The following is a 114,378-nucleotide window of genomic DNA, read 5'->3' on the forward strand; positions in this document are numbered from 1 at the left end:
CCCGGGTGATCATATTCTCGATTTGCGAAACCTGCGTTTCGATGACGTCCTCGGCGTACTGCAGATCGGTGTCGTAACCGAGGTCCTTGAACTGCTTGACGATATTGTTGCCGTCGGCGACCCAGCGTTCGGAGGATTTCGTCGGCATGGCGATGCCGATCATGCCGCCGGTCGCAGATGAATTCCCGCTGTCCTCAACGGAGCACGCAGCAGCGGCCAACAGCGCGGCGACACCGGCGGCGCCGGCGAAGAGTCCGCGTCGGTTGATAGTGGGCATGGGCACAACTCCTTGACTAGACCTGGACGAACTCGATGCCGGCGAGCTGACAGAAGACCTGCCAGTCGGCGGCGTGGTGGCCGATATTCATGACCTGGTGATGCGGCCCGCCCGCGGTGAGCCAGCCGTCCATGCAGGCCCGAACGCCGCTCGCGGGGCGGAACTGGCCGTAGGGCATCTCCAGTGCGGGCAGTTCCTGGCTGTCGAGCACGGTGCCCTCGGCTACCACCAGCCGGAACTTTTCGCCGCCGAGCGAAACCAGACAGGCCAGCGTCGCGGGCCCGGGCCGGTAGCGGAACAGGAAGGTCGGCGGCTCGTCGAGATTGCCGATGCCGAGCTCGCGCCGGATCAGCCGGACCGGCTCATCGGTGCGCGCGATCCGCCAATTCCCCTCGCCCATATGGCTCATCAGGATCGAGTCGGACGGGAAGTCCATCGCATACATCTCGGTGAAATGGCCGTCGCCGATCAGCTGATGTCCCGCGTAGACCATGGCGGCTGCCATCGCATCGCCTTCGGCGCCATAGCCGTACCCCTTGGCCATCAGACTCGATGCCGCGGCCAGCGGCAGCCGCTGGAACCGGCCGTCCTCGCCGATCGCGTCGAAATGTGTCGAGTACGCACCGTAGCCGCGGTCGGTGAGAATGCGTTCGATAGCGATCTGCATCCGGGCGTGGTCTTCGCGTTCCGCACCGGTCAGTGCGGGATCTATCACGAATTCCCGGTCCTCCCAAGCCATCAGCGCCGCTACATCGTCATCGGTCACCGCCTGGCAGCCGCGGTAGAGGTCGCCGGGTGCGACGAAGCTGATCTCCGGCCCGAGCGCCCGCAACAGCGCGTTCTCGTCGACGCGAATATCGCCCATATCGTTCATGGCATAGCCGAATACGCCGACCTTCAGCGACCGCCAGGCGGTGACCGCGCGCGCGGCCCGCGCCCAACGATCAACGCGCACAGCGAATTCCGGTGTGCGCCAATCATCGGTCACGACGGTGAACGGACGGTCGGCGCGGACCATTGCATTCGCAGTGTCCTGAGCGCCGTGAATGCCCTGGTTGTAGGTCATATCCGCCATATCCCAGGCTGGGGTGACGGCCGGTTCGGGCTGAATGTTCGCCAGCAGCACCGGAAGTCGGTTTTCGTTGAACAACCGGGCCACCCGCATCGCCGGGCCGTAGGTGAGCATCACCACCATGACGCCGTCGAGATCGGCATTGACGAATTCGCGCATGACCGCCTCGGCGTCACGCCGGTCCTTGACAGGGCGTCCGACGGTCCAGTCGGCGAGATCGGCGAGTTGTTCGGCGATATCGTGGGCGTAGCGGTCCTGGCGCTCGGCGATGCCCGGGATCATGTCGTCGTAGAGGGCCTGCATGATGCCGAGTAGGCCGATGCGTGGTTTCGGGTTCATCGAGGACGTACTCCTTTGTCGGCGGCCGGAATTCAGTGCTGGCCGTATACGTTCTGGTAGCGGTCGTGCAGGCTGTCCACATCGGCCTGCGCGATGGGGACCGGTTCGCCGAGTTGGCGCGCGATATGCACGGTGCGAGCCACGTCCTCGCACATGACGGCCGCCTTGACCGCGGCGCGGGCGTCGCGCCCGACCGCGAAGACGCCGTGATTGCACATCAGGACGGCGGGGGAGCGGTGGCCCGACAGCGTCGCGACCACACCCCGGCCGATATCGTCGTTACCGATGAGCGCGAAGGGGCCGACCGGAATTTCGCCGCCGAACTCATCGGCCATGGCGGTCAGCGCGCACGGAATCGGTTCCGCGCGTGCGGCCCACGCGCTCGCGTAGGTCGAATGGGTATGCACCACACCGCCCACCTCGGGCATCGCCCGGTAGATATAGGCGTGCGCGGCGGTATCGCTGGACGGTGACAGATCGCCTTCGACCAGGTTGCCGTCGAAATCGCAGACCACCATCGAGTTCGGGGTGAGCTCGTCGTAGGACACGCCGCTCGGCTTGATGACCAGCAGCTGCTCGCCGGGTACCCGGGCGGAGACATTGCCCGAGGTCCACACCACCAGCCCCCAGCGCAGCAGTTCTCGATGCAGATCGACCAGCTGCTCACGCAGGCCGGTGATGGCGGTTCGCTCGGCCGTGCCTACTGTTCGCTCGCTGCGCTCGTTCATGCGGTGGCGACTTCCCTTCGTGCGTCGTTACGGATGCGCCGCAGCCGGTGCAACACTTCGGTGCCGCCGCGGCCGAAATGGTCGTGCAGGGCTTGGTATTCGGCGTAGATGGCCTCGTAGGCGGCGGCGCGGTCGGGATCGGGGAGGTAGGCGTTGCGATGCACCCGGCCCATCGCCTTGGCGGCGGCGCGGACATCCGGGTAGGCCCCGGCGGCGACAGCGGCATGGATGGCCGAGCCGAGCGCCGGGCCCTGATCCGAGCCGATGATCGACAGCGGTAACCGCGTCACATCGGCATAGATCTGCATCAGCAACGAGTTCTTCAGCAGGCCACCGGCAATCACCAGTTCGCGAACGGGAACGCCTGCGGCATCGAAGGTTTCGATGATGGTGCGGGTACCGAAGGCGGTGGCCTCCAGCAATGCGCGATAGATGTCCTCGGGTTTCGTCGCAAGGGTGAGGCCGACGAGGATCCCGGACAGATCGTGGTCGACGAGCACCGAGCGGTTTCCGCTGTGCCAGTCCAGCGCGACCAGGCCGTGCTCACCGACCCGCTGTCGCTGCGCCAACTCACTCAGATAGGCGTGCGCATCCATGCCACGCGCGGCGGCCTCGGCGTGATAGCGCTCCGGCAGCGACGAGTCGACGAACCAAGCGAAGATATCGCCGACCCCGCTCTGCCCCGCCTCGTATCCCCAACTGCCACTGATGATTCCGCCATCCACCACCCCGCACATCCCAGGCGCCTCGGCGAGGTGATCACTGTTCATGACATGGCAGGTGGAGGTGCCCATCACCGCGAGCAACTGCCCATTGTCGACAGCCTGCGCGGCGGGCGCGGTGACATGCGCGTCGACATTGCCCACCGCGACCGCGATCCCAGGCCGCAGCCCCGTCCATCCCGCTGCCCGCTGGGTCAGGCCGCCGGCACGGCCTCCGAGCGGGGACAGCGGGTGGACCAGCTTGCCGACGGCGAAGTCGGCGAAGTCCGGATTCAGCGCGGCGAGATAGTCGCGGCTCGGCCAACTTCCGTCCTGGTGAATTCCCTTGTAACCAGCCGTGCAGACGTTTCGCGTCTCCAGACCGCACAGCTGCCAGATAATCCAGTCCGCCGCCTCGATGAAACGCTCGGTCCGGGCATAGATCTGCGGATCCTCTTCCAACATCTGCAGCGCCTTGGCGAACTCCCATTCCGCCGAGATCTTGCCCCCATAGCGGTTGATCCACGGCTCGGCCCGTTCGTGGGCGAGGGTGTTGATCCGATCCGCCTGCGCTTGTGCCGCATGGTGTTTCCACAACTTCGCATATGCATGCGGGCGCCCAGCGAACTCCGGCACCCGACACAACGGCGTCCCGTCAGCAAGCGTGGGCAGCACCGTGCACGCCGTGAAATCCGTAGCGATCCCAACGACATCGGCCGGGTCGACCCTCGAGTCGGCCAGCGCCTCCGGCACCGCCGTCCGCAAAACATCGAGGTAATCCTCGGGATCCTGCAACGCCCAATCCGGCGGAAGCTCAACGCCCGTCACGGGCAGGATGCGATCGATGACCCCATGCCGGTATTCGCTTACCGCGCTACCGAACTCGACCCCATCCCGCACCCTGACAACAAGTGCCCGCCCGGACAACGTCCCGAAGTCGACACCGACCACATACTCGTCCGCCACTGTGACGCTCCTAACAATGTTAACGCAAACATTGTTAGCGCGAACATTTGCTCCGTGTCAAGCAGTCGCCGGTTTCGTACGTTGTGATCGCTCACGTGGAGTTCGATCAAATCAGTTTGGTGTATCCGCTGTATCCTGGAGTCGTGAGATCGTCGAGCCGAACCGCCCCGGCTTTCGTGCAGCTGGCCGCGCACCCGGTGCGGTGGCGGCTACTGACCGAACTGGCCGCCGGCGATTACCGGGTCCGTGAGCTGGTGAGTCTGGTGGGCGAGTCGCAGAATCTGGTCTCCTACCATCTGCGGTTGCTCCGCGACGGCGGGCTGGTTACCGCCACACGCAGCAGCTTCGACGGCCGCGACAGCTACTACCACCTCGATCTGGACCATTGCGCCGACCTGCTGGTCGGTACCGGCCCCGGACTGCATCCCGCCCTGCGGATGACACCCGCACCCCCCGGTTTCAACTCGGCCGTACCGATGGCGGTGCTGTTCGTGTGCACGGGCAACAGCGCCCGCTCCACGATCGCCGAGGCCCTGCTGCGCAACCACACCGGCGGCCGAATCGATGTGACCAGCGCCGGCAGCCACCCCAAGCCGGAGATGCACCCCGACACCGTGCGTGTGCTGCGCGACGAGTACGGGATCGATATCGCCGGCCAGCAGCCCCGGCACCTGGAAACGCTCGCAGGCCGGTGCTTCGATGTGGTAATCACGTTGTGCGACAAGGCTCGTGAAGTCTGCCCCGAGTTCGGCGACAACACGTGGACGAGTCATTGGAGCATCCCCGATCCCGCGGCATCCGGTGCCGTCGGCGAGGATTCCTACGAAGTCTTCCGAGCCACCGCCGCCGAGATCGACACCCGCGTGCGCTTCGTTCTGTCGGTCCTTGCCGACCGCGCAATCCAGCAGCAGGCCCGCCGATGACAGCGGTCATCCGGGGCGACCACGAGGAGTAGCGGAGCTGTCGCACTCCCATGCGGTCAAGCCGGGGAATGTGATCCGACCGGTTCTCCCGTATCCGGTTCCTCGATGCCGAGACGTGTGTCGATCAGCAGGCCGGCCACTCCGATCGCGATACAGACTGCGGAGACGGCGATCAGCGCTGGATCGGCGCGCCCGGTGAGCGCGTCGCCGAGAGCGACGAGGGCGATCGTGCCGGGAAGAGCGCCGATGGCGGTGGCGATCAGATAGGGCGTCAGCCGGATCGAGGAGATGCCGGCGCAAAAGTTGATGAGCCAGAAGGGGACCGGGCTGATCAGTCGCAATGACCCAACGGCGAGCCAGCCGCGACGGGCGAGGCGGCGGTCGACCGCCGCGACCGCCGGGTGGGTCAGCCGTGCGACGATCGCGTCGCGACCGATGGCACGCGCGAGCAGGAATGCCAGTGCCGCGCTGACCGTGGTGGCGGAGATCGCGATAGCGATGCCGACAACGGGGCCGAACAGGAGTCCGGCGCTGAGGGTGAACGGAACCCGCGGAAGGACGATGGTGGCCAGTGCGTGCGTCGCGAAGAACAACAAGGGCAACCACGGCCCGGCGGAGCGGGACCATTCTCGGATCTGTTCGGTATCCAGCTGCGGTATGAGCAGAGCACTTGCCGCAAACGCCGCGAAGAGCACCACGATGCCGATCAGCCTCGGATCGCGTAGCCGTCGCGCGCGGCCGCGTACTCCGATGGCAGTGCTGTAGTTGTGGACCGGCATGGTCGGTGCTCTCAGTGCGTTGCGTCGCGGGGAGCCGGTTGAAACAGCTCGACAAAGTTACCGGACGGGTCCAGCAGCAGAACCTGTTGTCCGCCAGGGCCGCTGAGGATGTCGTTGCGGAAGGTGACACCGGACGCCCGCAGTCGCGCGACTTCGCCGGCGATGTCGTCGACGATGAGCTGGATGCGGTTCCAGCCCCCGGGCTTCGGTGTCTCCCCGTCGGGCATCGCACGTGCCGCGGAGCTTTTGGGACCGGACAGTAGCAACTGCACTGAATCGCGTTTGACGGCAGCGAAAGCGGGGGCGGCGTCGAAGTCGACGGTGAATCCGAGGTGGGTGGTGTAGAAGTCGACAGCGGCCCGCACATCATCGATGAGATAGCGGACGCGGACACTGGCGAGTTCGGTCGGTGCGGTCGTCATGGTCAGACCTCCTGGTTGCCTGTCGTTCTACCCGACAATACATCAAATTGTTTTGATGTGTTTTGGAACGGCCGTACGGGATCCGGTCACGGTAGGTTCGAACCCTGACCAGGAAATCAGTCTGACGAGCGCCGCCAGAGAGAAATTCGATCCAGCCAGGTCTGTGACGGTGTCGGCGTGTTGGCCTGCACCCATTCGCGCAGCGTCTCGTGCCGGAATTGGTAGGCGGCACCGGAGACGCCGAGCCGGCCGCCGCGACATGCCCTCCAGGAAACGAGCAGGACGGTCGGGAAAAGACTTGTCCATCGGACGGGAGCAAGCCGAGAAGTGCTATCAGTCCGCACATGAACCCGTTGGCCCCGCACGCAATTGATCCCGTAGTTGGGTCTCGCGTTTCCGGACGTCGTTGGCCAGTTCGTCGGCATGCCGCGCCGGCGATGAGTCGGAAACGCTCGGTCTGATCCGCCGCCACAGGGGGACAGCCGCTTTCACGCCGAACCGCACAGCACTGCCCTCTAACCCGGTCGTCACGATACGATCGTCCACCGACAGCCCGGCTTTGCGGCGAAAGCCCGTGCGCCGCAACGTGTCATCGGCGGTCGGTAGCAGACGCGTAGCGCGACGAGTCGGTCCACGCGGACCCGAGGACGGCCGTCGCGGAAAATTGCTATGGCCGAACAGGTTTCGGGCAGATGTGTGACTGAGAACTACCGCGCGTCGGCCGTCACCGGCGTGGGTACATCATCGGCGCCCAGCTGTGGGTACGTCGGGTACTCGATGCCCGAGATGTACTGCACCGTCCGCACCACCTGGCACGAGTAGCCGAATTCGTTGTCGTACCAGAGATACAGGATCGCGGTGTCGCCATCGACGATGGTGGCATTGGCATCGACGATCGATGCGGCGCGGGATCCGATGAAATCGCTCGAAACCACATCGGTGGCCGCGGTGTAGTCGAGATTGCGGCTCAACGGTCCGGCCAGCGACACCTGACGGAGGTACTCGAGCACTTCGCTCTTCGTGACTTCTCGCTCGAGTTGCAGGTTCAGGATCGCGACCGAAACGTCCGGTGTGGGAACGCGAATCGAGTTGCCGGTGATCTTCGCCTTGAAGTCCGGCATTGCCTTCGCGACCGCGGATGCGGCGCCGGTTTCGGTGAGCACGAGGTTGAACGGGGCGGAGCGGCCGCGCCGGTCGGCCTTGTGGAAGTTGTCCAGCAGGTTCTGGTCGTTGGTGAACGAATGCACAGTCTCCACGTGACCGCGGACAATGCCGTACTCGTCATCCATCGCCTTGAGCGGTGGCACGATCGCGTTGGTCGTGCACGAAGCGCACGAGTAGATCTGTTCCGACAGATCGAGATCGCGGTGGTTGACGCCGTGCACGATATTCGGGACGTCGCCCTTACCGGGCGCGGTGAGCACGACCTTCGCGATGCCGGGCCGCAGGTGCTGCGACAGGCCGGTACGGTCACGCCACTTACCGGTGTTGTCGATCAGGATCGCCTCGTTGATCCCGAGCTCGGTGTAGTCGATCGTCGTCGGATCATCGCTGTAGATGAACTTGATGACGTTGCCGTTCGCGGTGATCGTGTCGTTCTCGACGTCGACCTTGAGCGTTCCATTGAACTGCCCGTGCACCGAATCCCGCCGCAGCAGCGACGCACGCTTGGCCAGGTCACCCTCTCCACCCTTGCGCACCACCACGGCCCGCAGGTTCAGCCCGTTGCCGGATCCGACCTTCTCGATGAGCAGCCGCGCGACCAGACGACCGATCCGGCCGAAGCCGTACAGCACCACGTCCCGCGGGCCCTGTGACTCGGCCTTGTTGCCGTCGGTGACGTCGGCCAGCACCGCGGCGGTGAACTCCGGAATCGACAGTCCGCGACCGTCGGTGCGATAGGCCATCACCAACCGGCCGAGGTCGATCTTGCACGGCCCCAGATCCAACGCGCTGAGTACTTCGAGGAACGGCAGGGTCTCCTCGATCGACAGTTCCTCACCCTCGATCTGCCGCGCGAACCGATGCGTCCGCAGAATGCTGATCACCGATTTGTTCACCAGCGACCGGCTGTGCAGAAGGATGGTCACCCCCTTCTCGCGATACAGCCTGCCAATGATCGGAATCATCGCCTCCGCCGAAGCCTCGTGAGCGTTCCAGCGGTCAAGATGGTCGGTAGTCAACACAAGCCCCTCGGCGTTTCCTCGATCTGTACAAATGCCGATGCTATCGAGGTCCGCGCTATCACAAGGCCCCGCTACCCCTCTGTGAGGTCGGCGTTCGTCGAGAAGCTGACATGAGGCAAAGAAATCCGCGCGTGCCGTCGCTGCTGCGATGCGAGATCGAAGGCGGTTGGCGGTATCGGTGCGGTCTCAGCGCTGTCGATGTACCTTCCGGCCAGCGGCGACGCAGGCGGACGGCAAGGGCTGGGCCGGGCTCGACCGCGGTGACGATGGCGCCGGTCTGAAGCATCGGCCCGGTTGCTAGTCCGGTGCCGGCACCGAGTTCGACGACTTGGGTGCCGCGACACAGCAGCCCGGCGTCGTGGAGTCGTTGCCATAGCGCGGCCGGGTCAGCGGCGCGAGCGTAGACCTCGGCGTGGGCATGGAAGTGCAGTGGTTCGAGCACCGGGCATCGTAATCAGTTCGCTGTCGGACGGGCCTTTTATGCAAGATGGCCCAGGCCTCCGAGTGCTGTTGGACGGCCGGATTCACGAAGTTGATCGTATGGCTCAGAGGTACGCTGAAGTTGCTACAGGTTTGTTGGCGGATTTCTGGACACGATCCGCGCACTCGCACCGGTGGCGGGGCAGTGCCCGGCCGCGTACTTGCCCGGCATGAGCATGGGCTGGGAAATTCGCGCGCCGACGATAGCGCCGACGCTCGACTGTCGGCCTGGCTAAATCAACTAGTGTGGGCCACCCGCTCGCGGGCGAAGGTTGGAATGCAAGCAAGTACACCGTTTGCCAGTCGGGTGGTCATGGGACGGCACAATGGATGACACGGCAGTGAGTGGCGGGGACGCCACTCGGGGGTCAGCGGAGACGTTCGGACGCTATCGGCTTCTGTCGCTGCTGGGTCAGGGCGGCATGGGCCAGGTGTGGCGGGCGCAGGATTCGCTGACCAACCGGGTGGTGGCGCTCAAGGTGTTGCCCGAGCGCTTCGCCGATGACGAGCAACTGCGCGAGCGGTTCCGGCGGGAGTGCCGGGCGGTAGCGCAGTTGACCGAGCCGCATGTGATCCCTATCCACGACTTCGGCGACATCGACGGTCGGCTCTATCTGAATATGCGCTTGATCGAGGGCACCGACCTGCGCAAGGTGATCACGAAAGAAGGGGCTTTGTCGCCGCAGAGGGCAGTGGCGATCATCGCGCAGGTGGCGGGCGCGCTGCAGGCGGCCCACGACGCCGGGCTGGTCCACCGCGATGTCAAACCCACCAACATCTTGCTAGGTGCCGATGAGTTCGCCTCCCTGATCGACTTCGGGATCGCCCACGCCGCCGACGACCGTACGCTGACCACGATCGGCGAGACCATCGGCACCATCGCCTACATGGCGCCGGAGGAGATCGGCTCGGAGATCAAGGCCGATGCCCGAGTGGACGTATACGCGTTGACGTGCGTGCTGTACGAGTGCCTGACCGGCCGGCCGCCGTTTACGAGCGCAGCGGGGGTACAGGGTGTGATCGCCCATCACCTGCACACCCCTCCGCCGCGTCCCAGCACCACTACACCCGATATACCGCCTGAGTTCGATGCGGTCATCGCCAAGGGAATGGCCAAAAACCCCGACAAGCGTTACCAGACCGTGCACGAGCTGGCCGCGGCGGCCTGCGCCGTGGTAGACGATTCCGCGGTCAACACCACCGAGGGCGTGGCTGCGCACCATGCGCGGCGAATCAGATTGTCGCCCAAGACCGCCGGGCTGCTCGCCGCCGCGGTCGCGGTTGCGGTGGTGGCCGCCGTAGCTGTCTTCATCGGTGTCCAACGAGAATCAGGCGGCAGTGGCAACTCGCCCACACCTATTATCGGCTCGGGCTACTCGTCGCAGACTCCGCTGCCGTTCACCGGCGTCAGTCTGCTCACCGATGTGGCGGTCGACGATGCGGGCAACGTATACGTCACCGACATGGGTAACGATCGGGTGATGAAATTGGAGGCGGGCGCGTCGACGCCGACCCCGCTGCCGTTCACCGGCCTGAATAATCCCCAGGGCGTGGCGGTCGACACGGCGGGCAATGTATACGTCTCCGACACGAGTAACGATCGGGTGGTGAAATTGGAGGCGGGCGCGTCGACGCCGACCCCGCTGCCGTTCGCCGGGCTCAAAGATCCCCAGGGGGTGGCGGTAGACCAGGCGGGAGACGTGTACGTCGGCGACCGGGGTAATGATCGGGTGGTGAAATTGGAGGCGGGCGCGTCGGCGCCGACGACGTTGCCGTTCACGGGGCTCCAAGATCCCCAGGGTGTGGCGGTCGACGCTGCGGGCAACGTATACGTCACCGAATTGAGTACCGAGCGGGTGCTGAGGTTGGCGGCGGGCGCGTCGGCGCCGACGACGTTGCCGGTCACTGGGCTCAAAGATCCCCAGGGTATGGCGGTCGACCCTGCGGGAGACTTGTACGTCGTCGACTGGGGCAGCAAATGGGTGGTGAGGTTGGCGGCGGGCGCGTCGACGCCGACCCCGCTGCCGTTCACCGGCCTGAAGAATCCCCAGGGTGTGGCGGTCGATACGGCGGGCAACGTATACGTCACCGACCTGGGCTCCAATCCGGTGGTGAAACTCTCGGTCGGCTGAACCCCCGTTCTCTGCGAATGGAGCAGCAGCTCGGGCATAGAAAACCTGTGCGAATCTGCGGTTGCTACACGGCGTAGGCGTCGCGGAACGCTTCACGCACCATGGCCGCGTCCGCGACATCCCGGTGTTCGATACCGGAGAGCACCTCGGATACGCGCCAGTAGTGGGAGGGCACCAGGTTGCCCGAGGTCACCACGGCCAGCGCCACGTCCGCCGCCTCATCAGGCTTGTCGGCGGCGACCAGCGCCAGACCCAGGTCAAGGTTCGCCATCGCGATGCGACGCGGGCGGGCGGATGCGGCCCCCGCCAAATCGGCGAGTACGTGCCGGGCGTAGGACTCCGCCGCCGGATCACCGAGCCACGCCAGCGTCGTGGCCAGATAGGCATCCGATTTCGCTGGGTCGTAGCGGAAATGGTGTTCGGGTCGATTAGGCGTGCTCAGCCCGGATACCATCCTGGCGACCTTGCGCAGCGCCCCGTACGTGCCTTTGCTGTCCCCGAGCCGCGCCAGAGCACGGCCCTCCTGAGCAGTCGCCTGGATGAACGCCGAACTGTCTTCCAGGGCAAGGGACTGTGCGGCGCGCGACCTGGAGGGCTGTGCGTTGTCGCCGCGAGCTATCGGTCGCCTGACCGACACCCTTCCGTCGCCGAGTTTCGCGGTCGGGTGTGAATCGTTCGCCTGGCTCTCCGGTCTGGGCGGATGGGCGGTGCAACGTCACAATGCGCCCCCGATGTCTACGAACGGATTCCATGTCTTGCCTCACACGGGCACGACGCCGACACGCTGAGCCAGCTTGCCGAGTTCACCGGTCGTGAGGTCGCGCCGCGCCTTGCGCATCATGTGCCCGACCAGTTCGCGGACGATTGGCATCGACCGAATGTGTTGCGGCGCCGCATGTTCGGCGCGCAGCAGGGCATACAGCGAATCGCGGTAGTTCTTCTGCACCGCGTGCGCGCGGCCGATTTCCACGAAGTATTGCGCCCGCCGTGCGTCAGCGGGCAGATCGCCGGGGTTGAGATGCGGTGCGAGCGCGAGCACTTCGCCGGGCTCTCGCCGTTCCATGGCGGCCGACATCTGCCACAGCTGGGCGTTCGCCGGACCGAAGGTGACGTTACGTACCGCCGAGCGACCGGTGGGGGCGGTTGCGAGCCTGCCCGCTTGCTCCGCCGCCTCGGCGAGATGTCGTTGCGGGTCGCCGCCGAGTGTCGCTGCCACGAGCGAGGCTTGCAGCTGGAGCATTCCGTACGTCTCCACTTCGCCCACGGTGCGCACATCGGTGGCGATCTGGTCGGCAACCCGCTCGGAGTGTTCGAGCGCTGCAGGCAGTGCGCCCGGTCGGGAAAGCAGGATTTGCGACCGGAGGTAGGACACGGCCGCGAGTGCGGCGGTTTCTCCGGTCTCGCGAGCGGCGCGCTCGGCTTCCTGCGCGGCCGTCCACGAGAGCGAGTCGTAACCGCGTGAGCGCAGTGCAGAGGCGGCGCCGTAGGCGATCACCCCGTGTACGTCCCACGCCTCGGGCGATCCGCTGTCGCGGACGTGGCGGAACGAATCGGCCAGCATAGGCGCGAGTTTCGGTCCGAGCGCGGCGTAATCACCGTTCTGCCGGAGATGGGTAGCCTCCTGCGCCGCCGTCGCCAGTTCGGTCAGGCTGCGCGGCTGCGCGGTGTCGGTCAGGTTGCCCTGTGCCCACAGCACAGTTTCCAGTTCGGGCACTGCTGCGTGGAATTCGGCGGTGGACGGGTCGAGCTTGTCTTGCTCGTGCCCGGTCAGGTCGCCCAGCGTCACACCGAGCGCTTGTGCCAGGGCCAACATGGTGCGGCGGGAGTCCACCGGACGGAGTCCCGCCTCATACTTGGCGAGCACCGATCGGCTCAGCCCAGCCCGGTCGGCAAGCACCTGTTGCGAGATGCCGCGTCGCGCTCGAATCGCGCGTACCCGCTGGCCGATATAAGTATCCGGTTCGTCGGTCATGTGCGCTCCCTGCGCTTTCCCTGTCGCGTTCCCACGCTCATACAAGTCACATGGTACGTGCGTTGTCCCTGTTTACCTCGTTTGTTCCACCGCGGAACAGAGTTCGGTGCCTGCGTTGCAAAGCTCCACTGCAAGCCCCGCCGCCGGGTGTCGGTTTGCCTCGGCGGTGGGTGCACACCAACCGGACAGCGGAAGGCGCAGGGGAATGGAAGCGCTTGCGTGGTTAGACCCGACATCACCGACGTCGGAATGGGACGAGGCCCAGATCCGCCGTCTGGCACGGCGATTGGGCTACGTGCTGCACTGGGCCGACGCGTGCTCGGTGCTCGGTCTGGTCGAACAGGCTGCCGGGCTAGGCGTCGACGTCGTGCTGTTGCCGTCCTCGGCGCACCTGGACGCGCAAACCCTGAATCGACTGATGGGGTTTGCCGATGTCGAATGTGCTTGCCCGCGTGAGTCTTTCGCTCGCTGGTCGGTGCTCGGTGGGGTGCACCGATGATCGCGCTCGGGTGGATCGTCGTGTTCGGTCTGCCGCTGATCGTGTTCATTGCGGCCCTCTTCTGGCCCGAGCGCATCCCGAAAGACCGCACGGTACAGGCGATCCGGCAGCGCATCGAGGACGAAGGCGGACGGTAGGCCGCCTCGAGCTGAAGTCGGCGTCGATACCGAACTTGATGACCTCTGTGGAGCCCGACCCAGACCAAGGCCAAAAGCAGACGGAGAGCCCCAAGCGGTCGACGCGGCTGGGAACGTATTCGTCACCGACACGAGTAACGATCGGTGATGAAATTGGCGGCCGGCGAGCCGACCCCGCTGTCGTTCACCGGCCTCAAAGATCCCCCGAGTGTGGCGGTCGACGGGTCGGGAGATGTGTACGTAGTCGACCTTGGCCCGATCCGGTGGTAAAACTCCCCATCGGCTGAACCACTCAGACCGGCCTACACGATCCCAGCGGTGCCGCGATCGGGAAGAGACGATGGCGTTTGCGTCACTGCTCCCATGACATAGCGGCCTCACCGAATGGTTCCATGGCTAAGCTGACACCGAACCCCGAACCAGGAGAACAACATTGGCGAAGCTACACCGGCCCGGGACCCCGACGACCTGCCGGATGCGCGAGTGCTGTGGGCGCGGTGGGCAGCCGTAGCGATCGCGACCTACGACCGTGACGAGGAGCGCGAGCTGCCGCACCATCGTTCGGGATACTGGATCGACGACGACGCCGCCGGTCCGCGTCCTGGTCGACCTGGGCCAAGCCATGCCGACTCAGCCGGAGCGGTTCGGCGCCAACAAGGTGCCGATGCGTGTGCGGGCGGGCGGGTTGGATCTGACCGGGACGGTGCCCGGTCTGCTGCATGCGTGGGCGCGCGCCAGCGACGGGGTGTGGTTGGGATTGGTGTCGTTCACCATCCAGACCGGTAACCGGCGCGGCCGCCTCGGGGTTCGGCAATGGTGCACCGAACGAGCATTGTCTCGCCCGTCCTAGCGGACGACGGACAGGAGGATGAGCTTTGCGTCGATGACGGAATGGGCCCAACTGTTGCCCAGCAGACCGTTACTGTATTCGGCGTAAACCCAAGCTCCAACATTGAGCGTGTACTCGTTGCCAGGTCGCATCGACCACACGACCTCGATCGCGTTGCCGATCCCGAAACCGTCGTTGTCGAAGGTGTCCACCTCTGAATTGCTGACTCGTTTATGCCACTGCTTGTCGGTGGCAGCGGTGACGAATTTGCCGTTTTCCAAGACCGTGAGTATCTCGCAGGTCACCGCCCCGTCTTCCCCGCAGCGGTGCCCGCCGGAGGCATCGACTTCGCGGCGCAACGACTTCATTCGCCAGGACCTTCTGCGTTCATGTGTTTGAGGATCCGCTGGGCTCGTCGCCGGATACAGGGGTGGCCGTAGGTGATTGCCAGGAGGATGCGCAGTCTCGCCGTGTTCCAGCGGTAGCCGACAGTAGAACACTCGGCACCGAGGACGCGTTGCTCGTCGTCATCGGTCATGCCGTCTTCGACGCGACTTCTCTTGGGGTCACCAAGGGTCCGAAGCGGTTCAGCCAGAGGTTTGTGCAGCTCAGTGGCTTTCGCGGTGACTGTAGCAAATCACGACAGGTGTCGTGCACGTGATCGTGGATTGAGTCCTCAACATTCCAGGGTGAACATCGGCAGCTTCTTGGGTTTGACTGCGGAACGCACTGAAATGCCGAATGGAGTGCATCCGACACCTCGCCATGGTTCGCTGCTCCTTCGCGGGCGAGTCGCACGCTCCTCGGCCCGGGCCGGTACCGCTCAGTTAGGGCAGCCCGCCCCCTCTCGTGGGCTCAGAGGTTTTCGGCAGCAGTTCAGGGCGCTCATGCCCTATGACTGCCTGACGAAAGCTGTCAGCTGTGTTACCGCTTCGACGGGATGGCGTGCCCAAATCCCTTCGCCGATCGCATCGAACTGCCACATGCCCTGGCCGCGGAACAGTTTGCCCATGATCAAGCCGGTGTGCGATCGGCTGCTGGTCAGGTCGTAGCGGGCGATTTCGGTGCCGGATACACCGTCGACCACGCGGCAGAAGGCGTTTTCGATCTGTTCGAAGGTTTGTCCGGTGTAGGAGGTCACGATGAAGAACACGGTGGTGACTTCGGGTGTCATTCGGGTGAGGTCGACGGTGATTATCTCGTTGTCGCCCTTGCCTTCACCGGTGGTGCTGTCGCCGAGGTGGCGCACCGAGCCATCGGTGGAGGTGAGTTGTTCGTGGTAGACGACATCGGTGATGCGGTCGTCGGCGTACAACAGTGCCGCCGCATTCAGGTCGATGTCCTTGGTTCGGGTGCTGAACCATTTGCGTCGATGGACCGGGTCCCACCCCAGGGCCATGGTGACGTAGTCGAGTGCTTTTCCGGTTTCGTCTCGAAGCGTGACGAACATGGGTTACCCCCTCTGGGTGGGCGAGCGCAAGGCCGGAATGCCGCTGCGCCCAGCGGTTGTGGTCGTCCGGGCGGACACAGTGGCTCTGACGTTGCGGGCCCCGGGCCGATGAACGCGTGGTGGTAAGGGGCTCCTCTCGTAATCAGCTGCTTGGGCGGACGTGCGGTGGGCATCAGCTGAAGGCGAAGTAGCGCAGCCACAGATACGGTGCGGCGACTGCGATGGTGATCGCGGTGACCACGGCGCCCTTGCGGGTGAATTCCCAAAACGATACGGGGGTCCCCGCGCGGGCAGCGATTCCGAGCATGACGACGTTGGCGCTGGCGCCGACGGCGGTGAGGTTGCCGCCGAAATCCGATCCCAGGGTCAAAGACCACCACAGTGCGTCGGAGTGGACGGGGTTGTCGATGCTGCCGGCGAGGTCGGCGACGAGCGGGCTCATGGTGGCGACGTAGGGGATGTTGTCGATGACGCCCGACAGCAGTGCCGAGACCAGAAGTATCAGCATGACCGCGAGCAGTGCGTTGCCGCCGGTGGCTTCGGTGGCCCACTGGGCCATCGTCTTCACGACTCCGGTTTTGACCAAGGCACCGACCATGACGAATAGTCCGGCGAAGAACAGCAGCGTTTCCCATTCGACTCCGGAGAGGTAGTCCTGGGGTTCGGTGCCGGAGATGAGTACCAGGACACCGGCGCCGAGCAGGGCGACTACCGCTGGATCGACGTGGAGTACCGAGTGGCCGATGAACGCGGTGAATACCGCTAGCAGCACGAGGCCGCATTTGATCAGCAGCCGCGAATCCTGGATCGCTTCACCCTCGTTGAGGGCCATTACGTCGGCGACTCGCTCGGGATCGGAGGTGAACGAGCCACGGAACAGTATCGGCAGGATAAGAGTGAATACCGCGAGCTCGACGATGACGATCGGGGTCATGTGAACCAGGAAGTCGTTGAACGTCAACCCGCTTCGGCTGGCCACGATGATGTTGGGAGGGTCACCGATCAGTGTCGCCGCGCCGCCGATGTTGGATGCCAGCACCTCGGCGATGAGAAACGGTACCGGCCGGATCCCGAGCCGGTCGCACACCAGCAGAGTGACCGGCGCGATCAACAGCACGGTGGTGACGTTGTCGAGAAACGCCGAGGCGAGCGCGGTGATCAGCGTCAGCAGGATCATGATCCGCATCGGAGATCCCTTGGCGCGCTTGGCTGCCCAGATCGCGCTGTATTCGAACACCCCGGTCTGGCGCAGGATACCGACGATGACCATCATGCCGAACAGCAGCAGGATGACATCCCAGTCGACGCCGGTGTCGTGGGAGAAGAACGCATCTCCGGAATCGAGCACGCCCGCTGCCAGGATGATCGCGGCGCCACTGAGGGCGGCTTTGGTCTTGTGGATGCGTTCGGTGGCGATCAATATATAGGCCACGACAAACGTGATCAGGGCGATCGCGGTCATCGCTGGCCGCCTGCCCGGTCTGCGCGGCTCACATGTCGGCGAGCGCTACCTGCAGCAGCCGTGATGCGGTGATCACGCCGATCATCTTGTCCTTGTCGACGACTGCGATCAGTGGTGATCGGCAGCGGGCCATCAACGCGGCCACTTCGACGACGGTGTCGTCCGCGCGGGCTACCGGCAGCACCGACTTGGACTTCGACGCCGGTTCGGGCAGCAGCTCGCCAACGGTCTTGCCGCGCAACGCGTCCGCGATGTGGTCGGCTACCGACTCCGAGAGCACACCGGCCAGCGACGGATCGTCCTGCACGTACCTCGGTACCAGAAACCGCACGACCTGCGAGGCGGGCAGTACCGCCCGGGGTGTGGAATCGCCGTCGGTGACCACGATGCCCGGGAGCCGATGCTCGGCCAGCAGCTTCGCCGCGGCCAGCGCCTCGGAATCCATCGTCACCGACGGGTAGTCCTCGGCTATCTGTTTTGCCTGCACAACAGAACGATACGGCCGCTAGGCCCCCCGCCACCGCACATCCACGGCCAAAGGCGTCGATCAGCCGTATAGACATTGTCAAGAAGGACACGCGCGTGCGCACCATGTGGCTCCCCACGGCCGGTCGGCCCGACTCGCGAGCGCGGGCCGGGTTGCCGACCAGACTTCCCGGCGCACCACCTGTAAAGATGCCGTAAAGACCGTACTGAGGCAAACCCGACGCACTGCGCAGCGTTCAGGAGCTCAGGTCTCGCCGGACGAACCTGGTCAGCCCCGCGGTCACCAGGGCCGCCGATATCGCGAAAAGGATTGCGGCATCTGACCATTGCAGGCCGTTGCGTAGCGGTTCGCCGCCGATGTACTAGTGGAACGGCGACAGATATTTCAACCAGTCGGCGCCGATGACACCGGCGAGGCTGTGGGCGGCGTAGGTGAGTACTCCGATGCCTGCCGTTGCGGCCAGGACCGAGCCGCGTCGTCCGGTCGCGGGGCCGAGCCCGATAGCTAGTGCGCCGAAAGTGATCGTCAGCAGCACCAGATTGAGGCACTGAGCCGCGAACTCGCGATCGAATCGAGATCGGCACCAGAGCGAGTTGCCAGCATGCCGAGGAATACCAGCGTTCCGATCGCGACGGCACCGGTCACCATGGCGGCGAAGCGTTGCAGGGTGAGGCGGGTCCGGCTGAGTGGATAGGCGGAAGTGGCGCTACCGGAAGCGGTCTGTTCTGCCGGGAAGCTCGCCTGGAACTCGAAGCGATCATGGGCGAGATCGAAATCGTTGCTCCCAATCCGGTTGTCGACGCTACGCAGTCGTTGTGGGCATGCGCCCTTACCGCCCTCCTGGACAGTGGCGAGCCCAAGTACCACAGACAACTGATTGATGCTCGTATGGCCTACGTGGAAGAGGTGCGACGTCATCTCGGCCAACCTCAACTGTGGGAGGGTGACTACTCCGCAGCGCTTCTCGGTAAGCCCAAACGAACAAAGAAGGAACTTCCTTCTGCCGAAGTGGGGCAGGAAACCAGCCAGGACTTCGGGCAGCAACCCACGACATGAGGGTTCCCTTGTGGGGCGGAATGCGGTTTACGCATCGATCGTGAGGCTGCGAGTTCCAGCCAGTTCCGGAACATACTTGTAGATCGTCGAGCGGGAGACCCGGGGCAGCCTGGCGACCGATGAGACGGTCTCTTCCGGCTGAGTGAGGATGGCGCGGGCCTGGCCGCTCGGCGGTCATGGCCAGCGGCCGATCGAGACGTTGCCCGCGGGCGCGGGCTGCGGCCAAGCCCTCGTTGGTGCCCTGCATGATCAACTCACGGATGAACTCGGCGAGCGCTGCGAACACATGGAAAACCAACCTGCCGCCGGGGGTTGTGGTGTCGATGGCCTCGTGCAGAGATCGGAATCCGATGCCGCGCCCGCGAAAGTCCCGCGACAATCGGCGGTATGGCCGAGGTGGGGTCTCCGCGTCGATGGCCTCGGCGTGGTTACGGCGTAGGTTCGTTGGTCTCCGGTCGTCGGCTCAGTAGTTCACGGGCGAGGATCTCGGTCCACCAGCGCTCGACTCGTTCGGGTGACCAGCCGCGTTCGATGGTGAGAGTGGTGTAGACGTCGATATTGCACAGGGCGGCGTAGATGTCGACGGCAGTGGGTAGGTCGAGGTCGGGGCGGAGGGTGTTCTCGGGCCAGGCGGAGAACACCTGGACGCGCGTCTGATCGGCCAGGTGCCTGCCCTGGTGGTACGCCGCGGCCAACTCGGGCTCCACGCGGCCCGCCTCGCGCACCAACGCGATGAGATCGCCGGCGCGTTCGAACAAACGCCGGTCGTAGCCGACCATCCCGGCGAGTTGACGCCCGGGATCGGAGGTGGCTTCCAACTCGTCGACCATCCGTGACGGGTCGGCCGCCAGGTCAGTGGCATCGACGAGGGCCTGGACCAGGCCCTTTTTGCTCTCGTATGCCGCATACACGGTGGGCACGGAAACTCCCGCCTCACGGGCCACATCACGCACCGTGGTCGCCGCCCAGCCCCGGGAGACGAACAACCGGCGAGCGGCGTGGGCGATCTCGGCGTGCGTCTGCTTCGCCTGCGCCACTCGGCGCAGCGAGTCGTAGCGACGCCGTCCTGTCCGTGATTCCGTCATTGCCTCCAGAGATTACCAGACATATATTCAATATAGTTGGCGTAAATCTAATTCTGGAGAGGATGCCATGCGGCTCATCAGCTTCCCCACTGCAGCGGGTCTGGGCGGTTTCGGATTCGTGTTGCTGGCGGTCGTCATCAACGTCATCTATGTGCGCGGCCGATTGCCGTTTCCGGTGGCAGCCAAGAGCCTCGACGCCGTCGCGGAGTCCTTCGCCTCCGTCGGCGACGTACTGAAGAAGCCCTCGGTTGCCGCTCCTGCCGGATGGCTGTGCACCACCGTCTTCGCTGCAGGATTGCTGTCGGTGCTGTGGCATGGCGGCGCCGGACCGGACGCATGGGCGCTGGTCGGATTCGCTGGAGTACTCATGCAGAACGCCACGTTCACCTGCGTAGAGGCACTCCGGTTCGGCATGGCCTCAGCCGCCAGAGTTGATCGTGGCTCGGTGGCGGGCATGTGGAGCCTGAGCAACGTGCTGTTCGGATTCAACCAGGTCTTCCTGGCCATAGCGGTGTTCGGCTTCACCGTCGCCGGATCGAGCACCGGACTCATTCCCGCCTGGCACGCCTGGCTCGGATACCTCAGTGCCGCACTACTTTTCATCTCTTCATCGACCAGCCCATACAACGCTGAGGGAAGCAATCGGACCGCACTGATCGGTTTCATCGGCTGGCTCGGATGGGCCGGCTGGATAATTGCCTGCAGCATCGCCTTACTGCGCTACTAGCAGGCACCTCCGTTTGGGCCTCGAGATGGCGGGCGCGGATCACCCCTTTGTGGACATAGAGCAGGTCGCGGCGCAGCGCGTGCAGGGATCGCGGTCTGCGCTACCTGATGGCGCGAGAACACCGCCACACATCGCCGCGAGTCACATCTGGGCTCACACAAGCCCCCATAACTCCACAGATCTCCCCCGTCTCGCAGGGGGAAGTCGGATGGTGATCTTGCCGGGTGTGCGGAACACGCCCCGGTTGGGTGGTGGTCTTGATTTACTTGATCTTGGAGATTCGCCCTGGACGATGACTACGAGATCAGCGCAGCGTGTACCGGCGGTTCCGAGGCTCGGTGGCGGTGCACTCACACAGTGAGGACAAGACCATGGCTGAGCTGACCGACGGCACGTACCACATCATCCACGTCGACACCGGTGGTCTGATAGCGCTCGACTCTCGCGATCGGGTCGGTGTGCTCTTGCTAGACCCTCGCGACCAGGACATGTGCCAGGAGTGGACAGTTCAGACTGTGGGAGATGGCAAATTCGTCCTCAGCAGGGAACGGTTCGTAACTCGCATGCCGAAAGGGGCGGGTGCTTGAGGACCACAACAGGAGGGTGCGTTTGCCGCAAGCGGGTCATGATGTCACCACAGCAGGCGGCCAGGTTGCTGGTTCGACATTGGCCGGTTTTCCTTCGCCATCCTCGCCCCAATCGAACTCGGGCGGAGGCGGCCCCCACCGTCGTGGGGCGGTGAAAACGATGCGTTCGGAACCGAAGTCAGTGGCCAAAAAACTGGCCAATCCCGCAAACGCAACTTTTTGAAATTCTTAGGAGTTACCGCATGTAGTGAGGAACTTATCTGCGGTAACTCGTCTACCGCGACTTTCGAAGGCTGGACCCCACCTGCCAGCACCTCGACTGACTCGGGACAGCCCAACGGCCCCGGAACTCGTCTTCAGGCGGGCTCCGGGGCCGTTGCGTTGCGGCGGTGAGCGCTATGAACGCTGCACACACAGTTCGATCGTTGTGATTGTCAGGTCCCGCGCGTAAGCCTCATCCCATGAGGCCTGTGAAGAAGAAGGAGTCCACTTGCTGTTTGAAGCTGTCGAAAGCGGACTCGATGCCGCCCCAGAGATTCTGAGGGTCCTGACCGAGTTTGTGGAGGTAGTCGGCCACTTGCGCCCACATACCGGTCACGAAATTGAGGAATTTGGAGTACGTCTGCATAATGACGTTCATCCAGTCCGGGTGTTGTTTCCCCAGGTCCTGCAGTTTCGGCATCGCATCGTCCATCATCTGGGCGAATTGGGAGTTGTTCTGCACGATCTGCTGCTCGAGGAGGTTGTTGAAATCGTCCTGGCTCACCTCCCCGGCCGCGCACCGTAGAGCATCCGGTGCGATGTTTGGCACATTGGACTCGAGCTGGCTGTCGGTGGGTTGCCTGCAATATGCGTCGAGGGCTTGTAGAACTGGGCCGGGGATCTGGTCGAGCTGGGATTGTGCGAGGTAGCCGGGCAGCGGGTACGCCGGTGGCGCGTCGTGACCGGCCGTGACAGCTTGGATGCGTGCCTTGCTATGGGCGCCGATCGCGTCGATGAAGGCATCGAACTCTCCTGAGGACAGCTCGGAGGCAGTGGGTGTGGCCATCGTCTTCCCCTCTCACAGTGGATGCGGCTCGTCGAATCGATGACGAACTCCCAGCGTCCCACTTCTGTCTGGGGGGCGAGGGAAAGTCGCCCGAGATCCGGCGCTAAGGAGTTCCGGCACCCCGTCGAACCGACAGAACTCGAGTGAGAACATTCGCGCCGGATTTCGCAGAGCTGCACCACCTGGGGACTCCGCTCGTCGCCAGACCGCGCCGCGCTGGCGACTCCAGAAAATTATCTGCGGTAGCACCCGCTGCGCCGCTCGGATTGATAGCTAAAGCGCGCTTAGCGCGACAGTCTTGGCGGGCAGTAAGGATCCATGATCGCGATGATCTCACTAGGACTGTTGTGGCCTGCTCCACGTTTGCTCCACGGAATGAGCATGGAGCAAACGTGGTCTGGTAATGAAACCGTTGTCTAGCTGGTACTTCTTCGGTGGGCGCAGAGGGGTTCGAACCCCCGACCGCTGGTGTGTAAAACCAGAGCTCTACCACTGAGCTATACGCCCGGGATCCGTCGGTGGGTGACCGACGGGCCGGTCTAGGACTCTAGCGCGGCGAGCGCTTTCTCCCAAGCCGCCTGGTCACGGGGCTCTCCGGGGCCGTTCATTTCGGCGAAGCGGATGACGCCGTCGCGGTCTACGACGAAGGTGCCGCGGTTGGGGTAGCCGGATTTCTGGTTGAAGACGCCGAAGGACTGGGCGACGGCGCCGTGTGGCCAGAAGTCGGACAGCAGCGGGAAGACGTAGCCCTGTTCGGCGGCCCAGATCTTGTGGGTGGGCGGTGGGCCGACCGAGATGGCGAGGATTTCCGCGGCGTCGTTCTGGAATTTGGGTAACTCGTCGCGGACCTTGCACAGCTCACCCTGGCAGATGCCGGTGAAGGCAAGCGGATAGAACACGATCAGCACGTTCTTCTTGCCGCGGTAATCCGACAGCGTGACGTCTTGGTTGTTCTGATCCTTGAGTGTGAAATCCGGCGCGAGCGTGCCGACTTCCAGCGGGTCGAGCTCGACTGGCATCACTGATCCTCCATCGTGTCGGGCTTCACCGGGCGGTGAAACACCGCCCGGCGAAACCATAGCGAAAGCGGTCAGCGCTGCTTCGAGGGTGCCTTGGGCTGCACGAGGCGGCTGCCGGACCAGGCACCGAGGCTGATCGCCGAAGTTTGCGTCAAACCCGCAGTGGGTGCCGCTTCGGCGATATCGCTCGGATCGACATGACCAGGTTGCCCGGTCTTGGGAGTGAGCACCCAGATGAAGCCTTCGTCGGCCAGCGGACTGATGACTTCCATCAGTTCATCCGCTAGATCGCCGTCGCCTTCTCGCCACCACAGTAGGACAGCGTCGACCACCTCGTCGGAGTCTTCGTCGACCATCTCCCCACCACTGGCCTCTTCGACATCGGCCCGCAGGTCGTCGTCGGTGTCCTCGTCCCAGCCCAGCTCCTGGACAACCATGCCGTGTGTAATGCCAAGCTTCTGAGCGTAGTTCTGCGCGTCCGCCGCGGCGACCACGGTGGTGTCCTCCTCAACTCCAGACAATAGGTAGTTGCAAGCGAACATGGTTATCGCCTCGAGCGCAAGCTGATCGGACGAAATACCCATGGAATGTCGCGTGACAACCTCGTGTCATTGGCCGATTTTCGCTACCGAACCCCGGTTCATGGGATGAATTCAGCGTTTCGGGCAGGCGTCCTTGACCGCGTTTCGCGCGTCGTTGACCCGCTTGCTCGCATCGTTGAGTGCGCCGACCGGGGCGGTGTAGGTCATCTTGCGGGTCTCCGCGGCGAGCTGGCGTGCGGCGGCGACGTATTCGGCGAACTTGGCCTGCAGATCGGCGGGCAGTGCGCCGCTGGCGTTGTTCACTCCCGTCTCGACCTTGGTCGCGGCGTCTTCGAGGGTTTTGGCGGCGGTATCGCGCTTGGCGTTGTAGTCAGCGGCATTCGCATCGTGGGCATCTACGAATTCGTTGTACTTCGAAACGCCGACACCTGTGGTTGTGGGGAATTGACCGCAGTTGTCGCTGATCGCCTGGGCCTGTGCCGCGGCCTTGCGCGAGGAGGTCGCCGCCGCGGAGGAGGAGGCCGCCTCGGTCTTGTAGGCGGCTAGCTCCGAGGCATTCGGATTGGCAACGCCGTCAACGTGTTTCGCGCAACCAGCGATGGTCAGGCCGACCACGACCGCCGTTGCCGCGCACACCGCTGCGAACCCGCGTGGGTCCAGCACCTTCATTGTCCTCCGTGCCTCTCTGTTTCACCGGCGGTCCTCGACTCACGTTCCCTGCGGAACCGTACTGCAGATACCCCTGACATGATGACCTGGGCCACATCTTCCGCAAGGATGGAGGTGCGCCCGAACCTTTCGTAAAACGGGTGGTCCGCCAACCAAGTGTGCCGCCCGGGGAAACAGACGCCTATCAGCTTGTCCACCCCTGTACGAGGAGCAGACTTGACCGACCTGATCCACTCTTCCGCGCCAGCGAAATCCGCCGGCACCGACTCCGCGCCACGTGATCCGAACGGATCGCAGGTGCCGCCTACGGGCGGGCGGGTGCGGGTTATCCGCGAAGGGGTGGCGTCCTATCTACCGGACATCGACCCGGAGGAAACCTCCGAATGGCTCGAATCGTTCGATGACATGCTCGACCGGGAAGGTCCGGGCCGCGCGCGTTACCTCATGCTCCGGCTGTTGGAACGCGCCGGAGAGCGTAGGGTCGCCATTCCATCCCTGACCTCCACCGACTACGTCAACACCATCCCCACCGAGAACGAGCCGTGGTTCCCCGGCGACGAAGAGGTGGAGCGGCGCTTCCGTGCCTGGATCCGCTGGAACGCGGCGATCATGGTGCACCGGGCGCAGCGTCCCGGCATCGGTGTCGGCGGCCATATCTCGACCTACGCGTCCTCGGCGGCGCTCTACGAGGTCGGCTTCAACCACTTCTTCCGCGGTAAGGACCATTCCGGCGGCGGCGATTCGATCTTCATCCAGGGTCACGCCTCACCCGGCATCTACGCCCGTGCATTCCTCGAAGGCCGGTTGAGCACCGACCGGATGGACGGTTTCCGGCAGGAGTACAGCCATGGCGGCCCGGGCCACGGCCTGCCGTCGTATCCGCATCCGCGGTTGATGAACGACTTCTGGGAGTTCCCGACGGTGTCCATGGGCCTGGGCCCGATGAACGCCATCTACCAGGCGCGGTTCAACCACTACCTGCACGACCGTGGCATCAAGGACACCTCCGATCAGCATGTCTGGGCCTTCCTGGGCGACGGCGAGATGGACGAGCCGGAATCGCGCGGTCTGATCCAGGTTGCCGCGAACGAGGGGCTGGACAACCTGACCTTCGTGATCAACTGCAACCTGCAGCGTCTCGACGGCCCGGTGCGCGGTAACGGCAAGATCATCCAGGAACTGGAGTCGTTCTTCCGTGGCGCGGGCTGGAACGTCATCAAGGTCATCTGGGGCCGGGAGTGGGACGCGCTGCTCGGCGCCGATCGCGATGGCGCGCTGGTGAACCTGATGAACACCACCGCCGACGGCGACTACCAGACCTACAAGGCCAATGATGGCGCCTACGTCCGCGATCACTTCTTCGGTCGCGACCCGCGGACCAAGGCCCTGGTACAGGACCTCTCGGATCAGGAGATCTGGAACCTCAAGCGCGGCGGTCACGACTACCGCAAGGTCTACGCCGCCTACGCGGCCGCGATGGCGCACAAGGGCCAGCCGACCGTGATCCTGGCCAAGACCATCAAGGGCTACACCCTCGGCAAGCACTTCGAGGGCCGTAATGCCACGCACCAGATGAAGAAGCTGACCCTGCAGGATCTCAAGGACTTTCGTGACCTGCAGCGGATTCCGATCTCCGACGCCGAACTGGAGAAGGATCCCTACCTGCCCCCGTACTACCACCCGGGCATGGAGGCGCGCGAAATCCAGTACATGCTCGATCGCCGCAAGGCGCTCGGCGGTTTCCTGCCCGAACGGCGCGCCGCAGCAAAGCCGCTGCAACTGCCCGGGGACGAGGCGTACAAGTCCGTGCGCAAGGGTTCCGGCAAACAGAACGTGGCCACCACCATGGCCCTGGTTCGGCTCATGAAGGAGCTGCTGCGGGATAAGGAGATCGGCAAGCGGATCGTGCCGATCATTCCGGACGAGGCCCGTACCTTCGGTATGGACTCGTGGTTCCCTTCGTTGAAGATCTACAACCGCCTCGGGCAGTTGTATACATCCGTCGACGCGGAATTGATGCTTGCCTACAAAGAGAGTGCCGTCGGGCAGATTCTGCACGAGGGCATCAACGAGGCCGGATCGACCGCATCGTTCACCGCGGCGGGCTCCTCGTACGCCACGCACGGCGAGCCGATGATCCCGCTGTACATCTTCTATTCGATGTTCGGTTTCCAGCGCACCGGCGACGGATTGTGGGCGGCGGCGGACCAATTGGCGCGCGGCTTCGTGCTCGGGGCAACTGCCGGGCGAACCACCCTGACCGGTGAGGGGCTGCAGCACAACGACGGCCATTCGCTGCTGCTGGCCTCCACCAACCCGGCCGTGGTCACCTACGATCCGGCGTTCTCCTTCGAGATCGCGCACATCGTGCGGGACGGTCTGCGTCGCATGTATGGCGGCGGCACACCGCAGCCGAGTCCCGGCGCACTGCCCGGCACGCATCCGCACGGATCCGCGGGCGGCTTCGGCGGCGAGGACATCTTCTACTACATCACCCTCTACAACGAGCCGTATGTACAGCCCGCCGAGCCCGACGATCTCGATATCGCCGGACTGCTCAAGGGCCTCTATCTGTACAAGCGGGGCGCCCAGGGCGATGTGCGCGCCCAGATCCTGGTCTCGGGCGTCACGGTGCCCGACGGCGTGCGTGCCCAGGCGCTGCTCGCCGAGGAGTGGGGTGTGCAGGCCGATGTCTGGTCGGTGACGTCGTGGGGTGAGCTTCGCAAGGAGGCACTCGACAAGGAGATCGCCCAGCTGCGCAACCCGGGCACCGACGTGAGCGTCCCGTACGTCACCCAGGCGCTGGCCCGGGTCGAGGGTCCATATGTGGCCGCGACGGACTGGATGCGCGCGGTGCCGGATCAGGTGCGCAAATGGGTGCCCGGCGACTTCACCACGCTCGGTACGGACGGTTTCGGCTTCTCCGATACCCGTCCTGCCGCGCGCCGTGTCTACAACGTCGACGCGCAGTCGATCGTGGTCGCGGCCCTGGCCGCCCTCGGCCGCACCGGCAAGATCGATCCGGCCAAGGCCGTCGAGGCTGCCGCCAAATACCGGATCGATGATGTCGCCGCCGCGCCGAAGTCGGCTCCCGGCACCGAAGACGAACTCGCATAGCGGACGATTGGATGGTGGAACGTAAACCGCCGCGGCCGCGTCGGATCTCCGAAGGCTCCTCCGAGCACGAGGTGTATCTGCCGACGGGCGCGCTCTCCCCGAACCGGCAAACCCGCGACCCGCTGCCGGACACGCTGCTCAAACGCGTGAAGCAGTTCTCCGGACGCCTCTCCACCGAGGCGGTCGGGTCGATGCAGGATCGGTTGCCGTTCTTCGCCGATCTGGACGCCGCGCAACGCGCCGGCGTGCAGATGTTGGTGCAGACCGCGGTGGTGAACTTCCTGGAATGGCTACAGGATCCCGATAGCGATATCCGGTTCAGCCTGGACGCCTTCCAAGTGATCCCGCAGGATCTGGCGCGGCGGCTGACGCTGCGCCAGACCGTGGACATGGTCCGTGTGGCCATGGAGTTCTTCGAACAGTGGCTGCCGGCGCTTGCGCGAAATGATCGGCAGCTGGTCGCACTCACCGAGGCGGTATTGCGCTACGGGCGTGAACTCGGATTCGCCGCCGCCTCGGTGTACGCGAGTGCCGCGGAGTCCCGCGGCGCATGGGATACCCGCCTCGAGGCACTGGTCGTGGACGCCGTCGTCCGCGGCGATACCGGTCCGGACATGCTGTCGCGGGCCGCGACCCTGAACTGGGACGCCACTGCACCGGCGACGGTGCTGGTCGGCACGCCGCCGGGGGATCAGGGCGTCTCGATGGTCGGTTCGGTGCACACGATCGCCGCGCGGCACGGTCGCGCGGCGCTGGCCGTGGTCCAAGGTTCACGGCTGGTGATGGTGGTCAGCGGGAATCTGGGCGATACCTCGTATGCCTCCCCTTTTCTCGCGGATCTGCTGGTCGAGGTGTTCTCCGACGGTCCGGTCGTGATCGGACCGACCATGCGCACCCTCGGCGCGGCGCATGCCAGCGCGGTGGAGGCATTGGCCGGAATGGAGGCTGTAGTCGGCTGGCGCGGGGCCCCGCGACCGGTGCACGCTGCGGAATTGTTACCCGAGCGAGCCCTTTTGGGTGACCGAGCTGCAATCGACGCGTTGAACGAGTATCTTGTCCTACCGTTGGCCGCCGCCGGATCCGCGTTGGCCGACACTCTCGAGGCCTATCTGGATTGCGGTGGCGCGGTCGAGACGTGCGCGCGTCAGCTGTACGTTCATCCAAATACCGTTCGCTATCGCCTCAAACGGATAGCGGAGATAACGGGCCGTGATCCGATGAATCCGCGGGATGCCTACGTGCTCCGGATCGCCGCCACAGTGGGTCGTTTGACACGAACCCGTAACGAATCGTCAACTTCTACCCCAGAAGTCACTCAATTCCCGGTGACGCACGAGGGCGTGTAACGGATCCAGCGAAGCGGTCGATCGGGACGACCCACATGCGCTTTTGTGGGACTCCCACAAAAGCGCTCGGCAAGGTTCATTCGCGTCGACATCTCCTGCGGCGTACCTCACAGTGTTTTGTTAGAGGTGTGATCGCGTTGTTCGCCCCTGGACAGGGGTCCCAGACACCCGGCATGCTCGCGCCTTGGCTCGACCTTCCCGGCGCGACTGATCGCCTCGCCATCTGGTCCAAAGCTTCCGGCTTGGATCTGGTTCGACTCGGCACCACCGCAACGGCGGAGGAGATCACCGATACTGCCGTTACCCAGCCGCTTGTCGTCGCCGCCGCACTGCTGGCCTTCGCGGAAATCGAGCCGGATGCACTTCCGGCCGATACCATCATTGCCGGACATTCGGTCGGTGAACTCGCCGCTGCCGCAGTCGCCGGAGTCATCTCCGCCGATGATGCGGTGCGGCTGGCCGCCATCCGCGGTGCGGAGATGGCCAAGGCGTGCGCTCTCGAGCCGACCGGCATGTCCGCGGTGCTCGGTGGCGATGAGGCCGCCGTGCTCGCCCGGCTCGAAGAGCTCGAACTCGTCCCGGCCAACCGCAATGCCGCGGGTCAGATCGTGGCCGCTGGACGTTTGACCGCCCTCGCGGAACTCGCCGCCGATGCGCCCGAGAAGGCGCGGGTGCGTGCGCTGCCCGTCGCGGGTGCGTTCCACACCGCGTTCATGGCCCCGGCCCAGGACGCTGTGACGGACGCCATATCCAAGATCACGCCGAACGAGCCGACCAGGACCCTGCTCTCGAACTTCGACGGCAAGCCGGTTACCTCCGGAGCCGATGCTGTCGCTAAGCTCGCGGCGCAGGTCACCCGGCCCGTCCGGTGGGATCTGTGCACTGAGACCGTCCGACAGGCAGCGGTCTCGGCAGTGGCGGAGCTGCCGCCGGCGGGCACGCTCGTCGGCATCGCAAAACGGGAACTGAAGGGCACACCAACACTGGCCCTGAAGACCCCCGAAGACCTCCCCGCGTTGGCCGGGCTCACCACTTCCGGCTAGCTTTCCCCCCGCGACCGTGTAGCCAATACGCGATCGTGACCGAGCGGACGGTAACCATCGGCTCGCTCGATTCGAAAAACAACAGTGAAGCCCTACAAAGTAGATAAGAAGGGAGCCACGAAGTGGCCGCTCTGACCCAGGAACAAATCGTCGAGGAACTCGGCAAGATCATCGAAGAGGTGACCGGTATCGAGCCCTCCGAGGTGACGATCGAGAAGTCCTTTGTCGATGACCTGGACATCGACTCGCTGTCCATGGTCGAGATCGCGGTTCAGACCGAGGACAAGTACGGCGTGAAGATCCCGGACGAGGATCTGGCCAGCCTGAAGACGGTCGGCGACGCTGTCGCCTACATCCAGAAGCTCGAGGCCGAGAACGCTGACGCGGCCGCGGAGCTCAAGGCCAAGTTCGACGCCGAGTAGGGCCGACACCGTGACCACTCCTTCCACCTTGAACGGGAATTTCCCCAATGTCGTCGTCACGAGTATGGCGGCGACCACGTCGATCGCTGGTGATGTCGATGCGACGTGGAAGGGACTCCTCAACGGCGAGAGCGGTATCGACGTTCTCGACGACCCCTTCGTCGAGGAGTACGACCTTCCGGTCCGCATCGGCGGTCACCTGAAGGTCCGGCCAGATACCCTGCTGAGCCGTGTCGAATGTCGGCGCATGGCCTACGTCGAGCAGCTCGCGACCGTACTCGGTCGCGAGGTCTGGCAGAACGCAGGCAGCCCCGAGGTCGACCCGGAGCGTCTGGGTGTGGCGATCGGTACCGGGCTCGGCGGCGGTGACGCGCTCATCGACTCGGTCGACAAGCTGAAGAACGGTGGCTATCGCAAGATTTCGCCGCTGGCTGTTCAGATGGTCATGCCGAATGGTCCGTCGGCCGTCGTCGGTCTCGAATTGAAGGCCAGGGCAGGAGTGGTCACTCCGGTCTCGGCATGCTCATCGGGCTCCGAGGCCATCGCCAATGCGTGGCGAATGATCGTCATGGGTGACGCCGATATAGTCGTCACCGGTGGCGTCGAGGGTTTCATCGACGCGGTGCCGATCGCGGCGTTCACCATGATGCGCGCGATGAGTACCCGCAATGACGACCCGAAGGGCGCCTCGCGTCCCTTCGACAAGGATCGCGACGGTTTCGTCTTCGGCGAGGCCGGTGCGCTGATGGTCATCGAGACCGAGGAACACGCCAAGGCTCGTGGCGCGACGATCCACGCGCGCCTGCTGGGCGCCGGTATCACCTCCGATGGCTTCCACCTGGTCGCACCCGATCCCACAGGTGACGGTGCCGCCCGGGCGATGACCAGGGCGATGCAGACCGCGGGTCTGACGCCCAAGGACATCACCCACATCAACGCGCACGCGACCGCTACCCCGATCGGCGACACCGCCGAGGCGAACGCGATCAACAAGGCCGTGGGCAACCACGCTTCGGTGTACGCGCCGAAGTCGGCACTCGGTCACTCGATCGGCGCCGTCGGTGCGCTCGAATCGGTGCTCACCGTGCTCAGCATCCGCGACGGTATCGTCCCGCCGACGCTGAACCTGGAGAACCAGGATCCGGAGATCGATCTGGATGTGGTGCACGGCGAGGCCCGCCGCCAGGAGATCGAGTACGCCATCAACAACTCGTTCGGTTTCGGTGGGCACAATGTCGCGCTCGCCTTCGGTCGGGCATAGCCGCTCGGTAACCGATTCAGTCTGTGCGGAGCCCCTACATGGTTACGCAAGCCGCCGCCTCCGGGGCTTGACCGCACAGACTGGCTGACTGCACAACGATCGCCGGTGCGGTCGACCGACGCCAAAGTCGGTCGACCTCACCGGTGTTCGACATACGCAGCCGCGGGAGCGGCGCACTTCCTTGAGGTGAGGAGAAAACGCGATGACAATTGTGGCTCCCGCGTTCCGACCAGAAACTGCCACCGATCCGCGTGATCCGCTCGGTCGGCTCCAACGCTTCTTCGACCCCGGAACCGTGCTACCGCTGCACCCGCGCGACAAGTCCGGTGTGCTCGCCGCGATCGGCGAGGTGGATGGTGTCCGCACCGTCGCCTACTGCTCCGACGCCACCGTCATGGGCGGCGCGATGGGCGTGGAGGGCTGCAAGCACATCGTCGACGCGATCGACACCGCTATCGATTCCGCCATTCCGGTGGTCGGCATCTGGCATTCCGGCGGCGCTCGCCTGGCTGAGGGGGTCGAGGCGCTGCACGCGGTCGGCCTGGTCTTCGAGGCCATGGTTCGCGCGTCCGGCCTGGTGCCGCAGATTTCGGTGGTGCTCGGCTTCGCGGCCGGTGGCGCCGCCTACGGCCCGGCGCTGACCGACATCGTGATCATGGCGCCGGAGGGCCGGATCTTCGTGACCGGTCCCGATGTGGTGCGCAGTGTGACCGGTGAGCAGGTCGATATGGCCACCCTGGGTGGTCCGGAGACGCACGGTAAGAAGTCCGGTGTCACGCACATCGTCGCCAATGACGAGGCCGACGCGCTGCACCGTGGGCGGCGCCTTGTGTCGATGTTCGCCGAGCAGGGCGAATTCGATCTGGTCGCGGCCGCGCACGGTGATGTCGATCTGAAGGCGATGATGCCGGAATCGGCCAAACGTGCCTACGACGTGAAGCCGATCGTCCACGAACTGCTCGACAACGTCGACGGTGAGTCCTCGTTCGAGGAACTGCAGGGCGGTTACGCGCGCAGCATCGTTACCGGTCTCGGGCGGCTCGGCGGGCGCACTGTGGGTGTGCTCGCCAATAACCCGATCCGCCTCGGGGGCTGCCTGAACTCCGAAAGTGCGGAGAAGGCAGCGCGTTTCGTGCGGTTGTGCGACGCGTTCGGCATTCCGCTGGTGGTGCTCACCGATGTGCCCGGGTACCTGCCCGGTGTCAGCATGGAGTGGGAAGGTGTGGTCCGGCGCGGTGCGAAGCTGCTGCACGCATTCGCCGAGGCCCGGGTGCCGCGGGTCACGCTGGTTACCCGCAAGATCTACGGTGGCGCCTACATCGCGATGAACGCCCGTTCGCTCGGTGCGACCGCGGTGTACGCCTGGCCCGGTTCCGAGGTCGCCGTGATGGGCGCCAAGGCCGCCGTCGGCATCCTGCACAAGAAGGCCCTCGCGGCCGCGCCGGAGGAAGAGCGTGAGGCGCTGCACGAGCGTCTGACGGTCGAGCACGAGCGCATCGCCGGTGGTGTCGAGCGGGCCATCGCGATCGGTGTCGTGGACGACGTCATCGACCCGGCCAAGACCCGCAGCACCATTGCCGCGGCATTGGCGGCGGCACCGGTGCGCAAGAGTCACCACAAGAACATTCCGCTGTAAATCCAGTGGTGAAAGCGGGCTTCGGGATTTCCGGGGCCCGCTTTTCGTTCGTATTGTTCTCGTTATCGGACCTGGGGTGACGGGCATATATCGATCGGGTTTCCGCGCGGCAATATAGTTGAAACTTCGGCGATACGAATAGCTCGTACGTTGCGCGCATGAGCGTGACGATCGAAACCACCACAGCAACGGACCCGGTGCGCAAACCGCCCTGGTACCGCTCGCTATTCCTGCAACTGCTGGTGGCGATCGTGGCCGGAATTCTGGTCGGCAAGCTCTGGCCCGACTTCGGCGCGGATCTCAAACCGCTGGCCGACGGGTTCATCAAGCTGATCAAAATGGTGATCGCGCCGATCATCTTCTGCACGGTGGTGCTCGGCATCGCCCATGTCGGCGATATGAAATCGGTCGGCCGGATCGGTGTGAAGGCGCTGATCTACTTCGAGGTGATCACCACTTTCGCGCTGCTCTTCGGTTTGCTGGTCGGCAACCTGGTGAAGCCGGGTGCGGGCTTTCATATCGACGCGCAGACCCTGGCGACCGGTGCCGAGAAGATCGCCAAGACCACCAAGAACGGCGAGCTACCGCATACCGTCGACTTTTTGCTGAATATCATTCCGGCATCGGTGATTTCGGCATTCGCGGAGAATGCGCTGCTGCAGGTGTTGTTCTTCGCGGTGCTGTTCGGCTTGGCGCTGGCGAAGTTCGGTGAGCACGGCCCGCCGGTGATTCTGGAGGCGGTCGATCACATCGGGAAGATCTTCTTCACGATCATCGGCTGGATCATGAAATTGGCGCCGCTGGGTGCGTTCGGCGCGATGGCCTACATCGTTGGGCAGTACGGACTTTCCGCGCTCAGCAGCTATGGCAAGCTGATCGCCTGTTGTTATGGGGCGGCGGTGTTGTTCCTGCTGGTGCTCGCGGTGGTCGTGCGGGTCTTCGCCGGGGTGAGTCTGTGGAAGCTCGTCAAATACATCAAGGATGAGCTGTTCCTCGCGCTCGGCACCGCGTCGACCGAGGTGGTGCTGCCGCGGATCATGATCAAGCTGACCGAAGCCGGTTGCTCACGAGCCACCACCGGGCTGGTGATACCGACCGGGTATTCGTTCAATCTCGACGGTGCGACGCTGTATCTGTCCATCTGCGTGCTGTTCTTGGCGCAGGCGCTCGGGGTGGATCTGAGTCTCGGCGAGCAGATCACGGCCGTCGGCGTGCTGATGTTGACCTCGAAAGGTATGGCGGGCGTACCGGGTTCGTCATTCCTCGCGCTGTCGGCGACGATCACCGCGATCGGGCACGGATCGATTCCGGTGGCAGCGGTCGCGCTGTTGCTCGGGGCGGATCGGCTGATGGATTCGATGCGGGTCACGGTGAATCTACTCGGCAATTGCGTCGCGACCTTCGTGGTCGCGAGGTGGGAGGGGCAGTTGGATTCGGAGCGGATGCGCAAGGTGCTGGATGGGGAAGAGGTGCCGCCGTTGGAAGACAAGGACCCGATGGTCGCCTATACCGCTGAAGAAGCTTGACTGTTGGCGTCCGGCGGGTAAAGCCGCCGCCGGGCACCGCGGGCTCGGTAGCATCGACAGGTGCGCTACGAGGAACTTGCTGATGAGCCGTGTTCGATCACACGGCCGCTGGTGATCCTGGGCGACCGCTGGACCCTGGTGATCCTGAAATATTCGTTCGCGGGCGTGCGGCGGTTCAACGCATTCCAGAGCGCGCTCGGTATCTCCCGGAGCCGATTGCAGGATCGGCTCGATCGGCTGATCGAACACGGGATTCTGGTCAAACAGAAGGCTGCAGTCGGTGCGTACGAGGAGTACCGGCTGACGCCGAAGGGACACGATATCTATCCGATCCTGATGGCGATCCGGGATTGGGGCGATACATACATGGCACCCGAAGGTCCGCCGGTGCACTACCGCCATTCGGACTGCACCGGCGAAGGGCACATCAAACTCGAATGTGACTCGTGCGGAACCGAACTCACCGCACGCGATATCTCCGCCGAGCCGGGTCCTGGCTTCACCTCCGAAGATGGACGTCAGGTCGGCTAACCGCCGGGTGTTCCCGTATAACGAGTGAGTATCTCGCAAGCTATTGCCTGTGCGAGGCACTCGTTGGATATGCGGCAGCCCAATTATGAACCGAGGCGGGCCTTTTCGGTGGGGTTGTCGCGGTTGACGCACTCCTGGTACAGGTCCGGGGTGCCGATGTGTTCCTGGCAGTCCCAGGTGGTGGTGCCGACCGTGATGGGGATGACGAAGCCGACGTCCCACAGATCCGATTGCACGGCATAGGCATTGGTGACTGCGAGGGCGGTGGGGCAGGCGGTGTCGCCCTTGGTGGTGACGGCCGAGACGGCCAGGCCGAAGGGGCCCGCGCCGCAGGAGATCGTGGTGGGCTCGGCGACCGCTGGGGTGGTCGGCGGCGGGGTGGTGACCGTGGTCGGGGTTGCCGCCGCATAGGTGGTGGTGGGGTGTGTGGTTGTCGCGTGCGCGGTGGTGCTTGTGGCTTTGGCGCTGTTGTCCTCCTTGTCGCAGGCCGCCAGGCCGAGCATGAGAACCGCGGCCGCCACGACTGTCGAGAGTGCACTGATGGAACGCATAAAAGCCGACCTCCTCGTTGTGCAATCAACGGCAGGGGTTGCCGAACCCACCCCCGATTCGTTCCGCCACCCTAGCGCGGTGGGCCAGCGTGCAGGCGATGTTCCGTCGGCGTGCCGATCGGGGTACAGCTCGGGCGGCGCAGTCCGGTCGGAGGGCTCCGATTGGCTGCCGATCGGTGGGTGCGCGGGTCTGCCTGGGATGCGCGGTGTCGGGGGTGGGGCAGGATCGCGGTGTCAGTCGCTGTGCCAGGTTGCGACCTGGTCCAGGTCTTCGCGGGCGGTGCGGAAGGTATTGACCGGGTGGTCCGGGTCCGGATAGCCGAAGGAGATCGCGGCGACGACTCGGCGGTTTTCGGGCAGGTCGAAGTAGGTGTGCAGGAAGGGTGAGTAGGAGGCGAGGGCGGCTTGGGGTGCGGCACCGAGTCCAAGGCTCTGGGCCGCGAGGAGGAAGGTGCCGATGTAGAGGCCGCAGTCGATGGCGCCGTACACGCCGAGGTCGGCCTCGGTGGTGACGATCGCGACGTGCGGGGCGTCGAAGAGTTCGAAGTTGCGCATGGCTTGGCGCATGGTGCCTGCCTGATCGCCCTTCACGATGCCGACGCTGTCGTAGAGCTGCAGGCCGCATGCGCGTCGACGATCGCGGTAGGCGCCGGCGTACTGCGCGGGAAATGCGAAATCCGGTTCCGGCTCGGCGATTGCGACGTGTTCGAGGAGTTCTTTGCGGAATCGGTCGGTGCCCGCGTCCTCGGTGAGGACGACCTGCCAGGGCTGGGTATTGCACCAGGACGGGGTGCGCTGGGCCAGCCGCAGCAGGGCCTCGATGGTGTCGCGTGGGACCCGGTCGGATTTGAACTGACGGCAAGTCCATCTGTTGTCGAGGATGTGGCTCAGTGCCGTGAACTCGTCGGTCTGCAGGCTGGTCGGGCTCATGGGCACCCTCTTCGAGTTGGTCTTATTTCGAGACTGAACGCTAGCATCTGTGGTCTCGTTTTGGAATCGGCGAGGTGGGATCATCGGGCGTATGGTGTTGCATGCCGAAGTTAATGTCGCGGTTACATTCGTGAAACCGGTTGGGGTGCATACGCATTGACCGGGCTTGATAGCGAAATTGCTTGGCCCACTTCGGGATACGCGGCGCCGCCCAGCGCCGGAAGTGAGGTTCGGGTGGTCGGAGTGATTCGGTGAAAGATGCCGTGCGGGTCCGAGTCGGCCCGTAGCCTCCCGGCTAGATTAAAAAGCAAATGCTCCTGATTTACTGGAACGGGGATCATGTTGAAGGTTGGTCTTGCGACCGTGTTCGCTTGCGGTGCAGTGCTTCTCGGTGTCACCGGATGTAGTGAGGGGACCGAATCGCATGGCGATCACACCCCCACCAGCGTGCCGGTTGAGACCAGTGCACCGGCGCCGACCAGCGCCGCGGTCCAGTCGACCATCGCATCCGAAGCCCCGGCTCCACCCGCGCCGGAAGCGACATCGGTAGCGCCGCCGCCCGCCGCGGCACCGGAACCGCAAGCGCCACCGGCCGTGCAGGCGCCGCAGCCCGAACCCGCCAAACCCGCACCGACATTGACCGCCCCCGGATTCGAACCACGCGCGGGCTACTGACAGCGGAGGAAACACCGTGACCAGCAAGCTCTCTCGTCGTTGTGCCCGGTGGCTCGGGGTGGTGACGGCGACCGTGGCGGCGGTTGCCGCAGTGCCCGCGGCGGAGGCGGCGCCGCCCGCCGCGCCGGGTAGTTCCTTGGTGGTGCTCGGAGATTCCTTCGCCGCCAATGGTTTTCGGTGGGAAGCCGATGCGAAGGAGTGTCTGCGCGGACCGACTTCGTGGCCGACACAGCTGAGCCGATTGATGGGTGTCGCGGGTGGCTCCGACTTCGTGGACGTGTCGTGCTCCGGCGCGGCGATCGAGACCGAGCGGGGTTATTCGCTGGTTCAGGAGGCGATCAACGCCGATAAGGCGGGGGCATTCGGGCCGCGAACCAAGTTGATCGCAGTGCAGTTCGGGCTCAACGACATCTGGGGAGCGAATCCGGCCACACTGTGGACCTCGCTGGTTCCGTGCGTCCTCAATGTCGCCGAGGGGTGTGGTTTGGAAGCCGCCGCACAGGGGCGGATCACCGACTATCGGGGCGTATCGGGTGCGCAGTATGCCGAACGCATCCGCGCGGTGATCGAATATCTGCGGTACTACGCGCCGCAGGCGAAGGTAGTGCTGGTCGGCTATCCGGAATTGTTCCCGGCCGGGCAGAGTTTCACCTGTCTCAGCGTGCTCGGCGTCGGGCAGTACGTACAGCCGCGGGGTGCCGGGCTGGTCGAATATCTGGATCGCATCGATGCGGCGCAGCGGGACGCGGCGGCGCAGCTCGGAATCGAATTCTTCGACTCCAGGGCGCTGACGGCCGGGCACGGGTTGTGTTCGGCGCAGCCGTGGTTGAACGGTGTGCTCGATCCGCGCGCGGATCCGGTCGGGATTCCGTTTCATCCATCGGCGCACGGGGATTCGGTGATCGCTGGAGCGCTGTACGAGCGGTACGGCAAGTGACGACCGAGCCCACGGCGGATCCCGCCGAGGCGCGGCCCGCACTGCCTTCGCTGACCGGGGCGCGGTGGTGGGCCGCGTTCGCGGTATTCCTGTTGCACGCCTTGGTATTTCTGCCGGTCTATCCGTTTCAGAAGTCCGAGTTGTTCCGGCAGATCCACCAGGTGATGCCGATGCAGTTGGGCGCGGCCGGGGTCACATTCTTCTTCGTACTGTCCGGGTTCATCATCCATTGGTCGTTCCGGCCCGGAAATTCGGTGCCACGCTTCTATTGGCGGCGGGTGTTGAAGATCTATCCGACGCATCTGGTTGCGACGGTGGCCTTCGTCGTGGTCGCGAGTGTGCCACTGTCGCGGCTGGTGGTGTGGGCGCCGAATGTGCTGCTGATCCACACCTGGGTGCCGAAGTGGACGACGGTCGGCGGGCTCAATGTGCCGTCCTGGTCGCTGGGTGCGGAAATGCTGTTCTACCTGAGCTTTCCGCTTGCCTTGCCGCTGGTGCGGCGCATTCGCGGGGAGCAGGTGTGGTGGGTGATCGCAGGTCTGCTCGTGCTGATTCTCGCGCTGCATACGGCGTACTTCCTGTGGGTGCCCGGTCCGAAGGGCATCGCGAATGCCTTTGCGCCACGGCTCGTTCCGGGAAATGTGTCGCCGTACTTCGAGCTGCACGCGTCACCGGCCTGGTTCGCACAGCCGGATATCCCGGTGGCGCCGTCCTATTGGCTCAGCTATACGTTTCCGGCGTCGCGGCTGCCCGAGTTCTTCCTCGGGGTGCTCGCCGCGCGGCTGGTGCTGGAGGGGCGCTGGCGCAATACCCGGCTGGATCGGCCGCTGCTGGCCTTGGCCGTCGCCTTCGCGGCCACCTGGGTGGTGCCGGTGAACTACAAGATGTCGGCGCTGCTGCTCGCACCGATGACCGCGGTGGTCGCGACGCTCGCGGCGCGGGATCTGGCTGGTCTGCGCGGCCTGAACGCCTCGCCCAGGATGGTGTGGCTCGGCAATATTTCCTTCGCCTTCTATCTGATCCAGTTTCCGGTCATGGTGCTGATCACCCGGCTGTTCATCGGCGGTCGACAGTTCGGTCCACTCGGCTGGCTGGGGTTCGCCGGGCTGAGCCTGATCGTCGCGATAGCGGCGGCGGCCGCGATCTACCGCTGGGTGGACGAACCGCTGATGCGTCGCTTCGCCGGCCGCCGCGCCGTGCGTCCGCCCGCGACGACGCGAGCTCCGGTCGACCGCGTTACCGCCTCGGTTGCGCCGTGACGAGGCAGAATCCCAGGCATGACTCCCGGCGAGCCGGCCGCGCGCGACCGTAAACGGCACGGTAGGCACTACACGCCACCCGCCCTGGCGCGCTTTCTCGCGCAGCGGCTGCTCGAACATGCGCCGCTGCCAGCTGACGTCGGGTCGTCGGGAACCGGTCATGCTGTGGCGCCGGACGTGCGGTCGGCAGTGCGGGAACCTGGTCAGCAGGCGCGACGGGCCGCGACCGGGACTGGGACGCCTGATGGAGAGGTGCGGGACACGGCAGCCCTGGGCGCTGGAGTGCGGGTGCCGAGCGGAGGGGTGCTACGGGTGCTCGATCCGGCCTGTGGGGACGGTGAGCTGCTGCTCGCGCTGGATCAGGTTGCGGGGGAGTTGGTGCCAGGGGTGCGGGTGGAATTGGTGGGGTACGACCTGGATGCCGCCGGGGTTGCGGTGGCGCGAGAGCGGGCGGCGGCCGCGGGGGTCGCGATCGAGTGGCATATCGGGGATTTCCTGACCGAATCGGCGGGGATCGCGGCGGGTTCGTTCGATGCGATCATCACCAATCCGCCGTATGTGCGGACTCAGCAGTTGGGTGGGCCGACCGCGCAGTTGCTCAGCAAGCAGTTCGGGTTGCAGGGGCGGATCGATCTCACCCACCCATTCGTCGCGGTCGCGCCGCGGCTGCTGAGGTCGGGTGGGGTGCTCGGGTTGCTGTGTGCCAATCGGTTTCTCACCACCAAGGCCGGTGCGAATATTCGGAGCCTGCTGCGCACCGAGTTGGCTCCGGTCGAGCTGTACGACCTCGGTGATACGAAGTTGTTCGAGGCGGCGGTGCTGCCCGCGGTCACCATCGCCACCCGGACGGCAGCCCGCGCGGTCTGCCGCTATGTTTCGGCCTACGAGATCGATGCCGCCGAAATCGTCGGCGGGACGGATCTTTTCGAGGCGCTGGCGGCCGAACAGAGTCACTGTGTCGAGCACTGCGGGCGTACTTTCGCGGTCGAGGTCGGTACGTTGGCGACGGGCGATCAGGCAGTGATCCGTGGGGCATCCGGCGATCAGATGACGGGTGATCGAGCAAACCGCGGCGATCCGGTGGTATCGGGACCGGTAGTTGCCTGGCGGGTTGCCGCTTCCGATCGTGGTGACGCTGTGGACGCGCCGGAAACCGTTGCTAGTGACGCGGACGGGCACAGCGGCGCGTGGCGAATGTCCCGGCCGGAGATCGACAGGTGGTTGGCCGAGGTGGAGGCGGGGACCTGGCGGACATTCGGTGCCGTGGGGCGGATTCGGGTGGGGATCAAGACAACTGCGGATCGGGTGTTCATTTCCGATCGGTGGGCGGAGCTGCGGCCGCGGCCGGAGGGGGAGTTGTTATTCGATTTGATCACCCATCAGGATGTCGATCCGTGGCGGATTTCGCGTGAGCGCGACGTACAGGTGCTGTATCCGTACGACACGTCACAACCCGCGCGGATGCCGGTTGACCTGCGAGAATTTCCCGGGGCCGCGGCATATTTGGAGTCACATCGGGAGACGTTGGCAGGTCGGAAGTATCTGACCGACAGCGGCAGGGAGTGGTTCGAGATCTGGGTGCCGCAGCGACCGCATCTGTGGCGGGTGCCCAAAGTGGTCTTTCCCGATATCAGCGAGCGGCCACGATTCGCCTTGGATCGGTCCGGGGCGGTGGTGAACGGGGATTGCTATTGGATGTCGCTGGCCGATCTCGGGGTGGACGGCGCCGCGGAGCGGTTGGCGTATTTGCTGATGGGCGTCGCGAATTCGGCGCTGGGCCTGCGGTTCTACGATGCGGTGTGCGGGAACCGGCTGTATTCGGGTAGGCGGCGGTGGATCACCCAGTATGTATCGCGGCTGCCGCTGCCGGATCCGACCACGATGCGGGCGGGTGGCGTCGTCGAACTGGTTCGGGAGTTCATCGACGACGGCAGGGAGCCCGACGCGAATTCGCTCCGCCTGCTCGATGAATGGGTGGCGGCCGCCTTCGGCACCCGGATGTTCGAAATGCGTTGAGTTATGTGGTGGCCCGGACACCGACCATCGGCAGCAACGTGCGTCGCGCGAAATTCCGACCCGCCGCCACATCATCGATCGGAATGAGCCCGTCGGGCGTCAATGCCAGCGACAGTGCCAGCCGCGCCATGATCTCGGCGACGAGTTCGAAGTCGAAGTCGTCATCCGCACCGCTGCGGAGTTCGCGCAGTTTCTCCGCCAGATAGGTGCGCCCGACCGCGATGATCGGTCCGGCCTCGGTAGTCAATCGGGGCAGGATGAGATCGGGTTCGGTGCGCAGCAGCCGCCGCAACAGCTCGTTGCCCGCGATCGCGGTGATGACCGCGACGAAGATCTCGATCAGCTGTTCCTCGACGCCGTCGACCTTCTGCACCCGCTTATCGATCTCGGCGACGAAACGCTGCGCCTCGCGCACGCTGACCGCCTCGACCAGATCGTTCTTCGATTCGAAGCGGCGATACAGGGTGGCCGGGCTGATTCCGGCGCGCCGGGCGATCTCGCCCATGCTGGTGCGTTTGATGCCGAAGTCCAGGAACGCCGACAGCGCGCTCTCCAGCAGGTTCTCACCGTCGCTGACGGGCTTTTCCAGGATGCGCTGGAGGATGGGCGGAACGGTCGGCATCGAAGCTCCAGTCGAATCGGCTCGGGACGCCGATGGTGCCTGGGCGTCACGACGGTGCGGGTGCGTGCCGTTCATTATTTCACCGGGTCGCGGCGGTTCGACCGCGGATCGGCACCAGAGCTCGACCGACGACTGGCGGACGCGCGACTATGTGCGCGGCAGATCCAGTTCCGCCATCTCCTTTTCGATCGCATTGGCGGCGAAATCCACTCCGCTGGAGCGCAATTCGTGCACTCGCCGCTGTAGCGCCTCGATCCCACCCGGCTGGGCCGCGATATCGGCCACGCTGATCCGCCCCGACGGCCGGTGCATACTCTGCTGCACGTACGCCACCGTGTTACCTCCTGCCTGCACGCTCTGCGGCCACCATCCTGGTGGGCTCGTCCTCCGCGCTGCAGACCACTCGACAGCTGTGTCGGCGGGAGACCTCGGGATACCGGGCACGCTGGCAGAATGCTATCAGCGATTTAGATTGGTCACTTGATCAGTGTGCTCTGTCTCACACCTGTTTCGCGTCTCGGTGATTGGCCATGTTGTGGAGGTACACAGCGCTATTCAGTCGGATGCCGTCCCGCTCTGCCTCGCTCAACTCGCGACGCACCTTGCCGGGCACCCCCGCGACCAGCGAGCCGGGCGGAATCTGCGCACCCTCCGGAATCAGCGCATTGGCGGCGATCAGACTGCCCGCACCGATGACCGCGCCATTGAGCACCGTGGCGCCCATGCCGACGAGCACATCGTCGCCGACGGTGCAGCCGTGCAGGATCGCATTGTGTCCCACCGAAACTCCGGTGCCGACGGTGAGCGGGAAGCCGGGGTCGGCGTGCAGTACGCACCCGTCCTGGATGTTGGTGCGCGCGCCGACGCTGATCGCCTCGAGGTCACCGCGCAGTACGGCGCTGTACCAGATGCTCACATCGGCCGCGAGTTGCACACGTCCGATTACGGTGGCGTTCGGTGCGATCCACGCGGTCTCGTCGATTTCGGGCGTATGTCCGCTTACCTCGATCCTCATGCCGAAAACATAAGGGGACCGAAAGCGGCGGAGCCGACGGGGTGGGCGAACGCAGCTGGAGCTGCTACTCCACCGGGACCGGTGTGCCCGAGAACAGCGCGCGGTGCGCGGCCGGGCTGGTCCCGAGGATGCGGTGGAAGTGGTGGCGCAGGCTGACCGCGGTGCCGAAGCCGGTCTCGGCGGCAATGCGATCCATGGTGTCGGTGGTGGATTCCAGCAGCAGCCGCGCGCGGTCGGCGCGTTGTTGCAGCAACCACTGCTGCGGACTGTTTCCGGTGCGTTCGCGGAAGCGGCGGGTGAAGGTGCGTCGCGACATGAGTGCGATGCGAGCCCAATTGTCCAGGTCGATCGGCTCGCCGAGATTCGTCCGCGCCCAGACCATTGCGCGTTCGACCGGATCGTCGTCGGCGGCTTCGGGTACGGCGACCGGTATGTACTGGGCCTGGGAGCCGCTGCGGTGCGGGGCGGTCACGAGCGACCTGGCCAGTTCGGTGGCGGCCCGGCTGCCGAGGTCGTCGCGGACCAGGTGCAGGCAGCAGTCGAGTGCGGCGGCGACGCCCGCGGAGGTGACGATATCGCCGAGGTCGGTCCAGAGGGTGTCGGCACGGACCCGGACCTTCGGATAGGTCGCGGCCAAATCGGCGGCCGCGGCCCAGTGGGTGGTGATTTCCCGACCGTCCGCCAGACCGCTCGCCGCCACCGCGAAGGAACCCAGGCACAGGCCGACGATCCTGGCACCCCTGGCGTGAGCTCGATGCAGTGCGTCGCGCAGTTCCGCCGAGATGCTCATATCGCGCCGCCAACTCGGGATCACCACCATGTCGGCGCGCTCGAAGGCGTCGAGTCCGGTCTTCACGACGATGTCGAAACCGGCCGGGGTCCGCAGGGTGCCGGGATTTTCAGCGCAGACCTCGACGCGATAGTCGGGTGTGCCCTCGGTGCCAACCCGGCCGAAGACCAGCGTCGGTACCGACAGATGGAAGGGGATAACCCCGTCGAAGGCCAGAGCGGCGACGGAACGCATGGCCCGATCTTATCGCTAAGCGGCTCACGGGCCACTATTGATCGAATATAGGGGCGACAAGTATTGATCCCATGACCGAGACGATTGCACGCACCACCATCGAAGCCCTGCATATCGGCGGGCCTACTCTGCGCTTCCGGTACGGCACCCTGACTTGGCTGACCGATCCCACCTTCGACGCTCCGGGTGACTATCCCGGCCCGATCACGCTGCACAAGCTCACCGGCCCTGCCGTTTCGGTGGACCAGGTGGGACCGGTAGATGTCGTGCTGCTGTCGCACGACCAGCACGACGACAATTTGGATCACTCCGGCCGTGAATTCCTCTCGACAGTGCCGACCGTCTTGTCGACGCCGGATGCCGGCGATCGCATCGAAGGTGTTCGGGGACTGGCGAATTGGGAGACCGTCACGTTGGGTGACGTGCGCGTGACGGCTGTGCCCGCACTGCACGGGCCCGAGGGGTGCGAGTCGCAGACCGGCGTGGTCACCGGGTTCGTATTGCAGGCCGAGGGGCTGCCGACCGTGTATGTATCGGGTGACAATGCCTCGGTCGCGGTCGTCGAGCAGATCGTGGCGCGGATCGGCCGGATCGATATCGCGATTCTGTTCGCCGGTGCCGCGAATGTCGGCCGGTTCGGCGATATCGATCTCACCCTGAACGCCCGTACCGCGGTGCAGGCCGCCGAGGCGTTGGGTGATGCGGTGATCGTGCCGGTGCATGCCGAGGGATGGGCGCATTTCAGTGAGACGCTCGAGCGCCTGGAGCGGAATTTCGGGTACGCCGGGCGGGGCGAGCAGCTGCGCATTCCGAAGCTGGGTGAGACGTTCGCGGTGTGAGCGTCCTCGGAAAACCGGTGGTGCGCTCAGCGCGGCGTTCATGGCGCCGGGGCCATTGGTGGTCCACGATGGCGATATGAGGATCGCAGTTCCGCGGGAGGTCAAGGAGCAGGAGTTTCGAGTGGCGCTGACCCCGGCCGGTGCCAGGGAACTGGTGCGGCACGGGCACGAAGTGCTGATCCAGGCCGGTGCGGGGGTGGGGTCCGGATTTTCGGATGCGGATTATGTCGCCGCCGGTGCGCGGATGGTGCCCACCGTCGAACAGGTGTGGTGGGAGGGTGAGCTGGTACTGAAGGTCAAGGAGCCGATCGCCCAGGAGTATCCGCGGCTGCGCCGGGAGCAGGTGCTGTTCACCTATCTGCATCTGGCCGCGTCGCGCGAGTGCACCGATGCGATTCTGCGCTCCGGAATCACCGCGATCGCCTATGAGACGGTGCGGGCGGCGGATGGGTCGCTACCGCTGCTCGCACCGATGAGCGAGGTCGCGGGCAAGCTCGGCCCACAGGTCGGCGCATATCACCTGATGGCGCCGCTCGGCGGTGCCGGGCTATTGCTCGGCGGGGTACCGGGGGTGCTTCCGGCCGATGTGGTGGTGCTCGGCGGTGGTGTCGCGGGGACGAACGCGGCCACGGTCGCGGCCGGGATGGGCGCGAAAGTCACTGTGCTGGATACGAATTTGACGCGACTGCGCGAGCTCGACGCGCGGTTCGAAGGGCGTATCTCGACGGTGGCCTCGAATGCGGTCGAGGTTGAACGGGCTGTACTGTCCGCGGATCTCGTCATCGGTTCGGTGCTGGTGCCTGGCGCGCGGGCGCCGAAGCTCGTGTCCGAGGAACTGGTTCGCGGTATGCGGCCAGGATCGGTGCTGGTGGATATCGCCATCGATCAGGGCGGGTGCTTCGCCGGTTCACATCCGACGACGCACGCGAATCCCACATTCCGCGTGGCTGATTCGCTGTACTACTGTGTGGCGAATATGCCGGGTGCGGTGCCGCACACCGCGACCGTGGCGCTCACCAATGCCACTCTCCCGTATGTGCGGGCGATCGCCGACCATGGGTGGCGGGAGGCGTGCACGGTGCATCCCGATCTCGCGCACGGGGTCACCGCGGATAAAGGGCGGTTGCTGTCGGCAGAGGTTGCGGCGGCGCACGGATATTCGATACCCGAACCGGTTGGGTTGGCGGGCTGACGTGGTGCGATGGTGGATCCGCGGACGCGCAACGAGAAGGGCGAAAGCGGTGGTTGCGGAATACCTCCGGCGGGTAATGATGATCGCATTACTGCTGGTGCTGTTGCCGTCGGCTGGCACCGCGGTTGCGGCACCGGCGGCGGAGGGCGTCGATCCGGCGGCGGTGGGTCGGTATATGTCCGAATACCTTTCCCGGACACGGCTGCCGGGGGCTTCGATCGCCATTACCCATGGGGATCGGGTTGTGTATGTCGCGGGGTACGGTCACGATTCGAGCGGTGCGGCGATCAGCGCGACGTCGCGCATGCCGATCGCTTCGGTGAGCAAGTCCATGACAGCGTTGGCCGTGATGCAGTTGGTCGATGCGGGGAAGGTGCGGCTCGACGCGCCGGTGCGTGAGTACCTCACCGACTTTCGGTTGGCCGATTCGCGCGGTGATCGGATCACCGTGCGGGAGTTGTTGAATCAGACGTCCGGAATGTCGGATACCGCTTTTCCCGATCTGCGGCGGCCACAGGCGGATTCGCCGGCCGGGGCGGTCGCCCGACTACATGCGGCGAAACTTGCCGCCGATCCGGGGACGGAATTCCACTATCACAACCCGAACTACCAGGTGGCCGCTCGGCTGGTAGAGGTGGTCAGCGGGGAACCGTTCGCGGACTATATGCGGCGAAATGTATTCGGGCCCATCGGTATGCGCGACAGCACCACGGTGAATACGCCGCGCGACGCCGAGGATGTGACGCACGGATACATTCGGGCATACGGCCTCGCGATACCGGTTGCCGAGCCCGATTGGTTCGTCGGCGGTAGCCACGGTGTGATCACCACGGCCGCCGATCTGGCCGCGTGGCTGATCACCCAGAACAGCGGTGGCGTGGCACCGGACGGGCGCCGGGTGGTGTCCGCTGCGGCGGTGACCGAGATGCACACACCATCCGGAGTCGGTGACGACGATTACGGAATGGGTTGGCAGCGCGAACAATCCGATCAGATCGTGCACTACGGTGACTGGTTCACCTACACCGCCGCGCAGGTCCTGGTGCCCGACACCGGATACGGGATCGCTGTCATAGCCGATACCGGCTTGGCGCTCGAGGACGATCCCAGAATCATCGCGCAAGGCTTGGTAGAGCTGACCCGGGGCGAGTCACCGGATGTGCACCGCCCGTGGGGCATCTACGCCGACTGGGGCATGGCACTGCTGACGCTCGCGACTCTCGCTCTCGGTGTGCTCTGCCTGGTGCGATCGCGCCGCTGGGCCGATCGGCAGACCACCCGTTCCAGCTGGCTGATCGCCCTGCGCCAATTGCCTTATCTCGCCCCGATCCCGATCCTCATCGCGCTACCACAGCTCGCAGGTCTGGTCTTCCGCGGCCGGGCCCCGACTTTCCTCCAGGTGACCTACGTTTGGCCTGGTCTCGTGGTATTTCTCGGTGTTGCCGCGTTGGCGGGCGGGTGTGTTCTTCTCGCTCGCGGTGTCTGGCTCATCATGTTGCGGCGCAATCGATCCGGGACCGATGTCGAGCGAGAAGCGCCCGTGGCCCAGGCGCCCGCCTAGCCGACAGCGGCCCGCACATCGAAATGTGCGGGCCGCGTGGGTTATTCGGCGTCCGGGCCGAGGTACCAGTCGGGGGCGCCTTCGGTGGGGAGGTCGTGCAACTTGTCCGGGTTGCGGACGACGTTGATGGCGACGATGCGGCCGTTGTCGATGGTGAAGGAGAAGACGCCGGTGTGGGTGCCGTCGAAGACGACCAGACCGGGCGCGCCGTTGACCAGGACCGCACGGCCCCATGCGCCCGCCGCGGACGGCGCGTGGTACCAGCCGAGCAGCATCTTCGCGATGAGTTCGGCGCCGCGCACGGGCTGGCGGATGGCGGGCACCTTGCCGCCGCCGTCGGCGGTCAGGCTGACATTGGCATCGAGCACGCCGAGCAGCGCGCTCAGATCACCCGAGCGCCAGGCGACCGCGAAGGCCGAGACGACCTTCTCCTGTTCGTCGGGCGAGGCGGGGAAGCGGGGCGTGCCGTCCTCCACGTGCTTGCGTGCACGCGAGGCGAGCTGCCGCACGGCCGCCGGCGTGCGCCCGACGACCTCGGCGACCTCGGGACCGCTCATACCGAACACATCCTGCAGCACGAATGCGGTGCGCTCGGCGGGCGAGAGGGATTCCAGTACGACCAGCAGCGCCGTCGTGACGCGCTCGTCCTGCGTGATCCGGTCGGCCGGATCGTCCCAGGTGGTGACCTCGGGTTCCGGCAGCCATTCACCGACATACTGCTCGCGCCGGGCGCGGGCCGAACCGAGCTGATCGAGGGCCAGCCGCCCGGTGACCGTGGAGAGCCAGGCCCGCAGATTCTCGATCTCGCCTGCGGTCCCGGCCTCGAACTGGCGCTGCAGCCGCAGCCACGCCTCCTGCACCACGTCGTCGGCATCGGTGAGACTGCCGAGTGTGCTGTAGGCGAGCCTGCGCAGATACGGCCGGTGCTCCTCGAAACGCCGAGCCAACTCGGCCTGGTCGATGGGTTCGGAGGAGTGGTCTGCAGTCACTGGTCTCGCCGTTCGGTCGTACGGCCCCGTCAGGGGCGAGCTTATGCGTCGTCACCCTGATGACGACGCAGGGCTAGCGAGTGTGACATTTCGTCGCTCGAGGCGCGCTGGCGGGTTGCGGGTGCGAACACGCCTGGGACGGGACCTCGTGCGCTGGGCGCGGGCATTCCCGGGCCGTGGCGACGGGCTACCCTCGCCGGGTGCAAACGGGGACTTCTACGGCGGCCGGGCTGTTGCTCGGGTTCGCCCTCGACCGTGTATTCGGTGATCCACGCCGGTGGCATCCGGTGGCCGGATTCGGTACGGCGGCAAGTGCGCTGGAGCGGGTTACCTATGCCGATCGACGTTCGGCGGGGGTCGTGCACGAACTGGTTTTGGTGGGTGCGACAACGGCGTTCGGGTTCGGGCTACGGCGCGGTGGGGTAGTGGTGACCACGCTGGCGACGTGGACTGTGCTCGGCGGGCGCAGCCTCGTGCGCGCCGGACGGGAGATGGCCGACCGGCTCGAATCCGGTGATGTCGCGGGTGCGCGGGCACTGCTGCCTTCGCTGTGCGGACGGGATCCGGAAGTGCTCGATGCGGACGGATTGGCCCGTGCCGCATTGGAATCCATTGCCGAGAACACCTCTGACGCGACGGTCGCGCCCCTGCTGTGGGGTGCGATCGCCGGGACGCCGGGGTTGCTCGGATATCGCGCGATCAACACCTTGGACGCGATGATCGGCTACCGCAACGAGCGATACCTCCGCTTCGGCTGGGCCGCCGCTCGCGTCGACGATCTGGCGAATCTGTTGCCCGCCCGCGTCACCGGCATGCTCACCGCCGTCCTGGCCCCTGCTGTGGGCGGTCATCCGGCCGACGCGCTGCATGCGTGGCGACGAGACGCGTCCAAACACCCCAGCCCCAATGCCGGGGTCGTCGAGGCCGCGATGGCAGGTGCGCTCGGTGTCCGCCTCGGCGGGCGGACTCGATACCGACATGGCACCGAACTGCGTCCCAGCCTCGGCGACGGCTCTGCGCCTCGAGTCGCGGATCTCCGTCGCGCTGTACGCATGTCGGAGGCTATCCAGGTCGGCGCGGTCCTGACCGCAGCGCTTTGGTCGGTTCTACGTCGCTGACTTGGCTCGATCCGGGGCTGGGCGTCTCTTTTCGCATCCACGTCGATGTTCACGCTGCCGTGGCCAGGCCAATTCGTTCGTTGCAGTCCGAGTCCTGCGTCCAGCAGTCCCGGGATCCCCTCGCGGGACCTCGTTTCAGCCGTGAGCGCCGGTAATCAGCGAGTACCGCCGTAGCGGTCGGCCAGGCGCTGCTGGTTGGTGGATGCCGGTGCGGGGGTGGAGGTTTCGGCCGGGGCTGGTTCCTGGGTGGCCTTGGCCTTTTCCTTGCGGCGCTCGCGGATCTCGGCGTAGATGAAGTAGCCGAGGCCGAGGGGAGCCATGATGCCGAAGGCCAGCCATTGCAGGCCGTAGGAGAGGTAGGGGCCCGCGTCGAGTTGCGGGAGGGGGGTGGAGGTGAAAGCGCCGGGCTGGTTTTCGCTGAGCTGCAGGTAGCCGCCGCGTTCGCCGGTGGGAATGGCGGTTAGGGGCTCCTGCAGGACGGTCATCTCCTGTGTGGTGTCCACCGAATACACCTGGCGGTAGCCGTCCTGGACCATCGGGTCCTTACCGGGGGTGACGCCCTCGGACATCCGGATTCGCGCCTCGATCTTCTGTGGCCCGGCGGGCGGGTCCGGAATCTGCGGTGGGCGGGAACCGTCTACGGCCGCGACGAGACCGCGATCGATGAGCAGGATGCGGCCGTTGTCGAGTTTGAAGGTGGCCAGCACCGAGTAGCCGGGCGCGCCGTCGAGGTGGCGCAGACGAACCAGCACGGTCGAGTTCGGCGTATAGCTGCCGGTCGCCGTGACACGTCGCCATTCGGCGGGCGAATCGGTGCTCTGGTCGTCCAGGACGGTGGCGATATCGATCGGGGCGGCGTCCACCGAATCGGCGATCAGCTGGTTGCGGTGCGAGGTGGTGGTGTTCTTGCCGAGCTGCCACGGTGCGAGCACGGTGAAGCAGAGGTAGGCGAAGGCCGCCACGAGTACGGCCAGGATCAGCCAGCTCGGGCGCAGCAGGAAGGTCAGTCGGCGCATCACGGGCGTCCGTCGGGGACGGGTTCGTAAGAGACCGATTGGTCCGATTTGCGTCCGGGCTCTTCGACAGCGAGGAAGCTGTCCGTGGATGCGACGACGTCTCGGGATGCGTCGATTGTCAGGCCGCGGGCGGATGCGTCAGTGTGGGCCGAGCGGATGGCATCGCCCGGGTCCGCGGCTTGGCCCGTGTCGCCGGTGCGCGCGGCGAGGGTGGTACGAACCCAGTCCAACAGCCCAGGGATGGCGGCCGCGATCTGGTCGTGGACCAGGTCGAAGTCGGCGGTGTCGCCGTAGTACGGGTCGGGGACGTCGAGGGCGTCGGCAGCGGGGTCGAAGCTGCGGAGTAGGCGGCGGCGATCCGATGAGATGCCGAGGGTGGCGAGGCGGCGTTCGTGGCCGGAGTCGAGGGCGACCAGCAGGTCGGCGTCGCGGTGTTGGCTGCCGAATTTCGCGGCGACGTGGCCGGTCGGATAGCCGTGGCGGCGCAGGGTGGCATTGGTGCGGCCGTCTGCATCCTGTCCGGCATGCCAGCCGTCGGTGCCCGCGCTGCTGACCCGCACGCGGTCGGCGAGCCCCTCGCGGTACAGGTGTACCGCGAACATCTTCTCCGCCATCGGCGATCGACAGATGTTGCCGGTACAGACGAACGAGACGTGCAACTCTCCCACGACAGCCATTCTGGCCGGTCGGCCCGATGGACCGCCACGTAGGGTGTTTTCTCGTGTCAGCGGACAGTGTCGACCACGCGAAATTGCGTCATCACGGTGACGTCGATGCGCGCCCCGGCATGCTCGATTTCGCGGTGAATGTGCAGGGCGGTGCGCCGCCGGGCTGGTTGCGAAACCGACTGGCCGCGCGACTCGACGACCTCGGCAGATATCCGAGCGTGGCCGACGAACTCGCCGCACGCGCCGCGGTGGCGGCCCGCCACGGCCGCAGCGCCGACGAAGTGTTGCTGCTGGCGGGCGCGGCCGAGGGTTTCGCGATGCTGCCCCGACTCGCACCGCGACTGGCCGCGGTGCTGCACCCCTCGTTCACCGAGCCCGAACTGGCGCTGCGCGCGGCCGATATCCCGGTGACCCGCGTCGTACTCGAGCCGCCGTACACCCTCGATCCGGCGCTCGTCCCCACCACGGCCGACCTGGTAGTGCTCGGCAACCCGACCAATCCCACCTCGGTCCTGCATCCCGCCGACACCATTCGTGCGCTGTGCCGACCGGGTCGCATCATCGTCGTCGACGAGGCCTTCGCCGATGCGATTCCCGGCGAACCACAGTCGCTGGCCGCTGCGGCCGGAGCGGACATCCTCGTCTTGCGCAGCCTCACCAAAACCTGGGCCCTGGCAGGTCTGCGCTGCGGCTACTTCCTCGGCGCCCCCCAACTGCTGGCCCGCCTGAATCACGGCCGCGCACACTGGCCGCTCGGCACACTGCAACTGGAAGCGATCATCGCGACCGCCGAGCCGGATGCGGTCGCCGCGACACAGCAGCGCGCGCACACGATCGCCGCCGAACGCGACTCGATGATCGAACGACTGACCGCTGTCGGCATAGACGTCCACACCCCGGCCGCCGGGCCATTCCTTCTGCTGCGCGTGCCGGACGGTGAACTCCTGCGAAAGCACCTGGCAGACCAGGGAATTGCGGTCCGCCGCGCGGACACCTTCCCGGGCCTCGGAGCGGATTACCTGCGCGTCGCGGTCCGCGGTCCCGCCGAGGTCGATCGGTTGGTAGCCGGAATCCGTGCGGCAGGAGTTTGATGTCGGCCCAGACGGGTTGTCCTTCGGTATGTCCGCCCCGTGTGGGCGCGGTGCGAGCGAACCGGATCGGGTGCTGGTCCCGGGCCGTCAGATGTTGGCAGGTGATCTTGGTGCGGGCGGAAATCGGGATATGGAGGTAGGCGGATGGTGACGACGCTGGCGGATCTCATCGGGGTGCTCGATGCGGCATATCCGCCGAAGTTGGCGGAATCGTGGGATTCGGTGGGGTTGGTGTGCGGTGACCCGGGTGATGAGGTGACTCGGGTGCTGTTCGCGGTGGATGCTACTGCCGCCGTGGTGGATGAGGCGATCGATTGGCGGGCGCAGGCTTTGGTGGTGCACCATCCGCTGCTGTTGCGCGGCGTCGACACTGTCGCGGCCGATACGCCCAAAGGTGCTCTGCTACATCGGCTCATCCGGTCCGGGTGTGCGTTGTTCGCGGCGCATACAAATGCGGACTCCGCTGATCCGGGAGTTTCCGATGCGCTGGCCGATGCGCTCGGACTCACCGTCACCGGACCTTTGGATTCGAAACCGCGAGCCGCCGTGGACAATTGGGTGGTCCAGGTGCCGCGTTCGCATGCGGATGAAGTGCTGGCGGCGCTGTTCGCGGCCGGTGCCGGTGGCAGCGGAACCTATCGTGACTGCGCTTTGCGGGTGCCGGGAGTCGGGCAGTTTCGTCCGGTGGCCGGGGCCGATCCGGCGATCGGCGCGATCGGGGAGTTGCAGCAGGTCGACGAGGACCGCCTCGAAGTGATCGCCCCGCCCGCGGCGCGTACGGCCGTGCTGGCGGCGCTGCGGTCGGCCCATCCCTACGAGGATCCCGCCTATCACGTCAGCGAGCGTGCGGCGTTGCCATCCGGGCTCGGCATCGGTCGAGTCGGCACTCTGCCCGAACCGGAGTCCTTGCGCGAGTTCACCTCTCGGGTTGCCGCCGCGTTGCCCGCGACCACCTGGGGCGTTCGTGCGGCCGGTGACCCGGACCGTATGATCCAGACCGTCGCGGTATGCGGCGGCGCGGGCGACTCCTATCTGAATACGGTTGCCCGCCTCGGTGTCGACGCCTACGTCACCTCCGACCTGCGTCACCATCCGGTCGACGAACACCTGCGCAGCGGCGGCCCCGCCGTGATCGATGCCGCGCACTGGGCCACCGAGTTCCCTTGGTGCGCACAGGCGCAGACAGCAGTCCGAACCGTCCTGCCCGACCTCGAAACCCGCGTCTCCACCCTGCGCACCGACCCCTGGACGATCGCCACCCCGTAATCCGATACCGAACCAGCCAGTGCGACGGCGTGTTCGGGGCGTGTTGCCGGACTTGGTATGTGGTTCAGGTGAGTTGACGCGCCCGCTCGGGGTACAACTACCGCATGAACTACCCGGTGGACTTCGGGATCGTGCAGATCGGTCTGATGCTGATCATCCTGGTCGCGGTCGCGTTGCTGATATCGGCGCTCGTCATGGTGCGCAAGGTCGGATTGCGGGTTTTGCTCGGGCGCGGCGCGGGCGGACTGGCGCTGCTGGTTGTCGCGGTACTGCTGCTGTGGGTGATCACGCTCGTGCAGACATTCCTCGGACTGAGCGGGGAGGTCAAGGCCGCGCACGTGGTGGTGAATCAGGTTGCGGGCCAAGACCACCGGCTCGAGGTCGACCTCACCCTCTACGGCGACGAGCACCATCCCGACAAGCACGAGAAATATCAGGTCGAGGGAGACCTGTGGGTGCTGCAGGCCAATATCGTCGAATTGGAGCCCTGGGTGAACGCCCTCGGCTTCCACTCCGGCTACAAGGTCACCCGTCTGTACGGCCAACGTCTCGACGGCGTCGCCACCACCCAGAACCAGATCTTCGTCAACGGCGACGACCAGGACTTCTTCAACGATATGCGCAACCACAAATGGTGGACCGACCCCTTCGTGCGCTCCGCCTACGGCAACGCCGTAATCGCGACCCCCGGCACCTACGACGTCTTCATCTCCCGCGACGCCATCAAAACCCGCGCCCCCGGCAGCTGACCGTTAGATTGCAGCTGCCGCCTCCGCCGGCATTCCTGGGCCCGTGCCGGCCATTCTTCGATGTCGGGGACGGCGGGCTCGTCCTTGGAGCCGGGTTGACGGGCTCCGGCAGGATCGGGGTGCGCTGGTCGACCGCGGTCACACCCGGCTGGTAGATCTCGGTCATCCGCCATAGCGTTCTCCCCTCACGCGGATCTGTGTGTCCACCGGAAGCCGTTCACTTCGGGAGGAACGGCTCGAGTTTGTCGGCGTGGTCAACGGCCGTGTCGCACAGATTCGGATTTTGGTCGACGAACCGAGCCAGGCCTCGAGCATGCCCTGCTCAGCGGGCATGCTCGCATAGTTGTCGCCGGTCGGCGAATAGGCGTCGGAATCCTCCCCGCCGCTCCTGTATGACGCTCCGATCCCTGCCTCGGTTCTACGCACTTCCTCGCTACCAGCCGTGGCCCGGACCGGATCACCCACCATCCGGGGTACGGTTGAAGACTGGCATCGTCACCTCGCGTGCCCCCATCCGTCCACAGCGTCCAGGAGTTTGTCCGCGTTGAATGTCGAACCACCTGTCCAGGCCAAGCTGCTCCAGCTCGCCGCCGTCGACGCCGAACTGACGCGGATCGCGCATCGGCGCACCGTGCTGCCCGAGCAGCAGGAGATGGCGCGGCTCGAGGGCGAGCGGAATGCGCACAAGGATGCGGCGGTGGCGGTCGAGATCATGCTCGACGATCTCGACCGCGATATCCGCAAGCTGGAGGGCGAGGTCGACGCGGTGCGCAAACGCGAGGAGCGCGACCGCGGCATGTTGACCGCTGGTTCGGTGGGCGCCAAACAGCTTTCGGAAATTCAGCACGAACTGGGCAGCCTGGAGCGACGCCGTTCGGTGCTGGAAGACGAGCTGCTCGAGGTGATGGAGCGTCGCGAGGCGTCGGCATCCGATCATGATCACGCGGGTGCCCGGCTCAGCAAGACCGAGCAGGAGCTGGCCGATGCGCAGCGCCTGCGCGACGAGGCGCTGGCGGATCTCGATGTGGCACAGGGCCGTTGCGATTCCGATCGCAAGGATCTGGTCGCGCTGTTCCCGGACGAACTGCTGAGCATCTATGACCGGCAGCGCACCCAGCACGGCGTCGGCGCCGCGCTGCTGCAGGCCCGCCGGTGCGGCGCGTGCCGGATCGAACTGGACCGCGGTGAGATCGCGCGGATCGCCAAGACCGCGCCGGATGTGATCATGCGGTGTCCGGAGTGTGGTGCGATCCTGGTGCGCACCAAAGAGTCGGGTTTGTGAGGTTTCCGGTGCGGGTATCAGTACTCGCGTCGGTCCGCTCTCAGCGACGGATGGTCGGCTGTCGAAGAGGACGAGGGGAACAATGACCGAGCGCGAGGTGATCGTCGAGGCCGACGGCGGTTCCCGGGGCAATCCGGGCCCGGCTGGCTACGGCGCGGTCGTCTTCGGTGCCGATCACATCCGAATTCTCGCCGAGCGCAGGGAATACATCGGTATCACCACCAATAATGTCGCTGAATACCGCGGGCTCATCGCGGGTTTGGAGGCGGCGGCGGAGCTGGGTGCGCGCGTGGTGTCGGTGCGCATGGATTCCAAGCTCGTGGTCGAGCAGATGTCCGGCCGCTGGAAGGTCAAGCACGCGTCCATGATTCCGCTGGCCGACCGGGCACGCAGGCTTGTCGCCGGCTTCGACAGCGTGACGTTCACCTGGATTCCGCGCGCCGAGAACTCACATGCCGACCGGCTGGCGAACGAGGCGATGGATGACGCCACACTGATCGGCGAGGTGCACGCCGCCGAGCGGCAGTTGCTCGATGCGGGCGCAGCGGCCGCCACTCTGGCCGAAGAGGTGCGCGAGGCCGAAGAACAGCTGCTCGGCTTGACCGATGAACCGCAGACTTCTGCGCGCGGCGTCGAAGAGCACCTGCCGAGTTGGATCGACGAGATCCGTGATGCGCAGTCGACCGCATCGAATACCGAAGCCGCCGAACGCAAGCCGCCGACCGCCGCCGAAAATGCACCCGCCTGGACCGGTGCGACCGGCCGTCCGACTCGCTTCCTCCTGCTGCGCCACGGCCAAACCGCCCTCTCGATAGATCGCCGCTACTCCGGCCGCGGCAACCCACCCCTCACCGACCTCGGCCGTGAACAGGCCGCCCGCGCCGCGAAAATGCTCGCCGCGAAGGGTGGCATCGCCGCGGTTATCACCTCCCCGCTCGGCCGCGCCCGTGAGACCGCCGAAGCCGCCGCGACCGCACTCGATGTTCCGGTGCGCGTCCTCGACGGCCTCACCGAAACCGACTTCGGCGAATGGGAGGGTCTCACCTTTCAGGAAGCGGCACAACGAGATCCGCAACTACATGCCCGCTGGCTGGGCGATCCCTCGACTCCCGCGCCGAACGGCGAGAGTTTCGACCAGGTGCGCGAACGAGTCGAGGCGGCGCGGCGTGATCTGCTCGCCCTGTATCCCGGCCAGAACATCGTGGTGGTCAGCCATGTGACCCCCATCAAGACCCTGCTGCAGTTGGCACTCGGTGTCGGTCCGTCGCTGCTGTACCGCCTGCACTTGGACCTGGCGTCGCTATCGATCGCGGAGTTCTATCCGGACGGCGGTTCGTCGGTTCGGTTGGTCAACGACACGTCCTACCTCTGAGGAAGTTGGGCATCGGACCAAACCCGAATCTTTTCGCGAACCGTGAATTATGGCGCATCACAATGGATTCGGCCTGTCGAAACGACCCCTTTGGGTGGAATCTCACACGGTAACGTTTCAGACACGGTTATAGCGGTAGGCTTCGGGTCGGTCAGGCACAGGCATCCCGCCCCGCCTGTCTGGTCGGGGATAACGAAGGTCTTCGAACAGTGCTGCTCGGGGGGATGACAGCTGACGAGCAGCGTTGCTCGGTGGTCGCTTCGAACGATGAAGTAGTCCTGTGCGGTCGAGTGATTTCGATGGAAGCGCAGGTTCGAATGAGTAGTCCGATCAAGGTTATCGTGCTCGGTGCGGGGATCGGAGGGCTCACCACCGCCGCCGCATTGCGACAGGCGGGCTTCGCGGTCGAACTCTATGAGGCCGCTCCCGAACTGCGTGGCCAGGGATTCGGACTTTCGGTGCAGGCCAATGGGATCAAGGCGCTGCGTGCGATCGGCCTCGGCATCGAGGAGGAACTGTTCGAGCGCGGTGGCAAGGTCGAGACCTTCAGGTTCAACAACCCGGACGGCACACCCATCCGAGTGCTTCCGGTGCACCGCCAGGACGACCGGCTCGGCGCATCGAGCGTCGCCCTGCACCGCAAGGATCTGCACGCGATCCTGCTGCGCGCGATCGGTGACACCCCGACTCATGTTGGCGCACAAGCGACTCGGTTCGTCGACGACGGTGAGCACGTGCGCGTCGAATTCGCCGACGGCCGCATCGCCGAGGGCGATCTGCTGATCGGCGCCGACGGCATCCACTCGGTGGTGCGCGCCCAATTGCACGGCCGCGCCGAACCGCGCCCCGGCAATTTCGTCGCCTGGTTGGCTTGCATCCCGTTCGAACATCCCGCCGTGCCGCGCGGCTACTCGGCCCACTATTGGGGCACCGGAATGCGTTTCGGCATCCACGACATCGGCCACGGCCGGGTGTACTGGTGGGGCACGATGACCATGCCGGGCGACGAGGCCGCCGATTGGCAGGGCACCAAGGAAGATCTGCGGCGGCTCTATGCCGACTGGGCGCCGGAGGTGCGCGCCTGCATCGATCAGACCGAATGGGCCGATGTGCTCGCCGTGCCCTGCCAGGACCGTCCGCCGCTGGACGGCTGGGGCCGCGGCCGGGTCACCCTGCTCGGCGATGCCGCCCATCCCATGCTGCCCAGCCTGGGCCAGGGCGCCAACTCTGCCATCGAGGACGCGGTCGTGCTCGCCCACACACTGAAGACTTCGCTGGATCCTGTTGCGGGCCTGCGTCGTTACGAGGAGGCGCGCGCCGAGCGCACCGCCATGTTCGTGAACGGCTCGTGGTCGCTCGGCAAGATCGAGCAAACGACCGATCCCAAGCTGGTGAAGGTGCGTGACACCTACTTCCGGCACGTACCCACTGAATTCTTCCTGCGCGAATTGGGCAAGCCGATGTCGTTCCCACCGCTGGAGGGACCGACCGCGCGGCTGCCGCGCCAACTGTCTCCGGTGGAGCGCTGGCATTGGATCGCGGATCAGCTTGCGCCGCTGCATATTCTGGCCCGGGTGCGGGTGCACGGCTCGATTACCGCGGAGCAGGTGCGTACCGGCTTGGACGAAGTGCAGCACCGACATCCGCTGCTCGGTGTCGCGGTGGCAGCCGAACCCGACGGCACCGCACCGCGTTTCGTGCCGGTGCCCACGCCGATTCCGCTGCGGGTGGTCGAATCCGCCGATCCGGATGCCTGGTTGACCGAGGTCGACGAGGTCGAATTGCGCGAACCCTTCGACTGGCACTCCGGTCCGCTCGCGCGCGCCGTGCTCATCACGGATGCGACCGGTGAGACCAGCGATCTGATCGTCACCCTGCACTATGCGATCGCCGACGGCGAGAGCGCGATGTCGGTGGCCAAGCAGGTGCTGCAGGTCGCCGCGGGCGAGGGTAATGATCTCGAGCCAGCACCGGTCCGGCCGGGTCCGGAGGAACTGTTCCCGGCAAAGTTCCAGGGCGCCAAGGGCTTCGGCCGCACGGTGGGATCGCTGCTGCGCGACCAGAAGTCGCAGCTGAAGCGGCCGCGCCGACTCGAACCGACCGAACTCGCAGCGCCGTCGCGACGCCGCAGCCGGGTCGTGCACCGCAGCCTGGATGCCGATCAACTCGACGCATTGACCGCAGGCTGTGAGCGCAAGGGCGTCGGCCTGCAGGCCGCGCTCTCGGCGGCGCTGCTCATCGCGGCGGCCCGCGAGTCGGGCACCTACACCGAATCCTGGTACACCGTCGGCAGTTCGGTGAACTTCCGCGGCCACCTCGACGGCGCGGTCGGCGATGCCGAGGTCGGGACCTACCAGGGCATGATCGCGACCCCGGCGAAGTACGCACCATGGTCCTCGCTGTGGCAGCTCGCGGGCGAAATCGAGCGCGAGTACGGCGCGAGAATGGACCGGCGCGACCATCTCGCGGCCATGAGCCTGCTGAAGGTGGCCGCCCCGAAATCGGTGGCCGCCAGTGCATCCACGGTCAAGCTGATGGACACCCGCGGTCCAGGTCACCTGTGTATGACATATCTGGGGCGCTATGCGTTCCCGGACAAGATCGGCGCGTGGCAGCTCGCGGGCGCGCAATTCGTCTCGGGCATGTCGGTGAGCGGCTTCATCATGGCCACCGCCAATGCCACGCATGGCGAATTGTCGTTCAACATCGGCTATGTCGAGCCCGCGGTGTCGCGTGCGCGTGCCGAACGTCTTGCCGACGAGAGTGTGCGCGCACTGCTGTCGGTGATCTGACGGGGGTTCTCACACCCGTAAACGAGGGCGAATCCCGGCATCGAGGTCGATGCCGGTAATTCGCGCTATCTGAAAACTGGATACAAGTGGTAACAGCTATGCGTTTCGGCGTCGTCAGGGGTGGGTCCTGGACAGTTCGCGCACGGTCTGTGCCGCGACTGTCGCGATAGGAGTGACTGTGACGTCGGAAACCAGCACAAATCCCGAAAGACCAATCGAAGCATGGCCGGTCAGCGCATATCAGCGCGATGTGCTCGGCCTGGCATTCCGGCTGGCACCGGAACCCGTTGCGCAGCAGACCTATAGCCTGCGCATGGATGAGCCGCTGGATATCGAGCGGCTGCAGGCGTGCTGGCAGCGCGCCCTGATGAGCGATGAGGCATTGCGACTGCGCTTCGCCTTCGAGAACGGCGAATTCCGCCAATGGATTTCGAATGAGATTCCGCCGGTCGAGGTCGTCGACCTGACCGGAGCACCGGACCCCGAGGCCGCGACCCAGGAGTGGCTGTGGCGCGAGGTCGGCGCGCCGGAGCGACCGGATCGGCCCGCGCGGCTGGCCGCGGTGGTGGACAGGCCGGACCGGTTCTTCCTGTTCATGTCGTTCCATCACGCGCTGGCCGACGGCTACGGCATGAATCCGGTCATCGCCACGCTCGATACCAGCTACAAGATGAAAGACGTTCCGCTCGAACAGCTTGCGGTGCCCGAGCCTGCCAACGAGCACACGGACCGTTCCGTGGCAACCTATCGGCGGATCATCGAGGACGACGAGGCGTACCGGACCTCCGAGCAGTACACGGCGGACCGCGACGGTCTGCTCGCCGCGCTCGACGGTGTCGAACCCGCCCTGTTCCCCCATCGGACCAGCTCGCCGAGAATCGCCCGCGGACACTACAACACGATGATCTCGGGGAAGCACCTCGACCGCGTCCGCGCCACCGGTGTCACCGTCTTCGCGTATCTGACCGCCGCGGTGGCAACGTATCTCGCGTCGATCCACCGCACCGATCAGGTGGTGATCGGCGTTCCGATGCTGAACCGGCACTCGGCGGAGACCTATCGCACGCAGGGCCATCGCGCCAATGCCGTTCCGCTGCCGGTGCGTGTCGATCGCGACGTGCCGCTAGCGCGTATCGCGGAGCAGGTGACCCAGCAGATTCGAAAGCTCAAGAAGCATCAGCGCTTCCCCTACGGCGAGCTGACCCGCGCGCTGAATCCGGATCCGGCCGCGCCGCCGCTGTACGACGTCGCCTTCTCCCACACGAAGCTGCCGGATGCCGATTACGTCCACGAGCTGATCTCGAAATGGACGGTGCACAATCCGGGTTCGGTGACCAACGCGCTCACTATCGTCACTGCGGAAAATGGCCGCGACGGGTCGTTCAGCCTCCAGTTGTTCTACGACACAGACATTTTCGACGCGAGCTTCCCGATCGAATCGGCGCTGCGCAGCGTCGGCGAAATGGTCACCGCGTCGCTGGACAATCCGGAGACCCCGGTGGGTGCGCTGCCGCTGCTTTCGGCACAGGCGAGTGCCGAAGTCGAGGCCTTCGAGGCTGGTCCGCGTATCGAATTCCCCTACACCACCATTGATCGGCTCTTCACCGAAAAGGCCGCCGACCATCCGGACCGGGTGGCGGTCGTATCCGCCGACTCCCGCGAACTGACCTACGCCCGATTGTCCGGTCTGGTCGACGGTTTCGCAGCCCGCCTGCATGAGCTCGGTGCCGCCGGCAACGAGTGCATTCCGGTGGTTCTGCCCCGTTCGACCGACATGCTCATCGCGGTGCTCGGCATCCTGCGTGCCGGATGCGCTTACGTGCCGCTCGATCCGGACTACCCGGCGGCGCGTGTCGAAACGGTTCTCGCGGACTGCGAAGCACGGTTCGTGGTCGCTGGAAGCGAGCATGCGCAGGTCTACCGAGACCTCGGCATCACCCGTATCTCGGTGGCCGACACTGTGCCCGGCACCGTCGAAAATGTTTCGCACCCACACGATTTGAGCTATCTCATCTACACCTCGGGCTCCACCGGTGTGCCCAAGGGTGTGATGGTCGAGCACCGCTCGGTGGTCAACCGGCTGACCTGGATGCAGCGCCGCTACCCGCTGTTCGCCGATGACGTGATCCTGCAGAAGACGCCCGTCACCTTCGACGTTTCGGTGTGGGAGTTGTTCTGGTGGGCCATCACCGGTGCCAAGGTCGCGCTGCTCGAGGTCGGTGGTGAGCGCGATCCGCGCCGCATTGCCGAGGCCATCGAGGCGAATGCGGTGACCGTCGTGCACTTCGTGCCGTCCATGCTGGCGGCCTTCGTCGACGAACTGGAGGCCGATCGTACGATCGTGCCGCGCATCGCGGGCCTGCGCCGGGTGTTCTGCAGTGGTGAGGCGCTGCCGCCCGCGCTGGTCCGCCGCTTCCATGCCGCGTTCGCCACAGTCGCTCTGCGGCCGCCCCAGTTGGTGAATCTCTACGGTCCCACCGAGGCCACCGTGGATGTCTCGTATTTCGAGTGCCCGCAAGGGGATTTGCTGGATCTGGTGCCCATCGGCCGTCCGATCGACAATATCGACTTGCTGGTGCTCGACGAATCCGGTCGCCGCATGCCCATCGGCGTTCCCGGCGAGCTCAATATCGCCGGAGTCGGCCTCGCGCGCGGCTACCGTGGCCGCCCCGACCTGACCGCGGCCGCATTCGTCGACGATCTGACCGTGCCCGGCCGTCGCCGCTACCGCACCGGTGACCTGGCGCGCTGGCTGGCCGATGGCACCCTGGAGTATCTGGGCCGTTTCGATGATCAGGTCAAGATCCGCGGTAACCGGATCACCCTCGGCGAGGTGCAGAATGCCATCCTGGGCTGTGGGGGTGTGCGCGCGGCGGTTGTCGTCGACGAGCAGTCCGAAACGCATGGGCTGCATCTGGTCGGATATTTCGTCGGCGATGCCGTGACCGGTGACGAGATCGCCGAACAGATCGCGCTTCGCCTGCCCCGCTACATGATTCCGACCCGGCTGCTGCGCGTCGACCGGATTCCGTTGACCCCCAACGGTAAGACCGATCGCAAGGCGCTGGTCCGGGCCGCGGCGGTTTCGGAGCATCCGGACTTCGTCGGCGTGCCGATCGAACCGCGGACACCGGTCGAGGCCGAGCTGGCACAGGTCTGGCGGACCGTGCTCGGTATCGACTCCATTGGTGTACACGACAACTTCTTTACCCACGGCGGTGACTCCATACTCGCGCTATCGGTACGCACCGCAGCCGAACGCGGCGGACTGTTCTTCGATGTGGATGCCTTCTATGAGCATCCGACCATTGCCGAATTAGCCCAGATTGTCTCGGATGGCCCGGACGGCAACCGGATTCGCATCGCCGATCCATTGGCGACCGTGCCGCTGATCGACCGCGCCGCACTGCATCAGGTCGAGGATGCCTTTCCGGCCAGCGCGCTGCAGCTCGGCATGCTCTTCCACAGCATCGAGCGCACGGATTCGGTGACCTACAAGGACGTATTCCGCTATCGGTTCGAAATGCCCTGGGATGCTGCGCAATTCCGCGCCGCATTCGACCGGCTGGTACGCCGTCAGCCCGCACTGCGCTCCTCGTTCGAGCTGAGCAAGTATTCGGTCCCGCTGCAGGTCGTGCATACCGCGATCGAGTACGAGATGGACATCGTCGATGTCTCCGATCTCGATCCGGTGCTGGCCGATCAGGATGTCGAGGACTACACGCAGGAACGCAGGCACGCCCAGTATGACCTCGCGCGTGCCCCGCTCCATGCCGTCCGGGTATTCCTGCAGCCGTCCGAGGGCACCCTCCAGACCGTCGATCTGGTGCTCAGCTTCCACCACGCCATCCTCGACGGGTGGAGTGTCGCGACCTCGGTGCTCGAGCTGCTGGTCGACTACCTGAACAAGCTGGGACTGATCGAAACCGATATCGATGGCACGCCGCATGCGGCCACCGTCCTCGCCGAGTACGCCCGGTCCGAAATTGCCGCGGTGCACGATGATTCGGCCCGCGAGTTCTGGCGCGAGGCGCTGGCCGGTGCCGAGCCGACCGCGTTGACTGCCCTCGGTGTCCACGAGGGTGCGGATGCGCAGGACCCACGGGCCGCCGCCCTGGTGCCGCGTCGGCTCGCCGAGCGGGTCACCGCCTTCGCGGCTCGGCATCAGGTGCCCGAGAAGGCGGTCTACCTGGCGGCGCACTGCCTGACCCTGCGCACGGTGACCGGCCGCGCCGATATCACCACCGGCGTGGTCAGCCACGGCCGACCGGATCGGGCGGGCGCGGAAAGTATCGCGGGCCTGTTCCTGAACACGCTGCCGATGCGGCTGGACGATACCGCCACCACCTGGCGCGCGGCCGTAGAGCAGATAGCCCGCCGGGATCGCGACGCCTACCCGCACCGACGCTATCCACTGCGGTCGATCCTGGCCGATGGTGGGCCCGTGTTCGAGACGGCATTCAACTTCATCAACTACCACGTCTTCGCACCGATTCTCGGTACGGACCGAGTCACCCTGCGCGACTTCGACGTTCGCGAGGACACCAATTTCCAGCTGCTGGTGACGGTGGCCCATGATCCGCGCGACGGCCGAATGTGGGTACGGGTCAACGGTGATCACACGCTGACCAAGGACCAATGCGAGACCGTCGCGGTGACTCAGCTGCGCATGTTGGCGGCGATCGTCGCGGATCCGGATGCGGCGATCGATCGCGGTACCGGTCCGGCGACCGCGCGCGATGTCGGCACACTTGTCGCCGACGCGGCCGCGCTCAATCCGCACACCATCGCTGTTCAGGGTGACGAATCCAGCCTCACCTACGACGAACTGATCGAGCGCAGCGAGCGACTCGCCCGGTGGCTCAACGGTTTGGGGGTCGGGCCCGGCGACCGGATCGGCATCCTGATGAGCCGTCGCCCGGAGTTGGTGCTGCTGGTGCTGGCTCTCATGCGAATGGGCGCGGCCTGCGTGCCGCTCGATGTCAGCTACCCGCGGGCCCGGCTGAATCTCATGATCGACCGCGCCCGTCCGCACCGGGTGATCGCCGACGCCGCCTATGCCGAGATCGTCGACAGTGCTCGACTGGTGCTGGACACGGCGGAGGTGTTCGATCCGACGGCTGAGAGTGATATAGATTTCGCTGTCCCGGACTACATTTCGCCCGACGCACTCGCCTACGTGTTGTTCACCTCCGGCTCCACCGGCGAGCCCAAGGGCGTCGCCATGTCGCACCGCGGCCTGAGCACGCTGGTGGACTGGCAGAACCGCAGCCCATCGGGCATGAATCTGGCCAGCACATTGCAGTTGGCGCCGTTGAGCTTCGACGTGTCGTTTCAGGAGATCTTCACGACCCTGGCGGCGGGGTCCACACTGCGGGTGAGTTCGGCGGACTTGCGCGCCGATGTCGAGGAATTGCTCAATACCGTTGTCGACGAAGGCATAGAGCGGCTGTTCCTGCCCTATGTCGCACTGCAGGCCTTCGCGGAGGCCGTGGTCGCCCGGCGAAAGTTCCCGATCGACCTCAAAGTGCTCGCGTCCTCCGGTGAGCAATTGCGCATCACCGACGAGATCCGTGCGCTATGCAAAGTGGTGCCGGGGCTATTGCTGGAAAACCAATACGGCCCAACGGAATCCCACGTCGCGACGGTATTCACCCTCGCGGGTTCACCCGACGACTATCCGGCGCTGCCACCGATCGGACGCCCGGTCGACGGCGATACCGTCGAATTGCTCGACAGCGCACTGCGCCCGGTGACCGACGGTGTGATCGGTGAGATCTATCTCGGCGGCCGTTCCCTCGCCCGCGGTTACCAGGGCCGGGCGGCACTGACCGCACAGCGGTTCGTGGCCACCCACGGGGGCGGAGTTCTCTATCGCACGGGCGATCTCGGCGTGCGGCTGGCCTCCGGCGATCTCGTCTGCCTCGGCCGCAGCGACAGTCAGGTGAAGATCCGCGGTTTCCGGGTGGAGCCCGCCGAGGTGGAGCTGTGCATTCTCGGACTGGTCGAGAAGTATCCGACCATCACCGAGGCGGCGGTGGTGGCACGGGGATTCGGCGGCATCGACGGTGCGCTGATCGCCTTCCTCGTCGGTGCCGCCGAGCAGACCGATCTGACCGCGTTGCGCCACGATCTGCGCGGCGTACTGCCCGCGCATATGGTGCCCTCGCGATTCGTCTTCCTCGACGAACTGCCCCGCACCCCCAGCGGTAAGCGCGACGACGGCGCTTTGCGTTCGATCGTCGAATCCGCACCGGAATCGGTTACCGCACAACGGGAACCGGCCGACGAATACGAGCACTCCGCAGTCGAGCTACTTGCCGAATACGCGGGGCTACGTTCCATCGGCCTCGACGACGATTTCTTCGCCGCGGGCGGCACCTCCATCGGCGCGATGCGCGTGGTGATGGGGTTGTCCCGGCGCTTCGGCGCCGAAATACCGCTGGATTTGTTCATCGGCGCGCCGACGGCCGCCCAACTCGCGGCGCTGATCCGGTCCGGAAATACTCGGCGCACCTTCGACCCGCTGGTGCCGATCACCGTCGGCGGGCATAAGCCGCCGTTGTTCCTGGTGCATCCGATCGGCGGAAATGTGCTGTGCTACTTGACGCTTGCCCGCTACCTCGATCCGGATCGCGCGATCTACGGCCTGCAGGCCGCGGGCGCGGATGCGGGCAGCACACCGGAGAAGACGATCGTCGGGATGGCCGAGTCCTATCTGGCGGCGGTGCGTCGCGTGCATCCGGAGGGGCCCTACCACCTGGCCGGCTGGTCTTTCGGTGGCAATGTCGCGCTCGAGATGGCGCGGCAACTGCCCGAGCGGGAGGTGGCCAGCGTGACGCTGCTGGACACCATGGCATTGCGTCAGCAGGCTCGCGAACCCATTGCCGAGGAACAGCTCATTCGCTGGTTCTTCCTCGAATTGCTCTGGTACGCACGCAGAAATAAGGCCGCGCTCGTCGATTTCGAACCCGACGTGCACGGATCCGAGGCGCTCTTCGACGCGATGCTCGCCGAGGCGATCAGGTCGGGAATTCTGCCCGCCGACAGTTCACCGCAGGCGATCCGGCGGCTATACGAGGTGTTCTACGCCAACTACACGGCGTTGCTCGAGTACCAGCTCGAACCCTACGACCGCGATATCACCCTGCTGCGCGCCGAGGAGGGCCTGCCACCCGGTGTGGATCTCGCGCACCAGGCCGTCGGCAGCATGTTCGACAGCGCGAACAACGGGTGGCAGCAGTATGCGGCCAGGCGCTTCACGCTGGTTCCCGTACCCGGCGACCACCTGCACATGATGACCGAACCGCACGTTCGCGAGGTCGCGGTGCAGTTGGACTCGGCGCTCGGGGCGGCCGATCCGGATCCGGACCGGGAGCTCGGCGCCGAAATGCTCGACGCCTGAGCGGTGTGGCCCAACCCTGCACACGACGCGTCAACTAGAGTTCCGGGGTGGCCGCAGCTGTCGGGGGCGGCTCTCCATCGTGTGTGCGGTTGGCCAAAGCCTGAGTCGATTCCAATGTCGGCCAGCGCTTTTCGAGAAGGAGAGTAGTTGCCGTGAAGTTCGGAATGATCGCGTTGTGCTCGGCGGCCGTCGGACTCGTGGGGGCCGGTACTGCCCACGCGACCGGAGATGCCGTGATCGGCGGCAGTTCCGGCCTGGTCTTCAATAACAACGCCGTGTGCTCGCTGACCACGATCGGCTACGACAGCGACGGGCGCCTCGTCGGGCTGACCGCGGGGCACTGCGCCCCGACCGGCGCGCGATTCGGCGCCGAGCGTTTCCTGGATGCCGGTGTGATCGGCACGGTCGCATACTCCGATGAGGGCGAAGGCCTCGATTTCGCTGTGCTGCAATTCGATCCGGCCAAGGTCACGCCCGTGCGCAATGTCGGGCCGACCATCATCGCCGGATTCGGTGCGGCGCCCGCGGCCGGCGGACCGGTGTGCACGAGCGGGCGCAGCAGCGGATTCGACTGCGGTGTGGTCTGGGGTTCGCTGGAGGGCACCACCATCAACCAATCCTGTTCCAAGCCGGGCGATTCCGGTGGTCCGGTCACCGTCGGTGATCGGCTGGTCGGCATGAATCAGGGGCGGCTGACCGGAATCGGTGGCGTCGGATTCAATATTCCATGCATCTTCCCCGCGAATCCCATTCACTCACCGGCATTCTTCGCGCCGATCGATCAGATACTTCAGGCCGTCGACGCCACCGGCGGAGTCGGCAGCGGATTCCAGCCCATCTGATCCGTCGACAAGTTGTGCGCCGCCGCGAGCCCGCGCAGGGCTGCGGTGGTGAATTCGTCGAGCGGGTAGAACAACTCGATCGCGAGTTCGGACAGCGTGACGTCGGCGGGTGCGCCGAAGGTGGCCATGGTGCTGAACATGCGTAGTTCGCCGAACGGAGTTCGGATGCGCAGCGGCACCTCGAACGGATTGGGTTGTGCCGCATCGTCCTCGGGTTCAACGATGAAATCCGGTGGTAAGGGATAGGCGGCGACCTCGTCGTAGAGTGTTCGGAGCTCGGCGTCGCCGGTGGCATTGACCTGGCGGGACAGTCGCTCCAGGAACAACTCTCGCACCTGGGTCAGGTTGACGAGGCGGGCCGCGAGGCCGTCGGGATGCAGCACCAGCCGGTAGACATTCGGTTGCGGCAGCATCAGCGCTTCGGGGATATCGGCCATGAACAGGCCCATGGCGTTATTGCCGGTGACCACATTCCACAGGCGGTCCACCACCACCGCCGGATAGGGCTCGTGCGCGGTCAGCATGATGTCCAGTGCGGAGCGGACTGAGGCCAGGCGCGCATCGTCGAGGCTGCTCTCCCGGTAGGCCGGTGCGTAGTCGGCGGCCAGCAGCAGGGTGTTGCGCTCGCGCAGCGGCACCTCCAGCGCATCGCAGAGCCGCAGAATCATGGCTCGGCTGGGTTTGGCCCGTCCGGTCTCCATATAGGAGATGTGGCGCGAGGAACTGTCCGCGGCCAGCGCCAGGTCGAGCTGGCTGAGCCTGCGCCGCTGCCGCCAGTCGCGCAGCAGGGTGCCGACCCGCGATTCCGTCTGATTTACCGCCACCTGGGCAGGTTAATCAGCGCCGCGTGCGCTCGGCCATGACCTCAGAGGTTATTGAGACCTTCACCTCAGGCCCGGCATGGTCGGTTTCGGGAGCCGATCGGCTGCCGGATCGACAGAGGAGAAGAAGATGAGCACACTCGTCGCGCGCACCGATTACCTGCGTACCGTGCTGCGCTTGGATGGCTGGGGCACCGGGGTGTTCGGCGTCGTCATGCTGGCCGGAGCGGCTGCGCTGAGTGGGCCGTTGGGGCTGCCGACCGCCTGGTCCATTCCTTTCGGCGTCGCGATGGTCGGCGGCGGACTGGCGCTGCTGCTCATTGCCGGATACCCGGACCTTGTGCCGAGCCATGCGGTCGCTGTTATCGGGGTCAATATGGTCTCGGCGCTGGCACTGGTGGTGCTGCCGTTCTCGGGTCTGTTCGACTTGACCGGGCTCGGGGTCGCGTTCCTGCTGATCGGCGCGGTGTGGGTTGCGGTGTTCGCGGCGCTGGAGGTGAGTGGGGTGCGGCGGGCCGGGTTGTGAACCTCGGTGCCGTCGGATCTCATGACGGACGCGCCCGTCGAGATGTCATCCGGGATGGCGAGCCGGTCCTACCCGGACGTCACCGCAATGAACATCTCGTTCTCCAGCCGCGGATCATCCTCTGCGCACCGCTGTTGACCTCCGGTGAAGGCGAAACCTGTTCGCAGGTACAAGGACTCGGCGTGATGATTGCCTTCGACAACCCAGAGTCGAAGTTCGCCGTGTCCATGTGCCCTGGTCCAGTCGATAGTGGTGGCCAGCAGAAGGTCCGAGGCTCCGGTGCCGCGTGCGCTCGGATTCACCCAGACCGACACCACGGTCGGCGGACTGTCATCGGTCTTGGTGACGATGCCCGCCGAGCCGACGACTCCGCCGTCGCGTTCGGCGACGAACAGCAGCCGTGTACCCATCCACTGCCGCCATTGCGGTTCATCCCACTGCGATGCGACCTCGAATGTCGAAGCGAACGTCCCCGGTGGGGATCCCGCTAGTGCGTCGAGCCGAATCTCTCGGGCGACTGTCCATTCGTCCCCGCCCAACTGCCGCACCCTCATCCGGCGATCGTGCACCGACACCGCTCAGCGCAGTCGGCCGCGACGATTCGTCAGTCGCCCGTCGTGTATGGCCTGGTTGCGCAGCGATTCGATCGTCTCGGTATCCCGTTCGTGGGCGAGATCCAGCATGGCGAGTCCGGTTTCGCGGATCAGCCCATCCAGGTCGTCGAGCATCGCGGCGATCGCATCGCCGGCCGTCCGCAATTCGGCGGCGCTCGGATCCGGCCGATCGAAGACCATGCGGAGTTTGTGCAGCCGCAGCCCGGTGTCGAAGAGGCGGCGCACCAGCCGATCGCTGGTATCGGCGAACGCGGTGGCGGTTCCGGATAGCTCCTTGGTGGGGCCGAATGATCGTCGCGGCCTACGCCACGTGCCTCGGCTGTTGCCCACGCGGGCGCCGGTCCGGGAGCTCGACCGCACATCGTCGGGCATCGAAATCCTCCTGAGTCGTTTGATTTGTATTCGGTGGCCACGTTTCGGGACCCCGGAGACGTGGCCGTTCTACTGCGCCCGATTTCGGCGGCGACGAACGGCTCCTTCGGAAAACCGATACCTGTTTATCCTTCGTACCGTGTAATTGCTTGGTAGGCAACATGATCACTGCCTGTCCGAAGCGAGATGATCGATTGGGGGATGCTTCGCGTGACGAACTGGTGGATAATGGGGTATGGCAGTAGACGGTGTCCGGGAGTCACGCGAACTGTCGGTCGATACCGCACTGCACCTGCTGGGCACGATCGGGTTCGGGCGTGTCGCGTTCTCGCGCTACGCCTTACCCGCGATTCGCCCGGTCAGCCATGCGTTGGTCGAGGACCATCTGGTCATCTACGCCGACGCCGCGACGACCGGTGCGCTCGATCGTCAGGTCGTGGCCTATGAGGTGGACGCGATCGACCACCGGACCTCGCTCGGCTGGTGCGTGATCGTGACCGGCATCGCCGACACCGTGCGTGACCAACACGAAATCGTGCACTACCAACAGTTCTTGCCCGCTCGCACGGTCGGTTCTGGTGATCGAGTGACCAGAATCCTGCCCGACATTGTCACCGGAGTCGAGTACGTAGGGCTGGTAGACGCCGATCGGTAGTCGTTCAATGGTTCGGAATCCTTTCGGGGAGTAGCGGTTCGAGTTTCGTGAGGAAGCGCGCGAAATGTGGATCGGCGTCGGTGTGGTCGAAGGTGTCGATATCCCACCAGCGTGCTTCCGCGAATTCGCCCGGGTCCAAGGTGTATTCGCGGGTGCGGTCGCCGCGGATGACGTACCAGAGGCTGACATCCTGGTGTCCGCTGTGCGTGCCGACCGTCGTCGTGACAGTGAGGAACAGCGGTTCGGTCCCGATGACGGTGAATTCGGGATCGATGCCCAACTCCTCGGCGGCCTCGCGTCCGGCGGCGGTCAGCGGATGTTCTCCCGGCGAGATGTGGCCGCCGGTCGGCAGCCACAGACCGGCGAGGAGATGTCGGCCGAGCAGCACGCTGCGGGCTCGCGGGTCGACGAGCACCACATACGAGACCAGATGCCGTGGGGGAGTATCGGGTTTGACGCGACGGAACACATCGTCGGTCGAGGCCAGCCAGGCCCTGGTGTCCTCGATATGCTGCCGCTCGAGCGCATCGAGTGGCGTGATCGCGTCGACGATATCGGCGACGGTCGCGGTCGCGAGGTTCATGGCAGGTGACTGTAGCCGCAGGCACCGACAGGTTTACTACTCGAGGACGACCGGACGCAGCCGGGTGGTGTACACCCCGGCGCGATCGAGCGCATCTGCGGCGGCATCGAGTTCGATCGTGGTCTCCTCGAAGACTTCTCGTGCCCCGGCAATGCAGTAGGCCGGGGTGGTGAGCGCCCCGATCCCGTCGGTATCGACCAACATTCCCGAGACCTGCAACGAACCGTAGTCGGCATCGAGCTCGGCCAGCTCCCCGCGCAGTTCCCGCAGCCGATGAAACAGCTGTTGCCGCCGAATCTCCAGTGCCAATGGATCGGTCATCGCACGCTCCCACTTCCGACGTGAATTCCACCGCAATGTACCGCGACCTACGTCGACGGCTCGAACTCCAGCAGTGGTTTCAGGCTGGTGAACTCAGCACAGCCCCGCGAGTTTGTAGAGCACCAGCGATCCGGCGACGGCCACATTGAGACTGTGTCCGGTGCCGACCATCGGGATCTCGACGGCCAGATCCAGTAGTTCGAGCCCTTCCGGCGGGATGCCGGTGGACTCGTGGCCGAGCACGATGACGGTGCGTTTGCGGGCGACGGGTAGATCGGCGAGCCGAATGGATTCGTCGGTGAGTTCTACGCCAACGATCGCCGCACCCCCGTCCCGCTGACGCTGCAGCCATCGATCGACCCGTCCGTCGATCCAATGCACGCACTGGCGGTGGCGCAGCGTATTGCCGTGGTTGAGCGCATCGGGCACCCAGGGCCGTCGCGGCACCGCCATGCACGCACCGACCGCATCACATGTGCGAAGCAGCGTGCCGAGATTGACACCGTGCTTGGGCCAAAGCGGCGCCGCGAGTAGATGATTCCAACAGCCATGCGAACGCGGACGGCGTTGGCGGCGGATTTCGGGTCGGGTGCGCACCCGCGCGGCCGTCACCGGCGCGCGGGAATACCCTTCCCGAGGGAGCGGAAGTCTTGGCAGACAATGAATTCCATCACAATGATGCTTCGCGGCGCATCTAGGCCATCGACGTGGCCGGTCATCCTGACGACCGGCCATATCGTCCAAGCATACCGTCGACGCGACGGAGCGCGGGATTCAGGGACGCAGCACCGACACCAGGAACTCGGTCTGGTCGTATACCGTCTGCTCGAAGACATCGTCGAAGTAGACATCGAAATGCCCTACTGGATAACGCTTTACGATCGCGTGCTTGGTGCGTTCGGCCGCGCGCAGTGTCGGCTTCGGCGGTGCGATGGTGTCGTTGTCGGCGACTGCGTAGAAGACCGGCATCTTCAATGCCTTGGCCCGGCGGCCGGGTGAATCGAACAGTGTCGAGAATGCCACGCGGGCAGCGACTTTCGGTTCGTAGGTCTCGCTCTCGTCGGCTAGCCTGCCGTAACCCTCCGGCGCATCCGGCGCGCTCATCAGCGCCGCCGAACGCTTGCGGCCGGCCAACCGGACGCGAACGGGCTTGCGCCGGATCGAACCTACGAGCAGATCAGTAGCCGCGATGGTGGCCACCTTGGTCAGGCTGGTCGGCCCCTTCGCCAGTGCCGAGGCCCAGCCGCTGGTGAACGGTACCTGGGCGACGACGGCCGCGATGTAGTCGTCGTCCGGCGCGACCGACAGCACATGGCCGCCGCCGAAAGAGGTGCCCCACAGCGCGATTCGGGTCGCATCGAAGCCACGCAGCGTGCGCGCGTAGGCGATGGCCGAGCGCCAGTCCTCGCGTTGCCGAGCGATATGTAGGAGCTGACGCGGCGCACCCTGACTGGCCCCGAAATGCCGGTAATCGAATACCAGCACACCCATCCCGGCAGCGGCGAAACGCCGTGCGTACCTATCCAGACCCATCTCCCGGTTGGCGCCGAGTCCGTGCCCCATCACAACAAGTGGGCGGGGCTTGGGGATGCCAGCGGGGGGATACAGCCAGGCAGCGCACTGCTCGCTACCCGAGGGAAAACTGACCTCGACACGTTCCATGGCACCTCACCGTACTGTTTCGGTCCGAACTACTACCCCCCGACCGGTCACAGGTCAGGCCAGTGATCAAGGTACCCCTTGATCAAAGTAGGCTGAACGCTGCGGACGAGTTGGCCGGGCGGCCGCGGTGACGGGAACGGGCACGTGAGTGCCGCCGCCCGTCGCCGAGGAAAGTCCGGACTCCACAGAGCAGGGCGGTTGCTAACGGCAACCCGGGGTGACCCGCGGGAAAGTGCCACAGAAAACAGACCGCCCACGATCCCTCGGGATCGTGCGGTGAGGGTGAAACGGTGCGGTAAGAGCGCACCAGCGCCCCGGGTGACCGGGGCGGCTAGGTAAACCCCGCCCGGAGCAAGGTTGAAGGTCGCACCGTTCGCGGTGCGGCTGCGCAGGTGTTCGAGGGTTGCTCGCCCGAGCCTGCGGGTGGACCGCTCGAGGCACCCGGCAACGGTGTGTCCAGATGGATGGCCGTCACCCGGTGTGAACCGGGGACAGGATCCGGCTTACAGGTCAACTCGTCCGCCCCTGCAATCCGGTGCTCGCCGGTGCATGATGGAAGTGGACCGCTGAGCCGGAATTCGGTGCGGTCAAGCACTTCGCACGGGGTGTACCCATGGATATTCTTGCCGTTATCGGGGCGATTTTCGGGGTGGGGGCGATCGCGGGCGGGATAGTCACCGCGATGAGCGCGCGCATTGTCACCCAATACGAGAAGGGGCTGGTGTTCCGGTTCGGCCGGGTGGTCGGAACCCGAGATCCCGGACTGCGCATGCTGATTCCATTCGTCGACCGGATGCGCAAGGTCTCCACGCAGATCGTCACCATGCCGGTGCCCGCGCAGGACGGCATCACCCGTGACAACGTGACCGTGCGCGTCGACGCCGTGGTCTATTTCCGGGTGATCGATCCGGTCTGCGCGGTGGTGGAGGTACAGAACTATCTTTTCGCGGTAGGGCAGGTGGCGCAGACATCCTTGCGTTCGATTATCGGAAAGAGTGACCTGGATAGCCTGTTGTCCAATCGTGAGGAGCTGAACAAGGGGCTGGAGATCATGATCGATAGCCCGGCACTCGGCTGGGGAATCCATATCGATCGGGTGGAGATCAAGGATGTATCGATACCGGATGCACTGAAGCGCTCGATGTCGCGGCAGGCCGAGGCGGAGCGGGAACGGCGGGCGCGGGTGATTTCCGCCGAGGGCGAATTACAGGCGTCGAAGAAGTTGGCCCAGGCGGGTGCGCAAATGTCGGAATCGCCGGCGGCACTGCAACTACGATTGCTGGAGACCGTGGTTCAGGTTGCGGCGGAAAAGAATTCGACATTGGTGCTGCCGTTTCCGGTGGAGTTACTGCGGTTCCTGGAACGCGGTACGCCGTCCGGAGCGAGCACCGCCGAACCCACCCCGACCGCACCCGAGCCCACACCGGAGATCACCCCGCCGGAGCCGAAACCGGTACTCGGTCAGGGCAACACGCCAGCGGCCGAACAAGATGGAATGCGCTCGTAACACAACGGGCGTATACCGATACGGGTACGGCTGACCGTTTCGAGCGACCCGCAAACAGTCGCTACGGCCGATTGCGCCGTACGACCGCATCGGTAGCACAACGTAAGGAAACCGGGCCGATGTCCATACTGATTCCCGTGATCGCGATCATCATCATGATTACCGTGGGGTATGTGTTGAAATACCTGCCCAATTACTTGCCGTGGCTGAAGGATTGACGATTTCAGCTCAGCAGAGCATCTTCGCCATCTGATAGATGGCCTGGGCCTCTTCCTTGGAGGCCTGGGAGGCGCCCTTCGTGCGCTTGATGACGTTCTGGACGACGTCGTCCTCGTTTTTGCCGCCCTTGATGTCCTTGCAGGTCTCGACCAGGATGTCGCGGATTTTGACGTCGTCTGCGCCCTCGGCGAGCTTGGGGAAAGCGCTGCGGTAGCTGACAACGAACGTCCCCGCCTTGACGTTGTCCAATGTTTCGCCGCCCGCGGCCTTGGCCGCCGAAGTCGTCGCGGAAGCGGGAGCGGCGGAAGAGCCGTTGTCATCATTGCAACCGGCAAGGAGCAGGGCGAAGACGGTGGAGCTGGCCGCGATTGCGGCGGTAGTTCTGGTCACGCAGCGGGATGCTAGCGGCACTTGGGAAACGTCGCCTCCCGTGTGGTTAACGGAAGGCGACGAAAACCGCATCGTTGACGGTGAGGTCAGAGCGGGTTGACCATGAACACCTGAGCCCAATACGCCGCCTGCTCGGGACCGAGCAGAGGCATCAGGTAATCGAAAAGAATCGTTGACATCAGTGGATAACTCCCAATTGTCGACGTACGGGTCACTTGCGAATGTGCGGGAAAAGCTCGATCCCGCCACGCCGGGGAACCCTAGCAGTCGGGGTGTGACCTCGCCGGGCTCGGCGTGTCCGGCATGGCGATTCAGTTGGAGCTGGCCTAGAACGTGAGCGACGTCATAGAGTAGGCGCCGTTGGTAAGACCCGTTGCCGGTCCGCCACGAAACTCACATTCTTCGATCACGGAAGCAGGTCACAACTCTATGCGGATTGTTCGTTCACTGGTCGCCGGTGCGCTGATCGCCGGGGCCGCATCGGTATTCGCCATGCTGGGCACCGGATCCGCCTCGGCGGTCGCGGTCACCCCGCTGGCGGGTGGGGTCCAGGTCGACCTCAACCCGGGCGACACCGCCTGGGTGCACCAGAACCACATCGGGCAGGCCATCGCCGGTCTGCCGCATCCGTCGGCGGCGTCGTTCGGCCAGGCGCTGGACGCCGCGGCGGACGTTTCCACCAGCGTCCCGGGTGGACGGGTGACTTTTACCGTATACGGTCCGCTCAATGAATTGAACGGCACCATGTTGGCACTGCAGTAGAGACCGACTGCGACAGCGTGGAACTCCACCAGCGGATCGTGTCGGCGCCGGTCGATTTCGGCGCCATTCGATCCGAATTCGGATTGACCTCGGCGTATCCCGCCGAGGCCACCGCGGCGGCCCGCGACGCGATCGACGCGTTCGCGGGCACTCGCGCCGATCGCACAGATATTCCATTCGTCACGATCGACCCGCCCGGCGCCATGGATCTGGACCAGGCGGTGCATATCGAACGCACCTCTTCCGGTTTCACCGTCCATTACGCGATCGCCGATGTCGGCGCCGTAGTAGACCCCGCCGGCCCGCTGGCCCAGGAAGCGGGCGTGCGCGGCCAGACCTTCTATCTCCCCGACAGCACCGTGCCGCTGCACCCGCCGATCCTGTCGGAGAATTCCGCAAGTCTGCTGCCAGACCAGACCAGGCCGGCCGCCCTCTGGACCATCGAATGCGATGAGAACGCGGAACCGCAGCGATTCTCGGTGATCCGGGCCACCGTGCGCTCGCGCGCCCGACTCGACTACGCGAGCGTCCAAGCCGACGCCGACGCGAACCGCCTGCATCCCTCGATCGCAGCCCTGCCGGAATTCGGCACGCGGCGCATCGAGGCCGGGCTGGCACGCGGCGCGATCGGGCTGCGTCTGCCCGCCCAGAGCGTCATCCGTGACGACAAGGCCGACGGCCACTGGCGTCTGGTGGTGGACCCGCGCACCGCCGCCGACGACTGGAACGAACAGATTTCCCTGCTGACCGGGATGTGTGCGGCACGAATCATGTTGAACGGCAGTGGATCCGATGGTGCGCCCAGTGTCGGCGAGCGCATTGCATTGCTGCGGACGATGCCGCCGCCCATTGATTCGGCGATCGATTCGATGCGCAGGACCGCTGCGGCGTTGGGTGTCGACTGGCCTGCGGATCAGTCCGTTGGGAGGATGCTTGCCGGGCTCGATCCGAATGCGCCTGCGACGTTGGTGCTGATGTCCGAGGCCACCGGGCTGCTGCGTGGTGCGGGATACACGGTGCTCGATGGGGTGGCTGCCGCGGGTGTGGATGGTTCTGAGGCGGCGGGTTCTCGGTCGGCGGGCCGTGTCATATCTGCGGGTGGTGCGCAGTCGGCGCACGGTGTGCCATCGACTCGCGGTGCGCGGTTGGCGGGTGGTGCGAAGCTGGATGCCGATTCGCGGTCGGCAGGTGACGCCGAGGCGCCGGGTAGGGCGGGTTCGCCAGGCATCACCGGTGCGGTCGGCGGTAAGGGCGCGCCGGGTGGTCGGCCGACCGGTGCCAAGCCTGCGAGCACCGCTGGGAGCGCGAACAACCTGCAGCACAGCGCAATCGGCGCACCCTATGCGCACGTCACCGCACCTCTGCGCCGCCTGGCCGATCGTTTCGCCACCGAGATCTGCCTCGCTCGTTGCTCCGGAACCGAAGTGCCGCAATGGGTCCGCGATGGCCTGGTCCCCACCGCCGAATCGATGAAGCGCAGCGACAGCCTCGCGGGCAAGGTGGAACGCGCCTGCATCGACCTCACCGAAGCCACCCTGCTCGCCGAACGCAGCGGCGCAATCTTCGAAGCCGTAGTAGTACGCGAAGCCAACGGCACCCGCCCCGCCGAGGTCTTCATCGCCGACCCACCGGTAGTCGGCCCCTGCATCGGCGCACCCCCGGAAGGCGCTCAGGTCCGGGTACATCTGGTCGCCGCCGACCCCGCGGCCCGCAAGATCAGCTTCGGCTATCCGGTCTGACCCCCGACACCGGGCAACCACCGTTCACACAGAACGGCTCGCTCACCGTTCCATCGTCGAAAACAGCTGCCCACGAACCGTCGTCGTATTGCAACCAGCCTGTTGGCCGCTCCGCACCGAGGATGGACAGGGGATCGTCAGCATTCATCGGACCCGCCCCGAATCGGGCACCAACCGCTTGGAACTACTACGGTGCGTCTGCTCCAAGGTGATCCGTACCCGGATCTGCTCCGAGCTTGCCAGCGCGAAGCGTTCCATCTCGAGGTCAGAGACTTCTACGGCGTGGCGGTCGAGTCCGAACCGCTGCGGAGGTTCCTCGCTGGGGAGTCTGCCACTGACTACGAATGGTTCCGGCCGTGGCGGTCGCTCGTCGAGGCGGCGACAAGTCGAGGCGTAGCGGTTCGCCGGGGCCGGGTTGGTCACCGAACCCCACACCGACTACCACCGCTGGTTGCTGACGTTGACACCGCAGAATATCGAGGCGGGGGAAGACATCCGGTACCTGCCACGGTACCTTGCAGGGGAGGTTCAAGCCGAGGACTACTGGTTGCTGGATGATGAAAGAGTCGCGTTCCACGCCCGCGATGACGAGGGGCGAGGACTCGGCGTAGAACCGGCGTGCCGGAAAGCCTAGGGGACTCTACCCAGAAACGAAGGCGGCCGCGGCCGGATACCTGGCCAAAGCTTCGCCCGCGGCGATTTCCTCGGCGTCGGCCAGCAATTCATAGATCGTCGCGTTGACGCCGGTTGCGTGGGTTTCGGCGGCGCGGGCCAGGATGGCTTCGCGGGATTCGACGGCGTCGCGGTGGTCGCCGAGTACGGTTTGCAGGCGTTTCGCTTCGGTGCCGAGATCCTTTGCGGCACTGCCGAGTACGTCGGTCGTGCCCTCGCACGAGTAGCGCAGGCGCTTGGCGCCCTTGCGGATATCGTGCAGCAGTTCGACGCGTTCGGTGGGGGAGACGGCGGGTTCGGCGTAGACCAGCCGCTGTACGCGTTTGCGGTCCTTGCGCAGGATGCGTTCGAAGACCTCGGCGGCGGGCTGTTTCGACTTGTCGGCATCGAGGGGCGGGTCGGTGCGCCAGGCCGAAAGGCGGTGGCGCAGTGCGTGATAGCGATGGTGATCGAGGGCGTCGAGGATCTCGGCATGCGCGGTCCGGTATCGGTCTCGCTCCGCGTCGACCAGTTCGGTGCGCACGTACTCGGTGGTGCCGGGTACATAGCCGCTGCCCGCCGCCTTTGGCGCAGCTGATTCCGTTGCGAGCCGGGCGAATTCATCCTGCGGTGCGTGTGTGGCCAGCAGTGCCGCGAACCGTTCGGCCCGCACCTCGGCATCGCGCGCCACACCGAGCAGGTCGGCCAGCCATTTCAGTTCGTGTTGCATCTCGGCGATCGGCGTGGCCTCGAAGAGCGTGCGGTAGGAGCGCAGCACACTGCGCAGCCTGCGCGTCGCGACCCGCATCTGGTGTACCGAATCCCAGGCGTCGGCGCGGACATCCGGTTCGGCGGCCAGCAGCCGGTCGACGTCGTCGCGCAGCGCCGCGACGATGGCGGTTCCGGCCGTGACCATGATCAGCTCACTTTCGCGAATCCGTCGGTCGCCTCGACGAGATGGTGGGTTATTCCGGGTTCGGCGGCGGCGTGACCGGCATCGTCCACGATGTGCAGTACCGATCCGGGCCAGGCGCGATGCAGCTCCCAAGCGCTGGTCGCCGGGCAGACGACGTCGTGGCGACCCTGCACGATGACGGCCGGGATGTGCGCGATCTTGTCGATATCGCGCAGCAGCTGTCCCTCGTCGAGGAATCCGCCATTGACGAAGTAGTGGTTCTCGATCCTGGCGAAGGCCAGCGCGAACCGCGGCTGAGCACTCTCCTGCACCCGATCCGGGTGCGGCAGTAGCGAACTCGTCGCGCCCTCCCAGGTGGACCAGGCGATGGCGGCCGCTTCGGCGACCTGCTCGTCGGGGGAGTGCAGCAGCCGGTGGTACACCTGCACCAGATCGCTGTCGCGCTCGTCCTCCGGAACCGGGGCCAGGAACTTCTCCCACTCGTCGGGGTAGATGTTGCCCGCGGCGCCGTTGTAGTACCAGTCGATTTCCTTGCGCCGCAACAGGAATATCCCGCGCAGCACCAGTTCGGTGACCCGATCGGGATGCTGTTGCGCGTAGGCGAGTGCGAGCGTGGATCCCCAGGAGCCGCCGAATACCTGCCAGCGGTCGATGCCGAGACGAATACGCAGAATTTCGATATCGGCGATCAGATGTGCGGTGGTATTGGTCTCCAGACTCGCCCCGTCCGCGATATGCGGGGTGGACCGTCCGCAGCCGCGCTGATCCAACAGCACGATCTTGTAGGCGGCCGGATCGAAGAACTGCCGGTGGAACGGATCGGTACCGCCACCGGGTCCGCCGTGCAGGAACACCACGGGCTTACCGTCCGGATTGCCGCTGACCTCCCAGTACACGGCTTGGCCCGCGCCGACATCGAGCATGCCGGTTTCGTACGGCTCGATCTCGGGGTACAGGGTTCGCATCAGAAGGCGATTCCCGAAGCCAGATCGGGCAGTTCCAGCGCCTCGATCGCCTGCTGGTGCACATCGGCGCAGCTCTTGGTGGTGATCCGGTCGATCATCGCCTTATCGGCGAGCACATGTCCGTTGATGCCGCCATTGCGCAGCGCCCATTCGTGGACCAGCGCATTGAGCCCGATCTTGCCCAGCGTCGGACCCTGCACCCGCCAATTCGACAGCTCCGGGCGAATCATGTCGCACAGCTGGGTGGCCGACGCATCGGAGATCTCCAGGGTCGTCGTCGGTGCGCTGGTGGTCTTGCCCGCGCTGGTGGCCGTCGCCGATCCGGTGGTGGAGCTCGAGCTGCCGGTGGGCGCCGGGCTCGAGTCGCTCCCGCAGGCGGTGAGTGCCGCGGCGGCGAATAGCCCCGCCACCACTAGCGTGCTGCGTGAAATCCAACGGGGTTGCGGCATCGGTACCTCTGCTCGTGTCGGCATTGTCGGCTTCGAGTCTGCCATTATTTGCCGCGCCTGGCCCGCGCGAGTTTGCTGAGCGCCGCCGATCAAACCGGGCCGAAGCCCGCGCGCAGATCGTCGAGCAAGCCCTGCAGGAAGCGCGCGAACCGCGGTGGCGACGCGTCGATGGTGCGCCACGGATGCAGGGCGACCAGTGGTGCCAGCCGGTCGACGAGGACGATTTCGGCATCGGTAACGGCGCACGACTGCCGCCACCGGTCCAGGTAGTCCGAGCGGTGCGGACCGCGCAGCACGCGCCAGGACAGCAGCGGATGCGTGATTACCGCATCGCCCCAGTCGAACAGCATGTCCGAATCGGTGAACACGTTTCCCGGATGCAGATCATTGTGTTCGATACTCAGCCTGCCGAATTCGGCAAGCGCCGCGCCGGCTTCGGTGATCGCCGCACCGAGGCCGGGAACGCGTGGCTCGAAGTGTCGGTACACCGTGATCAGTTGGGACGGCGGCAGATACGGCGTGCCGGTGGCGCGCAGCTCATCGATGTGATCGCCCATCGCCAACTGGAGGTCGGCGTAACGGCGGACCAATTCGGTCCACACGGCTGCGGAATCCCGCGCGGTGGCACCACCATCGGGACTGAGCAACCAGCCATGATCCGGTTGCACCGCAAGCGGTTCGAGCACACTGCCGGGCCACAACCGGGCCAATTCCTGTAGCAGCGGACCCTCGTGCGCACCGGCGCGAGCGTTGGCCTTCAACCACATCGGACCCGCATCGGTCGGGATGCGCACGATCAACGACCATGCCCGCCGTCGCGTTTCCTCCGGCGGCCCAACGATTTTCACGTCGCGAGCGGTGAGAACGCCCGTGGCCCAATCGAGCATCGGTTGCACGGGTTGGCCGAGCAGTGCCGCTGGTGCGTGCACTGCTCGGCCGGTCATCGTGAACTCAGAAGCTGTGCTCGGGGCCGGGGAAGGTCCCTCGGCGCACCTCGTCGGCGTAAGCGGCTGCGGCGGAACGCAATTCATCGCCGATCCGGCCGAACCGCTTGACGAACTTGGCGGTCTTGCCGCTGGTGAAGCCCGCCATATCCTGCCAGACCAGCACCTGCGCATCGCATTCCACGCCGGCGCCGATGCCGACGGTCGGGATGGTCAGCTTGCGGGTCACCTGGCCGGCCAGTTCGGCGGGCACCATCTCCATCACCACGGAGAACGCACCGGCCTCCTGAACCGCGATGGCATCGGCGATGAGCTGCTCGGCGCCGTCGCCGCGGCCCTGCACCCGGAAACCACCGAGGGTATTGACGCTCTGCGGGGTGAAGCCGATATGCGCCATCACCGGAATACCGGCCGAGGTGATCAGCGCGATCTGCTCGGCGACCCGCTCACCGCCCTCCAGCTTGACCGCGTGCGCACCGCCCTCCTTCATGAACCGGGTCGCGGTGGCCAGTGCCTGCTGCGGCGAGGTTTCGTAGGTGCCGAACGGCAGATCGGCCACCACCAGCGCATGCGGTGCACCACGTACCACGCCGCGCACCAGCGGGATGAGCTCGTCGATGGTGATCGGCACGGTGGTGTCGTAGCCGTAGACGACGTTGGCCGCGGAATCACCCACCAGTAGGACCGGAATCCCGGCTTCTTCGAAGATGCGAGCGGAGGAATAGTCGTAGGCGGTCAACATCGACCACTTCTCGCCATCGGCCTTCATCTGCTGCAGATGAGGTACCCGCGTCTTGCGCTTGGCCGGCTTCGCAGTGGCCGGGGTAGCGCCGTAGGCAGGGGTCTCCGATTCGGATACGGACATCATCGTCCCTTTCGTGGTTGTCGCCTCGAGGCCCGTTCGGGTCCCCGGGTTTGTGTGACGAATCCAGTGTGCACCCTCTGCACGGCCCGCTTAAGGCCATGAGCGGTGCAATTGGTCACATCACAATCCCCAGCGCAACGACGGATTTCGCACGAACATGGGTAACTCGTCGGGTACGCCCAGAACTCGACCGGGCACCAAGCCGCCGGTCCGCGACGGAAGTCGGTACCTACCTACGACCGGCAAAAGAGGCGGGCATGCCAGGATCTTCCCCATGTCTGTGGTGCGGAGTGGGTCGCGTGGTGTGCTGGTCGCGGTGACATTGGTGGTGGTGGCGGCCGGATGCAGCGCATCCAAGGACGAGCCGGGCAATGCGTTACCCACTCCGCCTCAGGGGCTCGACAAGTTCTACAGCCAGACCGCGAACTGGGGTTCCTGCGACGATTTCGGCTCTCCGGACGACCGCCCCGCACCGAATACCGAATGCACTCGCGTCACCGTGCCCGTCGACTACACCAAGCCCGACGGCGCGACCGCGCAGATCGCGCTGGCCCGAATTCCGGCCAGCGGCAAGCGGATCGGCTCACTGCTGCTCAATCCGGGTGGGCCGGGCGTATCGGGTCTGTCGATGGCGGGTATCGCGGGCAAGACGCCGCTGGCCGAGCGCTTCGACCGGGTCGGCTTCGATCCGCGCGGTGTCGGCTCCTCGATCCCGACCATCGCCTGTCTGACCCCGCAGCAGAACGACGCCGAACGCGCCGAACCGCCGACCGACAACACCCCGGACGGCATCGCAAAGGCCGAGGACGAGAACCGTCAGTTCGTCGGCCACTGCGTCGAGCGCACCGGCACCGACTTCCTGGCCCGCGTCGGCACCCGCGAGGTGGTGCAGGACATGGATGTGATCCGCGCCGTCCTCGGCGATCCGAAACTCAGCTACCTCGGGTACTCCTACGGCACCAAGCTCGGCTCGGCCTACGCCGAGAAGTTCCCGGACAATGTGCGCGCGCTGGTGCTCGACGGTGCGGTGGACTCCTCGCAGGATCCGGTGCAGGAATCGCTGCGGCAGGCGGCGGGCTTCCAGCAGGCATTCGACGCCTATGCCGCGGAATGCGCGAAGCAGGCGGACTGCCCGGTCGGTACCGATCCGGCCCAGGCGGTCGCGAAGTTCCGCGCGCTGGTGAATCCGCTGGAGACCAAACCGGCCGCGACCACCGATCCACGCGGACTCAGCTACGGCGACGCCATAACCGGCGTGCAGCAGGCGCTCTACTCCGATGATTTCTGGAAGATACTCACCCTCGGCCTGTCCGAACTGCGCGACGGGCGTGGCGACACGCTGCTGAAGCTCGCCGATCTCTACGACGGCCGCCGCGACGACGGCAGCTACGACAACACGCAGGAGGCCTTCAACGCCATCCGCTGCGTCGACGATCCGCCGATCAACGATCGTGCGGTGACGGGCCGACAGGACACCGAATACCGCAAGGCGGCGCCGTTCCTGGACGACGGCCGCGGCACCGGGACCGCACCGCTGGAACTGTGCGCCGTCTGGCCGGTACCGAACACCAGCACACCGCACAAGGTTTCGGCACCGGGTCTGCCGAAGACGGTGGTGGTGTCGACCACCGAGGATCCCGCGACGCCGTATCAGGCCGGTGTCGATCTGGCCAACCAGCTGGGCGCCGCACTGATCACCTACAAGGGCACCCGACACACCGCGGCACTGGTCGCCGGCGATCAGTGCCTCGACGACGCGGTGATCTCCTACCTCACCGATCTGAATGTCCCGGGGGCCGGTCTGACCTGCTGATCCGCAGCTCACAAGGCGATCTTGCACGCGGTGCGATTCATTCCGAATGATGGGATTGCAATCCCTAAGCGTGTATGTAACACGGATTTAACGCCGGATGCTTACGCTCGGCGACATGGATCGCCAGAAGGAATTCGTGCTGCGGACGCTCGAAGAGCGGGATATCCGCTTCGTGCGTCTCTGGTTCACCGATGTGTTGGGCTATCTGAAGTCCGTTGCCATCGCTCCGGCGGAGCTAGAGGGTGCCTTCGAAGAGGGCATCGGCTTCGACGGCTCGGCCATCGAGGGCTTCGCCCGGGTGTCCGAGGCCGATATGGTGGCGCGGCCGGATCCCTCGACCTTCCAGGTGCTGCCGTGGTCGACCAGTAAGGGCCACCAGCACTCCGCGCGCATGTTCTGCGATATCACCATGCCCGACGGTTCGCCGTCCTGGGCCGACCCGCGCCATGTGCTGCGGCGTCAGCTCAACAAGGCCGGTGACGTCGGGTTCAGCTGCTACGTCCATCCGGAGATCGAGTTCTTCCTGCTGGAGAACGGTCCCCAGGACGGCCGCCAGCCCATCCCGGCCGACAGCGGCGGGTTCTTCGACCAGGCCGTGCACGACTCCGCGCCCAACTTCCGCCGCCACGCCATCGACGCGCTGGAGTCGATGGGCATCTCGGTGGAGTTCAGCCACCACGAGGGCGCGCCGGGGCAGCAGGAGATCGACCTGCGCTACGCCGACGCGCTGTCCATGGCCGACAACGTGATGACGTTCCGCTACCTGATCAAGGAAGTGGCCATCGACGAGGGCGTGCGCGCGACCTTCATGCCCAAGCCGTTCGCCCAGTACCCGGGCTCGGCCATGCACACCCATATGAGCCTGTTCGAGGGTGAGGCCAACGCCTTCCACGATCCGGACGATCCGATCAACCTGTCGGCGACCGCACGCGCCTTCATCGCGGGCATCTTGGAACACGCCCCGGAGATCAGCGCGATCACCAATCAGTGGGTGAACTCCTACAAGCGACTCATCCACGGCGGCGAGGCGCCGACGGCGGCCTCGTGGGGCCGGTCCAACCGCTCCGCGCTGGTGCGGGTGCCGATGTACACCCCGAACAAGTCCTCCTCGCGCCGCGTCGAGATCCGCAGCCCAGATTCGGCCTGTAACCCCTACTTGACCTTCGCCGTACTGCTGGCGGCCGGTCTGCGTGGCATCGAGAAGGGCTACACGCTGCCGCCGGAGGCCGAAGACGACGTGTGGTCGCTGACCGTCGCCGAGCGGCGCGCCATGGGCTTCCGTGAGCTGCCCGGCACGCTGGACGAGGCGCTGCAGGCGATGGAGCGCTCGGAGCTGGTCGCCGAGACACTCGGTGAGCACGTTTTCGACTTCTTCCTGCGCAATAAGCGCCGGGAATGGGCGGACTACCGCAGCCAGGTGACGCCGTACGAGCTGAAGGAGTACCTCGGACTCTAGCCGGTTAAACCAGGCGCAATCGGCTACGTTTGCGACTCTTTCCAACCCGGCCGGGTGGAAAGAGATGATCGGCCATCTAAGTTGGACTTATGGTCCGGCCGCCGTCTGCTCGTTCAGCTGTCCCTGGTGTCGGTCGGCTCGGCTTGCTCGAGCCGACCGCCGCCGCCTCGCTACGAGAGTTGGCTTGGGACAATATCGACAGCATTCCGGTGCTGTGGGCGCTGTCTCGCGCGCCCGATGCCGATCTCGCACTGCTGACGCTGACGCGGTTGCAGGCCGCGCTCGGCGAGGACTGGTCCGAGCTCGATTCGACACTGCGGATCGATACCGCCTTGCGCGGCAGGCTTTTCGCGCTCATCGGATCGTCGAGCGCATTCGCTGATCATCTGGTCGCCGACCCTCCCGCATGGCGAATTCTGCTGCGCGACAAGCTACCCGCGCGCGAGGAGCTTGTCGCTGATCTGTTGGCTGCCGTGCAAGCGGTACCGGCCGAGAGTCCGCACGCGGATGCCGTGCTGTACCGGGCTGAGCTGTCTGGTCCCGAGGCAGTTCCGCTGCTGCGCAAGCGATATCGCGATCAGCTCATGCTCCTGGCCGCGCTCGATCTGGCTGCCACCGTGGAGAACGAGCCGGTGCTGCCATATCAGGTGGTCGGTCGCCATCTCACCGATCTCGCCGATGCCGCGTTGACCGCCGCACTGGCGGTAGCGGTGGCCCGGGTCTGCAAGGACGTGCCGGTACCGGTGCGGCTGGCCGTGGTCGCCATGGGTAAGTGCGGTGCGTGCGAACTCAACTATGTCAGCGATGTCGATGTCGTCTTCGTGGCCGAACCGGCGGATGCCACCGCTACGCGGTTGGCCGCCGAGATGATGAGCGTGGGCAGCGCGGCCTTCTTCGAGGTCGATGCGGCACTGCGGCCCGAGGGCAAGGCGGGTGCGCTGGTGCGCACCTTGGACTCGCATATCGCCTACTACAAGCGCTGGGCCAGGACCTGGGAGTTCCAGGCACTGCTCAAGGCGCGGCCGATGACCGGCGATCTGGCGCTGGGGGATCAGTACCGCGACGCGCTGATGCCGATGGTGTGGACCGCCTCCGAGCGCCCCGACTTCGTCGCCGATGTGCAGGCGATGCGGCGCCGGGTGGAGGATCTGGTGCCCGCCGATCTGCGCGAGCGCGAACTCAAACTCGGCCACGGCAGCCTGCGCGATGTCGAATTCGCCGTCCAGCTATTGCAATTGGTGCACGGCCGGGTGGATGAGACCCTGCATGTACAGGGCACTGTGGAAGCGCTGACTGCGTTGGCCGCGGGCGGGTACGTCGGTCGCGACGACGCCGCGAACCTCACTGCCTCTTATGAATTCCTGCGCCTGCTCGAACACCGGCTGCAGTTGCAGCGGCTCAAGCGCACCCACACTTTGCCCGCAGCCGATGACGAGGAGGGGATGCGCTGGCTGGCCCGCTCAGCCCATATCCGCCCGGACGGACGGCAGGACGCGGTCGGCGTGCTGAGCAATGAGATTCGCCGAAATGCGGTGCGGGTGCGGCGATTACACGCCAAACTCTTCTATCGGCCACTGCTCGAATCGGTGGTCAAGATGGATCCCGACGCGCTGCGGCTGAGCCCGGACGCGGCGATCCGCCAGTTGGCGGCACTCGGCTATGCAGCACCGGAAAACGCACTGGGACATCTGAAAGCGCTCACCGGCGGGGTATCGCGCAAGGGCCGGATTCAGGCGCTGCTGTTGCCGACGCTACTCGAATGGCTCGGGGACACACCGAATCCCGATGCCGGACTGCTCGCCTACCGGCGGGTCTCGGAAGGCCTGGACGATCAGATCTGGTTCCTGCGCGAATTGCGCGATGAGGGCGCGATCGCACAGCGGTTGATGATCGTGCTCGGCTCCTCGGAATATCTGCCGGATCTGCTGATCAACGCACCGGATACGATCCGGATGTATGCCGACGGTCCGGGCGGTCCGCTGTTGCTCAGCCCGCAGCCGGAAGACGTTGCGCGCGGGATCCTTACCGCGGCGGCGCGCTACGACGATCCGAAACGTGCTGTGGCCGCGGCCCGTTCACTGCGCCGACACGAATTGGCGCGGGTGGCTTCGGCCGATCTACTCGGCATGCTCGACGTGCCGCAGGTGTGCCGAGCGCTGTCCTCGGTCTGGGTCGCGGTGCTGGAAGCCGCACTGCGCGCGGTGATTCGAGCCAGCGAGGCCGAACTCGGGGCGCCGGCACCGGCCGATTTCGCGGTGATCGGCATGGGGCGACTGGGCGGTTTGGAACTCGGTTACGGCTCTGATGCCGATGTGCTCTTCGTCTGCGACCCGCGTCCCGGCGAGGACGAGACCAAGGCCGTGAAATGGGCGATCGGCATCGCGGAGAAGGTGCAGCGGTTGCTCGGTGCGCCGAGTACCGATCCGCCGCTGCAGGTCGACGCCGGACTGCGCCCGGAGGGTCGCAATGGCGCGCTGGTGCGCACGCTGGCCGCCTATGCCGCCTACTACGAGCAGTGGGCGCAGCCGTGGGAGGTGCAGGCCCTGCTGCGCGCACATCAGGTGGCCGGGGACCAGGATCTCGGTGTCCGGTTCCTGCGCACCATCGATAAAGTTCGCTATCCCGAGGGCGGTGTATCGGCGGAGGCAGTGCGCGAGATCCGCCGGATCAAGGCCAGGGTGGATGCCGAACGCCTGCCGCGCGGTGCGAATCCGGCGACCCACACCAAACTCGGGCGCGGTGGTCTCGCCGATATCGAATGGACCGTACAGTTGATGCAGCTGCGCTACGCCGACGATGTGCGCGCACTGCACAACACCTCGACGCTGGAATCCCTCGATGTCATCGAGCAGACCAAATTGCTTGCGATCGAAGATGTTTCGCTGCTGCGCGAAGCCTGGATCACAGCGACCAGGGCGCGCAACGCACTGGTGCTCGTGCGCGGCAAGGCGGCCGATCAGCTACCCGGCCCAGGCCGTCTACTATCGGCCGTCGCCCGGGTCGCGGGCTGGCCGAACGACGACGGCAGCGAGTTCCTCGACAACTACATGCGCATCACCCGCCGCGCAAAAGCGGTGGTGGAGCGCGTCTTCGGCGGCTGACACGCGCCGACGGTAGTCGAAAGGTGGTTCTCAGCGGGCATGGCGGCCGCCATTCGACTACCGTCGGCGAGTTCGCTCAGGGCAGGGGGATACCGGCGCGGTCGGCGCGTTTTTGGCCCCATTCGTAGAGGGCTGTCAGGACCGGGACCAGGCTCCAGCCCTCCTCGGTCAGGTCGTATTCGACCTGGGGTGGCACGGTATCGAACGTGGTGCGGCGGATCAGGCCGTCGGACTCCAGATCGCGCAGTTGCTGGACGAGCATTTTCTCGCTGGTGCTCGGCATCAGGCGCCGCAATTCGCCGTAGCGGCGCACGCCCTCCTTGAGGTGGGCCAGGATGACCGGCTTCCATTTGCCGTCGATGAGATCGACGGTCACCTCCACGGCACAGTAATAGCGCTTCTCCGGCATCGCTCGCCTCCCGGTACTCACCAAAAAGTGCGTTCTTGTAACACTGTAATCATCGGACTTACATGGAACTCGCACTGCGGCGCGGCCGCACCACATTCTGCAGACATGGAGTTCGATTCCCGTGAAAGTCATCGTTTTCGACAGCTTCAAGCCCGGCGTGACGATGGAGACCATCACCCCTTATCTCCCCGAAGAGGTCGCCAATGTGTGGCGGCTGTGGAAGGCGGGCATCGTGCGCGAGAACTATGCGCGCGCCGATGAGCCCGGCGTGGTGATCGTATTCGAGGTCGACAGCGTCGAAGAGGCCAAGCGTTACGTTGCCGATTTCCCGCTGACCAAGGCCGGTCACCTGGAATGGACCTACGTTCCGGTGCAGGCGCCGTTGCCACTGGAGGCGCTGATGGATCCGTCCGTCGACGTCGCCGAGCCCTACGACCGGACGAAGGTGGGGTCGGCCTGATGCAATACGCCTACGGTCTGAGCATTCCGCAGACCCTCGCGGATGCCTGCGATCCGACCAGGATGGCGCTGATCATCTACGACATGCAGGTCGGCATCGTGCGGCAGCTGTCGGACGGCGACAAGATCGTCCAGACTTGTGTGCAGCTACGGGATGCCGCGCGGGAGAACGGTTTTCGCGTCTTCTACACGCGGCATATGTCACTGCCGCCCGCTGCGGCCGGTGTCGCGCAACTGCGCACGGCCATGGAGTGGCAGCGGGTCGACAACCCCAACGAAGTGAATTCCAGCTTCCCGCAGGGGTCGCCCCAGTATCAGCTCGTCCCCGAGCTGACTCCCGGTCCGAACGAGGTGGTCATCGATAAGATCACCATGTCCGCCTTCGCGGCGACACCGCTCGATATCGCCTTGCGCGACTTGGGCATCGACACTTACGCCATTGCGGGCATCGCTCTGGAGGTCGGTATCGAACCCACCGTCCGGCACAGCCTGGACCTGGGCTATCTCCCGATTCTGGTGAGCGATGCCTGCGGTGCGGGCCATTCGACCGCGGCCGAACGTTCCATGGCCACACTGGCTTTCGCCGGTGGTTCGCTCACCACGGACGCCGCCGTGCTCGTCGAGCGCATGCAACGCCACTGAGCGAAAGCCGCGCCGGGCCTACCGCGGTCAGCACCTGGAAGCGGCGCACGAATTCCCGCAGCGCAATGCGGTCCTCATCGTCGGGCGGGCGGTACCCCCGCTCGGCGGTGACCGATACCGTGCTTCCCGCGCGCACCCGCAACTCGTCCCAACACGACGGCAGCACCGGTGTCAGCACCGTGCGCCCATTGCAGGTCACCGTGATCCGCGAGGTGAACCGGCCCGCGGTGTGGGCAAGATCTTCGGCCGCGTCCGCGGTGAGCCCACCCGTCGCCGTGAACTCCTCGACATACATCGCGTCACCTCGACTCCCTGCGCCGACACCCTTGCCTGACAGTGTAGGAGGGTACGTTCTGGCGGACCGGGTGGCGACGAACGATTTCGGTGGTCTGCGCCTACACGGGATCTCCACAATCGCCGCACCTGGTCTCCATCGGCGCCCGTTAGGGTCGGGGCATGCGTAAATGGGTGGACCGGGTGGTGCTCGGGCTGGGGTGGTGCGCCTTGGCGGCGGGAGTTCTGGGGATCGTGCTGCATTTCGGGACGTGGCGGCGGCAGGCTTTGGTGCTGTTGGCGTCGGGTGCGTCGTATTTGATGCTCGGGGCGGTGTTTGGGCTGGTGTTGTTCCTGATCGCGCGGGGGTGGAAGAGTGCGGCGGCGGCCGGGGTAATCGTCGCGTCGGTGTTATGGATGCAGGTGCCGATGTTCGTTCCGGAGGGTCGGGCGGCGAGTGGGCCGGAGGTTTCGGTCATGCAGTCGAATCTGTTGTTCGGGGAGGCGGATGCGGCGGCGGTGGTTCGAGCAGTGCGGGAGAACCAGGTCGAGGTGCTCACCGTCGACGAGCTGACACCGGAGGTGGCGCAGCGACTCGCGGCGGCCGGAATCGAGGAGTTGCTGCCGCATCAGTTCCTACAGGCCACCGGCGGCGGTGGCGGTACCGGGATCTACAGCCGATATCCGTTGCGGGACACCAAGAAATATGACGGCTTCTGGCTGAACAATCTGACCGCCACGATGGAGCATCCACAGCGCGGCCCGGTCGCGGTGTTCGCATTTCATCCGGTGCCGCCGTCGGTCGATTTCCCCGCGTGGAGTTCGGAGCTGGACAGGATTCGCGAAATACTGGACGCGCAACAGGGTCCCGCGATCGTCGGCGCGGATTTCAATGCCACCCGCGATCATTCGGCATTCCGTGATCTGCTGCGCGGCAGGTTCGTCGCGGCGGCCGATCAGGCAGGGGCCGGGCCGCTGCTCACCTATCCCGCAGACCGCCGTTGGGGTCCGGTGATCGGCATCGACCACATTCTGGTCGCCGATGGCACGGCCGCCGATATGCGTTCGCTGACCATCCCCGGCTCGGATCACCGCGCGGTGCTCGCGCGAGTGCAGTTGAACGCCTGAGGTATTGGACGCAGCGCCATTCCGTGGTTATGCGTGCGGGATCGCGCACATTTCGGCCGTGAATGTGCGCTGAGGCCATAGTCAGCCGACCCGTGTCAACCGTGTCCGCCCGCTCGGATGTATACGCGCGCCGGACTTTCAGCGATTACCATGTGATCGCTCGATGGGGTGGGCGCACAGGCACCCATCGGGTCAGGGTTCGCCGAGGACGGACCCACCGTGAGTTCGGGGAGGAAAGACCTGATGAGGACTAGACGGCTGCGGTTCGGGGTGGTCGCGGTATTGATGTTGGTCGGGGCGGCGCTGGTCGGCTGCGACAGCAAGGCGGGCCAGCAGGAGGCGAGCGCGGTGACCGCGGACAATCCATGGAATCTGACGGGCGCGGTCTCCAACACTGGGCCGAGCGGCCCACGCAAGGGTGTGCCGGACGCACCGCTCACCGCGGAAAACGGCGACGGCGGCGCGGTCGACAAACTCGCCCTCAACACCGTCGCCGATCTGGAAGATTTCTGGAAGACCGAGTACGGCAAGAACTTTCCCGGCACCTTCAAGCCGGTGAGCCGCTACATCTCCTGGGACGCCAAGGCGTCCAAGGAGCAAGCGGTCAAATTCTGCAAGTCCAGCGCCTATCACCTGGTCAACGCCGCCTACTGCAGCGTGGACCACACCATCGGCTGGGACCGCGGTGTGCTGCTGCCGCTGCTGCAGGAGAAGTACAGCGATATGGCGATCGTGATGGTGCTCGCGCACGAATACGGTCATTCCATCCAGGGCCAGGCCAAGATCGCCGGATTCTTCACGGGGACGCTGGTGAAGGAGCAGCAGGCCGACTGTCTGGCCGGTGTCTTCCTGCGCCATGTGGCGGAAGGGAATTCGGCGCATTTCACGCTGAATATGACCGACGGGCTCAATGCGGTCCTCGGTGCCACCATCGCCGTGCGCGATACCGATCCGGATAACCCGAAGAATGTGCACGGCTCCGCCTTCGAGCGGGTGTCCGCGGTGCAGATCGGTTACACCGATGGCGCACAGGGCTGCAAGAAGATCAACAAGAAGGAGATCGAGCAGCGCAGGGGCACCCTGCCGACGACATATGAGGACGGCGAGCAGGACGCCCAGCTTCCGGTCGACGTGGCAGCGTTGACCAGCCTGAGCCAGGCACTGGCGAAGATCTTCCCGCTGCAGCAGGCGCCGCAGTACGACTACAGCGGGATCATCAAGAACTGCTCGAAGGTGACCGCCACCGAACCGGTCTCGTACTGCCCGAGTTCGAACAAGATCGGCACCGATGTGCCCGAACTCGCCGAACGCGGCGGGGCGATGAAGGGTGACGACGAACCGCTCTCGGCGGTAGTGGACGGTGATTACAACGCCTTCGCGGTCTTCATCTCCCGCTATGTCCTTGCGGTGCAACAGGAACGCAAGCTCTCGATCTCCGGAGCGGAGACCGCCGGACTGCGCACCGCATGCCTCACCGGAGTCGTGACGACCAAGCTGAGCGAGCCGGGCAGCGATCCGCGGCTGTCGGCGAACGACCTCGACGAGGCGGTATCCGGACTGCTCGCCGACGGTCTGGTCGCCAGCGATGTGGACGGCAAGGTGGTGGCGAGCGGCTTCCAGCGGTTGGAGGCGTTCCGCACCGGAGTCCTCGACGGCGAGCAGACCTGCCTGACGAACTACCGCTAGCGGCTCACTCGTCCGCTACGTGGGCCCGCAGCCACTCCAGGACATCGGCGAGCACCTTGTCCTGTTCGGGCTCATTGAAGACCTCGTGGTAGAGGCCCTCGTAGCGGATCACCGTCAGGTCCTTCGAACCCGCGCCCCGCTCGATCAGATCAGTGCTGGACGGTGCCGCGATGGCGTCCGCGGTGCCGTGCAACACCAGCAGCGGCACGGTGAGCTTGTCCAGACGGCTCTTGACGAACTCGGTGGCATTCAGCATCTCCATACCGGTTCGGGCCGGGAGCTTGCCGCGGAAGACCAGCGGATCGTTGTCGTAGGCGCGCACCACCTCGGGATCGCGGCTGATCATCGACGAATCCAGTTTCAGCACACCGATATTCGGCGCGAACCGGGACAGCAGCGGGCCGGCCAGGCGCTGCAGCGGATTGCCCACGGCGATATCCAGCGGCGGTGCCGACAATACGATGCCGTCGACGTCGATCGGCGCTCGGACCGCCAGATACAACGTGATCAGGCTGCCCATCGAATGTGCGAGCAGGAACCGCGGCACATCCGGATGTTCGCGGCTCGCGATCTTCAGCATCTCCGCGACATTGTCGGCCGAGCCGGCCATCGAACCGATATTCGCGTTATTGCCCGCCGACTTGCCGTGGCCGAGATGGTCGAGCGCATAGACCGCGAAACCGTTGTCCGCCAGGCGCTTTCCGACATGCGCGTATCGTCCGGAATGTTCGGCCACGCCGTGCACGAGCACAATCGCCGCGCGCGCAGTGGTGTCGGGAAGCCATGCGCGCCAAGCGATTCGGCTGCCGATGCCGTCGAATTCGCCCTCGGTGCCCGGTGTCGGCTCGGCGGACTCGCCGGCCTTCGGATCGGTTGTCATGCATCGGCTCCTTGGGTACGTGGCGGCGCCGCGAGCTGATCGATCAGCCGCCGGTTGAACTCGATGAGCCGAGCGTAGTTCACCAGGGAGATGCGCTCGTCGGTTCCATGGATCGTTTCCACATCCGCCTTGGTCAGCAGGATGGGGGCGAAGTTGCAGCGGGTGGCGGCGAGGTCGTCGTAGTGCCGGGAATCGGTCGCGCCGGGAACGATGCCGGTGGTCACCGCAATGCCCGGGACGACGGACTCGGCCAGGCCCGCGATCATGTCGAATGCCGGGCCGGGCGGTTTGCCGGGGGAGGGTTCCGAGGTCATGCCGACGAGTTCGATCCGCACGTCCGCGTCGCGCACCACCTTGCGGCAGTGTGCGAGCACTGATTCGACCGAATCGCCCGGCAGGATACGGAAATTCACCAGTGCCTCGGCCTGCTGCGGCAGCACATTGGGTTTGACGCCGCCGCGGATGACCGTCGGCGCCGTCGTGGTGCGCACCATCGCCTCGGTTTGCGGACGGGCCGCGAGTATCCGGGTGATCACCGGCGTGGCCAGTCCGGCGAATCGGAGCAGGCGGCGGCGATATTCGGGCATGACATGGCGCAGTCTGGTGACCATGTCGGACACCACCGGCGTCAACCGCAGCGGCATCGGATGGTCCTGGATTCGGCCCACCGCGCGGGCGATCCGTCCGACGGCGGTCTGTTTGCCGGGCATGGACGAATGTCCGCCCACCGCCGATACCGAAAGGCGAACGGTCGCATAGCCTTTCTCGCCCACCATGATCGAGGCCACCGGCCGGTCTATGCCGTCGGCGATATCGTCGAGAATGACACCGCCCTCATCGAGCAGCAGATCTGCGTGCACACCGGATTCGCGCAGCCGCTGCGCCATCCGCACCGCACCGTCATCCCCGAACACCTCCTCGTCGTGCCCGAATGCCAGATAGATGGTGTGCTGCGGGCGAATTCCCGCGGCGAGCGCGGATTCGACCGCCTCCAGAATGGCGATCAACCGGCTCTTGTCATCTATTGCCCCACGGCCCCAGATGAATTCGTCATCCACCACGCCCGCAAACGGCGGATGTGTCCACCGCTGCAGATCGTCGACCGGCACCACATCCTGATGGGCGAGCAGAATCGCCGACACCCGATCCGGTTCGACGCCCGGCCAGCGATACAGCCTGCTGTGCCCGAACCGCTCCAACTCCAGTTCGGCGTGGACCAGGGGGAACGACTGTTCCAGGTGCGCGCCCAGCCGGACGAATTCTGCGTCGCTGGGTTCTGTGGACTCCGCGGTATCCGACGGCTCGTAGGAAACCGTCGTGCAGCGCAAGGCCTGCGCGAGTCGTTCGGCGACGTGCGAATCGACGACAACCGGAGTGGTGTGGGTCCGCGCGGCGTTACCTGTCATCGAGGGCCGATCTCATTCGGCAAGTTCATGGGCATCACTGCATTCAACACCTCGGGCCCAAGTGCGCGGACCTTCTGGTCGCGCCACTTCGCCCATGCCTCGCTGGTGCCGCCGGTGAGGTCGGGGGTATGCGGGGTGCTGAGCAGGGGCAGGTCCAGGCGCGCCGAGCGGACGGTGACCTGGGCATTGGCGGCGGCATGGGACCAGACATCGTCGACGACATCGGTGATCCGCACGCCGAGGCGGTGCCCGGCAATGATCGGCCAGTCCTGCGCCAACAGTCTGATCTCGGCGGTATCGGCGACCGGGGCGATGCCCCGAGTAATGATCGTGCCGCGGCCGTCGGGAGCGATATCGAACAACTCGATCGCGACCGTCGCGGTCGGCGGACCGGACAGGCGCAGCGACGCCGTCGGAATTCCGGATATGTGCTGGGTGGTGCTCAGCTGTTCGGAAATGGACCAGATCTCGCGATCGGGTCCGGGCAGCAGGCCACGATCGGTATAGATGCCGGTGCGCAGATCGATCGGAATGCGGCGCGAATCCGCGGGCGGCCATGCGGTTTCGGAGCGCCAGCCGCCATCGAATTGGCCGACCGTCACGCGCGGGCCGGGCACCTCGATATCGCGATCGGCGACATGCTTATCGAAGAAGGCAAGCAGTTGGGTATCGAAATCCGGTGCACCGCATTTGCTATCGCAATCGCTGTGGCCCCATTGGCCGAACCAAGCGCGATGATCGCCGGGACCGAGCGCATTCCAGACGTCGAAGATGCGATATGCCCGGGTGTTGTAATCGAGGAAGCCCTGACCGACGAACAGCGGAATGGTATTGCCGCGCAACTCTTCCACGAGATCGCGCTCGCGCCAAAAGGGAGTGGTGGCGTCATGGTTGGTGGTGTTGGCCGCGAATTGCTCGTAGCACCCGGCCGATATCTGGACGGCATTGGACTGATACTCGGGGGAGTCGTCGGGTCGGCCGGGTGTGGAGGCGATGAGCAGATGTTCGAAACCCGTCATTTCGGCCGGGCGAATGCCGCTCTCGGTGACCGGCTTACCGGAGAACTTCCACGCGACACCCTGCATGTACATGTACGCGTACGGGTCGACATCCGGTCCGAACGCCGCGACGGCGGCCAAGCCCGCGGGTTTGGCGGCCAGCCCCATCATCCCGGTCCAGGCCTCGTAGGAGGTGCCGATCATCCCGACCCGGCCGGTCGACCACGGCTGCCCCGCCACCCACTCCACGGCGGTGACCACATCCGAACGTTCGCCCGGCCCACCGAAATCCGGACATCCGGACGAGCCGCCGTAGCCGCGCAGATCCACGATGACGTAGGTATAGCCCGCGTTCAGGAACATCGCGACATGCAAGTCATCGGTGGACGGTCCACCCTCGAGCCGCGGCATGCTCAGATAAGCGGAATGCGAGCGATACGGGCTGACGGTCATTACCACCGGCGTGCTCGTATCCGCCGAAATGCCCTGCGGGCGCAGGATATCGGCGTGCAGCCGGGTGCCGTCCGGCGCGGTGATGAAGCTCTGCGACCACTGGAACGGCACACCGACCGGGTCCGCCGCCGTCACCGGCGCCAGCACGCCGAGCATCAACGAAACCCCGGCCAACCCACGCAACAGCACCGAACCCACAGTCACCCGAGAACTATCGACCGCTGCTGGTCGATAGTCCAGCCCCCGGAACGGGGGTGTCACTCAGCGCTCCGCGGTCGGACCGAGCACCGGCTTCAGATCCAGCACCGGTGTGCCGTCGATCGCTTCCAAACCGTGCACGGTGAGCGTCGCCCCATCGATATCGGCGATCGTGACCCGATGCAGCCCGATCGGATTCGGCCGATGCGGGGCCCGCGTCGCGAACACCCCGGTGACCGGGCGGGTGCGATCGCCGCGCGGATGCACCGCGAGCACGTCCCGATCCGCCCGGTGCAACCAGGTGAACACCAACACCTCAGCACCGGGATGCAAGCCCGCTGCGCCCGCCGCGACGTCGAGATCGAGCACGATCTCGGCGGGCGGTGCGCCTTCGTCGCCTTGTTTCGGCGCATCCGCCGGATCGGTCAGCGGCGAGCGCACCCGGCCGATCGGGCGCACGTCATAGGTCTCGGAGGGCATGGTCTGATCCTCGCCTACGGCTGCATCAGGCCGAAGATATTCCCGTCGGTGTCCTTGACCGTCGCGATCAGCTTCCCACCGCCGACATTCGTCGGCTGCTGGGTCACCTCGGCACCGGCATCGACCAGGGTGGCCAGCTGCTTCTCGATGTCATCGACGGTCCAGTAGCCGATCGGACCGGTCATACCCTTCTTGTGGCCGTTCGGGTCCAGGCCGATGTCCTGGCCCGCCACCCGGTACCCGACGTAATACGGGGTGTCGGCGGTGGGCTCCGAGCCGAACAGCGCGCCGTACACGCTCTTCGCCTTGACCAGGTCGGTGACGGGGTACACGATGGTCTGCAGTCCAGCGGTCATCATTCGCTCCTTTTCGCGGTTCCGGTTTCCGGTTCACGTACATGACCAGCCCGAACGGGAGAATGTGACAAGTGGACGAGAAATTTCTGGCCGAGCGCTTCGAGGAGCACCGTACGCATCTGCTCGCGGTGGCGTATCGCATCCTCGGCTCCGGCAGCGAGGCCGATGACGCTGTCCAGGAGGCCTGGCTGCGACTGAGCCGTTCCGATAGCGATGAGATCGAGAATTTGGGTGGCTGGCTCACCACCGTGGTCGCCCGGGTGTGCCTGAATATGCTGCAGTTCCGCAAGTCGCGGCGCGAGGAACCGCTCGACGAATTCGAACCGGTGCCGGATGTCGACGGCCCGGAACAGGAAGCGGTGCTCGGCGATTCGATCGGCCTGGCCCTACTCGTCGTACTCGACACCCTCGCCCCGCCGGAGCGGCTGTCGTTCGTCCTGCACGATATGTTTGCCGTGCCCTTCGACGAGATCGCCCCGATCGTCGGCAAAACTCCCACGGCCGCACGGCAATTGGCCAGTCGCGCGCGGCGGCGGGTGCAGGGTGCCAGAGCCACCGCCGACCGCGATCGCCAGCGTGAGGTCGTCGACGCATTCCTCGCCGCCTCGCGCAGCGGTGAATTCGAGGCGCTGCTGACCCTGCTCGATCCCGATGTAGTGCTGCGCGTCGACGCCGCGGCCATCGCCACCGGTGCCGCGGTCGCATCCGGCGCGAATGCGGTCGCGCAGACCTTCTCCGGTCGGGCCAAGGCGGCGCAGCTCGCGCTCATCGACGGACGGGCGGGTCTCGTGTGGTCCGTCGGCGGCCAACCGCGCGTGGTCTTCGATTTCACCGTGTCCGAAGGTCGGATCGTGGCGATCGATCTGCTCGCCGACCCGCAGACCTTGGAACTCATGGAACTCGAGCTGCGGGTGGGCTGACCCGTGCCTGTCACATCTCGGCCTCCGCGCTGGTCAGGGGTGTGAGAGCGGGAAACGCTCGTACACGAGGCAGGAGAACACCATGAGCAAAGCACGATCGATCGGCTACTGGAGCACTACCGGGTTGACCGTGTTCGTCCTGGCATCGGGCGGTATCGCCGACCTGCTGCATCGTGGCGGGACCGCTGCGGGCATGACGGAATTGGGTTATCCGACCTATGTCATGACCATCCTCGGATTCTGGAAAGTGCTCGGCGCCATGGCACTTGCGGTCCCGCGCTTTCCGCTGGTGAAGGAATGGGCCTATGCCGGTGCGTTTTTCGACCTGACCGGCGGACTCGCCTCGCATATCGCGCACCATTCCGCCGCGAATCATCTGATCTACACCGGCTTTTTCGCGCTGTGCGTGGTGGCGTCGTGGGCATTGCGGCCCGCGAGCCGCAAGCTGGACGTGCCCGTTTTCCGCGGGCTCGGCCGGGTTTCGGAATCGGACGATGTGCGGCAGTTGAGGTCGGGGCCGATTGCTGCGACCGCGTGAAGCAGGTGCCCGCTGTTCGTGAGAACGGCGGGCTATTTGCTTTCGCTATCGCCGGGTGAAGGTCGAGCTCGGCCAATACGATTCGGCTGGTGTCCCAGGCAGCGCGGCGTATGATCGGGCACAGCGGGTCCCCGGGGGAGTTGTGAGCGAGCGCAGCGAGTGAACAGTAAATACAGCCGAGTCGCGCGGTCATGCCGGAGCTGAGTGTTAGCGAGGCGCGGGCATGACCGAGTCGGTGATCATGGATTGGGACCTGTTCGGGCGGGCGCTGGCGCAGTGCCTTTTCGAACTACCTTCCCGCGCAACGCTGATCATCGCCGCCCCCGGCAATCGATATGTCCAATTCGTGCAATACGACATCAAACTGACCGTCGAACTAGCGGGCAATTCCTATCTCGCGCAGCCCATCTCGCCGACCAGTGAACGTATGCTGCGCGATCTCGGCTGGCGCGAACCCGTCGCACGGCGCGAAATCGACAACTGGACCCGCACGCTGCTCTGGCCACTGTCTTTGGACACACTGCGCGGGCTCGCACGCTCGGTCGCCGTCGGCCTGCACGACGCACTCGGCGTCGGCGCGCCCGCTGAGCTGCGCGCCATGGGGTGGACCGAGACCTCGGGTGATCTGGATCTCACCGCATTGGGCGAGATCGCGCGTCGTGGCGTGAACTGACGCGGTGGGGGCACCCACCCGACGTGCCACTATTCTGTGAATATGGCAGTAGGCAAGGGCGGCACGCCGTCGAAGGAAGCGAAGGCCGCGGCGAAGGCGGCCCGCAAGCAGCAGTCGAAAGAACGCCGCCAGCAGCTCTGGCAGGCGTTCCAGATGCAGCGCAAGGAAGACAAGCTGCTGCTGCCTTTGATGATCGGCGCCGTCGTCGGCATCACGGTCGTATTCCTGGTGGTCGGCCTCATCTTCGGGCTGCAGTGGTTCCTGCTGCCGCTCGGTCTGCTGCTGGGTGTGCTCGTCGCGTTCATCATCTTCGGTCGCCGGGTGCAGCGGAATGTCTACGCCAAGGCCGAGGGCCAGGCGGGTGCGGCGGCCTGGGTGCTGGACAACCTGCAGGGCAAATGGCGGGTCAGCAATGGCGTCGCCGCGACCACCCAGCTGGATGCGGTGCATCGGGTGATCGGTCTGCCGGGCGTCATCCTGATCGGTGAGGGTTCCCCGCAGCGGCTGAAGTCGCTGATGGCACAGGAGAAGAAGCGCACCGCGCGACTCATCGGCGACACCCCGATCTACGACATCACCATCGGCAACGACGAGGGCCAGATCCCGCTGAAGGAGCTGCAGAAGCACCTCACCAAGCTGCCCCGAAATATCGACACCAAGCGCATGGACCTCATCGAGGGTCGCCTGGCCGCGCTGAGTTCGCGCAGCGGTCCCGCACTGCCCAAGGGCCCGATGCCCGCGGGCGCGAAGATGCGCGGGGTGCAGCGCACCATCCGTCGGCGCTGATCCTGTTTTCGAGGCCCGCATCCCATGGGATGCGGGCCTCGGCGTTTCTAAGGAGTCGTTCCGGTTCGCCCGATGCCGAGCAACCAGGTGATCCGGTCGTAGCCGATGGCGTGATAGACGACGAGCACCGCGGTGAAGACGAGGGCCAAGCGCGGCAGCCCCGCGAGCCAGAATGCCGCCGCGCCACCGAACAGCACCACGATCTCGACCAGCAGACGCACCCAGCCGTCCACCGCGACCGGGGCATTTCCGCTGCGGCTCGGATCGCCGGGCACCGCGAACGTCCCCCAAGCCGCGGCGGCGGCAAGCGGCAGCAGGACAACCAGCACATAGCGCCAGGGCGAATCGAACGCGCGCCAACCGCAGACCGCGAATGAGGAAATGGCGGCGAGTTCGAGGAACAGGCGGACCGCCAGCATGACCGGATTCAGAGACACCGCCGGAGCGTACTGTTCCGACGCCCCGCCCGGAGGCACTAGCGCGAACGTACGACCGCGGTGCCGGTGGCGCGGTCGTGCATGCCACGACCGTCGCCGTCGGTGAAGAGCGCCGGAACCACGAAGACCAGCAGCACCTGGCGGGCCAATGCGCGCACGAATCCGACGGCCACCGGCGCATCGACACGGATGACGCGCAGGCGCAGGAAGTACTGCCCCGGCGTGTACCCGAACAACGACACCGCGACGACACCGATCACGAACCAGACGAGCAGGTTGGGAGTCGTGAGCGCACTCACAATCGCCTCGAAGTTCGACGGGCGCGGCTTCCCTGCCGGTATATCCATCCCGGCGATGATCTTGTCCGGATTCGGCCGCACGATGATTGCGGTCACACCGAGCGAGATGAACCAGTCCACCACGAGTGCGACGATGCGCCGTAACATGCCGACCAGCGACCCGGCGCCCGAGCGCGGCAGACCCAGGTGCTGACCGGGGAACTCTGGGGTTGCCGGACCACCCGGATCCGCCGAGGGTCCGGAAAGCCAGGATCCGCTGATGCGTGCCATGACCCCCAGGATAGGCCTCTACGACCGGTCGTAGGACACCGCATCAACCCAAGTTGACCTCGGCGGGCGCTGGAAAGAATGGCAGGATTACCATGCTGTTCGAGCCCAGGTGGCCTTCACCACCCGTCCAGCCGCACGTGTAACACTGGCGAAACATGGCCTTGATTGCTGGGAAACATCGCGTCCATAGCGTCTGGACGCGACGAACCCATGCAATCGACACTGGCTGGGAACCGATCCGTAAGGAGAACAAGTGACGTTCAGCACGGCCGACGAGGTCATCAAGCACATCAAAGAAGAGGAAGTCGAATACGTCGACATTCGCTTCAGTGATCTTCCCGGTGTGCAGCAGCACTTCTCGATCCCCGCGAAGGCTTTCACCGCTGACCTCGCTGAGGAAGGGCTAGCGTTCGACGGCTCCTCCGTCCGTGGCTTCCAGTCCATCGACGAGTCGGACATGCTGCTGCTCCCCGACTTCAGCACGGCTCGGCTGGACCCGTTCCGTCAGGCCAAGACGCTGAACCTCAACTTCTTCGTGCACGACCCGTTCACCCGGGAGGCCTACAGCCGCGACCCGCGTAACGTCGCGCGCAAGGCGGAGGAGTACCTGCGCTCGACCGGTATCGCCGACACCGCCTACTTCGGTGCCGAGGCCGAGTTCTACATCTTCGACTCCATCCGCTACGACTCGGGCATGAACGGCGCCTTCTACGAGATCGAGTCGATCTCGGGCTCCTGGAACACCGGTGCGGAGTTCAACCCGGACGGCACCCCCAACCGCGGCTACAAGGTCCGCAACAAGGGTGGTTACTTCCCGGTCGCGCCGTACGACCACTACGTCGACCTGCGCGACAAGATCTCGACCAACCTGCAGAACGCGGGCTTCGAGCTCGAGCGCGGCCACCACGAGGTCGGCACCGCCGGTCAGGCCGAGATCAACTACAAGTTCGGCACCCTGCTCGGCGCGGCCGACGACCTGCAGCTGTTCAAGTACATCGTGAAGAACACCGCGTGGGCCGAGGGCAAGACCGTCACCTTCATGCCGAAGCCGCTCTTCGGTGACAACGGCTCGGGCATGCACGTGCACCAGTCGCTGTGGAAGGACGGCAAGCCGCTGTTCCACGACGAGGCCGGCTACGCGGGCCTGTCGGACCTGGCGCGCCACTACATCGGCGGCATCCTGCACCACGCCCCGTCGCTGCTTGCGTTCACCAACCCGACCGTGAACTCCTACCACCGCCTGGTCCCGGGCTACGAGGCCCCGATCAACCTGGTGTACTCGCAGCGCAACCGCTCCGCCGCGGTCCGCATCCCGGTCACCGGCAACAACCCGAAGGCCAAGCGCATCGAGTTCCGCGCGCCCGACTCCTCGGGTAACCCGTACCTGGCCTTCGCCGCCATGATGATGGCCGGCCTGGACGGCATCAAGAAGAAGATCGAGCCGAAGGCCCCGGTCGACAAGGACCTCTACGAGCTCCCGCCGGAGGAGGCCAAGGGCATCCCGCAGGCCCCCACCAGCCTGGCCTCGGTCATCGACCGCCTCGAGCAGGACCACGACTACCTGACCGAAGGCAACGTCTTCACCCCCGACCTCATCGAGACCTGGATCAGCCTCAAGCGCGAAAACGAAATCGCGCCGGTGAACCTGCGTCCGCACCCGTATGAGTTCGAGCTCTACTTCGACGTGTAAGCCTGACCAGGGCGTTTACGCCTGATTCGGGCTGTCGGTACGCAACAGCAGAATTCGAGTCCACCCGTTCGGCGATTGCCTGGCGGGTGGACTCGTCTGTATCCGGCCACAGATGGCGTAGGTGTCGAGCGTGGTCTTCGCGTTGGCGTGCCGCATCCGCGCTTGCACGACTTTGATGTTCGTGCCGCTCGCGATGAGCATCGACGCGAGGTAGTGACGCAGGTCTTGAAACGTGAATTCCTCTGCACGATGCCGTGCATGAATCGATATCTTCGTCTGGCCGTAGGCCGGACACTTCGGCGACGCGCAGGCCGGAGAGCGCGCCAAGCAGGATCGCGATGCGCATGTGCGCAGGCATCGCGTCGTAGATGGCCCACATCGGCGACGTGGCCTCGGCGGGCGATACTGCATGACGAAAGTGCCCGAGGACTCCACCGTATCGCTTTCCATGTTGGTGGCTGATGCCAATCCCTCGTTCACTTTCGCCGTTCCACGAAAACGTCAGCGTCTCGCGGATAACGAGAGCTGACACAGTGCCGGTAGATGTCGTAGACGGTCTTGACCGGAGGGAACTCCGAGGGCAGCATCGCCCACGCGATCCACCAGTCGGGCACGACGAACACACGGCAATACGCGATGATGGCAAACGAACTCCCTGGTACAGCAATCGATCTCAGCAATCACTGCTCTACTAGGAGTTCACTCAAATCTCGAGCGTCACACACCCGACACCGGAGTTTTCAGACGCTCACTCAGATGCACCAGACGACACTGCCGAGGGGGATACACCACGTAGCTGATCCGAATGATCCGTCGATCGGAGCGGTGGAGGACGACGGAGGCGCCGCAGCAGTCGAATCGGCAGTGGCTGCGGGCGCCGCGAGGACGAGCAGGGGTGCGGCAAAAACAGTCGCGGCCAGGGTTTTGATGATCTTGCTAGACATTTTGCTCCCTTACAACGAGCTTCATAACGTCCGCGTAGTAGGCCGCGCTGCCGAGCTACCGGACCGGGGCTGCGAGTGCATTACGTGCGAATCGACTTTGCGACACGCGATTCACTACTTGGTGGAGTACATGATGCGTCCCGATAGGAACGCGCATTCAGACTGGCCGACAGCTACAGCATCGACCGCGAACAAGACGTCATCTGGTACCGCAGAAGGCGTCAATAACAGCTTACCGCTGGCTACCAGACGAATCAGCCGGAGCAAGAACATTTAGAAGATATCTTTCCTGTTTAAGCGCTTGTTCTGTGGGATGTGGACAACACGCTGATCGCTAACGGCGGAGTGTCGAAGGATGCCTATGCCGGTGCGTTCGAACTATTGACCGGAACGGGTGTCGAGCATCGGCCGCGAACGGTGGAAGTACCGACGCGCTGATCATGCGTGATCTGGCGGCACGCCACGGCATCTCGCTGCCCGAGGATGTCGACCTCATCTTCCACGCATCGGAGCAGTCGCTGCTTGCGCGCAAGGCCGATCTCAGTGAGCGCGGTCATGTTCTGCCTGGTGCGCGGGAAGCATTGGACGCCCTCGCTCATGTGGATGGTTTGGTTCAGTCTGTGCTGACCGGCAACATTCGGCCCAACGGGTTCACGAAGCTCGACGCCTTCGGCTTGGCCGGTTCGCCTTTGGATTGGGACATCGGGGCATTTGGTTCAGATGATCACGTACGCGCTAACTTGGTCAGCGTTGCCCAACGTCGCGCGGCTCGGAAGTACGGCGCGTCGTTTGCTCGCGAAAACACTGTGCTGATTGGTGATACGCCGAACGATGTACGCGCTGGTCTTGATGGCGGAGCCAAAGTTGTCGCTGTTGCTTCTGGCAGTGACAGTGCCGAGGTACTCGCCGACGCCGGGGCGGATGCGGTCCTTTCCAGCCTCGCCGATACGGCCGCGTTCCTGACGGCAATCAAGTCGTACGTCCCGCACACGTACTGATTGACGAGCAGCTGATCGTCGTATCGGAAGATCGAGTTGTAGAGGAGTTTCGGCGACGCCGAACGTGCCCGGCTTTCACTGATGTGTCGGCTTTTCCGTCCGATGCGCGGCGGAGTTCGGTACGCCGCTCGATGAGTACCTGGCCGACTACGAGCGGCGCAACGGTCCCATTCCCGTCGAGGAACGACGGATGGCGCGCGAGCAGTTCGATCGAGCGTTGGGGGAGGCTGCGACGTCGGAAAACCTCGGGTCGTAGCCCGTGGTTGCAATCAGTTGACCGCGCGGGCAATTTCGAGTAGGCATATACTGGTTCGGCACTGCCGCAACCGATCTCGGGTTTCGCTGGCGAGCTCGGCGCTTTGGCGCTGAAGTAACAGTCTGAATCCCATTGAGCGGCACGGGAATACCGGTGAGTGGGGCAACCGCGGCGGGATCAGTGGGAAGTGACGCACGAGGGGTGAGGTGGGTTCTACTGTCCCGCGCCATGAGGATTTCACTTGTTTCACTTATAGGTGCCGCTGCGGCGGCGTTGGCGTTGACTGCGACGGGGGTGCAGCCTTCGGCGATGGCTGAGCCGAGTGTTGCGGCGGTCGGCGGGAAGATTGATTTGCAGGGGGCGGTCAATGTTCGGGATATCGGGGGGTATCGGACGTATGACGGGGCGAAGGTCAAGGCGGGGAAGGCTATTCGGGCGGATTCGCTGGAGAAGCTGACCGACTCCGATGTGCAGAAGCTCGGAACCCTGAACCTCAAAGCCGTGATCGATCTGCGAACGCCCGCGGAGGTGCAGTTCGCCGGTGCCGACAAGGTGCCTGTGGGGGTGCAGAAGGTGGCGCGGCCGATCGATGACACCGGGTTGTTCCAGCAGATGTTGGCGGCCATTCAGTCCCGGGACCCGCAGAAGCAGGAGGAACTGCTCGGGAACGGGAAGGCCGAGGAGATCATGGCGAATGTGTATCGGAGCTTCTTCACCGATGATTCGCGGGCGAAGTTCGGGCAGACGATTCGGGATCTCGCGGCGACCGACAGGGCGACGTTGTACCACTGCACGTCGGGTAAGGATCGCACCGGTTGGCTGACGTATGTGGTGTTGCGGGCCGTCGGAGTGCCGGAACAGACTGCGCGGCAGGATTATCTGCTGTCGAATCAATATCGGGCCGCGGCGGATGCCAAGTTGCGCGAGCAGGTGAAGCAAGCGGGGCTGATGCAGAATCCTGATCTGCTCATTCCGTTGCAAGAAGTTCGTGAAGAGTACTTGGATACCGCGATCGCCGCGATGGAACAGGCCTATGGCGATTTCGGGAAGTTCCTGACGCAGGGCTTGGGCCTCGACGGCGGCACCCTCGTACAACTTCGGAAGAACCTGGTGAGCTAGCGAGAACGGTTCGGGCCCATCCCCTTCCGAGGGCTGGGCCCGAACCGTGTTCGGCTCAGCGGAACCCTCCTCCGCCAGTCGACAAGTCGGCCCATATTGCCGGACACCGACCCGCGGTACATCAGAAAGTCAACTTTGTCTGAATCGCTCGGAAGGGTGTCATGAGACGAGCGACGGAGTACACCCTGCGGAGGACACGCGAGCCGTCACACAACCGATCAACGCTCGGTGTGGCAGCCGAAATTCAGATCGGGAGCACCATTTCCACCAGGTCCCATAGTGACACGCCGCCGGTGCCGAATGCCGTGACCAAGGTGTATGCGACAAGCGCGTCCTCCAGGGTGGGCTGGCGAACAGTTGCATCGGGGCCGCGTGAGGTGAATGGCAATGCCCAGACGACCTCGATCTGGTGCGTCCCCGTCAACATGAATTCGCCCAGTACATGATCGCCCTGGTGTTTTTGCCCAAGCATCAATGTGCTGGAGTGCAGATTCGTCGGCATCAGCCGCAATATTTTGCCATCGACCTCGGCGACCGCGCGATAGGTCCACCGATAGTAGAAATGCCCGCGCCCGACCGTCAACCTGATGGGGCGATCATTGATCGATGCCCGCAGCCGCTTGGTATTTCGCGTACCGATGGGCACGCGCTGACGAGTGCGCGGACCGATGCGCTCGATGGTCACCACGGTGCCATCGTCGAATACCGGTGTGGTGACTACTCTTTCGTCGGCCCGCGTGATCACGATCTTGCCGAAATGCTCGGTGTCGACAACGAAACGCTCTGGACTGCTCACCCGGCTCCTTCGACGCTAGCGAAACATCTGGGTATCAGCCCGACTTCTTGGCCTGCTCGCGGACCGTACCCGCCAATGCATTCGGCATCGGTTCGTGCCGGACATACGAGCGCGTGAAATCACCCGCGCCATGTGAGATGGAGCGCAGATCTATTGCGTAGCGGGTGAGTTCGAGCTCGGGCACCTCGGCGTGGATGCGGGTGCGGCCGGTGCCGTGCGGTTCAGTGCCGAGGACGCGTCCGCGGCGTCCGGACAGATCGCTGAGTACCGGACCGACGTAATCGTCGGTTACCACCACCCATACGTCGGCGATCGGTTCGAGCAGGTCGATACCGGCGGCGGCCGCGGCCTCGCGCAACGCGAGCGCACCCGCTGTCTGGAATGCGGAATCGGAGGAATCGACCGAATGCGCTTTGCCATCGAAAAGTGTCACGCGCAGATCGACCAGCGGGTACCCGGCCGCCACTCCGCGCAGCGCCTGGGCGCGCACTCCCTTCTCCACTGACGGAATGAACTGCCGCGGTACGACTCCGCCCACCACCCGGTCGACGAATTCGATACCCGATCCACCCGGCAGCGGTTCCACTTCGATCTCGCAGACCGCGTACTGTCCGTGCCCGCCCGACTGTTTGACGTGTCTGCCCTTGCCGGTTGCCTTGCCCGCGAACGTTTCCCGCAGCGCGACCTTGTGATCGGTCACGTCGACCTGCACGCCGAATCTGGTGCGCAACCGCTCCAGCGCGACATCGCGGTGTGCCTCACCCAGACACCACAGCACGATCTGGTGGGTATCGGGATTCTGTTCCAGCCGGATCGCGGGATCCTCGGCCGCCAGCCGGGCCAGGCCGCTGGAGAGCTTGTCATCGTCCGCCTTACTGCGTGCCTGAATGGCGATGGGCAGCAGGGGATCCGGCATCTGCCATGGTTCGATCAGCAGCGGTGCGGCGGTGCCGGACAGGGTATCGCCGGTTTCCGCGTGGCTCAGTTTGGTGACATAGGCGATATCACCGGCGATAGCCTGGCCGAGTGGGCGCTGCTGCTTGCCGAACGGTGCGGTGATGGCGCCGATGCGCTCGTCCACATCGTGGCTTTCGTGGCCGCGGTCCTCCAGCCCGTGACCACAGACATGCACGGTGTCATCGGGTCGCAGGGTGCCGGAGAATACGCGGACCAGCGAGACACGGCCGACATACGGATCAGAGGCGGTGCGGATCACTTCGGCAGCCAATGCGCCATCCGGATCGCAGCGCAAGGTGGTCGGCGCTGCGCCGTCGGAGGTGGTGACCGCCGAGACCGCATGTTCCGATGGGGTAGGAAATCCGCCGGTGATCAGCTCCAGCAGTTCGATCGTGCCGAGGCCTTGTTTGGCTCCTTCCGGGGCCGGCGCGCCGAACAGGACGGGATGGAAGCTGCCCCGGGCGACCGCGCGTTCGAGGTCCTCGACCAGCGCCGCCAGCTCGATCTCCTCACCGCCGAGATAGCGCTCCATCAGGGTTTCGTCTTCGCTCTCGGCGATGATGCCCTCGATCAGCCGGTTGCGCGCCTCCTCGAGCAGCGGCAGTTGATCGGCGGACGGTTCGCACTGGACCTCCTCACCGGAGGAGTAGTCCGCGACGCAGTGCGGCAGCAGCTCGACCAGTCCGGTCACCGGGCGATGACCGTCCGGACTCTTCGGCCCGTACACCGGAAGATGCAGCGGCAGAATGTTTTCCGAGGAACCGCCGCCGAGTACCTGTCGACAGGTCTCGGTCATCTCGTCGAATTCGGCGCGTGCGGTATCGAGGTGGGTGATCACGATGGCCCGCGGCATCCCGACCGCCGCGCACTCCTCCCACAGCGCGCGGGTCGCGCCGCTCACGGCCTCGGCGCCCTCGGCCGCCGAGATGACGAACAGGGCCGCATCCGCCGCCCGCAGACCCGCGCGCAACTCACCGACGAAATCGGCGTATCCGGGAGTATCCAGCAGATTGATCTTGATCCCCTGCCACACCATCGGCACCACCGACAGCTGCACCGATCGGTGCTGGCGGTGTTCGATCTCGTCGTAATCCGATAGCGACGTTCCGTCCTCCACCCGGCCCGCGCGGTTCACCGCGCCCGCCGTGAGCGCCAACGCCTCCACCAACGTGGTCTTACCCGACCCACTGTGCCCGACCAGCACTACATTCCGGATGTCCTCCGGCCGCTGCGCCGCCACAGCCTTACCGTTGGTCCCTGCGGACGCACTCGCTTTCTCGACCATGTGTCTCGCTTTCTCGGTCGACACCTACGGTCCTTCGAGCTTCCCACCAGTGGTCGCATCGCGTGCACGGATCGGGCGATCCGATGTGTTCAAGTGCGCGTGAGGTGGCGTGCACGTGGGGTTCAGGTCGGGTGTGCTACGCACCTACCTCGTGTCCGAGGCGCCGGGCGCAGCAGAGTGCCGTTTCGGCGGCCATCGGATCACTCCCGACTCGCCTGCACCGAACTGCTCGACGACGAACGCACAGACACCGTCGCCGCGTTCTGGGTCCGCCGACGCCTGGTTCACCGACAACGGCATCATCACCCGAAAAGTGTTGATCGACAACGGTTCCTGCTACCGATTCCGCACCCGCGCCCAAAAGGGGGCGGAACCTTGTTCAGGCCAACCCGAGCGGCAGTAGTGGGCCTTGCCTACTCGTATGCCGTGCGCGTTCCGCCGATCGTCGTCATCGGCCGGTTTCGTGCAGTTCGAGTTGGTTTCCCGAAGGATCGACGAGGAACGACTGACGCGAGGTGCCGATCAGTATCGGATCAGTGACCTCGATGCCGTCCGCTCGCAGCTTCACGATCGTCGCATCGAGCTCGTCGACGAGGATCGCGAGATGCTGGCCGCGCGCCTCGGGTGGCTCGGCGGGCAGCAGGTGCACCTGCTGCCCGCCGAGGTCGAGCCAGATTCCGGGCGGGAGACTGCTCGGCCGGTCGGTGCGCCGGGTCAGCCCAAGTTTTCCTGTGTAGAACTCCGCGGCCTCTTCGAGGTCGCGCACCGCGATCGCGACATGGTGGAGGGCTCGTGGGGTCATCAGCTGGTCCTCACTTCGTGTACCCAGTGCCCTCACCTACCGCGCCTGATGAGCTGAAGATGCATGAATGCATTGTCGTGGAAGGGTGGGGATGGTCCGCCGGATTGTTCCGCCTGCCGGAAAGTCGCCCACCTGGAACGTAGGTTAACTAAATATTAGCTATATCTGCTCGCTTTATTCGATCCATGCGCCAACCTGCGCCAACCTGCGCCGACGTCACCGCGGTGGTCCTGTCCGAGGCCTCCTCGCGGTCGACCCAACTCAACTCGTTGAACTATCAAAACCCAGGTAGACGTGCCGCGAGTGCGGCACAGGCTCGCAGCAGTCTCCGTTGTCCCCTTACCTCGCGCACGAAAGAGGCGCACAATGATTGCGATACACCGGCTTCAGGGTTTGTGGTCGGCGGGTAGCTGGATATCCGCCGACCGCATACGGACGGGCATCCGTCGTGATGAAAGCGTCCACATACTGGGTCGCGGCGCCTGGATCCGCTGCTGGCATCGCGGCCGCGCTCCACCACACTCAATGCCGGGCACCGCGAATGCTGCCTGTAGCGACTATGGCCGCCGCCAGTTTCGGCACTATCGATCGAAAGGAAGCGCCATGTCAGAGCAGAACAAGGCCACCGCCAAGCGCATCCTCGACGCATGGAACATGCGAGACCTCGATGTATTCGACGAGGTGATTGCGGCTGACTGGATCAACCACGATCCACAGAACCCGTTCGCCGATGTCCATGGTCCCGACGGGTTCAAAAAGTTCGTGCAAATGTATCTCGCCGCGTTTTCGGATCAACGGTTCTTGGTCAACGAACAGATCGCCGAAGGCGATTTCGTCACTACCCGATGGACGGGGACAGGCACCAACGACGGTGAGATGATGGGCATGTCCCCGACAGGCAAATCAGCGGTCGTTCAGGGAATCACAATCAATCGCTTCCAGGACGGCAAGATCGTCGAAAGCTGGTCATGTTGGGACACCCTCGGGATGATGCAGCAACTCGGTGTCGTCCAGCCGGCGCACTCGGCAACAACGTGACTCGCACCGTATCCTCGCAACTCTTGGATAAGGTCAAGTGCGGCAGTGAAATCCGAGTCGGCGGTTGTATACGCCCACGAGAAGCCGGATCTCGCTGACGCGCAGTTCGCTATGGTTTCCCGAGGCTGCGAATCCAGTCGCGGCGCTCCGCGTTCCATCGAGATCATTGCAGCCACTGGCGATCGAACCCAGCAGCGTCGGCCGCCTGGTTCGATCGCCGCGGCGGCAGTCAGCTGCCGAAGCGGGACAGGACGGAGCTGGCCTCCTGGGAGGCGGTGCCCTCTCGAGCGAGATGCGCCATGGCAGGGGAGATTTCGCGGCCGTGGTGGGCCATTGCCTGGGCGTACAACCGTCCCGCGCGGTAGGAGGAGCGGACCAGTGGCCCGGCCATGACACCGGCGAAGCCGATTTCCTCAGCCATGCGGGAGTGCTCGACGAATTCCTCCGGCTTGACCCAGCGGTCCACCGGATGGTGGCGCGGGGAGGGCCGCAGGTACTGGGTGATGGTGAGGATGTCGCAGCCGGCCTCGTGCAGGTCGCGCATGGCCTGGGTGACTTCCTCGGGGGTTTCGCCCATGCCGAGGATCAGGTTCGACTTGGTGACCAGGCCGTCCTCGCGGGCGGCAGTCAGCACGGCGAGGGAGCGCTCGTAGCGGAATGCCGGGCGGATCCGCTTGAAGATGCGGGGCACCGTCTCCAGGTTGTGTGCGAGCACCTCCGGGCGGGCGGAGAAGACCTCGGCCAGCTGCTCGGGGACCGCGTTGAAGTCCGGGATGAGCAGTTCGACGCCGGTGTTCGGGTTCAAAGCCTTGATGGCGCGGACGGTTTCGGCGTAGAGCCAGGCCCCGCCGTCCTCGAGATCGTCACGCGCGACGCCGGTGATGGTGGAGTAGCGCAGGCCCATCGCCTGGACACTTTCGGCGACCCGGCGCGGCTCGTCGCGGTCGAGTGCGGCCGGTTTGCCGGTGTCGATCTGGCAGAAGTCGCAGCGGCGGGTGCACTGTTCGCCGCCGATGAGGAAGGTGGCCTCACGGTCTTCCCAGCATTCGAAGATGTTGGGACAACCCGCCTCCTCGCACACCGTGTGCAGGCCTTCGCGTTTCACCAGGCCCTTGAGTTCGGTGTACTCGGGGCCCATCTTGGCTCGGGTCCGAATCCATTGAGGCTTGCGCTCGATCGGGGTCTCCGCGTTGCGCGCCTCGAT

109 protein-coding genes, 1 tRNA gene, 1 other RNA gene and 4 pseudogenes (2 of these 115 cut by a window edge) are annotated in these 114,378 nt (G+C 65.3%); 55 read left to right on the plus strand and 60 right to left on the minus strand.

Translation table 11 applies throughout. The annotated features are described in order from the left end of the window. The 4 genes in view from chvE to araB are tightly spaced (at most 32 nt apart) and all read right to left on the minus strand, a layout consistent with a single transcriptional unit that may run on beyond the window. Window positions 1-277, minus strand: partial view of a multiple monosaccharide ABC transporter substrate-binding protein gene (gene chvE, locus OIE68_RS43465; RefSeq protein WP_327096700.1) — the start only. It extends 818 nt beyond the left edge of the window; the window shows 277 of its 1,095 coding nt (coding positions 1-277); the start codon lies at window positions 275-277; its stop codon lies off the left edge, out of view. A 16-nt stretch (window positions 278-293) separates the two neighbouring features. Continuing rightward, window positions 294-1,688, minus strand: coding sequence for an L-fucose/L-arabinose isomerase family protein (locus OIE68_RS43470; RefSeq protein ID WP_327096701.1), 1,395 nt, complete (start codon window positions 1,686-1,688; stop codon window positions 294-296). Between the two features lie 32 nt (window positions 1,689-1,720). Next, window positions 1,721-2,416 (minus strand): L-ribulose-5-phosphate 4-epimerase, encoded by a 696-nt coding sequence (locus tag OIE68_RS43475; RefSeq protein WP_327096702.1) that lies wholly within the window; start codon window positions 2,414-2,416, stop codon window positions 1,721-1,723. Beyond that, entirely contained in the window at window positions 2,413-4,083 is a 1,671-nt protein-coding gene (gene araB / locus OIE68_RS43480) for a ribulokinase (protein ID WP_327096703.1), read from the minus strand. The genes OIE68_RS43475 and araB overlap by 4 nt, the downstream gene beginning before the upstream one ends. A gap of 143 nt (window positions 4,084-4,226) precedes the next feature. Here araB and OIE68_RS43485 point away from each other — a divergent pair, with 143 nt between their 5' ends. Continuing rightward, complete coding sequence (locus OIE68_RS43485; protein WP_327096704.1) at window positions 4,227-5,006, plus strand: ArsR family transcriptional regulator; 780 nt, start codon at window positions 4,227-4,229, stop codon at window positions 5,004-5,006. A 56-nt stretch (window positions 5,007-5,062) separates the two neighbouring features. Here the strand turns inward: OIE68_RS43485 and OIE68_RS43490 are convergent, their stop codons facing one another. From OIE68_RS43490 to OIE68_RS43500, 3 genes are all read right to left on the minus strand, one after another. Further along, window positions 5,063-5,785: a TVP38/TMEM64 family protein gene (locus OIE68_RS43490; protein ID WP_327096705.1), complete on the minus strand. Its 723-nt coding sequence runs from the start codon at window positions 5,783-5,785 to the stop codon at window positions 5,063-5,065. An 11-nt stretch (window positions 5,786-5,796) separates the two neighbouring features. Beyond that, window positions 5,797-6,207: a VOC family protein gene (locus OIE68_RS43495; RefSeq protein ID WP_327096706.1), complete on the minus strand. Its 411-nt coding sequence runs from the start codon at window positions 6,205-6,207 to the stop codon at window positions 5,797-5,799. Between the two features lie 707 nt (window positions 6,208-6,914). Further along, on the minus strand, window positions 6,915-8,390 hold the full coding sequence (locus OIE68_RS43500; protein ID WP_327096707.1) for a glyceraldehyde-3-phosphate dehydrogenase: 1,476 nt from the start codon (window positions 8,388-8,390) through the stop codon (window positions 6,915-6,917). A gap of 809 nt (window positions 8,391-9,199) precedes the next feature. Here OIE68_RS43500 and OIE68_RS43505 point away from each other — a divergent pair. Next, window positions 9,200-11,005, plus strand: a complete 1,806-nt coding sequence (locus OIE68_RS43505; protein ID WP_327096708.1) for a serine/threonine-protein kinase PknD — start codon at window positions 9,200-9,202, stop codon at window positions 11,003-11,005. Window positions 11,006-11,069: 64 nt separating this feature from the next. Here OIE68_RS43505 and OIE68_RS43510 read toward each other — a convergent pair whose 3' ends face one another. Both OIE68_RS43510 and OIE68_RS43515 read right to left on the minus strand, forming a co-directional pair. Then, window positions 11,070-11,642, minus strand: a complete 573-nt coding sequence (locus OIE68_RS43510) for a hypothetical protein (protein WP_327096709.1) — start codon at window positions 11,640-11,642, stop codon at window positions 11,070-11,072. Between the two features lie 123 nt (window positions 11,643-11,765). Beyond that, window positions 11,766-12,977, minus strand: coding sequence for a helix-turn-helix transcriptional regulator (locus tag OIE68_RS43515; RefSeq protein WP_327096710.1), 1,212 nt, complete (start codon window positions 12,975-12,977; stop codon window positions 11,766-11,768). A gap of 205 nt (window positions 12,978-13,182) precedes the next feature. Here OIE68_RS43515 and OIE68_RS43520 point away from each other — a divergent pair, with 205 nt between their 5' ends. Both OIE68_RS43520 and OIE68_RS43525 read left to right on the plus strand, forming a co-directional pair. Next, the gene (locus OIE68_RS43520) at window positions 13,183-13,476 is read left to right on the plus strand and encodes a hypothetical protein (protein WP_327096711.1); all 294 of its coding nucleotides are present in this window, start codon (window positions 13,183-13,185) and stop codon (window positions 13,474-13,476) included. Next, window positions 13,473-13,613: a hypothetical protein gene (locus OIE68_RS43525; protein ID WP_327096712.1), complete on the plus strand. Its 141-nt coding sequence runs from the start codon at window positions 13,473-13,475 to the stop codon at window positions 13,611-13,613. Before OIE68_RS43520 ends, OIE68_RS43525 begins: the two co-directional genes overlap by 4 nt. Before the next feature lie 377 nt (window positions 13,614-13,990). On the opposite strand, the gene OIE68_RS47345 is transcribed toward OIE68_RS43525, so the two are convergent. Continuing rightward, window positions 13,991-14,128, minus strand: a complete 138-nt coding sequence (locus OIE68_RS47345; protein WP_419150851.1) for a hypothetical protein — start codon at window positions 14,126-14,128, stop codon at window positions 13,991-13,993. Between the two features lie 14 nt (window positions 14,129-14,142). Between OIE68_RS47345 and OIE68_RS43530 the strand changes: the two genes are divergently transcribed. After that, window positions 14,143-14,463, plus strand: coding sequence for a hypothetical protein (locus tag OIE68_RS43530; protein ID WP_327096713.1), 321 nt, complete (start codon window positions 14,143-14,145; stop codon window positions 14,461-14,463). Here the strand turns inward: OIE68_RS43530 and OIE68_RS43535 are convergent. From OIE68_RS43535 to OIE68_RS43570, 9 genes and pseudogenes are all read right to left on the minus strand, one after another. Next, complete coding sequence (locus OIE68_RS43535) at window positions 14,460-14,810, minus strand: hypothetical protein (protein ID WP_327096714.1); 351 nt, start codon at window positions 14,808-14,810, stop codon at window positions 14,460-14,462. The two genes, OIE68_RS43530 and OIE68_RS43535, sit on opposite strands and share 4 nt — an antisense overlap. Window positions 14,811-15,334: 524 nt before the next feature. Continuing rightward, window positions 15,335-15,892 carry a TerD family protein gene (locus OIE68_RS43540; RefSeq protein WP_327096715.1) on the minus strand — a complete coding sequence of 186 codons (558 nt, stop codon included), beginning with the start codon at window positions 15,890-15,892 and terminating at the stop codon, window positions 15,335-15,337. A gap of 172 nt (window positions 15,893-16,064) precedes the next feature. Next, on the minus strand, window positions 16,065-17,354 hold the full coding sequence (locus OIE68_RS43545) for an ArsB/NhaD family transporter (RefSeq protein WP_327096716.1): 1,290 nt from the start codon (window positions 17,352-17,354) through the stop codon (window positions 16,065-16,067). Window positions 17,355-17,382: 28 nt separating this feature from the next. Next, window positions 17,383-17,841 (minus strand): CBS domain-containing protein, encoded by a 459-nt coding sequence (locus OIE68_RS43550; protein ID WP_327096717.1) that lies wholly within the window; start codon window positions 17,839-17,841, stop codon window positions 17,383-17,385. A 361-nt stretch (window positions 17,842-18,202) separates the two neighbouring features. Beyond that, entirely contained in the window at window positions 18,203-18,376 is a 174-nt protein-coding gene (locus OIE68_RS43555) for a hypothetical protein (protein WP_327096718.1), read from the minus strand. Beyond that, window positions 18,367-18,768 carry a hypothetical protein gene (locus tag OIE68_RS43560; protein WP_327102056.1) on the minus strand — a complete coding sequence of 134 codons (402 nt, stop codon included), beginning with the start codon at window positions 18,766-18,768 and terminating at the stop codon, window positions 18,367-18,369. The genes OIE68_RS43555 and OIE68_RS43560 overlap by 10 nt, the downstream gene beginning before the upstream one ends. Before the next feature lie 156 nt (window positions 18,769-18,924). Beyond that, on the minus strand, window positions 18,925-19,047 hold the full coding sequence (locus OIE68_RS47350; protein ID WP_419150852.1) for a hypothetical protein: 123 nt from the start codon (window positions 19,045-19,047) through the stop codon (window positions 18,925-18,927). A gap of 109 nt (window positions 19,048-19,156) precedes the next feature. Then, window positions 19,157-19,276 (minus strand): annotated as a pseudogene (locus OIE68_RS47355) (recombinase family protein); the annotation flags it as partial. 49 nt (window positions 19,277-19,325) lie between these two features. Beyond that, the gene (locus OIE68_RS43570) at window positions 19,326-19,982 is read right to left on the minus strand and encodes a helix-turn-helix domain-containing protein (protein ID WP_327096720.1); all 657 of its coding nucleotides are present in this window, start codon (window positions 19,980-19,982) and stop codon (window positions 19,326-19,328) included. Window positions 19,983-20,049: 67 nt separating this feature from the next. On the opposite strand from OIE68_RS43570, the gene OIE68_RS43575 reads away from it, so the two are divergent. Then, a complete protein-coding gene (locus tag OIE68_RS43575; protein ID WP_327096721.1) occupies window positions 20,050-20,709 on the plus strand; it encodes a 2-oxoglutarate/malate transporter in 660 nt (219 codons plus the stop codon). Window positions 20,710-21,080: 371 nt separating this feature from the next. Further along, on the plus strand, window positions 21,081-21,296 hold the full coding sequence (locus OIE68_RS43580) for a hypothetical protein (RefSeq protein ID WP_327096722.1): 216 nt from the start codon (window positions 21,081-21,083) through the stop codon (window positions 21,294-21,296). 454 nt (window positions 21,297-21,750) lie between these two features. On the opposite strand, the gene OIE68_RS43585 is transcribed toward OIE68_RS43580, so the two are convergent. The 5 genes from OIE68_RS43585 to OIE68_RS43605 form a co-directional block, all read right to left on the minus strand. Then, window positions 21,751-22,344, minus strand: coding sequence for a hypothetical protein (locus OIE68_RS43585; RefSeq protein ID WP_327096723.1), 594 nt, complete (start codon window positions 22,342-22,344; stop codon window positions 21,751-21,753). A gap of 435 nt (window positions 22,345-22,779) precedes the next feature. Beyond that, window positions 22,780-22,851, minus strand: a tRNA-Val gene (locus OIE68_RS43590). 32 nt (window positions 22,852-22,883) lie between these two features. Then, window positions 22,884-23,363, minus strand: coding sequence for a peroxiredoxin (locus OIE68_RS43595; RefSeq protein WP_327096724.1), 480 nt, complete (start codon window positions 23,361-23,363; stop codon window positions 22,884-22,886). Window positions 23,364-23,434: 71 nt separating this feature from the next. Next, window positions 23,435-23,857, minus strand: a complete 423-nt coding sequence (locus OIE68_RS43600) for a DUF3052 domain-containing protein (RefSeq protein WP_040688342.1) — start codon at window positions 23,855-23,857, stop codon at window positions 23,435-23,437. Between the two features lie 159 nt (window positions 23,858-24,016). Then, window positions 24,017-24,574, minus strand: coding sequence for a hypothetical protein (locus OIE68_RS43605; RefSeq protein ID WP_327096725.1), 558 nt, complete (start codon window positions 24,572-24,574; stop codon window positions 24,017-24,019). Between the two features lie 297 nt (window positions 24,575-24,871). On the opposite strand from OIE68_RS43605, the gene aceE reads away from it, so the two are divergent. The 8 genes from aceE (at window position 24,872) to OIE68_RS43645 (ending at window position 35,456) form a co-directional block, all read left to right on the plus strand. Further along, window positions 24,872-27,691, plus strand: coding sequence for a pyruvate dehydrogenase (acetyl-transferring), homodimeric type (gene aceE / locus OIE68_RS43610; RefSeq protein WP_419150853.1), 2,820 nt, complete (start codon window positions 24,872-24,874; stop codon window positions 27,689-27,691). Window positions 27,692-27,702: 11 nt separating this feature from the next. Beyond that, on the plus strand, window positions 27,703-29,037 hold the full coding sequence (locus OIE68_RS43615) for a PucR family transcriptional regulator (protein ID WP_327096727.1): 1,335 nt from the start codon (window positions 27,703-27,705) through the stop codon (window positions 29,035-29,037). Window positions 29,038-29,165: 128 nt separating this feature from the next. Beyond that, on the plus strand, window positions 29,166-30,080 hold the full coding sequence (locus OIE68_RS43620) for an ACP S-malonyltransferase (RefSeq protein WP_327096728.1): 915 nt from the start codon (window positions 29,166-29,168) through the stop codon (window positions 30,078-30,080). A 122-nt stretch (window positions 30,081-30,202) separates the two neighbouring features. Continuing rightward, a complete protein-coding gene (acpM, locus tag OIE68_RS43625) occupies window positions 30,203-30,502 on the plus strand; it encodes a meromycolate extension acyl carrier protein AcpM (RefSeq protein WP_014982996.1) in 300 nt (99 codons plus the stop codon). Between the two features lie 10 nt (window positions 30,503-30,512). Beyond that, window positions 30,513-31,763: a KasA/KasB family beta-ketoacyl-ACP synthase gene (locus tag OIE68_RS43630; protein ID WP_327096729.1), complete on the plus strand. Its 1,251-nt coding sequence runs from the start codon at window positions 30,513-30,515 to the stop codon at window positions 31,761-31,763. Between the two features lie 202 nt (window positions 31,764-31,965). Next, window positions 31,966-33,399, plus strand: coding sequence for an acyl-CoA carboxylase subunit beta (locus OIE68_RS43635; protein ID WP_327096730.1), 1,434 nt, complete (start codon window positions 31,966-31,968; stop codon window positions 33,397-33,399). 158 nt (window positions 33,400-33,557) lie between these two features. Then, the gene (dctA, locus tag OIE68_RS43640; protein WP_327096731.1) at window positions 33,558-34,925 is read left to right on the plus strand and encodes a C4-dicarboxylate transporter DctA; all 1,368 of its coding nucleotides are present in this window, start codon (window positions 33,558-33,560) and stop codon (window positions 34,923-34,925) included. 60 nt (window positions 34,926-34,985) lie between these two features. Further along, window positions 34,986-35,456 (plus strand): helix-turn-helix domain-containing protein, encoded by a 471-nt coding sequence (locus tag OIE68_RS43645; RefSeq protein ID WP_327096732.1) that lies wholly within the window; start codon window positions 34,986-34,988, stop codon window positions 35,454-35,456. Window positions 35,457-35,539: 83 nt separating this feature from the next. On the opposite strand, the gene OIE68_RS43650 is transcribed toward OIE68_RS43645, so the two are convergent. Together OIE68_RS43650 and OIE68_RS43655 are read right to left on the minus strand one after the other, a co-directional pair. Next, entirely contained in the window at window positions 35,540-36,007 is a 468-nt protein-coding gene (locus tag OIE68_RS43650) for a hypothetical protein (protein ID WP_327096733.1), read from the minus strand. 234 nt (window positions 36,008-36,241) lie between these two features. Further along, the gene (locus OIE68_RS43655) at window positions 36,242-36,937 is read right to left on the minus strand and encodes a nitroreductase (protein ID WP_327096734.1); all 696 of its coding nucleotides are present in this window, start codon (window positions 36,935-36,937) and stop codon (window positions 36,242-36,244) included. 447 nt (window positions 36,938-37,384) lie between these two features. Between OIE68_RS43655 and OIE68_RS43660 the strand changes: the two genes are divergently transcribed. The 4 genes from OIE68_RS43660 to OIE68_RS43675 are packed head-to-tail and all read left to right on the plus strand — an operon-like array spanning window position 37,385 to window position 41,824. Beyond that, on the plus strand, window positions 37,385-37,612 hold the full coding sequence (locus OIE68_RS43660; RefSeq protein ID WP_157187094.1) for a hypothetical protein: 228 nt from the start codon (window positions 37,385-37,387) through the stop codon (window positions 37,610-37,612). A gap of 16 nt (window positions 37,613-37,628) precedes the next feature. Further along, on the plus strand, window positions 37,629-38,549 hold the full coding sequence (locus tag OIE68_RS43665) for an SGNH/GDSL hydrolase family protein (protein ID WP_327096735.1): 921 nt from the start codon (window positions 37,629-37,631) through the stop codon (window positions 38,547-38,549). After that, window positions 38,546-39,808: an acyltransferase gene (locus OIE68_RS43670; RefSeq protein ID WP_327096736.1), complete on the plus strand. Its 1,263-nt coding sequence runs from the start codon at window positions 38,546-38,548 to the stop codon at window positions 39,806-39,808. The genes OIE68_RS43665 and OIE68_RS43670 overlap by 4 nt, the downstream gene beginning before the upstream one ends. Before the next feature lie 18 nt (window positions 39,809-39,826). Beyond that, window positions 39,827-41,824, plus strand: a complete 1,998-nt coding sequence (locus tag OIE68_RS43675) for an Eco57I restriction-modification methylase domain-containing protein (protein WP_327096737.1) — start codon at window positions 39,827-39,829, stop codon at window positions 41,822-41,824. A 1-nt stretch (window position 41,825) separates the two neighbouring features. On the opposite strand, the gene OIE68_RS43680 is transcribed toward OIE68_RS43675, so the two are convergent. The 4 genes from OIE68_RS43680 to OIE68_RS43695 form a co-directional block, all read right to left on the minus strand. Next, window positions 41,826-42,446, minus strand: coding sequence for a TetR/AcrR family transcriptional regulator (locus OIE68_RS43680; RefSeq protein WP_327096738.1), 621 nt, complete (start codon window positions 42,444-42,446; stop codon window positions 41,826-41,828). Between the two features lie 147 nt (window positions 42,447-42,593). Beyond that, window positions 42,594-42,770, minus strand: coding sequence for a hypothetical protein (locus OIE68_RS43685; protein ID WP_245720894.1), 177 nt, complete (start codon window positions 42,768-42,770; stop codon window positions 42,594-42,596). Between the two features lie 175 nt (window positions 42,771-42,945). After that, window positions 42,946-43,461, minus strand: a complete 516-nt coding sequence (locus OIE68_RS43690) for a gamma carbonic anhydrase family protein (protein WP_327096739.1) — start codon at window positions 43,459-43,461, stop codon at window positions 42,946-42,948. 64 nt (window positions 43,462-43,525) lie between these two features. Then, window positions 43,526-44,485 (minus strand): GlxA family transcriptional regulator, encoded by a 960-nt coding sequence (locus tag OIE68_RS43695; RefSeq protein WP_327096740.1) that lies wholly within the window; start codon window positions 44,483-44,485, stop codon window positions 43,526-43,528. A 71-nt stretch (window positions 44,486-44,556) separates the two neighbouring features. Here OIE68_RS43695 and OIE68_RS43700 point away from each other — a divergent pair, with 71 nt between their 5' ends. The 3 genes from OIE68_RS43700 to OIE68_RS43710 all read left to right on the plus strand — a co-directional run bounded on the left by OIE68_RS43700 (window position 44,557) and on the right by OIE68_RS43710 (window position 48,077). Next, window positions 44,557-45,324 carry an MBL fold metallo-hydrolase gene (locus OIE68_RS43700; protein WP_327096741.1) on the plus strand — a complete coding sequence of 256 codons (768 nt, stop codon included), beginning with the start codon at window positions 44,557-44,559 and terminating at the stop codon, window positions 45,322-45,324. A gap of 76 nt (window positions 45,325-45,400) precedes the next feature. Then, window positions 45,401-46,516: an alanine dehydrogenase gene (gene ald / locus OIE68_RS43705; RefSeq protein ID WP_327096742.1), complete on the plus strand. Its 1,116-nt coding sequence runs from the start codon at window positions 45,401-45,403 to the stop codon at window positions 46,514-46,516. Window positions 46,517-46,565: 49 nt separating this feature from the next. After that, the gene (locus tag OIE68_RS43710) at window positions 46,566-48,077 is read left to right on the plus strand and encodes a serine hydrolase domain-containing protein (protein ID WP_327096743.1); all 1,512 of its coding nucleotides are present in this window, start codon (window positions 46,566-46,568) and stop codon (window positions 48,075-48,077) included. Window positions 48,078-48,118: 41 nt separating this feature from the next. Here the strand turns inward: OIE68_RS43710 and sigJ are convergent, their stop codons facing one another. Then, the gene (gene sigJ / locus OIE68_RS43715) at window positions 48,119-49,066 is read right to left on the minus strand and encodes an RNA polymerase sigma factor SigJ (RefSeq protein ID WP_327096744.1); all 948 of its coding nucleotides are present in this window, start codon (window positions 49,064-49,066) and stop codon (window positions 48,119-48,121) included. Window positions 49,067-49,266: 200 nt separating this feature from the next. On the opposite strand from sigJ, the gene OIE68_RS43720 reads away from it, so the two are divergent. Then, complete coding sequence (locus OIE68_RS43720; RefSeq protein WP_327096745.1) at window positions 49,267-50,184, plus strand: cobalamin biosynthesis protein; 918 nt, start codon at window positions 49,267-49,269, stop codon at window positions 50,182-50,184. Between the two features lie 155 nt (window positions 50,185-50,339). Here the strand turns inward: OIE68_RS43720 and OIE68_RS43725 are convergent, their stop codons facing one another. Together OIE68_RS43725 and OIE68_RS43730 are read right to left on the minus strand one after the other, a co-directional pair. Beyond that, complete coding sequence (locus tag OIE68_RS43725) at window positions 50,340-51,200, minus strand: SURF1 family protein (protein WP_327096746.1); 861 nt, start codon at window positions 51,198-51,200, stop codon at window positions 50,340-50,342. Window positions 51,201-51,415: 215 nt separating this feature from the next. Then, window positions 51,416-51,877: pseudogene (locus tag OIE68_RS43730) on the minus strand (low molecular weight protein-tyrosine-phosphatase); the annotation flags it as partial. Window positions 51,878-51,921: 44 nt separating this feature from the next. Here OIE68_RS43730 and cobC point away from each other — a divergent pair. The 8 genes from cobC (at window position 51,922) to OIE68_RS43770 (ending at window position 68,667) form a co-directional block, all read left to right on the plus strand. Next, window positions 51,922-52,959: an Rv2231c family pyridoxal phosphate-dependent protein CobC gene (gene cobC / locus OIE68_RS43735; protein ID WP_327096747.1), complete on the plus strand. Its 1,038-nt coding sequence runs from the start codon at window positions 51,922-51,924 to the stop codon at window positions 52,957-52,959. Between the two features lie 144 nt (window positions 52,960-53,103). Next, window positions 53,104-54,225: a Nif3-like dinuclear metal center hexameric protein gene (locus OIE68_RS43740; protein WP_327096748.1), complete on the plus strand. Its 1,122-nt coding sequence runs from the start codon at window positions 53,104-53,106 to the stop codon at window positions 54,223-54,225. A 104-nt stretch (window positions 54,226-54,329) separates the two neighbouring features. Further along, a complete protein-coding gene (locus OIE68_RS43745) occupies window positions 54,330-54,974 on the plus strand; it encodes a hypothetical protein (protein WP_040688334.1) in 645 nt (214 codons plus the stop codon). Between the two features lie 544 nt (window positions 54,975-55,518). Then, window positions 55,519-56,256 (plus strand): zinc ribbon domain-containing protein, encoded by a 738-nt coding sequence (locus OIE68_RS43750; RefSeq protein ID WP_327102021.1) that lies wholly within the window; start codon window positions 55,519-55,521, stop codon window positions 56,254-56,256. 82 nt (window positions 56,257-56,338) lie between these two features. Next, complete coding sequence (locus OIE68_RS43755) at window positions 56,339-57,628, plus strand: bifunctional RNase H/acid phosphatase (RefSeq protein ID WP_327096749.1); 1,290 nt, start codon at window positions 56,339-56,341, stop codon at window positions 57,626-57,628. Window positions 57,629-57,945: 317 nt separating this feature from the next. Then, window positions 57,946-60,420 carry an FAD-dependent monooxygenase gene (locus OIE68_RS43760; protein ID WP_327096750.1) on the plus strand — a complete coding sequence of 825 codons (2,475 nt, stop codon included), beginning with the start codon at window positions 57,946-57,948 and terminating at the stop codon, window positions 60,418-60,420. Window positions 60,421-60,598: 178 nt separating this feature from the next. Beyond that, a complete protein-coding gene (locus OIE68_RS43765) occupies window positions 60,599-67,825 on the plus strand; it encodes a non-ribosomal peptide synthetase (RefSeq protein ID WP_327096751.1) in 7,227 nt (2,408 codons plus the stop codon). A gap of 152 nt (window positions 67,826-67,977) precedes the next feature. Continuing rightward, entirely contained in the window at window positions 67,978-68,667 is a 690-nt protein-coding gene (locus OIE68_RS43770) for a hypothetical protein (protein ID WP_327096752.1), read from the plus strand. Here the strand turns inward: OIE68_RS43770 and OIE68_RS43775 are convergent. Continuing rightward, the gene (locus tag OIE68_RS43775; RefSeq protein WP_327096753.1) at window positions 68,616-69,491 is read right to left on the minus strand and encodes a helix-turn-helix transcriptional regulator; all 876 of its coding nucleotides are present in this window, start codon (window positions 69,489-69,491) and stop codon (window positions 68,616-68,618) included. The genes OIE68_RS43770 and OIE68_RS43775 overlap by 52 nt on opposite strands. Window positions 69,492-69,618: 127 nt before the next feature. Here OIE68_RS43775 and OIE68_RS43780 point away from each other — a divergent pair, with 127 nt between their 5' ends. Next, a complete protein-coding gene (locus OIE68_RS43780) occupies window positions 69,619-70,014 on the plus strand; it encodes a hypothetical protein (protein WP_327096754.1) in 396 nt (131 codons plus the stop codon). A 68-nt stretch (window positions 70,015-70,082) separates the two neighbouring features. Here OIE68_RS43780 and OIE68_RS43785 read toward each other — a convergent pair whose 3' ends face one another. Beyond that, entirely contained in the window at window positions 70,083-70,568 is a 486-nt protein-coding gene (locus tag OIE68_RS43785) for a GNAT family N-acetyltransferase (RefSeq protein ID WP_327096755.1), read from the minus strand. 24 nt (window positions 70,569-70,592) lie between these two features. Next, on the minus strand, window positions 70,593-71,000 hold the full coding sequence (locus tag OIE68_RS43790; RefSeq protein ID WP_327096756.1) for a hypothetical protein: 408 nt from the start codon (window positions 70,998-71,000) through the stop codon (window positions 70,593-70,595). A gap of 235 nt (window positions 71,001-71,235) precedes the next feature. Here OIE68_RS43790 and OIE68_RS43795 point away from each other — a divergent pair, with 235 nt between their 5' ends. Further along, on the plus strand, window positions 71,236-71,655 hold the full coding sequence (locus OIE68_RS43795) for a pyridoxamine 5'-phosphate oxidase family protein (RefSeq protein WP_327096757.1): 420 nt from the start codon (window positions 71,236-71,238) through the stop codon (window positions 71,653-71,655). A gap of 4 nt (window positions 71,656-71,659) precedes the next feature. On the opposite strand, the gene OIE68_RS43800 is transcribed toward OIE68_RS43795, so the two are convergent. The 4 genes from OIE68_RS43800 to OIE68_RS43815 all read right to left on the minus strand — a co-directional run bounded on the left by OIE68_RS43800 (window position 71,660) and on the right by OIE68_RS43815 (window position 74,221). Beyond that, complete coding sequence (locus tag OIE68_RS43800; RefSeq protein ID WP_327096758.1) at window positions 71,660-72,238, minus strand: NUDIX hydrolase; 579 nt, start codon at window positions 72,236-72,238, stop codon at window positions 71,660-71,662. Between the two features lie 36 nt (window positions 72,239-72,274). Then, window positions 72,275-72,559, minus strand: a complete 285-nt coding sequence (locus tag OIE68_RS43805) for a hypothetical protein (RefSeq protein WP_327096759.1) — start codon at window positions 72,557-72,559, stop codon at window positions 72,275-72,277. A 93-nt stretch (window positions 72,560-72,652) separates the two neighbouring features. After that, the gene (locus OIE68_RS43810; protein ID WP_327096760.1) at window positions 72,653-73,294 is read right to left on the minus strand and encodes a TrmH family RNA methyltransferase; all 642 of its coding nucleotides are present in this window, start codon (window positions 73,292-73,294) and stop codon (window positions 72,653-72,655) included. A 39-nt stretch (window positions 73,295-73,333) separates the two neighbouring features. Then, on the minus strand, window positions 73,334-74,221 hold the full coding sequence (locus OIE68_RS43815; RefSeq protein ID WP_327096761.1) for an alpha/beta hydrolase: 888 nt from the start codon (window positions 74,219-74,221) through the stop codon (window positions 73,334-73,336). Between the two features lie 106 nt (window positions 74,222-74,327). On the opposite strand from OIE68_RS43815, the gene rnpB reads away from it, so the two are divergent. Continuing rightward, window positions 74,328-74,743: RNase P RNA component class A (gene rnpB, locus OIE68_RS43820), an RNA gene on the plus strand. Between the two features lie 91 nt (window positions 74,744-74,834). Then, a complete protein-coding gene (locus tag OIE68_RS43825; protein WP_327096762.1) occupies window positions 74,835-75,728 on the plus strand; it encodes a slipin family protein in 894 nt (297 codons plus the stop codon). A gap of 228 nt (window positions 75,729-75,956) precedes the next feature. Here the strand turns inward: OIE68_RS43825 and OIE68_RS43830 are convergent, their stop codons facing one another. Further along, window positions 75,957-76,337, minus strand: a complete 381-nt coding sequence (locus OIE68_RS43830; RefSeq protein WP_327096763.1) for a hypothetical protein — start codon at window positions 76,335-76,337, stop codon at window positions 75,957-75,959. A 429-nt stretch (window positions 76,338-76,766) separates the two neighbouring features. Here OIE68_RS43830 and OIE68_RS43835 point away from each other — a divergent pair, with 429 nt between their 5' ends. From OIE68_RS43835 to OIE68_RS47365, 4 genes and pseudogenes are all read left to right on the plus strand, one after another. Then, window positions 76,767-77,099 (plus strand): hypothetical protein, encoded by a 333-nt coding sequence (locus OIE68_RS43835; protein ID WP_327096764.1) that lies wholly within the window; start codon window positions 76,767-76,769, stop codon window positions 77,097-77,099. 17 nt (window positions 77,100-77,116) lie between these two features. Beyond that, on the plus strand, window positions 77,117-78,838 hold the full coding sequence (locus OIE68_RS43840; RefSeq protein WP_327096765.1) for an RNB domain-containing ribonuclease: 1,722 nt from the start codon (window positions 77,117-77,119) through the stop codon (window positions 78,836-78,838). A gap of 192 nt (window positions 78,839-79,030) precedes the next feature. Continuing rightward, a pseudogene (locus OIE68_RS47360) lies at window positions 79,031-79,240 on the plus strand (DUF6879 family protein); the annotation flags it as partial. A 13-nt stretch (window positions 79,241-79,253) separates the two neighbouring features. Continuing rightward, window positions 79,254-79,472: a DUF6879 family protein gene (locus OIE68_RS47365; RefSeq protein WP_419150650.1), complete on the plus strand. Its 219-nt coding sequence runs from the start codon at window positions 79,254-79,256 to the stop codon at window positions 79,470-79,472. A gap of 6 nt (window positions 79,473-79,478) precedes the next feature. On the opposite strand, the gene OIE68_RS43845 is transcribed toward OIE68_RS47365, so the two are convergent. The 5 genes from OIE68_RS43845 to panB all read right to left on the minus strand — a co-directional run bounded on the left by OIE68_RS43845 (window position 79,479) and on the right by panB (window position 83,628). Beyond that, window positions 79,479-80,405, minus strand: coding sequence for a CHAD domain-containing protein (locus tag OIE68_RS43845; protein WP_327096766.1), 927 nt, complete (start codon window positions 80,403-80,405; stop codon window positions 79,479-79,481). Window positions 80,406-80,407: 2 nt separating this feature from the next. Continuing rightward, entirely contained in the window at window positions 80,408-81,370 is a 963-nt protein-coding gene (gene pip, locus OIE68_RS43850; protein ID WP_327096767.1) for a prolyl aminopeptidase, read from the minus strand. Beyond that, on the minus strand, window positions 81,370-81,819 hold the full coding sequence (locus OIE68_RS43855) for a hypothetical protein (RefSeq protein ID WP_040688425.1): 450 nt from the start codon (window positions 81,817-81,819) through the stop codon (window positions 81,370-81,372). The genes pip and OIE68_RS43855 overlap by 1 nt, the downstream gene beginning before the upstream one ends. 89 nt (window positions 81,820-81,908) lie before the next feature. Continuing rightward, a complete protein-coding gene (locus OIE68_RS43860) occupies window positions 81,909-82,763 on the minus strand; it encodes a phosphotransferase (RefSeq protein ID WP_327096768.1) in 855 nt (284 codons plus the stop codon). 7 nt (window positions 82,764-82,770) lie between these two features. Beyond that, window positions 82,771-83,628, minus strand: coding sequence for a 3-methyl-2-oxobutanoate hydroxymethyltransferase (panB, locus tag OIE68_RS43865; protein WP_327096769.1), 858 nt, complete (start codon window positions 83,626-83,628; stop codon window positions 82,771-82,773). A 274-nt stretch (window positions 83,629-83,902) separates the two neighbouring features. On the opposite strand from panB, the gene OIE68_RS43870 reads away from it, so the two are divergent. The 3 genes from OIE68_RS43870 to OIE68_RS43880 all read left to right on the plus strand — a co-directional run bounded on the left by OIE68_RS43870 (window position 83,903) and on the right by OIE68_RS43880 (window position 89,998). Beyond that, window positions 83,903-85,441 (plus strand): alpha/beta hydrolase, encoded by a 1,539-nt coding sequence (locus OIE68_RS43870; protein ID WP_327096770.1) that lies wholly within the window; start codon window positions 83,903-83,905, stop codon window positions 85,439-85,441. A 115-nt stretch (window positions 85,442-85,556) separates the two neighbouring features. Further along, entirely contained in the window at window positions 85,557-86,897 is a 1,341-nt protein-coding gene (locus OIE68_RS43875) for a glutamine synthetase family protein (protein ID WP_327096771.1), read from the plus strand. Window positions 86,898-86,986: 89 nt separating this feature from the next. Beyond that, the gene (locus OIE68_RS43880; RefSeq protein WP_327096772.1) at window positions 86,987-89,998 is read left to right on the plus strand and encodes a bifunctional [glutamine synthetase] adenylyltransferase/[glutamine synthetase]-adenylyl-L-tyrosine phosphorylase; all 3,012 of its coding nucleotides are present in this window, start codon (window positions 86,987-86,989) and stop codon (window positions 89,996-89,998) included. Between the two features lie 76 nt (window positions 89,999-90,074). Here OIE68_RS43880 and OIE68_RS43885 read toward each other — a convergent pair whose 3' ends face one another. Beyond that, window positions 90,075-90,407, minus strand: coding sequence for a winged helix-turn-helix transcriptional regulator (locus OIE68_RS43885; RefSeq protein ID WP_040688440.1), 333 nt, complete (start codon window positions 90,405-90,407; stop codon window positions 90,075-90,077). 121 nt (window positions 90,408-90,528) lie between these two features. Here OIE68_RS43885 and OIE68_RS43890 point away from each other — a divergent pair, with 121 nt between their 5' ends. Then, window positions 90,529-90,867, plus strand: a complete 339-nt coding sequence (locus OIE68_RS43890; protein WP_327096773.1) for a hypothetical protein — start codon at window positions 90,529-90,531, stop codon at window positions 90,865-90,867. After that, the gene (locus OIE68_RS43895) at window positions 90,867-91,508 is read left to right on the plus strand and encodes a cysteine hydrolase (RefSeq protein WP_327096774.1); all 642 of its coding nucleotides are present in this window, start codon (window positions 90,867-90,869) and stop codon (window positions 91,506-91,508) included. Before OIE68_RS43890 ends, OIE68_RS43895 begins: the two co-directional genes overlap by 1 nt. Here the strand turns inward: OIE68_RS43895 and OIE68_RS43900 are convergent. After that, entirely contained in the window at window positions 91,462-91,803 is a 342-nt protein-coding gene (locus OIE68_RS43900) for a hypothetical protein (RefSeq protein ID WP_327096775.1), read from the minus strand. The genes OIE68_RS43895 and OIE68_RS43900 overlap by 47 nt on opposite strands. Window positions 91,804-91,964: 161 nt before the next feature. Here OIE68_RS43900 and OIE68_RS43905 point away from each other — a divergent pair, with 161 nt between their 5' ends. Beyond that, a complete protein-coding gene (locus OIE68_RS43905; RefSeq protein WP_327096776.1) occupies window positions 91,965-92,909 on the plus strand; it encodes an endonuclease/exonuclease/phosphatase family protein in 945 nt (314 codons plus the stop codon). A 243-nt stretch (window positions 92,910-93,152) separates the two neighbouring features. Next, entirely contained in the window at window positions 93,153-94,595 is a 1,443-nt protein-coding gene (locus OIE68_RS43910; protein ID WP_327096777.1) for a metallopeptidase, read from the plus strand. Between the two features lie 4 nt (window positions 94,596-94,599). On the opposite strand, the gene OIE68_RS43915 is transcribed toward OIE68_RS43910, so the two are convergent. The 5 genes from OIE68_RS43915 to OIE68_RS43935 are packed head-to-tail and all read right to left on the minus strand — an operon-like array spanning window position 94,600 to window position 99,366. Next, window positions 94,600-95,475: an alpha/beta hydrolase gene (locus OIE68_RS43915; RefSeq protein WP_327096778.1), complete on the minus strand. Its 876-nt coding sequence runs from the start codon at window positions 95,473-95,475 to the stop codon at window positions 94,600-94,602. Then, window positions 95,472-96,881: a M20 family peptidase gene (locus OIE68_RS43920; RefSeq protein WP_327096779.1), complete on the minus strand. Its 1,410-nt coding sequence runs from the start codon at window positions 96,879-96,881 to the stop codon at window positions 95,472-95,474. The genes OIE68_RS43915 and OIE68_RS43920 overlap by 4 nt, the downstream gene beginning before the upstream one ends. Beyond that, entirely contained in the window at window positions 96,878-98,536 is a 1,659-nt protein-coding gene (locus OIE68_RS43925; protein WP_327096780.1) for a CocE/NonD family hydrolase, read from the minus strand. Before OIE68_RS43925 ends, OIE68_RS43920 begins: the two co-directional genes overlap by 4 nt. 57 nt (window positions 98,537-98,593) lie before the next feature. After that, complete coding sequence (gene tsaA / locus OIE68_RS43930; RefSeq protein ID WP_327096782.1) at window positions 98,594-99,010, minus strand: tRNA (N6-threonylcarbamoyladenosine(37)-N6)-methyltransferase TrmO; 417 nt, start codon at window positions 99,008-99,010, stop codon at window positions 98,594-98,596. Window positions 99,011-99,024: 14 nt separating this feature from the next. Then, window positions 99,025-99,366, minus strand: coding sequence for a VOC family protein (locus OIE68_RS43935; RefSeq protein WP_327096783.1), 342 nt, complete (start codon window positions 99,364-99,366; stop codon window positions 99,025-99,027). Between the two features lie 71 nt (window positions 99,367-99,437). Here OIE68_RS43935 and OIE68_RS43940 point away from each other — a divergent pair, with 71 nt between their 5' ends. The 4 genes from OIE68_RS43940 to OIE68_RS43955 all read left to right on the plus strand — a co-directional run bounded on the left by OIE68_RS43940 (window position 99,438) and on the right by OIE68_RS43955 (window position 102,283). Further along, window positions 99,438-100,286: a sigma-70 family RNA polymerase sigma factor gene (locus tag OIE68_RS43940; RefSeq protein WP_327096784.1), complete on the plus strand. Its 849-nt coding sequence runs from the start codon at window positions 99,438-99,440 to the stop codon at window positions 100,284-100,286. Window positions 100,287-100,368: 82 nt separating this feature from the next. Continuing rightward, entirely contained in the window at window positions 100,369-100,824 is a 456-nt protein-coding gene (locus OIE68_RS43945; protein WP_327096785.1) for a DoxX family protein, read from the plus strand. 223 nt (window positions 100,825-101,047) lie between these two features. Beyond that, window positions 101,048-101,497 (plus strand): TY-Chap domain-containing protein, encoded by a 450-nt coding sequence (locus tag OIE68_RS43950; protein WP_327096786.1) that lies wholly within the window; start codon window positions 101,048-101,050, stop codon window positions 101,495-101,497. Between the two features lie 42 nt (window positions 101,498-101,539). Then, complete coding sequence (locus OIE68_RS43955) at window positions 101,540-102,283, plus strand: DUF4191 domain-containing protein (RefSeq protein WP_327096787.1); 744 nt, start codon at window positions 101,540-101,542, stop codon at window positions 102,281-102,283. A gap of 47 nt (window positions 102,284-102,330) precedes the next feature. On the opposite strand, the gene OIE68_RS43960 is transcribed toward OIE68_RS43955, so the two are convergent. Continuing rightward, a complete protein-coding gene (locus OIE68_RS43960; RefSeq protein ID WP_327096788.1) occupies window positions 102,331-102,720 on the minus strand; it encodes a YrdB family protein in 390 nt (129 codons plus the stop codon). A 38-nt stretch (window positions 102,721-102,758) separates the two neighbouring features. Continuing rightward, entirely contained in the window at window positions 102,759-103,289 is a 531-nt protein-coding gene (locus tag OIE68_RS43965; RefSeq protein WP_327096789.1) for an RDD family protein, read from the minus strand. A 253-nt stretch (window positions 103,290-103,542) separates the two neighbouring features. Here OIE68_RS43965 and glnA point away from each other — a divergent pair, with 253 nt between their 5' ends. Next, window positions 103,543-104,979 (plus strand): type I glutamate--ammonia ligase, encoded by a 1,437-nt coding sequence (gene glnA, locus OIE68_RS43970; protein ID WP_327096790.1) that lies wholly within the window; start codon window positions 103,543-103,545, stop codon window positions 104,977-104,979. A gap of 15 nt (window positions 104,980-104,994) precedes the next feature. On the opposite strand, the gene OIE68_RS43975 is transcribed toward glnA, so the two are convergent. Next, on the minus strand, window positions 104,995-105,180 hold the full coding sequence (locus tag OIE68_RS43975; RefSeq protein ID WP_327096791.1) for a hypothetical protein: 186 nt from the start codon (window positions 105,178-105,180) through the stop codon (window positions 104,995-104,997). Window positions 105,181-106,363: 1,183 nt separating this feature from the next. Between OIE68_RS43975 and OIE68_RS43980 the strand changes: the two genes are divergently transcribed. Continuing rightward, the gene (locus tag OIE68_RS43980) at window positions 106,364-106,921 is read left to right on the plus strand and encodes an HAD hydrolase-like protein (protein ID WP_327096792.1); all 558 of its coding nucleotides are present in this window, start codon (window positions 106,364-106,366) and stop codon (window positions 106,919-106,921) included. A 565-nt stretch (window positions 106,922-107,486) separates the two neighbouring features. Further along, window positions 107,487-108,296 (plus strand): tyrosine-protein phosphatase, encoded by an 810-nt coding sequence (locus OIE68_RS43985; RefSeq protein WP_327096793.1) that lies wholly within the window; start codon window positions 107,487-107,489, stop codon window positions 108,294-108,296. Window positions 108,297-108,540: 244 nt separating this feature from the next. Here OIE68_RS43985 and OIE68_RS43990 read toward each other — a convergent pair whose 3' ends face one another. Both OIE68_RS43990 and OIE68_RS43995 read right to left on the minus strand, forming a co-directional pair. Continuing rightward, a complete protein-coding gene (locus OIE68_RS43990) occupies window positions 108,541-109,092 on the minus strand; it encodes a hypothetical protein (protein WP_327096794.1) in 552 nt (183 codons plus the stop codon). 34 nt (window positions 109,093-109,126) lie between these two features. Next, window positions 109,127-111,334, minus strand: coding sequence for an elongation factor G-like protein EF-G2 (locus tag OIE68_RS43995; RefSeq protein ID WP_327096795.1), 2,208 nt, complete (start codon window positions 111,332-111,334; stop codon window positions 109,127-109,129). A 201-nt stretch (window positions 111,335-111,535) separates the two neighbouring features. Between OIE68_RS43995 and OIE68_RS44000 the strand changes: the two are divergent. Then, a pseudogene (locus tag OIE68_RS44000) lies at window positions 111,536-111,677 on the plus strand (IS481 family transposase); the annotation flags it as partial. Window positions 111,678-111,782: 105 nt separating this feature from the next. Here the strand turns inward: OIE68_RS44000 and OIE68_RS44005 are convergent. After that, window positions 111,783-112,136 (minus strand): VOC family protein, encoded by a 354-nt coding sequence (locus OIE68_RS44005; RefSeq protein ID WP_327096796.1) that lies wholly within the window; start codon window positions 112,134-112,136, stop codon window positions 111,783-111,785. A gap of 366 nt (window positions 112,137-112,502) precedes the next feature. Between OIE68_RS44005 and OIE68_RS44010 the strand changes: the two genes are divergently transcribed. After that, window positions 112,503-113,174 (plus strand): ester cyclase, encoded by a 672-nt coding sequence (locus tag OIE68_RS44010; protein ID WP_327096797.1) that lies wholly within the window; start codon window positions 112,503-112,505, stop codon window positions 113,172-113,174. A gap of 229 nt (window positions 113,175-113,403) precedes the next feature. Here the strand turns inward: OIE68_RS44010 and lipA are convergent, their stop codons facing one another. Beyond that, window positions 113,404-114,378: the 3' portion of a lipoyl synthase gene (gene lipA, locus OIE68_RS44015; RefSeq protein ID WP_327096798.1), read on the minus strand. The gene runs 42 nt beyond the window's last position; 975 of the gene's 1,017 nt are visible here — the last part of the coding sequence; the start codon falls outside the window, past its right edge — the gene reads right to left on this strand; its stop codon occupies window positions 113,404-113,406.

It is taken from the genome of Nocardia vinacea, from assembly GCF_035920345.1.
Taxonomy (GTDB): Bacteria; Actinomycetota; Actinomycetes; order Mycobacteriales; family Mycobacteriaceae; genus Nocardia; species Nocardia vinacea_A.

Coding starts and splice junctions, on each gene's coding strand:
- OIE68_RS43975 (WP_327096791.1), bottom strand. CDS start 105,180: ATGCTCATCGCGAGCGGCACGAACATCAAAGTCGTGCAAGCGCGGATG.
- OIE68_RS43545 (WP_327096716.1), bottom strand. CDS start 17,354: ATGACCGCGATCGCCCTGATCACGTTTGTCGTGGCCTATATATTGATC.
- OIE68_RS43525 (WP_327096712.1), top strand. CDS start 13,473: ATGATCGCGCTCGGGTGGATCGTCGTGTTCGGTCTGCCGCTGATCGTG.
- tsaA (WP_327096782.1), bottom strand. CDS start 99,010: ATGCCCTCCGAGACCTATGACGTGCGCCCGATCGGCCGGGTGCGCTCG.
- OIE68_RS43845 (WP_327096766.1), bottom strand. CDS start 80,405: ATGGTCACGGCCGGAACCGCCATCGTCGCGGCGCTGCGCGACGACGTC.
- OIE68_RS43810 (WP_327096760.1), bottom strand. CDS start 73,294: ATGGCCGGTCGTCAGGATGACCGGCCACGTCGATGGCCTAGATGCGCC.
- OIE68_RS43615 (WP_327096727.1), top strand. CDS start 27,703: ATGGTGGAACGTAAACCGCCGCGGCCGCGTCGGATCTCCGAAGGCTCC.
- OIE68_RS43760 (WP_327096750.1), top strand. CDS start 57,946: ATGAGTAGTCCGATCAAGGTTATCGTGCTCGGTGCGGGGATCGGAGGG.
- OIE68_RS43895 (WP_327096774.1), top strand. CDS start 90,867: ATGCAATACGCCTACGGTCTGAGCATTCCGCAGACCCTCGCGGATGCC.
- OIE68_RS43795 (WP_327096757.1), top strand. CDS start 71,236: ATGGCAGTAGACGGTGTCCGGGAGTCACGCGAACTGTCGGTCGATACC.
- OIE68_RS43655 (WP_327096734.1), bottom strand. CDS start 36,937: ATGAGCCCGACCAGCCTGCAGACCGACGAGTTCACGGCACTGAGCCAC.
- ald (WP_327096742.1), top strand. CDS start 45,401: ATGAGGATCGCAGTTCCGCGGGAGGTCAAGGAGCAGGAGTTTCGAGTG.
- OIE68_RS43505 (WP_327096708.1), top strand. CDS start 9,200: ATGGATGACACGGCAGTGAGTGGCGGGGACGCCACTCGGGGGTCAGCG.
- OIE68_RS43755 (WP_327096749.1), top strand. CDS start 56,339: ATGACCGAGCGCGAGGTGATCGTCGAGGCCGACGGCGGTTCCCGGGGC.
- OIE68_RS43875 (WP_327096771.1), top strand. CDS start 85,557: ATGGATCGCCAGAAGGAATTCGTGCTGCGGACGCTCGAAGAGCGGGAT.
- OIE68_RS43870 (WP_327096770.1), top strand. CDS start 83,903: ATGTCTGTGGTGCGGAGTGGGTCGCGTGGTGTGCTGGTCGCGGTGACA.
- OIE68_RS43575 (WP_327096721.1), top strand. CDS start 20,050: ATGCGGCTCATCAGCTTCCCCACTGCAGCGGGTCTGGGCGGTTTCGGA.
- OIE68_RS43815 (WP_327096761.1), bottom strand. CDS start 74,221: ATGGAACGTGTCGAGGTCAGTTTTCCCTCGGGTAGCGAGCAGTGCGCT.
- OIE68_RS43805 (WP_327096759.1), bottom strand. CDS start 72,559: ATGACCGATCCATTGGCACTGGAGATTCGGCGGCAACAGCTGTTTCAT.
- OIE68_RS43695 (WP_327096740.1), bottom strand. CDS start 44,485: ATGCGTTCCGTCGCCGCTCTGGCCTTCGACGGGGTTATCCCCTTCCAT.
- OIE68_RS43920 (WP_327096779.1), bottom strand. CDS start 96,881: ATGACAGGTAACGCCGCGCGGACCCACACCACTCCGGTTGTCGTCGAT.
- OIE68_RS43740 (WP_327096748.1), top strand. CDS start 53,104: ATGGTGACGACGCTGGCGGATCTCATCGGGGTGCTCGATGCGGCATAT.
- OIE68_RS43515 (WP_327096710.1), bottom strand. CDS start 12,977: ATGACCGACGAACCGGATACTTATATCGGCCAGCGGGTACGCGCGATT.
- OIE68_RS43495 (WP_327096706.1), bottom strand. CDS start 6,207: ATGACGACCGCACCGACCGAACTCGCCAGTGTCCGCGTCCGCTATCTC.
- OIE68_RS43635 (WP_327096730.1), top strand. CDS start 31,966: ATGACAATTGTGGCTCCCGCGTTCCGACCAGAAACTGCCACCGATCCG.
- OIE68_RS43475 (WP_327096702.1), bottom strand. CDS start 2,416: ATGAACGAGCGCAGCGAGCGAACAGTAGGCACGGCCGAGCGAACCGCC.
- OIE68_RS43995 (WP_327096795.1), bottom strand. CDS start 111,334: ATGGTCGAGAAAGCGAGTGCGTCCGCAGGGACCAACGGTAAGGCTGTG.
- OIE68_RS43980 (WP_327096792.1), top strand. CDS start 106,364: ATGCGTGATCTGGCGGCACGCCACGGCATCTCGCTGCCCGAGGATGTC.
- OIE68_RS43700 (WP_327096741.1), top strand. CDS start 44,557: ATGACCGAGACGATTGCACGCACCACCATCGAAGCCCTGCATATCGGC.
- OIE68_RS43570 (WP_327096720.1), bottom strand. CDS start 19,982: ATGACGGAATCACGGACAGGACGGCGTCGCTACGACTCGCTGCGCCGA.
- OIE68_RS43910 (WP_327096777.1), top strand. CDS start 93,153: ATGAGGACTAGACGGCTGCGGTTCGGGGTGGTCGCGGTATTGATGTTG.
- OIE68_RS43785 (WP_327096755.1), bottom strand. CDS start 70,568: ATGAGGGTGCGGCAGTTGGGCGGGGACGAATGGACAGTCGCCCGAGAG.
- OIE68_RS44010 (WP_327096797.1), top strand. CDS start 112,503: ATGATTGCGATACACCGGCTTCAGGGTTTGTGGTCGGCGGGTAGCTGG.
- OIE68_RS43900 (WP_327096775.1), bottom strand. CDS start 91,803: ATGTATGTCGAGGAGTTCACGGCGACGGGTGGGCTCACCGCGGACGCG.
- pip (WP_327096767.1), bottom strand. CDS start 81,370: ATGCGAACCCTGTACCCCGAGATCGAGCCGTACGAAACCGGCATGCTC.
- OIE68_RS43880 (WP_327096772.1), top strand. CDS start 86,987: ATGGTCCGGCCGCCGTCTGCTCGTTCAGCTGTCCCTGGTGTCGGTCGG.
- OIE68_RS43860 (WP_327096768.1), bottom strand. CDS start 82,763: ATGACCGGCCGAGCAGTGCACGCACCAGCGGCACTGCTCGGCCAACCC.
- OIE68_RS43835 (WP_327096764.1), top strand. CDS start 76,767: ATGCGGATTGTTCGTTCACTGGTCGCCGGTGCGCTGATCGCCGGGGCC.
- OIE68_RS43585 (WP_327096723.1), bottom strand. CDS start 22,344: ATGGCCACACCCACTGCCTCCGAGCTGTCCTCAGGAGAGTTCGATGCC.
- dctA (WP_327096731.1), top strand. CDS start 33,558: ATGAGCGTGACGATCGAAACCACCACAGCAACGGACCCGGTGCGCAAA.
- OIE68_RS43725 (WP_327096746.1), bottom strand. CDS start 51,200: ATGCGCCGACTGACCTTCCTGCTGCGCCCGAGCTGGCTGATCCTGGCC.
- OIE68_RS43935 (WP_327096783.1), bottom strand. CDS start 99,366: ATGACCGCTGGACTGCAGACCATCGTGTACCCCGTCACCGACCTGGTC.
- OIE68_RS43595 (WP_327096724.1), bottom strand. CDS start 23,363: ATGCCAGTCGAGCTCGACCCGCTGGAAGTCGGCACGCTCGCGCCGGAT.
- OIE68_RS43520 (WP_327096711.1), top strand. CDS start 13,183: ATGGAAGCGCTTGCGTGGTTAGACCCGACATCACCGACGTCGGAATGG.
- OIE68_RS43905 (WP_327096776.1), top strand. CDS start 91,965: ATGCGTAAATGGGTGGACCGGGTGGTGCTCGGGCTGGGGTGGTGCGCC.
- OIE68_RS43675 (WP_327096737.1), top strand. CDS start 39,827: ATGACTCCCGGCGAGCCGGCCGCGCGCGACCGTAAACGGCACGGTAGG.
- OIE68_RS43965 (WP_327096789.1), bottom strand. CDS start 103,289: ATGGCACGCATCAGCGGATCCTGGCTTTCCGGACCCTCGGCGGATCCG.
- OIE68_RS43745 (WP_040688334.1), top strand. CDS start 54,330: ATGAACTACCCGGTGGACTTCGGGATCGTGCAGATCGGTCTGATGCTG.
- OIE68_RS43780 (WP_327096754.1), top strand. CDS start 69,619: ATGAGCACACTCGTCGCGCGCACCGATTACCTGCGTACCGTGCTGCGC.
- OIE68_RS43605 (WP_327096725.1), bottom strand. CDS start 24,574: ATGAAGGTGCTGGACCCACGCGGGTTCGCAGCGGTGTGCGCGGCAACG.
- OIE68_RS43490 (WP_327096705.1), bottom strand. CDS start 5,785: ATGCCGGTCCACAACTACAGCACTGCCATCGGAGTACGCGGCCGCGCG.
- OIE68_RS43945 (WP_327096785.1), top strand. CDS start 100,369: ATGAGCAAAGCACGATCGATCGGCTACTGGAGCACTACCGGGTTGACC.
- OIE68_RS43540 (WP_327096715.1), bottom strand. CDS start 15,892: ATGTTCGTCACGCTTCGAGACGAAACCGGAAAAGCACTCGACTACGTC.
- OIE68_RS43680 (WP_327096738.1), bottom strand. CDS start 42,446: ATGCCGACCGTTCCGCCCATCCTCCAGCGCATCCTGGAAAAGCCCGTC.
- OIE68_RS43470 (WP_327096701.1), bottom strand. CDS start 1,688: ATGAACCCGAAACCACGCATCGGCCTACTCGGCATCATGCAGGCCCTC.
- panB (WP_327096769.1), bottom strand. CDS start 83,628: ATGTCCGTATCCGAATCGGAGACCCCTGCCTACGGCGCTACCCCGGCC.
- OIE68_RS43535 (WP_327096714.1), bottom strand. CDS start 14,810: ATGAAGTCGTTGCGCCGCGAAGTCGATGCCTCCGGCGGGCACCGCTGC.
- OIE68_RS43580 (WP_327096722.1), top strand. CDS start 21,081: ATGGCTGAGCTGACCGACGGCACGTACCACATCATCCACGTCGACACC.
- OIE68_RS43885 (WP_040688440.1), bottom strand. CDS start 90,407: ATGCCGGAGAAGCGCTATTACTGTGCCGTGGAGGTGACCGTCGATCTC.
- OIE68_RS43825 (WP_327096762.1), top strand. CDS start 74,835: ATGGATATTCTTGCCGTTATCGGGGCGATTTTCGGGGTGGGGGCGATC.
- OIE68_RS43955 (WP_327096787.1), top strand. CDS start 101,540: ATGGCAGTAGGCAAGGGCGGCACGCCGTCGAAGGAAGCGAAGGCCGCG.
- OIE68_RS43985 (WP_327096793.1), top strand. CDS start 107,487: ATGGCTGAGCCGAGTGTTGCGGCGGTCGGCGGGAAGATTGATTTGCAG.
- OIE68_RS43650 (WP_327096733.1), bottom strand. CDS start 36,007: ATGCGTTCCATCAGTGCACTCTCGACAGTCGTGGCGGCCGCGGTTCTC.
- OIE68_RS44005 (WP_327096796.1), bottom strand. CDS start 112,136: ATGACCCCACGAGCCCTCCACCATGTCGCGATCGCGGTGCGCGACCTC.
- OIE68_RS43800 (WP_327096758.1), bottom strand. CDS start 72,238: ATGAACCTCGCGACCGCGACCGTCGCCGATATCGTCGACGCGATCACG.
- OIE68_RS43855 (WP_040688425.1), bottom strand. CDS start 81,819: ATGCCGCAACCCCGTTGGATTTCACGCAGCACGCTAGTGGTGGCGGGG.
- OIE68_RS43790 (WP_327096756.1), bottom strand. CDS start 71,000: ATGCCCGACGATGTGCGGTCGAGCTCCCGGACCGGCGCCCGCGTGGGC.
- OIE68_RS43950 (WP_327096786.1), top strand. CDS start 101,048: ATGACCGAGTCGGTGATCATGGATTGGGACCTGTTCGGGCGGGCGCTG.
- OIE68_RS43690 (WP_327096739.1), bottom strand. CDS start 43,461: ATGAGGATCGAGGTAAGCGGACATACGCCCGAAATCGACGAGACCGCG.
- OIE68_RS43915 (WP_327096778.1), bottom strand. CDS start 95,475: ATGACAACCGATCCGAAGGCCGGCGAGTCCGCCGAGCCGACACCGGGC.